106 protein-coding genes (2 of these 106 running past the window's edge) are annotated in these 115,343 nt (G+C 50.6%); 8 read left to right on the top strand and 98 right to left on the bottom strand.

Going from position 1 to position 115,343, the window contains the following annotated elements:
• The 37 genes from FO441_RS02760 to ylqF all read right to left on the bottom strand — a co-directional run.
• Positions 1–773 carry the 5' portion of a DUF3388 domain-containing protein gene (locus tag FO441_RS02760; RefSeq protein ID WP_425473443.1) on the bottom strand. The gene continues 31 nt to the left of window position 1, outside the view, so 773 of the gene's 804 nt are visible here — the first part of the coding sequence; its start codon is at positions 771–773; its stop codon lies beyond the left edge, outside the window.
• A gap of 23 nt (positions 774–796) precedes the next feature.
• Entirely contained in the window at positions 797–1,486 is a 690-nt protein-coding gene (locus FO441_RS02755; protein WP_145285449.1) for an SDR family NAD(P)-dependent oxidoreductase, read from the bottom strand.
• The gene (gene yfmH, locus FO441_RS02750; RefSeq protein WP_145285446.1) at positions 1,479–2,762 is read right to left on the bottom strand and encodes an EF-P 5-aminopentanol modification-associated protein YfmH; all 1,284 of its coding nucleotides are present in this window, start codon (positions 2,760–2,762) and stop codon (positions 1,479–1,481) included. The genes FO441_RS02755 and yfmH overlap by 8 nt, the downstream gene beginning before the upstream one ends.
• A complete protein-coding gene (gene yfmF / locus FO441_RS02745) occupies positions 2,749–4,014 on the bottom strand; it encodes an EF-P 5-aminopentanol modification-associated protein YfmF (protein WP_145285443.1) in 1,266 nt (421 codons plus the stop codon). Before yfmF ends, yfmH begins: the two co-directional genes overlap by 14 nt.
• Before the next feature lie 10 nt (positions 4,015–4,024).
• On the bottom strand, positions 4,025–6,439 hold the full coding sequence (locus tag FO441_RS02740; protein ID WP_145285440.1) for a DNA translocase FtsK: 2,415 nt from the start codon (positions 6,437–6,439) through the stop codon (positions 4,025–4,027).
• Positions 6,440–6,497: 58 nt separating this feature from the next.
• Positions 6,498–8,171 carry a ribonuclease J gene (locus FO441_RS02735; RefSeq protein WP_145285438.1) on the bottom strand — a complete coding sequence of 558 codons (1,674 nt, stop codon included), beginning with the start codon at positions 8,169–8,171 and terminating at the stop codon, positions 6,498–6,500.
• An 18-nt stretch (positions 8,172–8,189) separates the two neighbouring features.
• A complete protein-coding gene (locus FO441_RS02730; RefSeq protein ID WP_145285435.1) occupies positions 8,190–8,447 on the bottom strand; it encodes a hypothetical protein in 258 nt (85 codons plus the stop codon).
• 2 nt (positions 8,448–8,449) lie between these two features.
• Positions 8,450–10,564, bottom strand: coding sequence for a polyribonucleotide nucleotidyltransferase (gene pnp, locus FO441_RS02725; protein ID WP_145285432.1), 2,115 nt, complete (start codon positions 10,562–10,564; stop codon positions 8,450–8,452).
• A gap of 106 nt (positions 10,565–10,670) precedes the next feature.
• Positions 10,671–10,940, bottom strand: a complete 270-nt coding sequence (rpsO, locus tag FO441_RS02720; protein ID WP_145285429.1) for a 30S ribosomal protein S15 — start codon at positions 10,938–10,940, stop codon at positions 10,671–10,673.
• Positions 10,941–11,040: 100 nt separating this feature from the next.
• Positions 11,041–11,982 carry a bifunctional riboflavin kinase/FAD synthetase gene (locus tag FO441_RS02715; RefSeq protein WP_145285426.1) on the bottom strand — a complete coding sequence of 314 codons (942 nt, stop codon included), beginning with the start codon at positions 11,980–11,982 and terminating at the stop codon, positions 11,041–11,043.
• A gap of 11 nt (positions 11,983–11,993) precedes the next feature.
• On the bottom strand, positions 11,994–12,902 hold the full coding sequence (gene truB / locus FO441_RS02710; RefSeq protein ID WP_145285424.1) for a tRNA pseudouridine(55) synthase TruB: 909 nt from the start codon (positions 12,900–12,902) through the stop codon (positions 11,994–11,996).
• A 52-nt stretch (positions 12,903–12,954) separates the two neighbouring features.
• On the bottom strand, positions 12,955–13,290 hold the full coding sequence (gene rbfA / locus FO441_RS02705) for a 30S ribosome-binding factor RbfA (RefSeq protein ID WP_145285421.1): 336 nt from the start codon (positions 13,288–13,290) through the stop codon (positions 12,955–12,957).
• A 5-nt stretch (positions 13,291–13,295) separates the two neighbouring features.
• A complete protein-coding gene (gene infB, locus FO441_RS02700) occupies positions 13,296–15,455 on the bottom strand; it encodes a translation initiation factor IF-2 (RefSeq protein ID WP_145285418.1) in 2,160 nt (719 codons plus the stop codon).
• Between the two features lie 4 nt (positions 15,456–15,459).
• On the bottom strand, positions 15,460–15,768 hold the full coding sequence (locus tag FO441_RS02695) for a L7Ae/L30e/S12e/Gadd45 family ribosomal protein (protein ID WP_145285415.1): 309 nt from the start codon (positions 15,766–15,768) through the stop codon (positions 15,460–15,462).
• Positions 15,765–16,052: an RNase P modulator RnpM gene (rnpM, locus tag FO441_RS02690; protein ID WP_237605031.1), complete on the bottom strand. Its 288-nt coding sequence runs from the start codon at positions 16,050–16,052 to the stop codon at positions 15,765–15,767. Before rnpM ends, FO441_RS02695 begins: the two co-directional genes overlap by 4 nt.
• Positions 16,053–16,071: 19 nt before the next feature.
• Entirely contained in the window at positions 16,072–17,121 is a 1,050-nt protein-coding gene (nusA, locus tag FO441_RS02685) for a transcription termination factor NusA (RefSeq protein ID WP_145285410.1), read from the bottom strand.
• Between the two features lie 16 nt (positions 17,122–17,137).
• Complete coding sequence (rimP, locus tag FO441_RS02680; protein ID WP_145285407.1) at positions 17,138–17,605, bottom strand: ribosome maturation factor RimP; 468 nt, start codon at positions 17,603–17,605, stop codon at positions 17,138–17,140.
• Between the two features lie 120 nt (positions 17,606–17,725).
• A complete protein-coding gene (locus FO441_RS02675) occupies positions 17,726–22,015 on the bottom strand; it encodes a PolC-type DNA polymerase III (protein ID WP_425473440.1) in 4,290 nt (1,429 codons plus the stop codon).
• 48 nt (positions 22,016–22,063) lie between these two features.
• The gene (locus FO441_RS02670) at positions 22,064–23,752 is read right to left on the bottom strand and encodes a proline--tRNA ligase (RefSeq protein ID WP_145285400.1); all 1,689 of its coding nucleotides are present in this window, start codon (positions 23,750–23,752) and stop codon (positions 22,064–22,066) included.
• 11 nt (positions 23,753–23,763) lie between these two features.
• Entirely contained in the window at positions 23,764–25,047 is a 1,284-nt protein-coding gene (gene rseP, locus FO441_RS02665) for an RIP metalloprotease RseP (RefSeq protein ID WP_145285397.1), read from the bottom strand.
• 4 nt (positions 25,048–25,051) lie between these two features.
• Positions 25,052–26,176, bottom strand: a complete 1,125-nt coding sequence (locus FO441_RS02660) for a 1-deoxy-D-xylulose-5-phosphate reductoisomerase (RefSeq protein ID WP_145285393.1) — start codon at positions 26,174–26,176, stop codon at positions 25,052–25,054.
• A gap of 21 nt (positions 26,177–26,197) precedes the next feature.
• A complete protein-coding gene (locus FO441_RS02655) occupies positions 26,198–26,986 on the bottom strand; it encodes a phosphatidate cytidylyltransferase (protein ID WP_145285390.1) in 789 nt (262 codons plus the stop codon).
• Position 26,987: 1 nt separating this feature from the next.
• Positions 26,988–27,740, bottom strand: coding sequence for an undecaprenyl pyrophosphate synthase (locus FO441_RS02650; protein ID WP_145285388.1), 753 nt, complete (start codon positions 27,738–27,740; stop codon positions 26,988–26,990).
• A gap of 129 nt (positions 27,741–27,869) precedes the next feature.
• Entirely contained in the window at positions 27,870–28,427 is a 558-nt protein-coding gene (gene frr / locus FO441_RS02645; protein WP_145285385.1) for a ribosome recycling factor, read from the bottom strand.
• Positions 28,428–28,442: 15 nt separating this feature from the next.
• Positions 28,443–29,165: a UMP kinase gene (gene pyrH / locus FO441_RS02640; protein ID WP_145285382.1), complete on the bottom strand. Its 723-nt coding sequence runs from the start codon at positions 29,163–29,165 to the stop codon at positions 28,443–28,445.
• Between the two features lie 68 nt (positions 29,166–29,233).
• Positions 29,234–30,112, bottom strand: a complete 879-nt coding sequence (tsf, locus tag FO441_RS02635; RefSeq protein WP_145285380.1) for a translation elongation factor Ts — start codon at positions 30,110–30,112, stop codon at positions 29,234–29,236.
• Between the two features lie 101 nt (positions 30,113–30,213).
• Positions 30,214–30,978 carry a 30S ribosomal protein S2 gene (gene rpsB / locus FO441_RS02630; RefSeq protein WP_145285377.1) on the bottom strand — a complete coding sequence of 255 codons (765 nt, stop codon included), beginning with the start codon at positions 30,976–30,978 and terminating at the stop codon, positions 30,214–30,216.
• A 157-nt stretch (positions 30,979–31,135) separates the two neighbouring features.
• On the bottom strand, positions 31,136–31,903 hold the full coding sequence (codY, locus tag FO441_RS02625) for a GTP-sensing pleiotropic transcriptional regulator CodY (protein WP_145285374.1): 768 nt from the start codon (positions 31,901–31,903) through the stop codon (positions 31,136–31,138).
• A gap of 19 nt (positions 31,904–31,922) precedes the next feature.
• The gene (hslU, locus tag FO441_RS02620) at positions 31,923–33,293 is read right to left on the bottom strand and encodes an ATP-dependent protease ATPase subunit HslU (RefSeq protein WP_145285371.1); all 1,371 of its coding nucleotides are present in this window, start codon (positions 33,291–33,293) and stop codon (positions 31,923–31,925) included.
• 14 nt (positions 33,294–33,307) lie between these two features.
• Positions 33,308–33,847, bottom strand: a complete 540-nt coding sequence (gene hslV, locus FO441_RS02615) for an ATP-dependent protease subunit HslV (protein WP_145285369.1) — start codon at positions 33,845–33,847, stop codon at positions 33,308–33,310.
• A gap of 4 nt (positions 33,848–33,851) precedes the next feature.
• A complete protein-coding gene (xerC, locus tag FO441_RS02610) occupies positions 33,852–34,733 on the bottom strand; it encodes a tyrosine recombinase XerC (protein ID WP_145285366.1) in 882 nt (293 codons plus the stop codon).
• 203 nt (positions 34,734–34,936) lie between these two features.
• Positions 34,937–37,003: a type I DNA topoisomerase gene (topA, locus tag FO441_RS02605; protein ID WP_145285363.1), complete on the bottom strand. Its 2,067-nt coding sequence runs from the start codon at positions 37,001–37,003 to the stop codon at positions 34,937–34,939.
• Between the two features lie 105 nt (positions 37,004–37,108).
• A complete protein-coding gene (gene dprA, locus FO441_RS02600; protein ID WP_145285359.1) occupies positions 37,109–37,909 on the bottom strand; it encodes a DNA-processing protein DprA in 801 nt (266 codons plus the stop codon).
• Positions 37,910–38,063: 154 nt separating this feature from the next.
• Positions 38,064–38,972 carry a succinate--CoA ligase subunit alpha gene (gene sucD / locus FO441_RS02595; protein WP_145285356.1) on the bottom strand — a complete coding sequence of 303 codons (909 nt, stop codon included), beginning with the start codon at positions 38,970–38,972 and terminating at the stop codon, positions 38,064–38,066.
• A gap of 17 nt (positions 38,973–38,989) precedes the next feature.
• On the bottom strand, positions 38,990–40,159 hold the full coding sequence (gene sucC, locus FO441_RS02590; protein WP_145285354.1) for an ADP-forming succinate--CoA ligase subunit beta: 1,170 nt from the start codon (positions 40,157–40,159) through the stop codon (positions 38,990–38,992).
• 81 nt (positions 40,160–40,240) lie between these two features.
• Complete coding sequence (locus tag FO441_RS02585) at positions 40,241–41,005, bottom strand: ribonuclease HII (RefSeq protein WP_145285351.1); 765 nt, start codon at positions 41,003–41,005, stop codon at positions 40,241–40,243.
• Entirely contained in the window at positions 41,002–41,853 is an 852-nt protein-coding gene (ylqF, locus tag FO441_RS02580) for a ribosome biogenesis GTPase YlqF (RefSeq protein ID WP_145285348.1), read from the bottom strand. The genes FO441_RS02585 and ylqF overlap by 4 nt, the downstream gene beginning before the upstream one ends.
• Positions 41,854–41,957: 104 nt before the next feature.
• On the opposite strand from ylqF, the gene FO441_RS02575 reads away from it, so the two are divergent.
• From FO441_RS02575 to FO441_RS02565, 3 genes are read left to right on the top strand one after another with little or no spacing between them, the layout of a single operon-like run.
• Complete coding sequence (locus FO441_RS02575) at positions 41,958–42,911, top strand: glycosyltransferase family 2 protein (protein ID WP_145285345.1); 954 nt, start codon at positions 41,958–41,960, stop codon at positions 42,909–42,911.
• Positions 42,889–43,272, top strand: a complete 384-nt coding sequence (locus tag FO441_RS02570) for a GtrA family protein (protein WP_145285343.1) — start codon at positions 42,889–42,891, stop codon at positions 43,270–43,272. The genes FO441_RS02575 and FO441_RS02570 overlap by 23 nt, the downstream gene beginning before the upstream one ends.
• Before the next feature lie 4 nt (positions 43,273–43,276).
• The gene (locus FO441_RS02565) at positions 43,277–45,895 is read left to right on the top strand and encodes a YfhO family protein (protein ID WP_145285340.1); all 2,619 of its coding nucleotides are present in this window, start codon (positions 43,277–43,279) and stop codon (positions 45,893–45,895) included.
• 40 nt (positions 45,896–45,935) lie between these two features.
• On the opposite strand, the gene rplS is transcribed toward FO441_RS02565, so the two are convergent.
• From rplS to FO441_RS02460, 21 genes are all read right to left on the bottom strand, one after another.
• Positions 45,936–46,283: a 50S ribosomal protein L19 gene (rplS, locus tag FO441_RS02560; RefSeq protein ID WP_145285337.1), complete on the bottom strand. Its 348-nt coding sequence runs from the start codon at positions 46,281–46,283 to the stop codon at positions 45,936–45,938.
• A 130-nt stretch (positions 46,284–46,413) separates the two neighbouring features.
• Positions 46,414–47,085, bottom strand: coding sequence for a tRNA (guanosine(37)-N1)-methyltransferase TrmD (gene trmD / locus FO441_RS02555; protein WP_145285334.1), 672 nt, complete (start codon positions 47,083–47,085; stop codon positions 46,414–46,416).
• Complete coding sequence (gene rimM / locus FO441_RS02550) at positions 47,082–47,576, bottom strand: ribosome maturation factor RimM (protein ID WP_145285331.1); 495 nt, start codon at positions 47,574–47,576, stop codon at positions 47,082–47,084. Before rimM ends, trmD begins: the two co-directional genes overlap by 4 nt.
• 54 nt (positions 47,577–47,630) lie before the next feature.
• Complete coding sequence (locus tag FO441_RS02545) at positions 47,631–47,858, bottom strand: KH domain-containing protein (RefSeq protein ID WP_145285329.1); 228 nt, start codon at positions 47,856–47,858, stop codon at positions 47,631–47,633.
• A gap of 6 nt (positions 47,859–47,864) precedes the next feature.
• Positions 47,865–48,140 carry a 30S ribosomal protein S16 gene (rpsP, locus tag FO441_RS02540; protein WP_145285326.1) on the bottom strand — a complete coding sequence of 92 codons (276 nt, stop codon included), beginning with the start codon at positions 48,138–48,140 and terminating at the stop codon, positions 47,865–47,867.
• A 97-nt stretch (positions 48,141–48,237) separates the two neighbouring features.
• Positions 48,238–49,584, bottom strand: coding sequence for a signal recognition particle protein (gene ffh / locus FO441_RS02535; protein WP_145285323.1), 1,347 nt, complete (start codon positions 49,582–49,584; stop codon positions 48,238–48,240).
• A 12-nt stretch (positions 49,585–49,596) separates the two neighbouring features.
• Positions 49,597–49,908, bottom strand: a complete 312-nt coding sequence (locus FO441_RS02530; RefSeq protein WP_145287305.1) for a putative DNA-binding protein — start codon at positions 49,906–49,908, stop codon at positions 49,597–49,599.
• A 20-nt stretch (positions 49,909–49,928) separates the two neighbouring features.
• Positions 49,929–51,047 carry a signal recognition particle-docking protein FtsY gene (gene ftsY, locus FO441_RS02525; protein WP_145285320.1) on the bottom strand — a complete coding sequence of 373 codons (1,119 nt, stop codon included), beginning with the start codon at positions 51,045–51,047 and terminating at the stop codon, positions 49,929–49,931.
• Positions 51,044–54,598 carry a chromosome segregation protein SMC gene (smc, locus tag FO441_RS02520; protein ID WP_145285318.1) on the bottom strand — a complete coding sequence of 1,185 codons (3,555 nt, stop codon included), beginning with the start codon at positions 54,596–54,598 and terminating at the stop codon, positions 51,044–51,046. The genes ftsY and smc overlap by 4 nt, the downstream gene beginning before the upstream one ends.
• On the bottom strand, positions 54,598–55,365 hold the full coding sequence (gene rnc / locus FO441_RS02515; protein ID WP_145287302.1) for a ribonuclease III: 768 nt from the start codon (positions 55,363–55,365) through the stop codon (positions 54,598–54,600). Before rnc ends, smc begins: the two co-directional genes overlap by 1 nt.
• Positions 55,366–55,473: 108 nt before the next feature.
• A complete protein-coding gene (locus FO441_RS02510) occupies positions 55,474–55,710 on the bottom strand; it encodes an acyl carrier protein (RefSeq protein WP_145285315.1) in 237 nt (78 codons plus the stop codon).
• 34 nt (positions 55,711–55,744) lie between these two features.
• The gene (fabG, locus tag FO441_RS02505) at positions 55,745–56,482 is read right to left on the bottom strand and encodes a 3-oxoacyl-[acyl-carrier-protein] reductase (protein WP_145285312.1); all 738 of its coding nucleotides are present in this window, start codon (positions 56,480–56,482) and stop codon (positions 55,745–55,747) included.
• Positions 56,475–57,380, bottom strand: coding sequence for an ACP S-malonyltransferase (gene fabD, locus FO441_RS02500; protein WP_145285310.1), 906 nt, complete (start codon positions 57,378–57,380; stop codon positions 56,475–56,477). Before fabD ends, fabG begins: the two co-directional genes overlap by 8 nt.
• Positions 57,377–58,360: a phosphate acyltransferase PlsX gene (gene plsX / locus FO441_RS02495; RefSeq protein ID WP_145285307.1), complete on the bottom strand. Its 984-nt coding sequence runs from the start codon at positions 58,358–58,360 to the stop codon at positions 57,377–57,379. The genes fabD and plsX overlap by 4 nt, the downstream gene beginning before the upstream one ends.
• Positions 58,353–58,925, bottom strand: a complete 573-nt coding sequence (fapR, locus tag FO441_RS02490) for a transcription factor FapR (protein WP_145285305.1) — start codon at positions 58,923–58,925, stop codon at positions 58,353–58,355. The genes plsX and fapR overlap by 8 nt, the downstream gene beginning before the upstream one ends.
• Positions 58,926–59,052: 127 nt before the next feature.
• The gene (locus tag FO441_RS02485; protein WP_145285302.1) at positions 59,053–59,730 is read right to left on the bottom strand and encodes a sortase; all 678 of its coding nucleotides are present in this window, start codon (positions 59,728–59,730) and stop codon (positions 59,053–59,055) included.
• Positions 59,727–61,700, bottom strand: coding sequence for an ATP-dependent DNA helicase RecG (recG, locus tag FO441_RS02480; protein WP_145285299.1), 1,974 nt, complete (start codon positions 61,698–61,700; stop codon positions 59,727–59,729). Before recG ends, FO441_RS02485 begins: the two co-directional genes overlap by 4 nt.
• Positions 61,700–62,572 carry an L-serine ammonia-lyase, iron-sulfur-dependent, subunit alpha gene (gene sdaAA / locus FO441_RS02475; RefSeq protein WP_145285296.1) on the bottom strand — a complete coding sequence of 291 codons (873 nt, stop codon included), beginning with the start codon at positions 62,570–62,572 and terminating at the stop codon, positions 61,700–61,702. The genes recG and sdaAA overlap by 1 nt, the downstream gene beginning before the upstream one ends.
• Positions 62,573–62,583: 11 nt before the next feature.
• On the bottom strand, positions 62,584–63,249 hold the full coding sequence (gene sdaAB, locus FO441_RS02470; RefSeq protein ID WP_145285292.1) for an L-serine ammonia-lyase, iron-sulfur-dependent subunit beta: 666 nt from the start codon (positions 63,247–63,249) through the stop codon (positions 62,584–62,586).
• A 60-nt stretch (positions 63,250–63,309) separates the two neighbouring features.
• A complete protein-coding gene (locus FO441_RS02465; RefSeq protein WP_145285290.1) occupies positions 63,310–64,947 on the bottom strand; it encodes a DAK2 domain-containing protein in 1,638 nt (545 codons plus the stop codon).
• A 21-nt stretch (positions 64,948–64,968) separates the two neighbouring features.
• Positions 64,969–65,337 (bottom strand): Asp23/Gls24 family envelope stress response protein, encoded by a 369-nt coding sequence (locus FO441_RS02460; protein ID WP_145285288.1) that lies wholly within the window; start codon positions 65,335–65,337, stop codon positions 64,969–64,971.
• A 412-nt stretch (positions 65,338–65,749) separates the two neighbouring features.
• Between FO441_RS02460 and rpmB the strand changes: the two genes are divergently transcribed.
• The gene (gene rpmB, locus FO441_RS02455) at positions 65,750–65,938 is read left to right on the top strand and encodes a 50S ribosomal protein L28 (RefSeq protein WP_145285285.1); all 189 of its coding nucleotides are present in this window, start codon (positions 65,750–65,752) and stop codon (positions 65,936–65,938) included.
• 41 nt (positions 65,939–65,979) lie between these two features.
• Here the strand turns inward: rpmB and FO441_RS02450 are convergent, their stop codons facing one another.
• From FO441_RS02450 to rsgA, 4 genes are read right to left on the bottom strand one after another with little or no spacing between them, the layout of a single operon-like run.
• A complete protein-coding gene (locus FO441_RS02450) occupies positions 65,980–66,681 on the bottom strand; it encodes a DUF554 domain-containing protein (RefSeq protein WP_145285282.1) in 702 nt (233 codons plus the stop codon).
• Between the two features lie 15 nt (positions 66,682–66,696).
• Positions 66,697–67,320, bottom strand: a complete 624-nt coding sequence (locus FO441_RS02445; protein ID WP_145285279.1) for a thiamine diphosphokinase — start codon at positions 67,318–67,320, stop codon at positions 66,697–66,699.
• A 4-nt stretch (positions 67,321–67,324) separates the two neighbouring features.
• Positions 67,325–67,969 carry a ribulose-phosphate 3-epimerase gene (gene rpe / locus FO441_RS02440; RefSeq protein ID WP_145285276.1) on the bottom strand — a complete coding sequence of 215 codons (645 nt, stop codon included), beginning with the start codon at positions 67,967–67,969 and terminating at the stop codon, positions 67,325–67,327.
• Position 67,970: 1 nt separating this feature from the next.
• Positions 67,971–68,837 (bottom strand): ribosome small subunit-dependent GTPase A, encoded by an 867-nt coding sequence (gene rsgA, locus FO441_RS02435; protein WP_145285273.1) that lies wholly within the window; start codon positions 68,835–68,837, stop codon positions 67,971–67,973.
• Between the two features lie 88 nt (positions 68,838–68,925).
• Here rsgA and FO441_RS02430 point away from each other — a divergent pair, with 88 nt between their 5' ends.
• Complete coding sequence (locus tag FO441_RS02430) at positions 68,926–69,231, top strand: rhodanese-like domain-containing protein (protein ID WP_145285271.1); 306 nt, start codon at positions 68,926–68,928, stop codon at positions 69,229–69,231.
• Positions 69,232–69,287: 56 nt separating this feature from the next.
• On the opposite strand, the gene FO441_RS02425 is transcribed toward FO441_RS02430, so the two are convergent.
• The 11 genes from FO441_RS02425 to gmk form a co-directional block, all read right to left on the bottom strand.
• Positions 69,288–69,977 carry a sirohydrochlorin chelatase gene (locus FO441_RS02425; protein ID WP_145285268.1) on the bottom strand — a complete coding sequence of 230 codons (690 nt, stop codon included), beginning with the start codon at positions 69,975–69,977 and terminating at the stop codon, positions 69,288–69,290.
• 68 nt (positions 69,978–70,045) lie between these two features.
• Positions 70,046–71,317: a cytochrome P450 gene (locus tag FO441_RS02420; protein ID WP_145285265.1), complete on the bottom strand. Its 1,272-nt coding sequence runs from the start codon at positions 71,315–71,317 to the stop codon at positions 70,046–70,048.
• A gap of 65 nt (positions 71,318–71,382) precedes the next feature.
• Positions 71,383–73,692 (bottom strand): Stk1 family PASTA domain-containing Ser/Thr kinase, encoded by a 2,310-nt coding sequence (gene pknB, locus FO441_RS02415; RefSeq protein WP_145285262.1) that lies wholly within the window; start codon positions 73,690–73,692, stop codon positions 71,383–71,385.
• Positions 73,689–74,432, bottom strand: a complete 744-nt coding sequence (locus FO441_RS02410; RefSeq protein ID WP_145285260.1) for a Stp1/IreP family PP2C-type Ser/Thr phosphatase — start codon at positions 74,430–74,432, stop codon at positions 73,689–73,691. Before FO441_RS02410 ends, pknB begins: the two co-directional genes overlap by 4 nt.
• Positions 74,433–74,434: 2 nt before the next feature.
• Positions 74,435–75,538: a dual-specificity RNA methyltransferase RlmN gene (gene rlmN, locus FO441_RS02405; RefSeq protein ID WP_145285257.1), complete on the bottom strand. Its 1,104-nt coding sequence runs from the start codon at positions 75,536–75,538 to the stop codon at positions 74,435–74,437.
• A complete protein-coding gene (gene rsmB, locus FO441_RS02400) occupies positions 75,538–76,836 on the bottom strand; it encodes a 16S rRNA (cytosine(967)-C(5))-methyltransferase RsmB (protein WP_145285254.1) in 1,299 nt (432 codons plus the stop codon). Before rsmB ends, rlmN begins: the two co-directional genes overlap by 1 nt.
• Entirely contained in the window at positions 76,837–77,778 is a 942-nt protein-coding gene (gene fmt, locus FO441_RS02395) for a methionyl-tRNA formyltransferase (protein WP_145285251.1), read from the bottom strand.
• 12 nt (positions 77,779–77,790) lie between these two features.
• A complete protein-coding gene (priA, locus tag FO441_RS02390; protein WP_145285249.1) occupies positions 77,791–80,172 on the bottom strand; it encodes a primosomal protein N' in 2,382 nt (793 codons plus the stop codon).
• Positions 80,172–81,359, bottom strand: coding sequence for a bifunctional phosphopantothenoylcysteine decarboxylase/phosphopantothenate--cysteine ligase CoaBC (coaBC, locus tag FO441_RS02385; RefSeq protein WP_145285246.1), 1,188 nt, complete (start codon positions 81,357–81,359; stop codon positions 80,172–80,174). The genes priA and coaBC overlap by 1 nt, the downstream gene beginning before the upstream one ends.
• A gap of 38 nt (positions 81,360–81,397) precedes the next feature.
• Entirely contained in the window at positions 81,398–81,592 is a 195-nt protein-coding gene (gene rpoZ / locus FO441_RS02380) for a DNA-directed RNA polymerase subunit omega (RefSeq protein WP_145285243.1), read from the bottom strand.
• Entirely contained in the window at positions 81,592–82,215 is a 624-nt protein-coding gene (gmk, locus tag FO441_RS02375; protein ID WP_145285240.1) for a guanylate kinase, read from the bottom strand. Before gmk ends, rpoZ begins: the two co-directional genes overlap by 1 nt.
• Positions 82,216–82,355: 140 nt before the next feature.
• On the opposite strand from gmk, the gene FO441_RS02370 reads away from it, so the two are divergent.
• Positions 82,356–84,059: an Rqc2 family fibronectin-binding protein gene (locus tag FO441_RS02370; RefSeq protein WP_145285237.1), complete on the top strand. Its 1,704-nt coding sequence runs from the start codon at positions 82,356–82,358 to the stop codon at positions 84,057–84,059.
• A gap of 39 nt (positions 84,060–84,098) precedes the next feature.
• On the opposite strand, the gene glgA is transcribed toward FO441_RS02370, so the two are convergent.
• The 4 genes from glgA to glgB are packed head-to-tail and all read right to left on the bottom strand — an operon-like array spanning position 84,099 to position 89,712.
• A complete protein-coding gene (gene glgA, locus FO441_RS02365; RefSeq protein WP_145285235.1) occupies positions 84,099–85,505 on the bottom strand; it encodes a glycogen synthase GlgA in 1,407 nt (468 codons plus the stop codon).
• 26 nt (positions 85,506–85,531) lie between these two features.
• Positions 85,532–86,635 carry a glucose-1-phosphate adenylyltransferase subunit GlgD gene (gene glgD / locus FO441_RS02360; protein WP_145285232.1) on the bottom strand — a complete coding sequence of 368 codons (1,104 nt, stop codon included), beginning with the start codon at positions 86,633–86,635 and terminating at the stop codon, positions 85,532–85,534.
• The gene (locus FO441_RS02355; protein ID WP_222927799.1) at positions 86,628–87,785 is read right to left on the bottom strand and encodes a glucose-1-phosphate adenylyltransferase; all 1,158 of its coding nucleotides are present in this window, start codon (positions 87,783–87,785) and stop codon (positions 86,628–86,630) included. Before FO441_RS02355 ends, glgD begins: the two co-directional genes overlap by 8 nt.
• On the bottom strand, positions 87,778–89,712 hold the full coding sequence (glgB, locus tag FO441_RS02350; protein WP_145285227.1) for a 1,4-alpha-glucan branching protein GlgB: 1,935 nt from the start codon (positions 89,710–89,712) through the stop codon (positions 87,778–87,780). The genes FO441_RS02355 and glgB overlap by 8 nt, the downstream gene beginning before the upstream one ends.
• 158 nt (positions 89,713–89,870) lie before the next feature.
• On the opposite strand from glgB, the gene pulA reads away from it, so the two are divergent.
• Both pulA and FO441_RS02340 read left to right on the top strand, forming a co-directional pair.
• Complete coding sequence (gene pulA, locus FO441_RS02345; RefSeq protein ID WP_145285225.1) at positions 89,871–91,940, top strand: type I pullulanase; 2,070 nt, start codon at positions 89,871–89,873, stop codon at positions 91,938–91,940.
• A 23-nt stretch (positions 91,941–91,963) separates the two neighbouring features.
• The gene (locus tag FO441_RS02340; RefSeq protein WP_145285222.1) at positions 91,964–93,607 is read left to right on the top strand and encodes a phospho-sugar mutase; all 1,644 of its coding nucleotides are present in this window, start codon (positions 91,964–91,966) and stop codon (positions 93,605–93,607) included.
• Between the two features lie 42 nt (positions 93,608–93,649).
• Here FO441_RS02340 and pyrE read toward each other — a convergent pair whose 3' ends face one another.
• The 21 genes from pyrE to ftsA form a co-directional block, all read right to left on the bottom strand.
• Positions 93,650–94,264, bottom strand: a complete 615-nt coding sequence (gene pyrE, locus FO441_RS02335; RefSeq protein WP_145285219.1) for an orotate phosphoribosyltransferase — start codon at positions 94,262–94,264, stop codon at positions 93,650–93,652.
• Positions 94,265–94,966, bottom strand: coding sequence for an orotidine-5'-phosphate decarboxylase (pyrF, locus tag FO441_RS02330; protein ID WP_145287299.1), 702 nt, complete (start codon positions 94,964–94,966; stop codon positions 94,265–94,267).
• Positions 94,967–94,973: 7 nt separating this feature from the next.
• The gene (locus FO441_RS02325; protein WP_145285216.1) at positions 94,974–95,894 is read right to left on the bottom strand and encodes a dihydroorotate dehydrogenase; all 921 of its coding nucleotides are present in this window, start codon (positions 95,892–95,894) and stop codon (positions 94,974–94,976) included.
• A complete protein-coding gene (locus FO441_RS02320; protein WP_145285214.1) occupies positions 95,891–96,640 on the bottom strand; it encodes a dihydroorotate dehydrogenase electron transfer subunit in 750 nt (249 codons plus the stop codon). The genes FO441_RS02325 and FO441_RS02320 overlap by 4 nt, the downstream gene beginning before the upstream one ends.
• Positions 96,641–96,648: 8 nt before the next feature.
• Complete coding sequence (gene carB / locus FO441_RS02315; protein ID WP_145285211.1) at positions 96,649–99,825, bottom strand: carbamoyl-phosphate synthase large subunit; 3,177 nt, start codon at positions 99,823–99,825, stop codon at positions 96,649–96,651.
• Positions 99,818–100,900, bottom strand: coding sequence for a glutamine-hydrolyzing carbamoyl-phosphate synthase small subunit (gene carA, locus FO441_RS02310; RefSeq protein WP_186365484.1), 1,083 nt, complete (start codon positions 100,898–100,900; stop codon positions 99,818–99,820). The genes carB and carA overlap by 8 nt, the downstream gene beginning before the upstream one ends.
• A 2-nt stretch (positions 100,901–100,902) precedes the next feature.
• On the bottom strand, positions 100,903–102,177 hold the full coding sequence (locus FO441_RS02305) for a dihydroorotase (RefSeq protein WP_145285205.1): 1,275 nt from the start codon (positions 102,175–102,177) through the stop codon (positions 100,903–100,905).
• Positions 102,177–103,058 (bottom strand): aspartate carbamoyltransferase catalytic subunit, encoded by an 882-nt coding sequence (locus FO441_RS02300; RefSeq protein WP_145285202.1) that lies wholly within the window; start codon positions 103,056–103,058, stop codon positions 102,177–102,179. Before FO441_RS02300 ends, FO441_RS02305 begins: the two co-directional genes overlap by 1 nt.
• Positions 103,051–104,373, bottom strand: a complete 1,323-nt coding sequence (locus tag FO441_RS02295) for a uracil-xanthine permease family protein (protein ID WP_145285200.1) — start codon at positions 104,371–104,373, stop codon at positions 103,051–103,053. Before FO441_RS02295 ends, FO441_RS02300 begins: the two co-directional genes overlap by 8 nt.
• 16 nt (positions 104,374–104,389) lie before the next feature.
• Entirely contained in the window at positions 104,390–104,917 is a 528-nt protein-coding gene (gene pyrR, locus FO441_RS02290) for a bifunctional pyr operon transcriptional regulator/uracil phosphoribosyltransferase PyrR (RefSeq protein WP_145285197.1), read from the bottom strand.
• Between the two features lie 207 nt (positions 104,918–105,124).
• Positions 105,125–106,033, bottom strand: a complete 909-nt coding sequence (locus FO441_RS02285; protein WP_145285195.1) for an RluA family pseudouridine synthase — start codon at positions 106,031–106,033, stop codon at positions 105,125–105,127.
• Positions 106,026–106,505, bottom strand: coding sequence for a signal peptidase II (lspA, locus tag FO441_RS02280; RefSeq protein WP_145285192.1), 480 nt, complete (start codon positions 106,503–106,505; stop codon positions 106,026–106,028). The genes FO441_RS02285 and lspA overlap by 8 nt, the downstream gene beginning before the upstream one ends.
• A gap of 9 nt (positions 106,506–106,514) precedes the next feature.
• On the bottom strand, positions 106,515–109,253 hold the full coding sequence (ileS, locus tag FO441_RS02275; protein ID WP_145285189.1) for an isoleucine--tRNA ligase: 2,739 nt from the start codon (positions 109,251–109,253) through the stop codon (positions 106,515–106,517).
• A 265-nt stretch (positions 109,254–109,518) separates the two neighbouring features.
• Positions 109,519–110,037 carry a DivIVA domain-containing protein gene (locus tag FO441_RS02270; RefSeq protein WP_145285186.1) on the bottom strand — a complete coding sequence of 173 codons (519 nt, stop codon included), beginning with the start codon at positions 110,035–110,037 and terminating at the stop codon, positions 109,519–109,521.
• 21 nt (positions 110,038–110,058) lie between these two features.
• On the bottom strand, positions 110,059–110,838 hold the full coding sequence (locus FO441_RS02265) for a YlmH family RNA-binding protein (protein ID WP_145285183.1): 780 nt from the start codon (positions 110,836–110,838) through the stop codon (positions 110,059–110,061).
• Positions 110,839–110,930: 92 nt separating this feature from the next.
• Positions 110,931–111,236: a YggT family protein gene (locus tag FO441_RS02260; protein ID WP_370637520.1), complete on the bottom strand. Its 306-nt coding sequence runs from the start codon at positions 111,234–111,236 to the stop codon at positions 110,931–110,933.
• 11 nt (positions 111,237–111,247) lie between these two features.
• On the bottom strand, positions 111,248–111,826 hold the full coding sequence (locus FO441_RS02255; protein WP_145285177.1) for a cell division protein SepF: 579 nt from the start codon (positions 111,824–111,826) through the stop codon (positions 111,248–111,250).
• A 5-nt stretch (positions 111,827–111,831) separates the two neighbouring features.
• Entirely contained in the window at positions 111,832–112,479 is a 648-nt protein-coding gene (locus FO441_RS02250; protein WP_246094983.1) for a YggS family pyridoxal phosphate-dependent enzyme, read from the bottom strand.
• Positions 112,460–113,245 carry a purine nucleoside phosphorylase YfiH/LACC1 family protein gene (locus FO441_RS02245; RefSeq protein ID WP_145285171.1) on the bottom strand — a complete coding sequence of 262 codons (786 nt, stop codon included), beginning with the start codon at positions 113,243–113,245 and terminating at the stop codon, positions 112,460–112,462. Before FO441_RS02245 ends, FO441_RS02250 begins: the two co-directional genes overlap by 20 nt.
• 57 nt (positions 113,246–113,302) lie before the next feature.
• Positions 113,303–114,442 carry a cell division protein FtsZ gene (gene ftsZ, locus FO441_RS02240; protein ID WP_145285170.1) on the bottom strand — a complete coding sequence of 380 codons (1,140 nt, stop codon included), beginning with the start codon at positions 114,440–114,442 and terminating at the stop codon, positions 113,303–113,305.
• A 25-nt stretch (positions 114,443–114,467) separates the two neighbouring features.
• On the bottom strand, positions 114,468–115,343 hold the 3' portion of the coding sequence (ftsA, locus tag FO441_RS02235) for a cell division protein FtsA (protein ID WP_145285167.1). Its footprint extends 582 nt past the window's final position; the window shows 876 of its 1,458 coding nt (coding positions 583–1,458); its start codon lies off the right edge, out of view — the gene reads right to left on this strand; the stop codon is at positions 114,468–114,470.

The raw sequence follows: 115,343 nt of genomic DNA, 5'->3' as shown, positions 1-115,343 counted from the left end.
TCTTCGAACCAGTGCTGCTTCTTATGCTTCTCATAGGTGATTTCCTGGTTCTCATCTTCTCTCAGTTCAATGATATAGTCGAAATCTTCGAGTTTGTACTGCATGCCTTCAATAAAGAGATCCGGGTGTTCGATCACCTTGACGGCAGGATAGCTCATGATCTCCCTGATCAGCTGCTTATGCGCCTCCTCGGTGGATTTCATGGTCACCGCCCCATCGATGATGAACACATTATTCTCATCGTACTCGCCTTTGAGCAGGCTTGTACGTTCCGTCTGCTTGATCAGTGTCGAGGAGAGGAAGAGCCATTTCTTTTTGGCTGTCACACTGCCGGCGACGATGGACTCCGTCTTGCCGACGCGCGGCATGCCGCGGACACCGATGATCTTATGGCCCTTCTCCTTGAATATTTCAGCCAGAAAATCCACCAGGATACCGATTTCCTCCCGGGTGAACCGGAAAACCTTCTTGTCCTCTTCATCTCTTTTGATGAAACGTCCGTGCCTGACAGCAAGACGATCGCGCACTTGCGGCTTTCTTATTTTGAGTATCTGGATGTCATCGATATAGGCACTCATATATTCGAAGCGTTTCAATTTGTTGAGTTCATCCGTGCGGACCAGCAGTCCGCGCCTTCTGTTCTCCACCCCGTTGATCGTATCGATGCTGATGCCGAGGTTGCCGAGCAGTGAGGAGATGTCGCCGAGCAGGCCGGGCCGGTTGTTCAGAATTTCATATTCCATATACTGTTCAATGTTTCTCTCGGGATACATCGGCTTCCCTTTTCCAGTATCACTCATGTATACCATCCCCCATTGATATTCATAATCTCACCTGTAACAGAGCGGGCGCCTGGACTCAGCAGATAAGCGACAGCATGCATCACTTCCTCCCGTGCGACAAAGCGCGACTGCGGCAGTTCCTGGATCAGAAACGCCTGGTCCTCCTGGGACAGCTCACTGGTCATTTTTCCTTCAACAACACCTGGAGCAATGCCATTCACTGTAATGGTGGTACCCGCAAGCTCTTTGGCAAGCGATTTGATGAGCGCCTCCTGGGCGCCTTTCATGGCAGCGTAGACACTCTCGAAGCTCGCTCCGTGACGCCCCCAGATCGAAGTGATGATGATGATCCGTCCGCATCCACTTTTCCTGAGCTTCGGAAGGAGTACTTTGATGAACGTGATCAGTGAGCGGAGGGAAATATTGTACTGTGCATCCACTTTTTCGAGTGGCGTGTCCTCAAGCATCTCGAAAAGTGTTTCCCCAGGGCACCAGATCAGGCTGTCCACATGGTCGATATCCTTGAATATGTTTTCCACTGCCGATGCATCCAACGGCTCGGACAGATCAAGAAAATGATGGATGCTGTCGTAGTCCGGCGTCTGCGACCGGGAAAAAGACCAGATTTCGGCCTTACCTTCGAGGCCTGCATGAATGGCACTGCCGATATCGCCGGTACTACCGACGATGATGTGCCTAGTCATGCGGTTTCAGTACGCACTCCACCATGTACCGGGTATCCAGTACATCAGCAAAGTGCTGCTTTACATCATTGATTGTAATGCTGTCTATGACTTCAGGCAGCTGATAGAGATCATAGCCGTCCAGATAGTACTTTGTATACTGGTTGGCGATATACTCCGGTGAATTGAGACTGGAGAGATAGTCGCCGATGATCTCCCTTTTCTGGACTTTCAGTTTTTCGTCTGTGAAGAAATTACTGTCCTTGACTGTCTCTATTATAGACGTAATCTCCTCTGTAAACCGTTCCGGCGCTTCCGTATTGGATGCAAACAGCAGATGGGAGAAGGAAACTTCTTCGATATGGCTGAAATTGAAAGAATCATCGATCAGCCCTTTCTCCATCAGTTCATAATAGTACTTCGATTGCTCGCCGAATACCATATCCAGTGCGAACATCATCGACAGGTCCCTTTTCAGACGTTCCATGGCATCCCTCTTATCCTGATGATGCTTGAAACCGAGCATGATGCGCGTCTCCTCGACATCCATCTCAAGCACACTGTGCGGCTTGACGATTTCCCGTGGTTCTTCCGGCAGCACTCTTTCGATCCTGGGCGCATCCATGACGCCCCGTTCCGACTGGTGCTGATCGATGGCGGCCATGACAGCATCCACATCGAATTCGCCGACAAGGATGAGCACCATATTGGATGGATGGTAGAATGTCCTGTGGCACAGGAACAGATGGTCGCTTGTTATTTCACCGATCGACGCCTCGGTACCGGCAATGTCATCCTTCACCGGCAGGTTATGGTACATCTGGTTCAATGTTTCAAAATAGAGCTTGTACCCCGGGTTATCCTGGTACATCTTTATTTCCTCACCGATGATGCCGACTTCCCGCTCGACCGTCTCTTCTGTGAAGTACGGTTTTTCGACCATATCCATGAGCAGCTTCAGATTCTTATCGAAGGACTCTGTAGTACTGAAAAGGTAGGACGTCCGATCATATGAAGTGAATGCATTGGCGCTGGCGCCATATTTGGAGAAGAGGTTGAAGACGTCCCCATCCTCCTTTTCGAACATCTTGTGCTCAAGAAAGTGCGCGATGCCTTCAGGCACTCTGAAGGACTCCCCATCCACGTTGAAATGGTCATCCATCGAGCCGTACTTCGTCGTATAGGTGACGAACTTCTTGCTGTACTCGGGCTTCTGGACGATGAACACGTCGAGGCCATTGGCACACTTGTGCTGGTATACACTTTCATCAATTTCAGGATAGTCAATTCTTTTCATCTTCGTCACTCCTTGTCAGTACATATACAGTATCGAGGACTACACGGCTTGAGATCTCTCTGATCATGTCGCTGTCCACTGCCTGGAGCCGCTCTTCCCATGAACGATCCTGTACACCCTGGATCAGCCGGTTGTATTCCATGGTGATCAGGCCTTTCGGCTTGTCCATGATCTCCTGCCTGTTTACTCTCATCATTCTCTTTACCTCTTCGACAAACTCTGCTTCGAATGCACCATTCTTTATGGCGTCAAGCTCCGCAAGTATCGCAGATTCCGCTGTCTCTACGTTGGCGGGGTCGATACCGCCCATGACGAACAGATAGCCGTTCCTGACGTCGACCTGGGAATGGATCTGGTAGGCCAGGCTCAGTTTTTCGCGTATGTTCCGAAACAGCAGGGAGGAGGCGGAACCGCCATACATCTGGTTCATGACATTGAATGCCATCTGCTCCTGCAGGTTTCTGATGTCCACTCTGAAGCCCATGTTCAGCTTTGCCTGTTCGATCTGCTGAGTATCCTTCGCATTCTTGACCTTCTCCACTGGACGGTATGGGTATGGCCTGTGTTCGATCACGACCGGTGCTTCACGTGAACAGATTGTGGAGAGATCCTGTTTGATGTCTTCATCCACTGCACCGGCAACCAGTATGGCCATGTCATCGCCCGACATCATCTGTTCGTGCTCTGCTCTTATATCCTCCAGAGTGATTGAGTCGATGTCTCCGAGGACGCCGTGGGACAGGTATTTATAGTCCTCATCCTCAAACATGACGTCGATCATCGACTGGAAGCTCGACTGTGCCCGGTTATCCTTCATGCTCTTGAGGCGGTTCTTATAGAGCCGCTTCTCTTTTTTGAAGAACTCCTCATATGAATCGTCGTAATGGGATGGCGTTTCAAGTACATCCCGCAGCAGGCGGCACATCTCCCCTGCCACATCAAGATTCTCCTTGATGAACCTGTCATTGACGAACTCCATGCTCAGGGTGACGATATGATCCTCCCCTTTACGGCCGACATTCGATGTCAGATGTGCACCATAGTAATGGGCGAGGTGCTTCAGTAGATCCGCCTCCCTTCTGAACTGGAGGGTTCTTTTGATCATCATTCTGGACAGTATGTTTCTTGTCGTCACACGGCTTCTTTCGAGCCTGCTTCTGAACTGGAGCTGGATCGTTATGGTCTTGAACTTGTTCGTTTCGATGATGACTGCCGGAATATTGTTCACTTCTGTACGGTCTGCTGTATACATGTATTACTCCTTATTCTTCATTCTGTACAAGTACATTTCTCGGCTTGCTGCCGCTGCTCGGTCCAATGACCCCATTTGCTTCAAGATCATCGATCAGCCGGGCTGCCCGGTTGTAGCCTACCCTGAACTGGCGCTGCAGAAGGGATGCACTTGCACGCTGCTCTTCGATGACAAACCATTTGGCATCCGGGTAGAGCGCATCCTCGGATTCCTGCTGCTCTTTCTGAACCGGTTTGTTCATGATCGATTTTTCGTAATTGGCCTTCATCTGGCTTGTAATATAATGGACGACATCGCTGACTTCATTGTCGGAGAGGAATGCCCCCTGCACACGGATCGGCTTGGACTTGCCGGATGGCAGGAAGAGCATGTCGCCCCGGCCGAGCAGCTTCTCTGCCCCCTGTGAATCGATGATGGTCCTCGAGTCCGTCTGGGAGCTGACGCTGAAGGCGATTCTTGATGGTATGTTCGCTTTGATGATACCTGTGATGACGTCGACTGATGGCCTCTGGGTCGCGATGATCAGATGGATGCCGGCGGCACGTGCCATCTGCGCGATTCTGGTGATGGAGGCTTCAACGTCCTTCGAAGCAACCATCATCAGATCGGCAAGTTCATCGATGATGACAACAATATATGGCAGTTTCTGAACCTTTTCAGGTGTTTCGCTTTCACGTTCCAGATACTGGTTGTATGCTTCAATGTTACGTGTATTGGAGTGGGAGAACAAGTCATATCTCCGCTCCATCTCGCTGACGATCCTATTCAGGGCATCGCTCGCCTTCTGAGGGTTGGTTACCACAGGACTGAGCAGATGCGGAATGCCATTATAGACATTCAGTTCGACCATTTTCGGGTCGATCATCATCAATTTGACTTCGTGCGGCTTTGCATTCATCAGCAGGCTTATGATGATGCCGTTGATGCAGACGGATTTACCGCTGCCTGTGGAGCCCGCAACAAGGAGGTGCGGCATCTTGTTGAGCTCCGCTGATATCGGACTGCCCGATATATCCTTGCCGAGCGCCACTTCAAGCGGATTGTCACTTGTTCTCCGTTTGAGCACCTCGCGTAGCGTCACCATGCTGATGACGGAGTTCGGCACCTCGATGCCGACTGCGGATTTTCCTGGAATCGGTGCTTCTATACGGATATCCTTGGCTGCCAGACTGAGTGCGATATCGTTCTGGAGATTGATGATCTTGCTGACCTTTACACCGATATCCGGCTGGATTTCAAACTGGGTGACGGCCGGGCCGATACGGATTTTCGAAACTTTGGCATTGACCCCGAAGTTCTTGAGCGTCTCTTCAAGAATCTTGCCCTGCTTCAGCACTTCCTTATTGCTGACCGTCTCGGACACTTCTGCATCCTTCAGCATGGTGATGGACGGCAGCTCATACTGCTTCAGCTGCTTGATCTCTTCCTCATCGAATGTCGCCGGTTCCCCATCACTGCTCTCATCCGCTGCCTCATAATCATCGGGGTAGTCTTCATTTTCATACTCTATTTCTGTCGCCTCAGTGCTTTCCTTCTCGATTTCAGCTGTTGTACCGGAGTCTGATGCTTTCTGTGCAGTCGTTTCCTGCTGCGTTGCAGCTTCCGTCCGGTCGTATTCATGCATCGTCTCGATGATGGACTCATCTGCTTCAAACTCGGCGGGCTGCTTCGGCGCCGCCCCTTTTTCAGCTGCAATCATGGTTTTTGCAGGCTGTTTCTTTGCAGCAGGGGTCTTGATCCTGTCATCTGCTTTCTTTCTGTCCGATGCCTTTTCAACCAGTCTTGAAAAAAGCCTGGCCAGCTGCTCGTAAAGCGCCCCGAGACCTCTGATGACCGCATTGGCGATTCCTTTCAGCACTTTTGATGTCTTCACCATATCATGGGATATGGACTGCTCGATGTCTTTCGAAGTGATCAGCAGATAGCTGATATAAAGGAAGATCAATCCGAGCAGCAGCGTTCCCACCATGGAGATGCCTGTGGATGAAAATGAAAACAGCACCTGGCCGATGATGCCGCCACCGAAGAAGGCCATAATTCCGACGGTCTGTATCGTTTCAACAGTCTGCTGAAAAGTGTAGAAATCTTCTATTCTTGCTCTGTCTACAATATAAAGCAGTGTATGGAACAAGAACAGCAGTCCGAACTGCATCAGCATATATCCGCCCATTCTGCGGGTAAGTGGTATTTTCTGCTCAGCTGCCAGATATATGCTTGTGAGAAAAAGCATAAGATATGTAAAATACCTGCTTGTACCGAAGAGGTAGGCAAAAAATGCATCGGTGTATGTACCTATGACACCGAGCTGAAAAATGGTGATGAACAAAATGACGATGAGAATAAAGGCGGAAATCGAATAATAGGTTCTATTATCCTTCTTTTTCTTCTTCCTTGTCTGCCTCGACTTCCCGGTTTTCTTTGCCATCGTCTGCGTCCCTCCTATTTACAATGAGACTGCCAGAACTGGCAGTCTCATTCCTGTTTTATATTTCGGATATGATCGGAATGATCATCGGGCGACGTTTTGTATTATCATACAGATACTTGCCGAGATCATCTCTAATACTCTGTTTAAGCGTACTCCATTCCAGTTTCTTCTCGTCCATCGAATCAAGTACGATCTTATGCACACGTTCCTCTGCTTCCTTCAGAAGGTCTTCGCTCTCCTTCACATAGACGAAGCCCCGCGACTGGATTTCCGGACCGGCCATGATCCTGCGTTTTTTCGGATCGATGGTGATGACGGCGATGAAGATGCCATCCTCACTGAGCAGTCTGCGGTCCCTGAGGACGATATTGCCGACGTCACCAACACCGCTGCCGTCAATCAGCACATTTCCTGCAGTGACCTTATCGGCACTGATCATCTTCTCTCCATCGTAGGTGACAACGTCGCCTTTTTCCAGAAGGAAGATATTTTCAGGTTCCACACCCGTTTCAGCAGCAAGCTTGGCGTGTGCAATCTGCATTTTGAATTCTCCCTGTACCGGGATGAAATTCTTCGGTTTCATTACATTGAGCATGGTTTTGAGTTCCTCGCTCATGCCATGGCCCGATGCATGGATGCTGCGCTCCGGTGTTGCCACCTCGGCACCTGCTTTGACCAGTTCATTCATGGTGCTGTAGAGGATGACTTCCATATTCGAAGAAGGTGTCGTCAGTATATAGACGATATCGCCTTCCTTGATGTTCGTCACTTCATGCTGGCCGCGTGACATTCTGCCAAGTGCTTCGATCGGTTCACCCTGTGAGCCTGTCGCTATGATGACCACTTCATTGTCGGGATAGTCGCCGATTTCATGGCTTGGCACAAGCAGACCTTCCGGAATATCGAAGTATCCCATGTTGCGGGCTACTTTGAAGGAGCTCTCCAGAGTGCGGCCGAGGAATGAAACCTTCCTGCGTGTCTTCGCTGCGTTCGTCAGCACCTGCTGGATGCGCACGAAGTTCGAGGCATAGCACGATACGATAATGCGTCCGCGTGCTCTGGCAAAACCGTCCAGAATATGCTCCTCGATCATGTTCTCAGGGGTGTTATAGCCCCTTCTTTCCGCCTCGGTGGAGTCACTGATGAGCGCCAAAACATCCTTTTTGGCTATATCGTACATTTTCGCCATGTTGTAGCCATAGCCGTTCTTCAGGCTCTGGTCGAACTTGAATTCCCCTGTGTAGACGATGGAGCCATACTTTGTCTCAAGGCTCACGCCATAGGAATCCGGAATGCTGTGGCTTGTTTCAAAGAACACCATCTCAGCATTCTTGAACTTCATGCGCGACTGGCTGTTGATTGTATAGAACTTCACTTTCTTGTTGACGCCCTTCGCCTTGAGGCGGTCTTTGACGAGTGCAAGCGTGAGTTTCGAGCCGTAGACCGGCACGTTCAGGGAATCGATGATGTATGGCACTGCACCGATTGCATCCTCATGGCCGTGGGAAAGGAAGATGCCCTTCAGCTTCTGCTTGTTCTCCTGGATATAGGTGATATCCGGAATGACAATGTCAACTCCGAGCATTTCATCTTCCGGGAACATGAGTCCCGCGTCGAGGATGAACATCTCGTCTTCCACTTCAACGACGTACATGTTCTTAGCAATCTCGCCGACGCCACCGAGCGGTATGATTTTGACTTTCGCTTCATTCTTTTTTGCTTCGTTCAAATTATTTCCTCCTAAAGCCTACTTGAAAGTGGCGTGGTAGAACTTCCCATCTATTGTGAGGTGGGATACTTTGACTTTCTTTGTATCGTATCTTGTCTCTTCGCTGTTCTTCAGCGCAAGATGATCGATTGTCTTTTCCTTGGCATTCAGATCCTTGAGTGCATTACCAAACATCAGATCTTCAAAAATGATCTTTACTTCATCGTCATCTTTGATCCTCAGTTGACCCGTGACATCATAAGTCACTTCATCAAGTTCAACTTTATCAAAAATCATCGCTACTTCTCTCCTTTTTCTTCCTCGAGCAGTACTTTGCGGGAGGCATTGACTCTGCCCTGGTTGTCGATGTTAGTTACTTTGACAAGGAACTTGTCCCCGACTTCCGTAACATCCTCGACTTTGGCAACTCTAGAAGTATCGAGCTGTGAAATATGGACGAGTGCGTCCTTGCCCGGGAAGAGCTGGACGAATGCACCGAACTTCTCGATGCGCCTCACTTCTCCCATATATACCTCTCCAACTTCGGCGACACGTGTCAGATCTTTGATGATCTGTTTTGCACGTGCAATCATGTCTGCATCGGTATGGCCGATGAATACCGTACCATCCTGTTCGATATCCAGTTTGACACCTGTCTCATCGATGATTTCATTGATCTTCTTGCCGCCGGGTCCAATGACGCCTCTGATCTGGTCCGGTTTGATGTGCATGACTTCGACTTTAGGGGCATACTTGCTGACTTCTGCACGCGGCTCGCTGAGTGTCGCCAGCATGTTGTCGAGAATCTGGGCACGACCGCTTCTTGCCTGCTCCAGTGCTTCACGCAGAATGTCTTCACTCAGACCTTCGATCTTGATATCCATCTGGATGGCAGTGATGCCATTTTCGGTACCGGCCACCTTGAAGTCCATATCACCGAGTGCATCCTCCATGCCCTGTATGTCGGAAAGGATCGTATACTGGTCATCCTTCATGACAAGTCCCATAGCAATGCCGGCAACAGGCGCCTTGATCGGTACACCTGCGTCCATCAGTGCCAATGTGGATCCGCAGATGGAAGCCTGGGAGCTGGAGCCGTTCGATTCGAGCACTTCCGAAACAAGACGGATCGTGTATGGAAATGCGACTTCATCAGGGATGACCTGAAGCAGCGCACGCTCACCAAGTGCCCCGTGTCCGATTTCACGACGTCCCGGTCCTCTGATCGGACCTGTTTCCCCTACAGAGAAATTCGGGAAGTTGTAGTGGTGCATGAAGCGTTTGTTCTCTTCCACACCAAGACCGTCGATGATCTGATGTTCGCCAAGCGCACCGAGCGTACAGATGGACAGTGCCTGTGTCTGACCACGTGTGAATAGTCCGGAACCATGGGCTCTCGGCAGCAGACCTGCCTGTGAATCGAGTGGCCTGATTTCTGAAGGTTCACGGCCATCCGGACGGACTTTCTCTTCAGTGATCAGTCGGCGGACTTCATTCTTAAGAAGCCCTTCGAGGATGCCGGATGCTTCCGAACGGATTTCCTCATAGTTCTCCAGAGACTCGTCGAATGTGTCGAGAATACGCTTTTTAGCATCATTGATAGCTGTTTCGCGCGCCTGCTTGTCCGGATCCTGGATGGCATCATACAGTCCCATGGACAGTGCTTTCTCTTCCATCTGGTGTGTGAGTTCATCATTCGTCTCAGGCAGCTGGAAAGGACGCTTTTCCACATCCAGCCCGCTCAGGATGGATTCCTGGAAAGATACCATTTCCTTGATGCTCTCATGTCCGAACATGATTGCTTTGAGCATCGTTTCCTCTGACACTTCCTTCGCACCCGCTTCGACCATGTTGACGGCATCCTTCGTGCCGGCCACTTGAAGGTCTATTTCAGAGTGTTCCAGTTCGTCCGTCGATGGGTTGATGACGAATTCTCCGTCGATCAGTCCGACAGTTACACCTGCAATCGGTCCATCAAACGGGATATCACTCACGCCAAGCGCAAGGGATGATCCGAGCATGGCAGCCATCTGGGGCGATGCATCGGGATCGACAGACAGCACAATGGACATGACCTGTACATCATTTCTGTAGCCATCAGGGAATAGCGGGCGGATCGGGCGGTCGATCAGACGGCTTGTAAGGGTTGCTTCCTCACTCGGTCTGCCTTCACGCTTGTTGAAGCCGCCAGGAATTTTACCTGCTGCATACAGCTTCTCCTCGTATGCTACTGTCAGTGGGAAAAATGGCAGGTCCTTCGGCTCTTTGGATGCTGTTGCGGTACTGAGTACCACCGTCTCGCCATAGCGGATGAGAACAGCACCGTTTGCCTGCTTCGCCATTTCACCATATTCGACAGTGAGCTTATGTCTGCCCCATTCTGTTACGTACACTTTTTTCGTTGATTCTGTCATAATTTGTCTACTCTCCTTAGTAAGGCTACTTGTTTCAATCATATCACTTTTGCAAAAAAATATACATAAAAAAAGGGCATATCCATAGGATATGCCAGACCATTTCTTATCTGCGGAGACCGAGTCTCTGAATGAGTTCGCGGTATCTTTGAATATCTTTTTCACGAAGGTAAGTGAGCAGGTTTTTTCTGCGTCCAACCATTTTGAGAAGTCCTCTTCTTGAATGGTGGTCCTTCTTGTGTGTACGCAGGTGATCGTTCAATGCTGTAATCTCAGCTGTCAGTACAGCGATCTGTACTTCCGGAGATCCAGTGTCGGATTCGTGTGTACGGTATTCCTGAATCAGTTCATTTTTGCGCTCTTGTGTAATTGCCAATAGAAACGCCTCCTTGTTATTATTGTTCACCACTATCCGAGCAGATGTCGGAGTTTCGCTCTGCCAAGACTAGGGCACTTCGCTCATTATACTTGAATCGTCATGCATTTTCAAGTAGGCCGATGGCTTTTTGCTTATCTTTTGCAATCTGTGCCTTCAGTTCATCTATCCCATTGAACTTCCACTCCGGACGGATGAAGTGGTGCCAGTGGACAGTCACGTTCTCTCCATAGATGCTCTCGTCAAAATCGAAGAGGTGCACTTCAATCGAAACACGCTCCAGATTGTCATGGAAGGTCGGTTTGACACCGACGTTGCATACACCCTTATGGACGGTCCCTTCATTATCAAGCTGCATGGTGACTGCATAGACACCTTTGGCCGGAAGGTGATAGCGGTATTCCGGTTCTATGTTGGCCGTCGGGAAACCGATTGTCCGCCCGCGCTTCTCCCCCTGTACGACGACACCTTTCACTTCATATGGTCTACCGAGAATGAGATTGGCATGCGCGAGGTCGTGTGCGGCCAGATCCTCCCGGATGCGGGTGGTCGAAATCTTCTCCTCGCCTTCAGTGATCTTGCCGACCCCTGTCGTATTGAAGGATTCATAGCGGGAGAGTGTATCAATATTGCCCTTGCCAAGCTTTCCATATGTAAAGTCGAAGCCTGCCACCACTTCCTTGATATCAAGCGCCATGATGTACTGCTGGACGAATTCATCAGGTGAAAGTCCTGCCAGTGCACTGGAGAAATTGATCACAAAGCAGTAGTCGATGCCGCGTGCCTCGAGCATGCCAAGCTTTATATCGAGCGGTGTCAGATAGGTTGTCCGCTGCTTTTTCGGACTCAATACAACTGAAGGATGGGGATCGAAGGTCATCACTGCCTTTTTCAATCCTTCCGATTCGGCAATCTCTTCCATTTTATTTATGACATTCTGATGGCCTCTATGGAGACCGTCAAAGAAACCGACTGCCACCGCAGAAGGTTCCAGGTCGAGCGCTTGCTGTTCATGTGGATAGTGAAGTCTGTAGATTTTCATTTCATCGCCTCTTATAAATTGAACATTTGGTATGGTTTCATCAAGTCTTCTCGTTCAGGGTGATCGTAGTATATTCCGATCGGTACGCCCTCATGCCTCAATGCCACCATTTCGACATTCTCCATGTCTACTTTGTCCATGATATCAGATTTGTCCACTTTCTGCCCATTGCGGATTCTGAAAAGGAAGTCCTGATCGGTAATCTCAATGGTCGGCAGTGATTCGATGATTTCTGCAATCGGTACAATGTAGTCTGCAGGATCTGAATCCTTCAGTACTTCAAGCGTCACTGTCCGGTCGAGGGTGAGGCCGCATGATTCCGTGCGTACGAGACGGGACATGTGTGCGTGTGCACCGAGTGCACGGCCGATATCGACAGCCAGCGTACGGATATACGTCCCCTTCGAGCACTCCACGTCAATGTCGAAGGTGATGAGACCATCCTCCCTTTCGATATCGCTCGTGCGGCTGATACTGTGGATGTGCACTGTCCTCACCGGGCGCTCGACCTCGATGCCCTGACGTGCATATTCATAGAGCTTCCTGCCATCCACTCTGACGGAGGCATATTTCGGTACCTGCTGGCGGTAGCTGCCGAGGAAACCTGCAACCACCTGGTCGATCGACGCATCCGTAATACCGGACAGATCTTCGGTCCTCGCTTCCACCGCTCCGGTCTGATCCTCCGTATCTGTGGAAAAGCCGAGTGTCACCTGCGCCTGGTACCGCTTCTTCTTCGTCTGCATGTATTCGGTCAGTTTGGTGCCATCCCCGATGACAATCGGCAGCACACCGGTCACCTCCGGATCGAGCGTGCCGGTATGGCCCACTTTCTTCATATGTAGAATTCTGCGCATGCGCATGACAACGTCATGGCTTGTCAGTCCTTTTGGTTTGTTGATGGGTATTACACCGTGCATATCCATATGCCTCCATATAAAAATAAAAACCTGGGGGGAACCCCCCTCAGGTCTATTTATCTTTGATTTCATTGAGCAGATTTTCAATCTTGTTGCCGTATTCAATGGAAGTGTCGTACTTGAATTGAAGTTCCGGCGCTTTTCTGATTCTGATCTCCCTGGCCACTTCGGAGCGGACCAGTCCTTTGGCACGTCCAAGTGCCGCTTCCACTTCCTCGCGATTTTCGTTGAGGGAAGTGAAATAGATGGTTGCAACTTCCATCTCCTTCGTCAGCTCGACATCCGTTACAGTGATCATTCCGATATCGGGATCTGATACTTTAGTACGTATCGTCTCGCTTACAACTTTCTTGATTTCTTCTGCAACTCTTTCATGTCTGTTGCTCATAGTCATCACCTTTCAATTTCAACCATGATATAAGGTTCGATCTGGTCTCCCTCTTTAAGGTCGTTGAAGTTCTTGATCGTGATACCGCACTCGTAGCCGGCAGTCACTTCCTTCGCATCGTCCTTGAAACGTTTCAGAGTATCCAGTTCACCTTCATAGATGACTATACCCTCTCTGATGACTCTTACACCTGAATCTCTGGTGATTTTGCCGTCCGTTACATAGGAACCGGCAATCGTGCCCACTTTGGAAACTTTGAATGTCTGGCGCACTTCCACATTGCCGATGACCTTCTCTTCGAATTCAGGGTCAAGCATGCCCTTCATCGCAGATTCGATCTCTTCAATGACATTGTAGATGATGCGGTGGAGTCTCATATCGATGCCTTCACGCTCTGCCGCCTTCTTGGCATTGACATCCGGACGGACGTTGAAGCCGATGACAATCGCCTGTGAAGCTGACGCAAGTGTCACATCGGATTCATTGATGGCACCGACACCCGTGTGGATGATGCGTACGTTGACGCCTTCAACATCGATCTTCATCAGTGAAGCGCTCAAAGCTTCGACAGAACCCTGGACGTCCCCTTTGATGATGATGTTGAGGTCTTTCATTTCGCCTTCCTTCATCTGCTCGAACAGGTTGTCGAGGCTGACTGCTGAAGGCTGTTCACGGTCATTGATCACCTGCTGCTCGCTTCTTGCCTCACCGATGCTCCGCGCTGTCTTATCATCCTTGAAGACGACGAAGCGGTCACCCGCATGCGGTACATCATTCAGACCGGTGATTTCAACTGGTGTCGAAGGCCCTGCCTTCTGGATGCGTCGGCCGAGGTCATCGACCATTGCTCTGACTTTACCGAAAGTATTGCCGACAACAATGGAATCACCGACCTGCAGTGTACCATGCTGGACAAGCAGGGATGCTGCCGGACCTCTTGATTTGTCGAGTTCCGCTTCGATGACGGTACCTACAGCTGGTCTGTCGCTTTTCGTCTTCAGTTCTGCAACTTCACCGACGAGTGTAATCATTTCAAGCAGATCATCGATACCATCACCGCTCAGGGCAGAAAGCTGTACGAAAATCGTGTCACCGCCCCAGTCTTCAGGGAAGAGTCCATGTTCGCCCAGTTCCGTCATGACACGGTCAGGGTTCGCTGTCGGCTTGTCCATCTTGTTGACAGCCACAATGATCGGTACTTCCGCCGCTTTGGCGTGGTTGATGGCTTCGATCGTCTGTGGCATCACACCATCGTCAGCTGCAACGACAAGTACAGTGATATCCGTCACCTGGGCACCGCGTGCACGCATTGTCGTGAACGCTGCGTGGCCCGGTGTATCGAGGAATGTGATCTTCTTGCCATCGGATTCGATCTGGTAGGCACCGATATGCTGCGTGATACCGCCCGCTTCACCTTGTGTCACTTTCGTGTTGCGGATGGAGTCGAGCAGGGTCGTCTTACCATGGTCGACGTGTCCCATGATTGTTACAACACTTGGTCTCTCTTCCGTCAGGTCGTCACCTAGTTCGAAATAGTTTTCGAGATCCGTGTCATCGACAATGACTTCAAGCTCGGCAGTGAATCCATTGTCACTTGCAATCAGTTCCACTGAATCGTTATCAAGCGGCTGGTTGATGGTCGCCACTGTACCGACCATGAACAGATCCTTGATGATCTTGGATGAGTCAAGACCCATCTTTTCAGCCAGTTCGCCTACTGTAATACCTTCCTGATACTTGAATTCCTTAGGAATTTCGACTTCCTTCTGAACCGGTTTCTGTTTCGGAGCATTATTCTGCTTTCTGTTCTTCGGTCTGCCGCCGGCCCCTGGCTTCTGGTTCCTGTTGTTTCTGTTCCTCTGATTCGGGTTGTTGTTCTGTCTCTGGCCGCCGCCCTGGTTCGTATTGTTGTTCTGTCTCTGGCTGCCCTGGTTCTGGCTGCCGGACTGTTTCTGGCCGCCCTGGTTCGCCGGCTTCCTGTTTGAACCGGAGTTGCTGGAAGCATTGGATTTCCTGAATTCCTTGTTCAGAAGCTCAACTTCGTTGTCTTCCAACGACTTCATGTGGCTTTTGACTTCAATATCTCTCGCCTGGAGGAACTCGATCACTTCTTTGCTTGCGACTCCGCTCTCTTTTGCATATTCATAGATTCTGATTTTACTCATCGAATCACTTTCCTTTCTCTTTAAGCTGCAGCATCTTCCGGCTGAAACCTGGATCTGTCACTGACAATACCACGCGGTTTGGTGCGCCCGTCGCAATACTGAGGTTCTCGTTGGTATAGTCATCAATCAACGGTACGTTGTAGTAGCTGCATTTATTCCTGACTTTTTTCGCTGTGCTGTCTCCTGCATCGCTTGCAATGAAGACCACTTTAGCCTTCTTGTGCTGGATGGCTTCTATCGTCTTGTCTTCCCCGGTCGTCAGCATGCCTGCACGTTTGGCCAGCCCCAGAAGGTTCAGTATCTTATCTGTCATCTTTTAGGGATATCCTCACGGTAGATCAGGCGGATGATCTCATCATAGACAGGACCGAGTGTGTCGCTGTCAAAGCCGAGTCTGCCTTCAAGCTTCCTGCCCTTGCGTGCTTTTTCCACCGTTTCAAGATTTTTGACCACGTAGCTGCCACGGCCGTTCTTCTTGCCGGTCGGATCGACCGCCACTTCGCCTTCCTTGGTGACGACGATGCGCAGGAGGTCTTTTTTGGGATGCATTTCATTGGTCAGGATACATTTCCTGAGTGGTACTTTCTTCTTCATGATATATCACCCGCATATCTTATTATAGGACGCCTTCTTCTCTCGCATCCGATTCGCTTTTGATATCGATCTTCCATCCGGTCAGCTTTGCAGCCAGACGTGCGTTCTGTCCTCTTTTACCGATGGCCAGCGACAACTGGTTATCCGGCACGATGACCATTGTGGACTGGTTGTCTGCATCCACGATGACATCGACGACCTGGGACGGGCTGAGTGCATTTTTGACAAAGACCTTCGGATCTTCATTCCATAGGACGATGTCGATCTTCTCGCCTGAGAGTTCATTGACGATCGCTTCCACTCTGGCGCCGCGTGCACCGACGCATGAACCGACTGCATCCACGTCCGGGTTTTTGGCGAATACGCTGATCTTGGAGCGCTCCCCAGCTTCTCTGGCGACACTCATGATTTCGACGGTACCATCATAGATTTCAGGTACTTCCTTCTCAAAAAGGCGCTTCAGCAGATTAGGGTGGGTTCTCGATACGAATATCTGAGGTCCTTTTGTCGTCTGTTCGACCTTATTGACATAGACTTTGATCCTGTCATTCGGACGGTAGACTTCATTCGGCATTCTTTCGGATTCGCTCAGTACCGCATCTGTACGACCCAGCTGGATGTGGACGAAGCGATGGTCGACACGGTCGATCAGGCCGGTCATCACCTCATCCTCCTTGTCGATGAATTCATTGTAGAGAATGCCCCGCTCAGCATCACGGAGACGCTGCATGACAGCCTGTTTGGCAGCCTGCGCACCAACGCGGTTGAAGTCCTTCGGTGTCACGTCCTCATCGAACGGATCGCCGATTTCATATGCCGGGTTGACCGTACGGGCCGTCCCAAGGTCGATCTCCGCTGTGGAATCTTCGACCTCCTCCACAACGTCCTTCCTCGAGATGACACGGTATGTGCCGTTTTCCATGTTCAGGTCGACCGTAACATTCCGATGCTGGGAGTAGTTCTTTTTGTATGCTGTAAGAAGCGCTGCTTCAATTGTTTCGATGAGCACCTCTCTCGGAATGCTTTTTTCTTTTTCAAGATATTCTATTGCATTCAATAGTTCCTGGTTCACTTATAAGCGCCTCCAATCATAATATTACCGCTTTTCTTATCGTTGCGATCTTGTCGCGGCTGACGACCACTGTTTTTGTGCGGGTCTTGTCCTTATACTCGATGGATACAGTATCAGAATCAAAGTGTTTCAGTATACCGGTCCATTCCTTGCTGCCTTCGATCTGCTGATACGTTTTGACATATATGCCCTGGTCCAGTGTCATCTCCAGATCATCGTCATCCTTGATCGGACGCTCGGCACCGGGAGAAGAGACATCCAGGAAATAGCCGCCCTCGATGATTGCCCATTCATCCAGCTTTTCACTCAGCATTTCACTTGCCCGGGCACAGTCCTCGAGTGTGATGCCGCCCTTCTTATCGAGATAGAGTCTCAGATAGTAGTCAGGACCTTCTTTCACGTACTCCACTTCGATAAGCTTGTACCCCATTTCTTCGACGAGTGGCTGTGCGTGTGTCATGACCTTCTGTTCAGTACGATTCATATGTCCATTCCCCTCCTTCAAAACTAAGAGAAGAACGGGCGCGCCCGTTCTTCTCCTTGTGACTGGGTATTTAATATCATAATAATTATATCACACAGCCATTATGCCTGCAACTTGAACCTACATGTCGAAAATGGAGAGCTGCGCCTTGTCGGGCAGGTGATCGAGACTGCCGAGTTCGGTCAGATAGTCGACGATCTTCTGGGAGACGCCGGCACGCTTGTTCAGATCCTCCTTCGATATGAACGGCTCTTCATCCCGTGCTTCGACTATGCGTCGTGCCACACTGGCACCAAGGCCCGGTACGGCAAGGAATGGCGGGTAGAGCGCGTCGCCTTCGATTTTGAACTCGGTGCTGTCGGATTTCTCGACGTCCACGGGTCTGATCTTGTAGCCGCGCTGTGCCATCTCATTGGCAAGCTCCAGCACTACGAGCGTGTCCTTTTCCTTTTTGCTCAGCTCCTGGAAACGCTGGTTCATCTCTTTGACCTTGTGCTTGATTGTCGTGCTGTCCTTGACCATCGTGAGGAGGTCGAAGTCCGATGCACGCACAGTGAAGTAGCTGGCGTAGTAGAAAAGTGGATGGTGCACTTTGAAGTAGGCGATCCTCACCGCCATCAGCACGTAGGCTGCGGCGTGGGCTTTCGGGAACATGTACTTGATCTTCTTGCAGGAGTCGATATACCAGCCCGGTACACCCTGCTCCCGCATTGCCGATTCATGCTCCTCAGAGAGGCCCTTCCCTTTCCTGACCTTCTCCATGATGCTGAATGCGAGAGAGGGTTCAAGGCCCTGGTACATCAGGTAGACCATGATGTCATCCCGGCAGCCGATGACATTTTTAAGGTCCGATGTACCGCTTCTGATGAGGTCCTGGGCATTGCCGAGCCAGACATCCGTCCCGTGCGACAATCCTGAAATCTGGACGAGTTCACTGAATGTCGACGGTCTCGTGTCTTCAAGCATCTGCCTGACGAACCCGGTTCCGAATTCGGGTACACCGAGTGTTCCGGTGCGGCAGTTGATGTCCTCTTCCGTCACCCCGAGTGTTTCCGGTGAACTGAAGAGCGACATGGTCCGCGCGTCATCCACAGGAACAGTCTTCGGGTCGATGCCCGAGAGATCCTGCAGCATGCGGATCATCGTCGGGTCATCGTGTCCGAGTATATCCAGCTTGAGCAGGTTGTCATGGATGGAGTGGAAGTCGAAATGCGTCGTCTTCCATTCCGACTCCACATCGTCAGCCGGATACTGGATCGGTGTAAAATCGTATATATCCATATAGTCGGGCACAACGATGATGCCGCCCGGGTGCTGTCCGGTCGTCCGTTTGACACCGCTGCAGCCGAGAACGAGACGGTCGATCTCTGCACCTCTGCGCTGCAGGCCATTATCATTCAAGTAGCCCTTGACATAGCCGAATGCGGTCTTCTCTGCGACTGTACCGATGGTGCCTGCACGGAACACCTTGTCTTCACCGAACAGCTCCTTCGTATAGTTGTGCGCCACCGGCTGGTAGTCGCCACTGAAGTTCAAGTCGATATCCGGTACTTTGTCCCCTTTGAAGCCCAGGAAAGTCTCAAATGGAATATCCTGCCCCTCCTTGATGAGGGTGCTGCCGCATGTGCCGCAGTTCTTGTCAGGAAGGTCATAGCCCGAGCTCACACTGCCGTCCATGAAGAACTCGCTCGTTCTGCATTCCGGACATACATAGTGCGGCGGCAGCGGATTGACTTCGGTGATTTCGGTCATGGTCGCTACAAAGCTCGATCCGACCGACCCCCGTGAGCCGACAAGGTAGCCATCTTCAAGCGATTTCGTCACGAGCTTCTGACTGATCAGATAGATGACCGCAAAACCGTTGCCGATGATGCTGTCAAGCTCCTTCTCCAGACGGTCGACGACGACCTGGGGCAGCTCCTCGCCGTAGAGCGCACGCGCATTGCTGTAGCTGAGTTCACGTATCTGGTCGTTGGCACCTTCGATATTCGGTGTATACAGCTCATCTTTGACAGGCACAACCGTGTCGATGCTGTCGGCGATCCGGTTCGGTGCATTGATGACAACTTCCCTTCTGACGGATTCGTCGAGGAATGAAAATGCATCAAGCATCTCATCGGTCGTTCTGAACTGTGCGTCCGGCAGCCGACCGCGGCTGAGCGGATTACCCGGATTGCTTTTCACAAGGATATCCCGGCACAGCTTATCGGATTCATCCAGATAATGGACGTTGCCGGTCGCTGCAACCGGCTTATCGAGTTCCTCACCCAGCGTGATGATGTTTGTGATGATCTCCTCGAGCGTCGATTCATCCCGCACGATTTCACGGTCGAGCAGCCGGCTGTAGAGTGCCTTCGGCAGAATCTCGAGGTAGTCATAGAAGGCTGCCACCTTCTTTGCCTCCTCATATGATTTCTGCATCATTGTTGTGAACACTTCGCCGGAATCACACGCGCTGCCGATCAGCAGTCCGGCACGGTGCTTCTCAAGCATCTGCTTTCTGATGCGGGGCGTCCTGTAGAAATGGTCGGTCAATGATGCGGAGACGATCTTGAACAGATTTTTCAGGCCTTCCTGGTTCTTGACCAGAATGGTGACGTGCGTCGGCATGGCGCGCTTGTATGAGTCGGCATCGGCAAGCTTTTCATTGATGTGGTTGTGGTTGTCGATGCCGAGCTTTTTTATCTGCGAGAGCATCTTGATGAAAATATATGCTGTCGCCTCTGCATCATAGATCGCCCGGTGGTGCTGGGTCAGTTCGACATTGTACTTTTTGGCCAGTATATTGAGACCATGCTTCTTGAAATCCTTGTTGATCGCGCGGGAAAGCTCGAGTGTATCGATGACCCCATTGGTGTAGGGTTCAAGCCCTTCCTTTTTGTAGGCCGCTTCAATGAAGCCCATATCGAAGCTTGCGTTATGGGCGACGAATATCGCATCCCCCACCCAGGCCTCGAAATCCCTGATGACTTCGGATATCGGCGGTGCATCAACAAGCATATCATCCGTAATGCCGGTAATCTCCTTGATCGTTTCGGTCAATGGCTCATGCGGGTTGCTGAACCGCTCGAAACGGTCGACGATCTCGCCGTTTCTCACTTTGACACCGGCAAGTTCGATGATCTGGTCATACTTTGATGACAGACCGGTCGTCTCAACGTCGAAGACGACGTAGTCGTGGGTCTCGAGCACGATGTCCTGAGGCTTGTAGGCGATCGGCGCACCGTCATCGACAAGCAGCCCTTCCATGCCATATATCATTTTGATGCCGTGCTTCTCTGCTGCATGATAGGCATCCGGGAAAGCCTGGACGTTATTGTGGTCGGTTACAGCCATTGCCGTATGCCCATAATCCTTTGCCCGTTTGACATATTCGCCGATATTGCGCAACCCGTCCATCTGGCTCATTTCTGAGTGGAGATGGAGCTCGACACGCTTTTCAGCACTTTTATCCGTCTTCTCGGGCTTCTGGATGACATTGAGGTTGCGGATCATGAGCACCATATCTCTTGAGAACTCGTCGTATTCCACATTGCCTTCAATGATGACCCAGTCGTTTTTGGATAGTGCATCAAATACGGCATCGTCATTTTTGCCATGCCTTGAGAACATTTTGGCGGCGATGGAATCCGTATAGTCGGTGAGCTTGAGCTGGAGTATTTTACGCCCGGTTCTGAGCTCTCTCACTTCACTGCTGAAGATGACCCCTTCCACTTTGACATTGAACTCTTCATCCACAACGGTTTCAAGTGGCCTGATATCATTCATGTTCATGGGTTTCCCGATCTGCTTGACGACATCTTCCTGCTGCTGCTTCATATCCGCTTCCATATCCTTGCGCTGTTCGATGAAGCCCTGAACAAGCTCGGTCTTCTCTTCCTTCAGACGTTCCTCGAGTTTTGTCCGTCTGTCGGAATCAAGTGCTTTGTCGACATGGAACTCGATGCCTTTGATCGGCATGCCATACACACTGTAGGCGGACGTCAGATTGCCGTTGATATGTTTATTGAAATGTGCGACTTCGATATCGTTCTGGACAGAAAACATCAGTGTGCCGCCTTTGAACTGCTTGTCGCAGTTGAGCAGCTGGAAACGGATGTTTTCATTGACGCTGATATCGGTCAGTGCATATTCGAGATAGTCCAGAATGTCCTTATCCGTATAATGATCTGCGGAAATGAAGAGCTTCGTATCCGCAATGTTCGAAAAAGCCTTGCTGATACTATCTTCCATCATGGCGCGCAGGGAAGCAGGGATCATATTTTCAAAATGAAGATGAAATTCCCACAGCCGCCTGTCATCATCCGATACGACTTTTTTCAGTGTACCGGTCGATAGATAGTTTTCGTTGCCCTTTATGCCTGCCTGCTGGAGCAGTATATTGAACTGATCCTTGCCCTTCACTTGCAACACTCCTATAAAAGCGCGTAAATCTCTGATTTACGCGCATGACTTCTTCTAATAGTTTACTTCCAGATACTGCAATACATCATCAATGGACAGATCCATCGATTCTTCACTGTTTCTCGCCTTCACTTCCACTTTACCTTCCTTGGCGCCCCGGCCGATGACCACCCTGTAGGGCAGTCCAATCAGATCGGAGTCGGCAAACTTCACGCCTGCACGCTCTTTTCTGTCATCATAGAGCACACGGTACCTTTTTCCAAGTGATTCGTAGAGCTCCTCGGCTATTCTGACACCTTCCTCATCCTTCGGGTTGGCGGTAATGATATGAATATCGAATGGCGTCACTGCCTTCGGCCAGATGATGCCCCGGTCATCATTATGGCTTTCGATGATGGCGGAGAGTGTCCGTGATACACCGACACCATAGCAGCCCATGAGTACAGGGGTACTGCGTCCATTCTCATCAAGGACATTCAGATTCATTGCTTCAGAATACTTCGTGCCGAGCTTGAACACCTGGCCGACTTCGATGCCTTTCATGAACTTGACAGGACCGCTGTCATCCTGCGCCATCTCGCCTTCAGTGATGAAGCGGAAGTCGTCATAGTCCTCGACTTCGTAGTCCCGTTCATGATTGACGTTGATGAAGTGGTAGCCGCTTTCGTTGGCACCTGTCGGGTAGTCCTGCATGTTCCGTACCTGGTGGTCCAGATAGACCGGAAGATCGGTGTGGACGGGACCGAGGCTGCCTGGTGCGGCATCGAGCAGATTGCTGATCTCCTCATCCGTCGCAAAGTCGACATCGTCCGTCTTGAAATACGACTTCACTTTGATGTCGTTCAGCTCGTGATCACCACGGAGCAGTATCATGGCGTAGTCATTGCCGATGCGCATGATCATCGTCTTCGTCGTCTCTTCCAGTTCGATGCCAAGATGTTCAGCGAGAGTGGCACAGCTTGAAACGCCCGGTGTCTCCACCTTCTCGATTTCCTTGCTGCTGCTGATTTCAGCATGGTCAGGAACCGGGCATCCCGCCTTCTCTATATTGGCGGCATAGTTGCTGCCATCCGTATAGACGATCGTATCCTCACCGATGTCGGCGAGTGCCATGAATTCGTGTGTATGGCTGCCGCCGATGGCGCCGGAATCCGCTTCAACCGCACGGTAGTTCAGCTCAAGACGGGAGAAGATGTTCGAATAGGCATTGTACATGTCATGATACGTTTCATCGAGTGATGCTTCGTCGCTGTGGAAGGAGTATGCATCCTTCATGATGAACTCCCTGCCGCGCAGCAGCCCGAAGCGCGGGCGCAGTTCGTCGCGGAACTTGGTCTGGATCTGGAACAGCGTCAACGGCAGCTTCTTATAGCTTTTCAGCTCATCGCGCAGAAGTGCAGTAATGATTTCCTCATGTGTCGGTCCAAGTGCGAAGTCGCGATCGTGGCGATCCTTCATCCGCATCAGCTCTCTGCCGTAGGCATCCCAGCGTCCGGATTCCTGCCACAGTTCCTTCGGATGCAGCACCGGCATGTGGATCTCCACACCGCCGATGGCGTTCATCTCTTCCCTGACGATCTGCTCGATATTATTGAGGACGAGCTTTGTGATCGGCAGATACGTGTATATGCCGCTCGCCATCTGCTTGATCATGCCCGCCTTCAGCATCAGACGATGACTCAGACTTTCTGCGTCCTGAGGGGTTTCTCTCATTGTAGGTATAAACATTCTGGATTGTCTCATTCATTTCACTCCTAAAGGAAAAATGTCTTTATATCATTCCATGTTACAAGAATCATGACCATAAGCAGGAACAGGACACCGACAAGCTGTATGTTCAGTTCGACTTTCTTATTCAGCGGTTTTCTGAAGATGCCTTCATATAGGACAAACAGGATGCGTCCCCCATCCAGTGCCGGAATCGGCAGCAGATTCATGATGCCGAGGTTGACGCTGAGTATTGCGGTAAAGTTGATCAGTGTGATCAGCCCCTGGGCCGCGACCTGTTCCGTCACCTTATAGATGCCGACCGGACCGTTCAGCATATCGAACGAGAACGTGCCGTCGACAATACTTGCAAACATCTGGACGACAAGTCGGAATATCATCGTCCCCATCTCATAGGTCTGCTCGGCTCCCCACAGTATCGGGGATATGACACCATGTTCCATGTCCTGCCCGATGCCGATGATCAGCCGTTCACTCGTCGTGCCGTCAGGCAGTTCGGTAACATCCACTACCGGTGTCAGTTCGACCTGTCGTTCCCCGCCATCATTTGAAACGGTGATATCAAGCGGCTGGCCGCCCTCTTCCTGTATGATCGACGTCATGTTGCCCCAGCTTTCCACCGGTTCGCCGTTGATCGTTTCAAGACGGTCGCCTGCCCGAAGTCCTGCTTCCTCAGCGGGTGTATCTTCGGCGACAAGGCCGACGACCGGCTCCTCGGAAGGTTTGCCCTGCATGTAGAACAGCAGTGTAAACAGTGCAAAGGCAAGTACGAAGTTCATCAGCGGACCGGCGGCCAATGTCATGAAACGATGCCAGACCGACTTGGATTCAAAGCGTGCCGTCCTCGGTGCGATACGTTCAAGCTGGGAATTCTCGACGAAATACGCTTCGTGCGAGAGCGGGTATGTCACCTCTTCGCCATCATGCAGACGGCTCGCACGGATGAACATGTCTTTAGTTATATCCGAATCGATGACTTCCACTTCTTCGATCTGTGTGAAGTTATGCTTGTCATCGAGGATGATGTGCGTAATTTCATTGCTTTCGTTCGTCTTCAGCTGCACACGCATGCCGGCGTTCAACGGATTGATCTCCATCTCTTCTGAAGCCATCCTGACGTAGCCGCCGACTGGAAGCAATCTTACAGTATAGAGTGTGTCATTATATTTGTAGGAAAAGATTTTGGGTCCCATGCCGATAGCAAATTCAGGGCACATGATTCCTGCCCGTTTGGCGAAGATCAGGTGCCCCAGTTCGTGTACTGTCACAAGCACACCAAAAACAACAATAAAAGCTAGAATACCGGTCATTCAATCACCTCATATCAGACTTGTACAGCCGGTCATAGTATAGAATCGTATCGAGATCCGGATTCTTTACCGGATCATGACTCTGCATACGGGATTCGACAATCTCTTCTATTTCAAGAAACGAAAGCTCTCCATTCAGGAAACGGTTCACTGCGTATTCATTCGCTGCATTCATGACAGCAGGCATCGTGCCGCCCGTGCGGATGGCATCATAGGCGAGTGCGAGCATCCTGAAGCGCTCGAGATCCATCGGCCTGAAATTCAGCTGGCTGAGTGCATCGAGATCCAGCTGCTGGTTTGTCGGCAGCCGCTCCGGGTGGCTGAAGGCGAACTGGATGACTGTCTTCATATCCGGCGTGCCCATCTGTGCCATGATGCTGTTGTCGACAAATTCCACCATGGAATGGATGGTGCTTTCGCGATGCAGAATGGTGGAAATCTGGTCGACTTCCGCATCGAACAGCCATTTCGCTTCAATGACTTCAAGCCCCTTGTTCATCATCGTTGCCGAATCGATGGTGATCTTGCGTCCCATCGACCAGTTCGGATGGTCAAGTGCCCGTTCGAGCGTCACATCAGAAAGCTCGCTCCGTGACAGGTCCCGGAATGACCCTCCGCTTGCTGTCAGAATAATACGCTTCATCTCACTTCTATTCTCGCCACGCAGGCACTGGAATATCGCAGAGTGCTCCGAATCCACCGGAATTATCGATACATTCTTCTCTTTCGCTTTTGCCATGACAATCTCACCGGCAGCAACAAGCGTCTCCTTGTTGGCAAGTGCAATATCCTTGCCGGACTCGATTGCAGCAAGTGTCGGCTCAAGTCCGACGCTCCCCATGATGGCTGTAAGGAGAAGGTCGGAATCATCCCTCGCCACTTCAAGCAGCCCGCCAGGGCCGAAAGTGAATTCGATATGCGGATACTTGGCCGCAAGGCGAGAACGATCGGCGTCATTGCCGACGCTGACAAGCGCAGGGGTGAATATTTCAAGGATCTCCTCAAGACGAGCTGTATTGGTGCCGATTGAGATGCTGCCAAGCCTGAAATGATCGGGATTATTCGCTATCACCGTCAGGGCCTGGGTACCGACGGAGCCTGTTGCCCCTAGAATGGAAATTGTTTTCATTGAGTTCACCTGTATTTCGGTTTAGTTTATCAGCGGCAGGATGTTCATCAGCGGCAGAACGAAAATGAAGCTGTCGAAACGGTCCAGAACCCCGCCGTGTCCGGGTAGGAGCTGACCTGAGTCCTTGATGTCGAAATGGCGTTTCAGAGCGGATTCGACGAGATCTCCGAGCTGGCCCGACATGCTGAGGATCATGGTAAGTACAAGGAGCAGGAATATGTTTATTTCATCAATCCAGCCTGTAAAATAGAAGATCAAGGCCAGCAGGACACTGCAGAAGATGCCGCCAAGGAATCCTTCCACTGTCTTGTTCGGGCTGATCTGGGGCCAGAGTTTCCGGTTTCCCATGGCGCGTCCGAAAAGATAGGCACCGGTATCCGTCACCCAGACGATCAGAAGGCCATATAGTATGTAGATGATGCCGGCTTCCCGCGTTTCATAGAAATACATGAAGCCGATGCCGACATAGGCGACTGCAAGGACGCAGAAACCCATATCCACAAAAGAAAACCTGTTCTTGCTGATTACCGTAAAGCTCAGCATCAGCAGTGCCATGACAATGATGAGATCCACCTGGAAGACCGATATATGGGGCATATAGGCGTCCTGCGGCATCATGATGATGAAGAGTGCCACCATCGACAGCATGCCCGGTATGGAGAATATATGGATCCGGTTCATCTTGAGTATTTCATACAGGGCAGTATAGGCCAGAAGAAAGACTGCGATGAGCAGCGGCCATGAACCAAGGACAACAATAGGTACAAAAATCAACAGTGCGAGTATTGCAGTGATTGTCCGTGTCTTCATGTCATTCCTCCTCCTGGTTAAGTCCCCCGAACCTTCTCTCACGTTTGCGGTATTGGGAAATCATATGGTCGAGTTCATCTGTTGTGAATTCCGGCCACAGCGTATTTGTGAAAAAAAGTTCGCTGTATGATGACTGCCACAGCAGGAAGTTGCTCAATCTGTATTCTCCGCTGGTGCGTATGAGCATTTCCGGATCAGGTACACTGGATGTCATCAGATGGCTGTCCACCATCTCTGGTGTAATTTCACGTGCTGCAAGTTCTCCATTGGATACCTGCTCGGCCATCACCTGGAAAGCCTGTATCAGTTCATCACGCCCACCATAGTTGAGTGCAAATATGAGATTGAGCCCCGTGTTGTGAGCCGTCTTCTCCACTGCATGCCGTACTGCTTTCGTCGTATGTATGGGCAGGCCATCCAGGTTTCCGATGGTCGTTATCCTGACGTTCTTCTCGATGAGCTCAGGCAGGAATGTCCCTAGAAAATCTCCCGGCAGCTTCATCAGATAGCTTACTTCACTTTTCGGCCGGGACCAGTTCTCTGTGGAAAAAGCATATAGTGTCAGATACTTTATACCGAGATCCGAAGCATGCCTTGTAATGCTCTTTACATTCTGCATGCCTTCATAGTGACCATGCACTCTTGGTTTATTTTTCTTTTTGGCATACCTTCCATTTCCATCCATGATGATGGCGATATGTTCGGGCAGCGCTTTATCGGAATCGGTCTTCTTGTGCTTCTTCCAACCAAACATAACAATCCTCCTGAAGCATTATAATTATTAGTATACATTGATAATATGGAGTCCTCAATCACTTTATTCTACCACAGAATAGAGGACATAAAAAAACAGGCAGGAAAATCCTGCCCTTTGGATAATGAATCAGACTTCCATGATATTGCTTTCTTTTTCATCACACATCTTGTCGATTTTCACGATATAGTCGTTTGTCAGCTGCTGGACATCCTCCGTGTAGCCTTTCAGATCATCTTCTGTGAGCTCCCCATCCTTCTGGAGGCTTTTCAGTTCATCGTTGGCATCGCGACGGACATTACGCACTGCAACTTTGGCATTCTCGCCTTCCTTGCGTGCATCTTTAACGAACTCCTTGCGGCGTTCTTCAGTCAGCTGAGGGACAGTGATGCGGATCATCGTACCATCGCTTGTCGGGTTGACACCAAGGTCTGCCTGCTGGATGGCTTTCAATACATCATCCACGGAACCTTTGTCGTAAGGTGTCACTGTGATCATCCGTGCTTCCGGCACCGAAATGCCTGCAAGCTGGTTGACTGGTGTCTGAGCACCGTAGTAGTCGACCGTTACACGGTCGAGCATGTTCGCATTCGCCCGGCCTGTGCGGATTGCAGCCAGTTCACGGCTCAGGTTGTCCAAAGATTTCTGCATCTTCGATTTCGTATCTTTCAAGACAGATTCACTCATACTAGTTCTCTCCCATTACTTTTTGATTTCCGTACCGATCGTCTCACCTGAAACAGCACGTTTGATGTTGCCATCTTCTGTAATCGAAAATACCACAAGCGGTATATCATTGTCCATGCAGAAGGATGAAGCAGTCGCATCCATGACCTGCAGATTCTCCTGCAGCATTTCCATATACGTCAGTGTATCGTACTTGAAGGCAGTCGTATCGAGCTTCGGATCAGCTGAATAGACACCATCCACATTGTTTTTACCCATCAGGATGACATCCGCCTCCACTTCAGCTGCACGGAGCGCAGCTGTAGTGTCGGTGGAGAAGTACGGGTTGCCGATGCCGGCTGCAAAAATGACGATGCGATCCTTTTCAAGGTGTCTGATTGCACGCCTTCTGATATAGGGTTCAGCAACCTGTTTCATCTCGATCGATGTAAGCACGCGTGTTTCACAGCCCAGCTGCTCCAGACTATCCTGCAGCGCAAGGGAATTCATTACTGTCGCAAGCATTCCCATATAGTCCGCAGTCCCACGGTCCATACCAAGATCACTGCCTACTTTTCCGCGCCATATGTTGCCGCCACCGACGATGACGGCAATCTCTACACCAAGACTTTTGGCATCTGCAACCTGCTCTGCAATATTCTTGATTACGACCGGGTTGATGCCGAAACCATCGTTTCCAGCCAGGGCCTCTCCACTCAGTTTCAGTACAATACGTTTATATTTGGAAGTCTCAGGCATATGTCTCCATCCTTACATAATTTAATGTTCTATCTGTTTAGAAAAAAAGACACCGAAGTGTCTTTTTATTATTTATTCACTTGACCCATAACTTCGTCTGCGAAGTTTTCCTGTCTTTTCTCGAGGCCTTCGCCCACTTCAAAGCGGATGAAGTTTTTGAGTTCTCCACCTTTTGATTTCAGGAACTGTTCAACAGTCTGGTCAGCATCTTTGACGAATGGCTGGTCCACAATGCAGATCTCTTCGAGATACTTGCGCATTCTGCCTTCCACCATCTTGTCGACGATCTTCTCAGGCTTGCCTTCATTAAGGGCCTGCTGTTTCAGAACTTCTCTTTCGTGCTCAAGTTCTTCCTGTGATACCTGGTCTTTGGAGACATATTTAGGATTCAGTGCTGCAGCATGCATAGCAACATCTTTTGCTGCCTGGAAATCAGTTGAACCTTCAACAAGTGTAAGCACACCGATGCGTCCACCCATGTGGAGGTATTCGCCGAATGCGTCGTTATCCGTCTTCTCAGCAAGAGCGAATCTTCTAAGAGTGAGCTTTTCACCAATTTTAGCGACTGCTTCGTTCATGACATCTTCAACCTTCTTGCCATTCATTTCAGAAGCGTTGAGTGCTTCAATATCAGCAGGTTTAGTTTCAAGGATGTGATCTGCGATATCTTTGACAAGCTGCTGGAACTCGACGTTGCGTGCAACGAAGTCGGTTTCAGAGTTGATTTCCACGATGACACCGTCATTGCCTTTGGATGCCACATGGACGATACCTTCAGCAGCGATACGGTCTGCTTTTTTAGCAGCTTTAGAGATCCCTTTTTCACGGAGATAGTCTACCGCTTTGTCGAGGTCACCATCAGTTTCCTGAAGCGCCTTTTTACAATCCATCATGCCAGCGCCTGTTTTTTCACGCAGTTCTTTAACCAATTTTGCAGAAATAGCCATTTTTCATCCTCCTGGAATCGTATTATTGACCGGGAAAAGCTTCCCATCTTTTAAAAATGGTGATAAGAATAAGCTACTTATCACCATTGTCAAACACTTTATTATCTTTCGCCTGCTTCTACAGCCTCTTCTGAACTTTCGTCCATATTGATGTTCTGTTCTGCAGCGACTTCTTCATCAGATACGCCACGCTGTCCTTCGAGGACTGCGTCAGCCATCTTGCTTGTCATGAGTCTGACAGCACGGATAGCGTCATCGTTTGCAGGAATAACGTAGTCGATTTCATCCGGATCACAGTTGGTATCAACCATTGCGACGATCGGAATGTTGAGTTTTTTAGCTTCCATGATTGCATTGCGTTCTTTTCTAGGGTCTACAATGAAGAGTGCTTTAGGCATTTCCTTCATGTCGCGGATACCGCCGAGGAATTTGATCAGACGATCGTATTCTTTGCGAAGTTCCATGACTTCTTTCTTAGGAAGTACTTCAAATGTGCCGTCAGCTTCCATCTTTTCAATTTCATTGATGCGTTTGATACGCTTTGAAATTGTCTTGTAGTTCGTCAGAATACCACCGAGCCATCTTTGGTTGACGTAGAGTTGACCAGCGCGCTCCGCTTCTTCTTTAATTGCGTCCTGAGCCTGTTTCTTAGTACCAACAAACAGAACTTTTCCGCCTTCTTCAGAGATGCTTTTAACGAAATCGTAAGCTTCCCCTACTTTTTTGACTGTCTTCTGCAGATCGATGATGTAGATGCCGTTTCTTTCCGTGAAGATGTATCTCTTCATCTTAGGATTCCAACGACGTGTCTGGTGACCGAAATGTACACCAGCTTCAAGCAGTTGCTTCATAGTAATTACTGCCATGATTAATTTCCTCCTCTGGTTTTTTCCTCCAGTACAGCTTTGGAAACGACCGCAAGGCACCAGTCTCCAATTCACTCTACTGTGTGTAGTGGGCTGTTTTCAGCCGTTTAATACTATAACATATATAGTCTTGTAAATCAAACCCCCAGATTGCTGTTTAGCTTTCTTTTCTGAGTTCAGGCAGGAAGTCCTCTTTCTTGACCTTGATGAATGTCCCTTTCATGCCGAGGGAACGGGATTCGATGACACCGGCACTTTCAAGTTTACGCAGTGCATTGACGATGACGGAACGTGTAATGCCGACCCGGTCAGCAACTTTTGACGCTACAAGCAGACCTTCATCCGCATCCAGCTCATCGAAGATATGCTCGATTGCTTCCCTTTCGGAATAGGACAGGGAACGGATCGCCATGGCGATGCTCGCCTTGTCACGCGCTTTCTGCTCGATCTCTTCCTGCTTCTCGCGGAGAATCTCCATGCCTACCACTGTGCCGGCATACTCTGCAAGTACCAGATCATCTTCATGGAAGGCTTTGGATACACGGCCGAGGACGAGTGTACCAAGTCGCTCGCCGCCACCGAATATCGGTACGATGCAAGTTTCGGAGTCCTGGAAGGAATCTTCTGTCGGGAAGACCGTCAGTTCATCTTCAAACTCGATATTTTCCTGTGTTTCGCTGATTCTCATGATTTTATCCACATATTCGTCAGGGAATCTTCTTTCTTCCAGCATGTCGACGATACGATCATTTTCAATCTTCTGATTGATGCCATATCCAAGCAGCTTGCCGCGTCTTGAAACGATGAATACGTTGCACTCGAGCACCCGGCTCACTTTTTCGGATACTTCCTTGAAGTCGACTTTAACGCCGTGGTTGCTTTGTATAAGCTTATTGATCTCTCTTGTTTTCTGTAGTAGGTTCATCAGTAAATCTCCTTTAGGTTTATAGTATGAATGCACTCAAGTTCTTATCAGACTTGATGTTGTTCAGTTTCGATTCCACGTACTGCTTTGTAATTTCCACATGGGCACCCTGCATGCCACTCGCTTCGAACAGAAGCTCTTCAAGCAGTGTTTCAAGTATGGTATGCAGTCTTCTTGCGCCGATATCATCCGTATCATTATTCACTTCAAAGGCAATGGATGCAATTTCCCCGATTGCTTCGTCGGTGAATGAAATGGATACCTCTTCTGTTCGAAGCAGCGCTTCGTACTGCTTGAGCAGGGAGCTTTTCGGCTCCTTGAGTATTCTGACGAAATCGTCGGCCTTGAGCTTGTCGAGTTCGACACGGATCGGGAAGCGTCCCTGAAGTTCAGGAATCAGGTCGCTCGGCTTGGCAACGTGGAAAGCGCCTGCACCGATGAACAGAATGTGCTCGGTATCTATCGGACCGTACTTCGTCTGGACAGTGCTGCCTTCGACAATCGGCAGAATATCGCGCTGGACCCCCTCCCTTGAGACATCGCCCGAGTTCTGGCCGCCTTTGGCGATCTTGTCCATCTCATCAATGAAGATGATGCCCATCGTCTCGGCAAGCGTAATGGCCTCATCATTGACATTGTCGGTGTCTACAATCTTTTCGGCCTCTTCGCGCTTCAGGTACTCACGGGCCTTTTTGACCGGCATGGTGCGCTTATGCTTGTTCTTCGGCATGAACTGCTTCAGCATATCCTGCATGCCCCCGGCATCCATTCCCGGTGGCATCATGCCCATCGGATTCTGTTCCTGCTCGACTTCGATCGTCACATCCGTATCCTCGAGCAGCCCGGCTTTGAGCCTCTCCCTGAGATTCATGCGCCTGGCCTTTACTTCAGGAGTGACTTCTTCCTGCTCATCTTCAGACTGCTGGTTCATGAACATTTCAAAAGGATTCGAGCTCGTCTGCCGGCGCTTCTCCCCTGGTGCAAGGAGGCCGACAAGCCGTTCCTCGGCAAGCTGCTCGGCATCATCTTCCACGAACTTCATCTTCTCTTCCTTGACCATGCGTACACTGGCTTCAACCAGGTCACGCACCATGCTTTCGACATCGCGGCCCACATAGCCGACTTCAGTGAACTTTGTTGCTTCCACTTTTGAAAACGGTGCGCCGGTCAATCTGGCCATCCTTCTGGCAATCTCCGTCTTACCGACGCCGGTCGGGCCGATCATGAGTATATTTTTAGGGATGACTTCATCTTTCAGTGAAGGGTCAAGCAGCATGCGGCGATAGCGGTTGCGCATTGCGATCGCCACTTTGCGTTTCGCTTCCTGCTGACCGATGATATCGTCATCAAGCTTCGCAGTAATCTCCCTTGGAGTAAGATTTTGTCTCAATTCAAACGCTCCTTTTATTCGATCGTTTCCACAGTGATATGGTCATTTGTAAAGACACAGATTTCGCTTGCAATGAGCAGGCTGTCCCTGGCAATCGTCTCGGCACTGAGCGCATCTCCATGGCGTTTCATGGCACGACCTGCACTGAGTGCGAAGTTCCCGCCGCTGCCGATGGCAAGGATGCCGTCATCCGGTTCGATGACTTCCCCTGTGCCACTGACAAGCAGCAGTGTCTCCTTGTCCATGACAATAAGCATGGCTTCGAGCTGCCTTAGGATCTTGTCGCCTCTCCACTCCTTGGCAAGCTCTACAGCTGCCCGCGTCATGTTGCCGTTGTACGCGTAGAGATTCGCTTCGAACTTCTCGAATAGTGTGAATGCATCCGCTACACTGCCGGCAAACCCTGCGACGACCTTGTCATCGAACAGGCGTCTGACTTTTCGTGCGGTATGCTTCATGACGACCTGGTTGCCGAGTGTCACCTGTCCGTCGCCTGCCATCGCCATCTTACCGTTATGACGGATGGCAAATATCGTTGTACCTTTTATTGCCATTGTTTCACCTCTTCTGATTAGCTGGATGATGCTCAAGATAGGTTTTTCTAAGCTGCTCCTTGGACACATGCGTATATTTCTGGGTCGTCGACAGTGATTCATGGCCGAGCAGTTCCTGCACGGCTCTCAGGTCAGCCCCGTTGTTGAGCATATGCGTCGCAAAGGTGTGCCTGATCTTATGCGGATGCAGATGAAGATCACTGGCACTTTTTTTGACCAGCATGTCGATGACATACCTGAGACCCCTATCTGTCAGAGGGCCACCCCGGTGGTTGATCCACAGAGGGCCATCCGCTTCGATCCTGTCCTGATGCTTGTCGATGTAGCACTTCAATGCATCGGAAGCATGTGTCCCGAAGGGCAATATTCTTTCCTTATTTCCCTTGCCGACGACTTTAAGCAGACCATGGTCGAAATCGATGCGCGACAATGTCAGGCCAAGCAGCTCGGAAGCCCGCATGCCTGTCGCGTAGAACAGCTCCAGAATGGCCAGATCCCGCTCATGCATTTTCGCGTTCCGATCCAGGGAATCGAAAAGTCCCCGTACTTCATTTTCGTAGAGGAAGCCGGGGAGCGGCTTTTCCTTCTTCGGATTCGGCAGGCTTGTAAATGGATTGGAAGAAATGGCACCCTTGTCGATCAGATGATTATAGAAGCTTCGTAAAGCTGATATTTTTCTGGATACTGTGGATTTCTTCAACTGCTTCCGATACAGCATGTTGAGATAGTTTCTTGCATCCATGTACTTGAAGGTCTCAATGCTCAGGCCCTCCTCGCCGAGGAAAAGAAGGAACTCCGAAATATCCCTCCTGTAGTTGTCGACTGTATGCGCAGAAAGATTCCGCTGGTATGTGAGCTGCTGCAAGAACTTTTCAAGATGATCCATAAAACCCCCGCCTTCACCTTTGTATTTCTCTGCAGAAACACTTGAACATTCGGGATACCGCCGCTGTTACAGGGCACTGATTTCTTGTATCCAATAATACATATTAAACCATTTGATTCTATTTTGCACAAAATAATACGAATATTTATAATATTTTGCTCGGACCCAATAAAAAGGCCCATATAAAAATATGGATGCCTTAATTATTCAGCCTTTTCTTCATAATCACAGTTGGTACATTTCACTTTTGCCTTCTTGCCTTTTTTGGTCTCGACCAGATAGTGCTCGCACTTCGGACAATTTCTGCCGATCGGACGATCCCATGAGATGAAGTCGCATTCCGGATAGCGGTCGCAGCCGTAGAAGATCCGGTTCTTCTTCGACTTGCGTTCGACGACATCGCCTTCGTTGCATTTCGGGCATTTGACGCCGATCGATTTGACAATCGCCTTGGTGTTGCGGCAGTCGGGGAAATTGGAGCATGCCATGAACTTGCCGTAGCGGCCCATTTTGTAGACCATCGGCGAACCGCATTTTTCGCAGTCCTCACCGGCAGGCTCGTCCTTGATCTCTATCTTCTCCATTTCCTCATCCGCCCGGGACACCTGGGGCTCGAAACCTTTATAGAATTCGTCGATGACGGCCACCCATGACGCATCGCCTTCAGCGATATCATCAAGGCTCTTCTCCATCGTCCGTGTAAAATCGACATCGATGATATCCGGGAAGTACTGGGTCACCGACTGGTTGACGATTTCTCCGAGTTCTGTCGGTATGAAACGCTTCTGATCGACTTTGACATAGTTCCGCTTCTGGATCGTATCAAGCGTCGGTGCATAGGTCGATGGACGGCCGATGCCCACTTCTTCAAGTGTCTTGACGAGCCTGGCTTCAGTAAAGCGCGGCGGTGGCTGTGTGAAGTGCTGCTTTGGATCGATCTGTTCGGATTTTGTCGTTTCGCCTTCCGCGATTTCCGGCAGACGGTTGTTGAGCTCCTCCTCTTCGTCATCCTTGCTTTCCACATAGATCTGCATGAAGCCCTTGAACTTGATCGTCTGGCCATTGCTTCTGAAGATTACGCCGTTATTCGACATTTCCATACGTACAGTATCCAGTATTGCAGGTGCCATCATGCTGGCGATGAAACGGTCCCAGATGAGTTTGTACAGTCTGTACTGGTCCCGTGTCAGATACTGCTTCATATTCTCAGGCGTCCGGTTTGCTGAAGTCGGACGGACTGCCTCATGGGCATCCTGGCTGCCTTCAGTCTTCCTGCCGGATGGCTTTGGACCGACAAAGCTGTTGCCGTATTCATTCTCGATATAATCGGTCGCTTCCTTCTGTGCGACAGGAGAGATCCGCGTGGAATCGGTTCTCATATAAGTGATCAGACCGATTGTTCCGGCCTTCTTGATGTCTATCCCTTCGTAGAGCTGCTGGGCGACCATCATTGTTTTCCTTGCTTTGAAGTTGAGCTTTCTCGCTGCTTCCTGCTGGAGGGAGGAAGTCGTGAACGGCTTGGCCGGGAAACGCTTCTTCTCCTTCTTTTCAACAGAATCAACATTGAATGCATCACCATCGAGCTTGGACAGGACGTATTTGACATCTTCATTCGTCTTCAGCTTGACCTTCTCATCAGCCAGACGGTTGAACTTGCCCTCAAAAGTGCTTTTGCCATACTTGAACTGTCCGGTGATCGTCCAGTATTCTTCCGGTTTGAACGATCTGATTTCATTTTCACGATCGATGATCAGCTTGAGCGCAACAGACTGTACACGGCCGGCAGACAGCCCTTTTTTCACTTTCTTCCATAATACAGGTGAGATATTATAGCCGACCAGACGATCGAGTATGCGGCGTGCCTGCTGTGCATCCACAAGCTTCTGGTTGATCTCCCCCGGGTGCTTGAAGCTGTCCTTTACTGCATCCTTTGTTATTTCATTGAACACTACCCTGTAGTATTCCTTATCTTCTCCAAGTGCATGGCTCAAGTGCCATGCGATTGCTTCACCTTCGCGGTCCGGGTCACTCGCCAGGAATATTTTCTTCGCTTTGTTGGCTTCTTTCTTCAAATCCTTGAGTAGAGGCCCTTTCCCGCGAATTGTAATATATTTAGGCTCATAATTGTTTTCAGTATCTATCCCCGTTTGACTGCGAGGCAAATCACGAACGTGACCCATCGACGCAACAACCTTGTATCGTTTGCCGAGGTACTTCTCTATCGTTTTTGCTTTTGCAGGTGATTCTACAATGACCAGATTATCTGCCACAGCCCGATTGCCCCCTTCTGTTGTGTTTTCAAATCCAAATAATACAGTGAAGTAAAATTGTTTGTCAACTATAATATATTTTAAATTTTCATGTTTCCCTGAAAACTAGCTGTTGAAATCCTCCATTATATCCGCACCGGACAGCACCATTTTGGCACCTTCCTGGATTCTCAAGTTCGTCCCTTTCGACTGCAGGGCATGGATATTCCCCGGCATGCAGTAGGCATGACGGTTCTCATTGAGCGCCATATCAAGCGTAATCAGGCTGCCGCTTCTGGCCTCGGCTTCAGTGACGAGGATACCTTCCGACAGTCCCGCTATGATTCTGTTGCGTGCAACAAAGCGCCACTTTGCGACCTGTGTGGCTGGCGGATATTCACTGATGACGAGCCCTTCGCCCTCCATTTTGAGTCTGGTATTCCATGTGCTCCGAGGATAATGGGTCCCATGGCCGAATGCAAGCACACCGATTGTCGAGAAGCCATTCTCCATCGCTTTCAAGTGTGCCAGATCATCCGCACCATGTGCCAGCCCGGAGACTATTGCGATATCCCTGTCCAGTTCCGGAAGAATGCTTTTGAGTCCGGTTCCGGTATAGCAGGTCGCCTTCCTGCTGCCGACAATACCGAGCATCCGCCTCTGCATGAGAGCAGCTTCTCCCCGGTAGTACAGGATGTATGGCGGATCGTGGATCTCCTTGAGCAGGACCGGATAATTTTCATCTTCAATGGTCATATACCCGATTCCTTCGTCCGTCAGACTTTGAGCGAGCAATTCGCCTTCTAGACTTTTTGCATAGGATACTTTCTGTCTTAATCCGCCCGTCATTTTTTCATTTATTTTTCCATTCAGCACTTTATATTCATGTGCAGTCACGCCTGCAAAACTTAAACAGATCCTGTCCATGGGACACCTCCTTATTCATAAGAATAATTATAGTAGAAACTGGCCAGCCTGCTGTTTACCATCCAGTTAAATCGTTTGGAAATAAATGCAAAAAAGCACGGATTCCCAAACGGGATTCCGTGCTTTTGAACAGTTTCATCAGCTTATATGACAATTACTTTACAGTCAGACACTTCTCATAGAGGCCGTCTTCTTTTTTGATGCGTGCAATCAGTGTTTCCCCGATTTCGGATGGTGTGTCTGCAGTCTCGATGCCGCATGCATTCATCGTCTTGATCTTCTCGTCTGCAGTTCCCTTGCCGCCTGAAATGATGGCACCCGCATGGCCCATGCGTTTGCCTGGGGGCGCTGTTACACCACCGATGAATCCGACAACCGGCTTGTTCATGTTGTCTCTGATCCATTCAGCCGCTTCCTCTTCAGCTGTACCGCCGATTTCGCCGATCATGACGACCGCTTCCGTCTCGGAATCCTCATTGAACGCCTTCAATGCGTCGATGAAATCCGTGCCGTTTACCGGGTCTCCGCCGATTCCGACAGCTGTTGTCTGGCCGATTCCGGCTTCTGTCAGTTGATGCACCGCTTCATAAGTCAGTGTGCCTGAACGGCTGACAACGCCGACGTGGCCCTTCTTATGGATGTAGCCCGGCATGATGCCGATCTTGCACTCGTCCGCTGTGATGACACCCGGACAGTTCGGTCCGACAAGACGGGTCTTCTTGCCTTCCAGATAGCGCTTCACCTTGACCATATCGAGTACCGGAATGTGCTCTGTGATACAGATGGCAAGGTCAAGCTCAGCATCGGCACACTCGACGATTGCATCTGCAGCAAATGGTGCCGGCACATAGATGACGGAAACACTTGCGCCTGTCTTCTCTTTTGCTTCTTCGACCGTATTGAATACAGGCACGCCTTCGACTTCCTGGCCGCCTTTGCCTGGTGTGACACCAGCAACGATCTTCGTGCCATATTCAAGCATCTGCTGCGTATGGAACAGTGCTGTTGATCCAGTAATACCTTGAACTAGGACTTTTGTATCCTTATCGATAAATACACCCACAGTAGATTCCTCCGTTATTATTTATTTTGATTGACTGCTTCGATGATCTTCTTGGCACCTTCCGCCATTGTGCTTGCCGGAATGATGTCGAAATCGGACTGCTCGAGGATCTCCTTGCCGCGGTCGACATTCGTACCTTCCAGACGGACAACAAGCGGAATTTCCAGACCGACGTTTTTGACGGCTTCGACGACACCTTCGGCAATAACATCACACTTCATGATTCCACCGAAAATATTGACGAATATGCCTTCGACCCCTTCATCACCGAGGATGATCTTGAAGGCTTCCGTCACTTTCTCCGTCGTTGCGCCGCCCCCTACATCGAGGAAGTTCGCGGGTCTGCCGCCAAAGTGGTTGATCGTATCCATGGTTGCCATGGCAAGACCTGCACCATTGACCATGCAGCCGATGTTGCCATCAAGTGCAACGTAGGAAAGATCGTATTTGGATGCCTGGATCTCCTTCGGATCTTCTTCATCCTTGTCACGGAGTTCAACAATATCCTTGTTTCTGAAGAGCGCATTGGCATCAAAGTTGACTTTGGCGTCCAATGCGAGCACGCTGCCTTCTCCAGTAGTAACAAGTGGATTGATCTCTACAATGGAACAGTCTTTTTCAGTAAACACATTGTATAGGGAAAGCATGAGTTTGGCTGCCTTGCCTACGGATTCCTTCGGAATATTGATATTGAACGCCAGTCTTCTTGCCTGGTACGGCATGAGTCCGACTACAGGATCAATGACTTCCTTGAAAATCTTTTCAGGCGTTTCTGCCGCCACTTCCTCGATTTCCGTACCGCCCTCTTCAGAGCCCATCAGTACGACACGGTCAGTTGCACGGTCGATGACGAAGCCGATGTAGAATTCATTCTGGATATCACAGCCTTCTTCGACAAGGAGACGTTTCACTTCCTTGCCTTCAGGGCCCGTCTGATGTGTTACGAGGACTTTACCGAGAAGTTCTTTGGCGTATTCTCTCACTTCATCAAGTGATTTGGCGATTTTGACACCGCCTGCTTTACCGCGGCCACCGGCGTGGATCTGTGCTTTGACAACATATACACTGGAATCTAGAGTTTTTGCTGCTTCCACAGCTTCCTCAGGTGTATACGCCACACTACCGTTAGGCACGGCTACGCCCATGGAGCGAAAAATTTCTTTCCCTTGATACTCATGGATATTCATGTTCATCCTCCTAAGACTTTTTTAAACCTTACCACCCAATTATAGAAAAGGTATTCATATAAGTAAACTGAATTCACAAAATTATCTAGAGAAAAGAATACTTTTTACAGGCTCGAATGTCTGCCTGTGGATCTCGCTTGCGCCAAGGGTATGAAGCGCTTCCAGGTGATCCTTTGTTCCATACCCCTTGTGGCCCCCGAATCCGTATCCCGGATAAGATGAATCATAGGCCGCCATCATCATGTCACGTTCCGTTTTGGCGATGACGCTGGCTGCTGCTATCGACACGGAATTGGCATCTCCTCTGATGATCGAAGTTTCGGGAATCCCTGTGTCCAGTGTCATGGCATCGACCAGCAGATGACCCGGAACAGCATCCAGGTTCTCGACCGCCCGCTTCATGGCCAGACGGCTGGCCTGATAGATGTTCAGTTCATCGATCTCCCGGACGCTGGCGATGCCGATGCCGTAGTCCGCCTGTTCCATGATGATTTCCCGGAAAGCCAGCCGCTTTTTCAGTGACAGCTTCTTCGAGTCATCGAGGCCCGGCAGGTAGAAACCTTCCGGCAGTATGACAGCGGCAGCCACCACTTCACCGGCAATCGGGCCGCGTCCTGCTTCATCGATGCCTGCGATATGGCGGACCTCGCCCCGGAGACTGTTCTCATAGCGGCTCATTGCGCTGTACTTGTCCTTTTGCGCCTGTTCGCTCCGGAGGCGCCTGCGATGCTTTTCAAGCAGTCTGATGACCCCTTTGCGGTCATCGCCGGCATGGATGGATGTACTGATTTCATCCATTGAAGTATAGGCCGACACTTCCGTTTCGATCTCTTTTATCGTCTTCATGCATCTGCCTTATCAAACGTATAGCCGCCGATCTTGCCGTTGCGTATATCGTAGATGATGCGGTTGGTGACCGCTTCATAGTTGATCTCGTTGCCGCCGGCTTTCAGGCCGCGCGACTTGCCGATGGCGTCGAAGACATCGACGATTTCATCGGATGGCGATACATTGATGTTGTAGAACTGGTTGAAACGCTCCGGATCATGCGCCAGGAGGAACTCGATGCCGTAGATGGCCACTTCATCAAGGGGGACGACCGCATCCTTGATCGCACCTGTCAAAGACAGCTTCCTCCCCGTAATTTCATCTTCGAACTTCGGCCATAGAATACCCGGTGTGTCGAGCAGCTCCATCTGCTCTCCTGCCTTGATCCACTGCTGCTGTTTCGTTACACCCGGAGTGTTGCCGGTCTTTGCGATTTTCTTTTTGGCGATATTATTGATGACGGTCGACTTGCCGACATTCGGTATGCCGATGATCATCGCGCGGATTGCGCGGCGGCCGATCCCCTTCTTCTCCATCCGCTCAAAAATTTCGGCTGTTGCCCGGACTGCCAACGGCTCTATCTTTTTGATGATGTGATTATTTCTGCCATCAAGTGCCACAGGGTACTTGCCCTCGCTTTTGAATCGCGCCATCCATGCGTCCGTCTCTTTTCTGTCTGCCATATCGACTTTGTTCAGTACAACGACTCTCGGCTTATGCTGGGTGATTTCATCCAGCATCGGGTTATGGCTTGAATGAGGGATTCTTGCATCCAGTATCTCGATCACCACATCCACCTTCTTCAGATTCTCTTCCACTTCTCTTCTTGCTTTGGCCATATGGCCTGGAAACCAGTTGATACTCATTATAGTGCACCTCTACTTATATATATCTTTTGTTTTGTTTCATTATTTTATTTCTATATTATATAATAATACCAATGTTTAATAAAATGACAGGAGGTGGGAAAATGATTTCGATCGTTGTTCCTGTACTCAATGAAGCGGAAAATATACCCGCACTGCACACAGAGATCGTCTCGGTGATGAAAGTACTCGGCCGGCCGTATGAGGTCATCTTCATCGATGACGGGTCGACTGACGGGACACTGACCGAGCTCAGGGAAATAGCCGGTCCGAAAATCAGCTATCTTTCATTTTCCAGAAATTTCGGCAAGGAAGCTGCCATCATTGCCGGCCTCGAAAAGGCGTCGGGAGACGCCGTCATCATCATGGATGGGGATATGCAGCACCCCCCGTCACTGATTGCGGAACTCATAGAGCAGTATGAAGCAGGCTTCGACCAGGTGGTCGCGAAAAGGAATAAGGCCAAGGAACCGCTCTCCCGCCGTCTGCCATCGAAGCTCTTCTATCAATTGATGAATTTCACCAGTACTGTGCATCTTGAGGACGGCGAAGGAGATTTCAGGCTGATTTCAAGAAAAGTGGTCGAGGCCATTCTGACACTGAGCGAAAACAACCGCTTCTCAAAAGGCATTTTCGAATGGGTCGGGTTCAATAAGACAGTCATAGAATTCGATCATATCGAGCGCGAGTCCGGCAGTTCAACATTCAATCCGCTGAAACTTCTCGATTATGCGATAGATGGCATCAGCGCTTTCAACCACCGGCCGCTCAGAGTATGCTTCTATCTGGGGCTCGTCGTCCTCATGGCTTCCCTTGCCTACATTCTCTATATGTTCGTGAATATTGCCGTTCATGGTGTGGAAGTGCCCGGCTACTTCACCATCATTGCCAGCCTGCTGCTGCTCGGCAGCATCCAGCTCTTTTCACTCGGCATCATCGGCGAGTATGTCGGCCGCATCTATATCGAGACCAAGAACCGGCCGAAATATATCGTCAGGGAATCGTCAGGGAATGAAACAAAGCAGGGAGGACGCCATGAGAAGCAGTATCACCAGTGAATTCATCCGTTTCGTCCTTGTCGGCCTGATCAATACGGCCGTCTACTACGGTGTGTACACCATCCTGGTATACGCCGGCCTGTTCTATATTGCAGCGCATTTCGGAGGATTCATCACGGCCTTCATCATCTCCTATTTTCTGAACTGCCACTTCGTATATGGCGTCAGACCGACACTGCTGAAGTTTCTCAAGTTCCCCCTCACTCAGGTCATCAACATGGGCATGCAGACGCTGCTTCTCTATGTACTGGTCGACCAGCTGGGATGGAATGAAATCATCGCACCCCTGCCGGTGCTCATCATCACTGTACCGATCACCTACGGCATTACACGGTGGGTACTGAAAGATAAGGAAGGTTGATTGGATGGATACAATGAAATCGAGGCTGCAAGGGATGAGAAACATCATGATCATCGCACTTCTCGCGGTCATCTCCCATGTCTACGTACTGTGGCGCCTGGTTGCACCTGATGACACAAAAAAACAGGTATTCATGACAGGTGCCAATGATGGGCTCGAGCAGATGCTGCCCATGCAGCTCTATCTCTATGAAAAGTTCAAGGAAGGCACATGGTTCTACGATACCGATTTCGGACTCGGCGGAGACTTCTATACGGACCTCGCCTACTACTATTCGACGAATATCATCTATTATATCAACATCATCTTCGTCAGAGCCGGTGAGATACTGACCGGTTTCGACACGTCGACGGTGGATTTCTGGGCATTCAATGCATTTTTCATATCAATCCTGAAAGCGTTCCTCATCATCTACTTTACATACCGGTTCCTTTTGACCATCGGCGTCAGACCGCTTCATGGCATCATCGGCGGCTTCATATTCGCTGCTTCTCCGACCTATTTCAGGTTTACGGTCTTCTGGTCCTTTTTCAGCGACGTCTTCATATGGCTGCCGCTTACACTCTGGGCACTCGAACTCGTCATCCGCAAAAAGAAACCCGGCCTGTTCATATTTGCAACGGCCGCCACACTGATCAACAATTTCTACTTCGGCTACTACCAGCTCATCATCGCCGTCGTCTATCTGGCGGTCCGTCTCATCTTCAGGCGGCAGAGTGACCTGCCCCGCATCCAGACATTGAAGCTTGCCGTGCCTTCCGCCCTGATCGGGGCCGGCATATCCGTCGTTGCGTTCTTCCATGCCGTACGGGGCTTCCTGAACAACGACGACCGCGAGTATGAAGTGGATGTGCCGATGTTTTCAGAACTGGACTGGCAGGATAATATCTTCTATGAGAACTATCTTGTCATCATCCTGTTCATTGCGATCCAGGCCCTGTTCACGCCGAAACTGTATACACGCTACTTCTATAGAGTATTCGCCGTACTGACCATCATCTTCATGCTGTTTACACTGTCACCCTATATCGACATGCTGTTCAATGGATTCCAGCAGCCGCAGAAGCGCTGGCACTACATGCTTGTATTCTTCCATGCCGTGCTCATTGCACAGTATCTCACCCGTTTCAGGGAAGTAGGCATCAGGCAGTACGCAGTCAGTCTGATACCGGTCTACATCATTCTGGCCCTATCGATATACTTCAAGGAGGATGTCGTCATCTGGGTATACATGGTGCCCGTCATCCATCTGGTAGGCTTCCTGCTCGTCTATCTGAAAGGCAGACAGCCTGTACTGCAAGGTGTGAATGCCGTGCTGCTCGTCCTGTTTACAGCAGTGGTGAGTGCCTCCCACACCAATACACAGATCTACCATGACGGCATCACCGACCGCAACCATCTTTTCTATATCAACAGCAACCACTATGCCAGTGACCGCCAGAAATATAACATCGAACGGATCCAGGATATGAAAGCCCCTGAACAGAAGCTCGACTATAAGGTGAGGGATCAGGATAATACACCGATGTACATGGGCTTCAACGGCACAAGCATCTATTCGAGCATCATCGATGGGGAAATCATCGACTTCTACTATAATGACCTGAAAGTGAATATCCGCTATGAGACCATCAGCCGCTACTCCACCTTCCAGTCGCGCAGCAACCTTTTCTCGCTGTTCAATGTGGACTACATGATGCGGGATGAAGATACTTACGGCATTCCACTGAAGTTCAGTCCGATCACGGATGACGGCACATATACGATCTATGAGAATGACGCCCCATTGCCCTTCATCAGATATGCCACGGATGTCTACAATCCGGATGCGCTCGATCACCCGCTCGCACGCGAGCATGCGATGATCAACGGAATTGTGACAGATGCGCTCGAACCGACCGCTCAGGCAGAACCGACAGAAAATCTGATCGACGAAGTTCCGGTGGAGGCACAGAATGCCACCCTTTCCGATGGCGTACTTGATGTGCCTGAAGACGGTGGCGGTCTGAATTTGAATTTCAGTTCGCTGGTCGACCAGTATGACAATGCAGATGTCTATATTGAAATGCACGTCGAAATGATCGAACCCAACAAACGGTTCACCATCAATGTCGACGGCTATCCGAATGAAAGGCTTTTCGCCACAAGCAAATACCGGACATATGCAGATGATCTTCTATATCGTGTCGAACTGCAGGAAGAAGTGCCGATCACCTTCTCAAGCGGGAAGTATGCAGTGGAACTGCAGTCCATCCGCATTGAAGACTACCAGACACTTGAACAGGAAAGTGAAAAAGCAGATCCAGAGTACACCGTATCCGAAAAAGGCAATACCTACGAGATTACTTTGGCAGAACCGAGAGCAGGAATAGCCAGTGTGCCAATCGTCTATCGCGACGGCATGAAGGTTGCAGGTGATGCTTCCGGGGACCTTGATGCATTCCGTGCAAACTATCTGATGACCGGTTTTGAACCTGGTGCAGACGACCGGGTCATCACAATCTCCTACTCACCGCCATACTTCCTGGTGACACTCATGATAAGCATCCTTTCATTGCTGATCAGCTTCATCTATCTGGACCTGTTCGGGATCAGAAACAGACTGAAACGCCGATTCAAATAAAAAATGCCTGACAGGTGAACTGTCAGGCATTTTTGTGGTTCTATCGGATTTCTCTGATACGTGCAGCTTTACCACGCAGGTTGCGCAGGTAGTACAGTTTCGCACGACGTACACGACCACGGCGTGTCACTTCGATTTTCTCGATTTTTGGAGTGTGTACAGGGAATGTACGCTCAACACCAACACCGTAGGAAATCTTGCGGACTGTGAATGTTTCGGAGATTCCGCCTCCGCGACGTTTGATTACTACACCTTCGAAGATCTGGACACGCTCGCGTGAACCCTCGACGATACGTACGTGAACACGTACAGTGTCTCCGGCCTTGAACTGTGGCAGATCTGATTTAAGCTGTTCTTTTGTCAGCTCATTGATTAATTGCTGTGACATATTATCTTCTCCTTCTTCCAATTATCTTGCCGAACATAGCAGCGGATGATTGTGTATATGTGTGCTTTGACACTCGTATAATATTACCATAATCATCCGCCGCTTTCAACGGGTAAAATGTAAATATGTGCTACTTGCCGGAAAGCAGGTCCGGCCTTCTTTCCCTTGTGCGTTTCAGGCTCTCCTCACGGCGCCATTCCTCGATCAGCTTATGGTTGCCATTGAGCAGTACTTCAGGCACTTCCATGCCTCGGTATTCCCTGGGTCTCGTATAGTGCGGATGCTCGAGCAGTCCGGTGCTGAAGGAATCCTCCTGGTGGCTCTCCTCGCGGCTCAGTACACCGGGGATCAGTCTGACGATGGCATCCGTCATGGTCATGCTCGCAAGCTCCCCCCCGGTCAGTACGTAGTCGCCGATTGACACTTCATCCGTCACGAGTGTACGGATGCGTTCATCATATCCTTCGTAATGTCCGCAGATGAAGACGATGTCCTCCTCTTCGCTGAGTTCCTCCGCCATCTTCTGATCGAATGGACGGCCCTGCGGGCACATCAGTATGACACGCGGCGACTTGAGATCCATTGCTTCCATTGCGTTGAATACAGGTTCAGGCTTCAGTACCATGCCGGCACCGCCGCCATACGGATAGTCATCGACCTTGTTGTGCTTGTTTCCGGAATAGTCGCGGAAATTGACTGCATTGTAGCTGACGATGCCCTTCTCCTTTGCCCGCCCGAGGATGGACGTATTGAGTACACCTTCATACATTTCCGGGAACAGTGTCAAATAATGAATATTCAATCCAGCAGCCCCTCCATCGGATGGATGATGATATGACCCCGTTCGAGATCGATATTCTTCACCACATCTTCAATATAGGGAATCATATACTGCCTGTCACCATCGACCACCCAGACATCATTTGCACCGGTCTCGAATATGTCGGAAACCGTACCGATCGGTTCCAGCGTCTCTTCAAGCAATACATCAAGACCGATGATGTCCCTGTAGTGGTATTCCCCTTCCTCAAGCGGAACGTCCACTGCCTCTGCTTCCTGAAGCACATCCGATCCTTTCAGATGCTCCACTTCATTGATATTGCCCACACCTTTGAATTTAAGCATATGGAAGTTCTTATGCTTGCGGTAGCTGTCGATGGTATAGGAAGTCCCTTTTACTTCCACACTGCTGCCGGGTGAAAAGCGGTCTTCTGCAAAGTCCGAATCGCTCAGCACTTTCACTTCTCCACGGATGCCGTGAAAATTGACCAGGCGGCCGATACTGATTTTCATTATTTGCCTCCTCAAATTGGTAATGATATAAAAAAGGCACACCGCCCGGTGTGCCTAGTCGACATCAACAAACACTTTCTTTGAACTGCCGTGATTTGCATTCGACAGGATGGTGCGCACCGCTTTTATCATGCGGCCGCGCCTGCCGATTACACGGCCGACATCGTCCTCGTGGACTCTGATCCTCGCAGAGACATCATATTCCGTCTCCTCCACTTCGATCTCAAGCGCTTCGGGATGTTCGAGCATCGGTTCAAGAATTGTTTGAAGCAGTTGTTTCATACGGGATTATTTCCCGAGTTTAGCATTGTGGTAACGTTCCATAACACCTTTGCTGCTCAGGATGTTACGTACTGTATCACTTGGTTTTGCACCATTCTGCAACCATGCAAGTGCTTTTTCTTCATCAAGTGTTACATTGTCATCACTTTTTATAACCGGGTTGTATGAACCGATCTGTTCGATGATACGACCGTCTCTTGGGCTGCGGGAATCTGCAACAACGATACGGTAGTAAGGTTTCTTTTTGGAACCCATGCGTGTCAATCTAAGTTTAACTGCCATTTTTTATTAACTCCTTTCGATTTCTCAATTTCACTTTTACTACTATAACAGAAATAGAATACCCTGTAAAGACTTTTTCCTTTACAGGGTAGCAGTTTTAGAATGGCAGACCCATATTGCCGAATGGATTCTTCTTCTTGCCCTTCTGGCTTGTCATCTGCTTCATCATTTTCTTCATATCGCCGAACTGCTTGAGAAGACGGTTGACCTCCTGCAGACTGCGGCCTGAGCCTCTGGCAATCCGCTTCTTGCGGCTGGCATTGATGATGCCGGGATTTTCACGTTCAGCCATGGTCATCGAACGGATGATGGCCTGGACGTGGTCGATCTCCTTGCCGCTCATCTGCATCTGGTCGAGCCCCTTGATCTTGTTGGCACCAGGCATCATCTTCAGCAGTTCATCCAGTGGACCGAGGTTCTTGACCTGATCCATCTGTGCAAGGAAGTCATCCAGTGTAAAGCTCTGGTCCTTGATCTTCTTCTCAAGTGCCTTCTGGTCCGTCTCATCCACATTGGCCTGGGCCTTTTCGATGATGGAAAGTACATCTCCCATGCCGAGTATGCGCTGGGCCATGCGGTCCGGGTGGAAGGCTTCAAGCCCGTCCATCTTCTCGGACATACCGACGAACTTGATCGGTTTTTCGGTCACAGTACGGATGGATAGTGCTGCACCGCCTCGTGTGTCCCCATCAAGCTTGGTCAGTGTCACACCTGTGATGTCGAGCAGGTCATTGAATGACTCTGCGACATTGACCGCGTCCTGGCCGGTCATTGCATCGACAACGAGCATGATTTCATGCGGATTGGCGATCTCCTTGATATCCTTCAGCTCGTTCATCAGGTTCTCATCAATATGCAGGCGGCCCGCGGTATCGATGATGACCGTATCCAGGTGCTCTGCTTTGGCATGAGCCAGTGCTTCGGTCACGATCTGCTGCGGTTTGACCTGGTCACCGAGCGAGAATACCGGCACGTCGATCTGCCTGCCGACCGTCTCCAGCTGGTCGATGGCCGCCGGACGATATATATCGCCGGCAACAAGCATCGGCTTTTTGTTGAAATTCTTTCTGAGATGCAGAGCAAGCTTGCCTGCGGTCGTCGTCTTACCTGCACCCTGCAGGCCGACCATCATGATGACTGTCGGCGGCTTCGTACCGAGATTGATCCTCTGATTCTCTCCACCCATCAGATCCGTCAGCTCTTCCCTGACGATCTTGATGACCTGCTGTCCCGGTGTCAGGGACTGCATGACGTCGGATCCGAGGGCACGTTCCTTGACCTGGTTGACGAACTGTTTGACGACTTTGAAATTGACGTCGGCTTCAAGCAGCGCCAGACGTACTTCCCGCATCATCACCTTTACATCCGACTCTGTGACCTTCCCCTTGCTCTTGATGCGATCCATCGTCACCTGGAGGCGTTCTCCTAAACCTTCGAATGCCATAATTTTCTCCTCCTAATCGAGCGCTTCAAGCTCATCTAAAATTGTTGCGATTTCCTTGTCTTCGTTATATTCAAGCCTTTCCCTCAAACGTCTGAGGAGAGACTGTCTCGTTACAAAATTCCTGTACATGCCAAGGTTGCCTTCATAATGCTCGAGCAGATCTTTCGACCGCTTTAAATTATCATATACCGCCTGCCTTGTCACTTCAAGCTCTTCGGCAATTTCACTGAAGGCAAAGTCCTCCAGATAGTACAGTTCGATATATTTGCGCTGCTTGTCTGTCAGCAGTGTGTGATAGAAGTCATAGAGGTAGTTCATGCGCATCGTGCGCTCAAGACCTTCGATCACACCCTGTCACCTTCTTCATCTTCCGCAATCTCCTCGGCGTCGGAGATCATATCGGCGAACAGGCCATAGACATAGTTTTCTGCACTGAATTCCTGCAGATCATCCAGCTGCTCGCCAAGACCGACAAACTTGACCGGAATGCCGAGTTCATTTTTGATCGCCAGCACAATGCCGCCCTTCGCGGTACCGTCAAGTTTGGTCAGGACAATTCCTGAGACATCAGTCACTTCCTTGAAGGCCTTTGCCTGGCTCAGTGCATTCTGGCCGGTTGTGGCATCAAGCACGAGCAGGGATTCATGGGGTGCTTCAGGTACAACCTTCTGGATGACCTTCTTGATCTTGGACAGTTCATTCATCAGATTGCCCTTGTTCTGCAGACGGCCGGCTGTATCACAGATCAGAACGTCGGCCCCGCGTTTCTTTGCTGCACTCACGGCGTCATACATTACAGCAGCAGGGTCACTGCCTTCAGCCTGTGATATGACATCGACATCGACACGCTCTCCCCATATCTTCAGCTGGTTGATTGCACCCGCACGGAAAGTATCTCCGGCAGCAAGCATTACATTCCTGCCTTCCTGCTTGTACTTGTAGGCAAGCTTGCCGATGCTTGTCGTCTTGCCGACACCGTTGACGCCGACCACGAGGATGACGGTGAGGTCGTCCTGCTGAATATTCACCGTTTCGGGAAGGTCGTCGTTACGCTCATAGATTTCGACCATCTTCTCGACGATCGTCTCCCTGAGATCGGCTGTTTCCGTAATATTCTTCACTTTCGCTTCATGACGCAGTTCATCAGTCAGCTCCATCACTGTATTGAAGCCGACGTCTGCTGAGATCAGCACTTCTTCAAGTGCTTCGAAGAAGTCCTCATCCACTGTGCGGTAGCGTGCCATGAGTTCATTGATCTCGTTCTGGAACTTCTCGCGGCTTTTCTCAAGGCCGGCCTTGAACTTGTAGCCGATCTGCTCCTGCTCCCACTCCTCGAACTCCTCTATGCTGATCAGGCCATCATCGAGCGCCTCGCTCTGGGATTCGAGCGATTCCTGTTCCTGCAGCTCAGGCTGGTCGCTTTTCGGCTGAAACTTATCTTTTAATCTTTTTAGAAAGCTCACACTGTCTCTTCCTCTCTGATATTTTCTTCATAATCCTTGAGATCGACGCTGATCAGCTGACTGACCCCACGCTCCTGCATCGTCACGCCGAACAGGCGGTCACTCTCCTCCATCGTTCCCTTGCGGTGGGTGATCACGATGAACTGGGTGTCCTGTGAAAGCTGCTTCAAATATTGCGCATAGCGCAGTACATTCGCTTCGTCAAGGGCCGCTTCCACCTCATCCAGAATGATGAACGGGCTGACACGCACTTTCAGAATACCGAACAGCAGACTGATGGCTGTAAGTGCGCGCTCTCCTCCGGACAGGAGTGAAAGTGTGGACAGCTTCTTCCCGGGTGGCTGCGCGTATATTTCGACACCCGATTCCAGATAGTTGCCGGGGTCTGTCAGTCTGAGTTCAGCCTGGCCCCCGCCGAACATCCGTCTGAACACTTCACCGAAATGCTGGTTGACCTGGTCATACGCAGACTGGAACCTTACAGCCACTGCTTCGTCCATCTCTTCGATGACTTCAAGCAGTGTCTGCCTGGCTTCATACAGATCGCTCTCCTGCGCCTTCAGGAACTGGTAGCGCTCATTGACACGCTCAAACTCCTCGATTGCTCCGAGGTTCACCGGTCCCAGTTCTTCGATGCTCTTCCTGTTCAGCGATATCTTCATCCGCTTCTGGTCGATGTTCGAGAAGTCCTGATATTCCTCTCTCGCTCTATCATACGTCATTTTATATGTTTCCGATAAATATTCGATCTTCTGTTCAATCTGTACATCCAACTTTTCCTTCGTGCCGCTGTGCTTCCTGCGAGCATCCTGCAGAGCATCCAGACGCTTCAGATGGTCGTCCTTTGCTTCCTGCAGCCCGGCGTACTCCTGCTTCAAACCGTGCTGCAGGGCTGCCGCCTCTTCGGTTGCTTCATAGAGCTCGGCAACCTGCTGCTCCAATGTGGCGCGCTGTGCTTCAAGCGCTTCGATATCAAGCGTGCCGATATCCTGCTCGAGCATCTTCTGGCGGTCGGTGATATCCTGGACTGCCGATAGTGCATCTGCCAGTTCCGCTGCGAGACGTTCTGCTTCGTTCCTCGAATGATTAAGACGTTCTTTGACCGTCGCAAGCTCCCGTTCCATTGCATGGCCTTCATCTGTAAGCTGCCGCAGCGTCTCCTTCTTATCCTTATCGGAAGCACTCATTCTTCTGATCCGTGCATTTAGTGCTTCAAGATCAGCTGTGACAGCCTTGATCTGTTCAGCATGATCACCGGTATCAAGCGGCGCATCAATCGCCTTCAGTTCTGCTTCAAGGATGGCCGCATTCTCTTCTTTTGCCTCTATCTGGTAGGTGAGGCGGCCGATCTCAGCATGACAGGTCTCATTCTGCTCGGCAATCTCCCTGCCTTCCGATTCAAGCTTGTCCTTCTGAAGCATCTGATCCGCCAGCGCTTCCCCGAGCCGGGTGACGGACTGTGACATGTGCCGTGTTTTTTCCTGGTATGCTTCAAGCTTCTCTTTCGTTTCCTGATGTTCACGCTGGCTTTCGATGATGGAGCTTTTGGAATTTCTGGAGCCGCCCGACATTGCACCACCCGGCATGATGGTTTCACCATCGACAGTCACAATGCGCAGCTTATGGCCGATTTCACGGGCAAGCTGTGTCGCATCATCCATCGACTGTGTAACAAGGGTCGTGCCGAGCAGATGGGATACAATATTCGGAATGTCCACTTCATACTGGACAATCTCCGACATGATCTGTACATCGATGGACGTACGGCTGATCGTACTTTGGATATCGGAATGGATATGCTTGTGGCGGATGATATCCATCGGCAGGAACGTTGCAAACCCTGCCTTGGCATCCTTCAGCCGTCTGATGGCCTGCTTGGCACTATGCTCGTCTGCTGCCACGATATTCTGGGCTTGTGCACCAAGCGCAGTATCGAGCGCTCTGACATATTCACCGTCTGTCGACAGCAGCTCGCCGACCGATCCGACGATGCCGTCCGACGGCTTGCGGTTTTTCAGAATGAAGCGTGCACCGGGATAGTATCCACGGTATTCATTCTGCATGGTGGTCAGCATTTCGAGTTTTGATGACTGCTGCTCGATATAGCGTTTCGCAGTATCGAGCTTTTCCCGCTCCTTGTCATACTGGGACTTGAGCTTGGCCACTCTGCCGTCTGTTTCCTGGAATGCCTCCCGCTTTCCGGACAGCGTACTGCGTGTTTCATCATACTGCTGCTGCAAAGTCTGAAGACGCGCCTTTTCTTCCTTCAGGCCCGACTTGAGAGATGCGAGCCGTTCCTGCTTCTGACGAATGCTGTCTCCAAGCCTTGATTTCTCGTCTTCTGCACGGCGGTATTCATTTTCGAGCGTCGTCTTCCGAACCATCAGATCGTAGTACTGGTCCTTCAGCTGCTCGATCTCGCCACTCTGGTCCTTCATCAGTTCCTGGCGTTCTTTCCGTGTGTCCTTGATGGCCTGCTCCAGATTCTGAGCCGTCCGTTCGAGCGCGCCGAGCGTCTCGAGGACTTCCGCCTGCTGCTGACGGAGACTATCATGCCGTTCCTTTGAATTCTCGAGCCGTACTTTCAGATCTTCGCTCGCCTGGCCCTTGTTGTCCTTCCGCTCCTTGTAGAGCGCAATCTGTCCATTGGTCTGCTCGAGCTTCTTGGACAGTTCGACCAGCCTGGCATTGAGTGTACGGTTTCTACGGTCGTGTTCATCCCTTTTCTCTGCGAGTCCGGTCATGCGTGCTTCGATGTCCGCGAGTGCCTCACGGTCGGCTGCGATGGACTGCTCCACTGATGAAAGCGACTGCGTCTCTGTTTCGAGCATGGCGAGCAGCGCATCCACATCGTGGACCGTCACTTCGATATCGCTCTGGCGCATCTCATCCTTCAGCGCAAGATACTCCTTGGCGTTGGCACTTTCCCGCTCCAGACGATGGACCCGCGACTCCAGTTCGTGGATGATGTCATGGACACGGTCCAGGTTGCCGGCAGTATCCTCAAGCCGTCTTTCCGACTCCTTCTTGCGGAGCTTGTATTTCATCACGCCGGCGGCCTCTTCGATCAGCCCGCGCCTCTGGTCGGGCTTGGCGTTCAATACTTCATCCACTTCGCCCTGCGAAATGATGTTGAATGCATTGCGGCCAAGTCCGGAATCGAGGAACAGTTCATTGATCTCCTTCAGTCGGCTTCTGTCATTGTTGATGAAATACTCGCTGTCTCCATTGCGGTAGAGCTTTCTCGTGATGTGCACCACGTCCGCATCCATCTGCAGCGTGCGTGCCGTGTTGTCGAGTGACAGTCTGACGTAGGCATGATTCATCGGCTTGCGGTCTGTTGTACCGTTGAATATGACATCCTCCATCTTGACGCCGCGTATGGAGCGCGCTGACTGTTCACCGAGCACCCAGCGGATGGCATCGGTGATGTTGCTTTTTCCACTACCATTCGGGCCGACCACCGCGGTGACCCCGGCATCAAATCGTATGTCCACCTTGTCGGCGAATGACTTGAAGCCATGTGCTTCTATTGCTTTCAAATATACCATTACTGTTTCTCCCTATCGTCCATTTCTCCGAGAGCATGCCGTGCGGCCTTCTGTTCCGACTCCTTCTTGGAGCGTCCGGAACCTTTGCCGATCATGGCTCCATCAGTGAATACACCTGTCACGAACGTCTTGTCGTGGCTCGGACCCGTGGATTCGAGCAGCTGGTATGCAACACTCTGTCCATGCGTCCTGTGCATCCTCTCCTGAAGGGCGGTCTTATAGTCGACGACCGCATTATAGTCTCTATCTTTCACTTCAGGGAATACATGGCGTTCAAGGAAGCCTCTTGCTGCATCCGCACCCTGATCCAGATAGAGTGCACCGAGAAATGCCTCGAATGTGTCGGAGACGATGGATGGGCGTTCACGTCCGCCCGTCTTCTCCTCACCTCTGCCGAGCAGTATCAAAGGCTGCATATGAAGTTTTTCTGCGAATACTACAAGTGAGGGTTCACATACTATATTGGCTCTGAGTTTGGTCAGGTCGCCTTCCGGCAATTCTTTGAATCGCTCATATATATAATCTGAAACCATCAATTCTAGTACAGCGTCCCCGAGAAATTCCAGACGCTCGTTGTTGTATATCTTGTCCATCTGCAGATCATTGATGTAGGAGCTGTGCATGAATGCCTGTACATACTGTGCCTCATCCCGGGTCTCTATGCCCGTCCGACTGATGAATGCCTTGAATTCCTGACGGAATTTTGCGAGTCCACGCTTTGCATGCCTGTCCTTGTCGATACGCTGTTCAATTGCTTTGAAAGTCATTCTGCTGGTCATCATATCCGCCTCCATTCCACTATTTTAAATGATTGTCATGATGAATAAAAGTTTTAGCATAAAAATAAAATCCACTTCGAAAAGTGGATTTTATCATTACTTCGCGTCCAGTTTGTCGATGTAATCCAGAGCGTCGCCTACTGTGTTGATCTTTTCAGCTTCCTCATCCGGAATTTCCATTTCGAACTCATCTTCAAGTTCCATAACAAGCTCAGCGATATCTAGAGAGTCTGCACCAAGGTCATCCTTGAAAGATGCATCTCTTGTTACTTTTTCCTCATCGATTCCAAGTTTGTCCACGATGATGTCTTTTACTTTATCAAAGTTTGCCATTATTCTTCACCTCCCTCCAATGGTACCACAGGGTCTAGCCCATGTACATACCACCATTTACATGAATGGTCTGACCGGTAATATAGCGGGCGGAACCGGATGCCAGAAACGCAATCGTCTCGGAAATATCATCCGTACTGCCGAAATGGTTTAATGGTATCTGGGAAAGCATCTGCGATTTGATCTCATCGGACAGTACATCCGTCATGTCGCTTTCGATGAATCCCGGCGCCACGGCATTGACCGTGATGCCTTTCGGCGCAAGTTCTCTGGCAACCGATTTCGTCATGCCGTCGATGCCTGCCTTTGAAGCGACATAGTTCGTCTGGCCGGCATTGCCGAGTGAACCGACGATGCTCGATACGTTGATGATCCGGCCGCCCTTCTGGCGGATCATCGGGCGGGCGACGTTCTGTATGACATTGAATGTCCCTTTGAGATTGACGTCTACGACCTGATCCCATTCGGCCTCTTTCATTCTCATCAGCAGGTTGTCTTTAGTCACTCCGGCATTATTGACGACAACATCAATGGAACCATGCGTATCCGTAATATGCTTGACCATTGCTTTTACGTCATCGAAGTTCTGGACATGGCACTGCACCGCTTCCGCCGTGCCCCCTGATGCTTCAATTTCGGATACGACAGCTTCTGCCTTATCCTTTGAACCGGAATAGTTGACGATGACCGTGTAGCCGTTTTCTGCAAGCTTCAGTGCGATGCTTCTGCCGATGCCTCTTGATGCGCCTGTTACGAGTGCGATATTACCCATTGTTGAACTCCTTTACCTGTTCCATTGTATCAATATTGGATGTTTTGATGGAACGATCTATTTTTCTTACCAGTCCGTTCAGTACTTTCTTCGGTCCGACTTCGACCGCTTCCGTCACACCCTGTTCCACTGCTGCTTCGACACATTCGACGAAGCGCACCGGATGTGTCAGCTGATCGATGAGCTGTGCTCTGATTGTTTCCGGGTCCGTCTCGGGCTTTGCCGAGACATTCTGTATGACCGGGATGACCGGTGCATTGAATTCGATGCCACTGACAAAATCCCTGAACGCCTGCTGGGCCGGTTCCATCAGGTAGGAATGGAATGCGCCCGATACGTTCAGCGGCATCACTTTCCGCGCGCCATGCGATTTCGCTTCAGCTGTAAAAGACTCGATCAGTCCACGATCGCCGGAAACGACAATCTGGTCCGGTGCGTTGATATTGGCAGGCTGTATTCTGCGTGTGTCGTCAGAAAGGGATGCACACAGTGCTTCAAGCGCCTCGCGCTCCATGCCGATGACAGCTGCCATGCCGCCGCCTTCACTCCCGGCCATCAATTCGCCGCGCTTTGCAACAATCCTTACACCATCCCTGACACTCAGGACACCGGCATGAACAAGCGCCGGCAGTTCGCCGAGGCTGTGCCCAAGCACGATATCGCCCTTGATGCCTGTTGCTGCAAGCACCGCAAGGCTGTGCGCAAACAGGGCGGGCTGTGTATATTCCGTCTGGTTCAGACGTGCATCGTCCTCGAACATGATCGATTTCAGATCGAAGTCCACATTCATGAACACTTCATCAAGCAGCGTCCGTCCCTCCGGGGAATTCTCATATATATCCTTGGCCATTCCGCTGTACTGTGCGCCCTGGCCTGGAAATAGAATCAGTTTCTTCATTCCTCTCCCACACTTTCCTTGATCTTGTTTATGGCATCAGACCGGGCCATTCTCTTCGCCTGCCTGATGGCCGATACAATCGCCGTACTGTCGCTCGATCCATGGGCCTTCAGAACATTGCCATCCAGTCCGAGCAGAGGCGCGCCACCGTAATGACGGTAGTCGAGCAGATCCCTGATGCCCTGTACATCCTTTTTCAGTATCAGTGCTGCAATCTTGTTTTTGGCGTTCTTGAGAAAAGCATGCTTCACTTCCCCCATGAGTGCCATGGCAGTGCCTTCGATTGTTTTAAGTATGATATTGCCGGTGAATCCATCCGTCACTGCAATATCCACCTTGCCGGAGAGGATATCCCGTGTTTCGAAGTTGCCGGTGAAATTCAGATCGCTCTCCTTCAGCATCCTGAACGTCTCTTTCGTCATTTCGCTGCCCTTGTTCTCTTCGCTGCCATTATTGACAAGCCCGATGGTCGGATTGCTGCGGCCCTCATTGTCCCGCATGTATAGATCCGCCATGACCGCAAACTGGTAGAGATGCTTCGGCTTATTGTCGACATTGGCACCCATATCAAGCAGCATCATGCCTTTGCCGCTTGCATGCGTCGTAGGCAGCAGTGTTCCGATGGCCGGACGTTCGATGCCTTTGATGCGGCCGACCACAAACAGCCCGGCACTCATCAGCGCGCCCGTGTTGCCGGCTGAGATGCAGGCGTCCGCCTCCTTATCCTTGACCGCCTGGCAAGCCCTGACAAGTGAGCTGTCCTTCTTCCTTCTCACTGAACGGACAGGGTCATCTTCCGATTCGATCTTTTCACTGACTTCGATGAACTGTATGCGGGGATGGTCGCCCGTATAGGCGCCTTCGAGACCGAAGAGCAGTATTTCAATCGACTGGTCCGCTTCGACAGCCTGTAGTACGCCCTTCTCAATTTCGTGAGGTGCATTGTCTCCACCCATTAGATCGACTGCAATTTTAACCATTTTTTTCACCTTCACCTGTATAGTACATTTCAAAACGCCCTTTGAATACGAGACGCTGTTCAATTTTCGATTCGACTGTAATGGCGGCAATCCTGCCTTCCATCTTCTCGACTACTGCCTTTGATATCACCTTGTCGCCAAGCTTTGCCGGCTTGATGAACTCTATCTGCGCCGATTTCGTCAGCGCCAGCGGCTCATCGATGACGGCGACACATAGGGAATTGGCCTGAGCAAACAGATAATGCCCACGGGCAATCTGATTCTTCCTGAACACATGGCCCTCCTCTACAATAAAGAGTGACAGTGCATGATGGTTGAGTTCGATATCAATGATCTCGCCGACCACTTCCTGCAGTGAAAGGCTCCGGATCTTGTCCGTCTCCTCCCTGGCCACATGCTTGATGCGTTCCCGAAGCTCGGGGATATTCAATTCCAGACGGTCCAGCCGGATCGTCTGTATACTGACCTCAAACATTTCAGATAACCGCTCATCAGTCAGGAAGGGATCTGTCGATACTTTTTCGATCAGAAGTTCCTGGCGTTCTCTTTTCTTATATTTCGCCATAAGTCAACCTCATTTAGTAGTTGGTACTAACATCAGTATATATAACTGCTTTGGCGATTTCAAACAATTTCTGGCATGGGAAAATAAAAAAGGTGCACGGCCCGGTTTCGGGGCATGCACCATTCCATCACTCCACTATTGCCGCTCTGACGATGAGCCGCTTCTCGAAGAGCAGCGTTTCGGGATTATAGTCCTCACATGTGATCAGCGTAAGCTGCTTTGGCTCCCCTGCCTTCTGGTCCAGCACCTCGACCTGGGAAGGGTCCACCTCGAATATATCGGTGATTTCGTATGTCCGTGTACCTTCGGCAGTGTCGAAGGTAACCACATCCCCGACAGAAGCACGATCCAAATGATTGAACCGGATGCCGATGCCTTCCACACGATGGCCTGCTATCGGGATGTTCTGCATGCCGACATGGTCACCTGCATCAACAAAGGACAGACCCCTCCTCAGGTTGCTTTCCGTCACCGGCCCTCTGAAAACCGGTTCTCTGATGTCTGCTGAAGCTATCGAAAGGATGCCGGCCACATTATCCATGTTGAATTCTGCCGGTCCGGTCTCACTTGACGCATCTGACGTGCCAGAAGCACCTTCGGCATCTGTCACTTCTCCGCCATCTTCAATTCCGGTGACAAATGATTCGAGCGGGTTCACCTGGACGTCACGGTCCCCCTGATGATAGGCCTCAATGACCCGGTCGTTTACGCGATCCGTGAACATTTCACGGATATCCTGCCAAAAGAACAGCATGACACCTGAAAGTATCAATACGATGCCGAAAATCCTAAGAGCATACTTCATCCATCCGCCTCCATTTTTGCAGCATAGTCGATTGCGCTCATCCGTGCATGCTCAAGTACCCGGTAATCTTCAGCCAGGTCAGCCACCTTGAACTGGGGCAGACCGCTCTGGCGGACGCCGAAATAGTCTCCCGGCCCCCGCATTTCAAGGTCTTGTTCACTCAGTTCGAAACCGTCTGTCGTACTGGTCATGATGTCCATTCTGAGCTTGGCGTTCTCCGTCTTCGGGTCGCTGACCAGCACGCAGTAGCTCTGCTTGTCGCTACGGCCGACCCGTCCTCTCAGCTGATGGAGTGTCGACAGACCGAAACGTTCTGCGTTAAATATTACCATAAAAGTGGCATTTGGTACATTGATCCCGACTTCTATTACTGTCGTCGATACAAGCACCGGCTTTTCATGGGATTCAAAACGCTTCATGCCGGCAGACTTTTCCTCCGGCTTCATGCGCCCATGGACCAGTTCGACATTCTCTTCGCCGAAACGGTCCGTAAACAGCTGGAAGATCTCCTGCACATTTTTAAGGTCCAGTGTCTCCGACTCTTCAATCAGCGGCGCCACGATGTAGGCACTATGTCCTTTCTCCATTTCAGCGGCAAGTGCATCGAGTACTTCATCTGTTTCATCAAATCGCCGCCAGTATGTTTTTACAGGCTTCCGCCCTTTTGGCATCTCTTTGATGATCGAAATGTCCATATCGCCGAATGTAGTGATGGACAGTGTTCTCGGAATCGGTGTCGCAGTCATATAGAGGACATTCTTGCGGTATGACTTGTCATTCAGCCGCTTCCTCTGGTTGACTCCGAAACGGTGCTGTTCATCCGTGATGATAAGAGAAAGTCTTCTGAAGACGACATCATCCTCTATCAGCGCATGGGTGCCGATGATGAGATCTATTTCACCTTCACGCAGGGCTTCCTGTATGTACATTTTTTCCTTGCGCGACGTCGTACCTGTCAGCTTGGCGATATTGAGCCGGCCATCGAATATTTCCATGAATGACTGGTAATGCTGGTTTGCAAGCACTTCTGTCGGCACCATCAGCGCTGTCTGCTCACCGATTGTCCTGATCGCGTAGCTCGCCAGTCCGGCAACGATCGTCTTGCCGCTCCCGACATCCCCCTGCAGCAGGCGGTGCATCGAAATGTTCTGTTTCAGATCGCGGCAGATCTCATTGGCGCTCCGCTTCTGGTCGGAAGTGAGCTCAAATGGCAGCGTGTCGATGAATTCCCGGAGTGCTTCGACGTCATAGTCGACGATATACCGCTCATTCCTGACCCGCTCCTGCCTGCGCTTCTCCATCAGCTGCAGCTGGAAGATGAAAAGTTCATAGAACTTGATTGTCCGTCGTGCCTCATTGATATCGTGCGGGTTTTTCGGAAAATGAAGATGCCATAATGCTTCCCTTATGGAGAGCAGACGGTATTTCTGCTTCAGATCTTCCGGCAGATCATAGTTGAAGATGCACTTTTCAAACACTTCAGCTACTATCTTGCTGAAGGTCTTCGAGTGCATTACACCACCAAGATGGTATTTCACATGGAAGCCGCCGGAAGCATCGAAGATGAGCCTTTGCGCGTTGATTTCAAGCTTATGGAGGTTGAACTTCCCGGATATTCTGGCTGACCCTCCGACCTTCAGCTTATCCTTCAGATAGGGCTGGTTGAAGAAGACGACTTTGACATACATGCCGTTGACTTCCATGAATACGGTCAGACGGCTCTTGCCGCCCCTGAAGAAGGCGAGTGCCGGTTCGGTCTTGATGTCACCGGCCACTGTGACCTTATCATTATGCCTGGCTTCGGTCAGATCCATGACACTCAGGTTTTCATAGCCGCTCGGGAGATGGAACACGATGTCATTGGCATTTCTGATATCCAGTTCAAGGAGCTTGTCACGGAGTTTCGGCCCGACACCCTTCATATCTTCCACAGGTGGCGGTGACGTGATGACATGGTACATGGAAAGCATTACTGCTCACCGAAAAGCTCTGCTTTTATACGCTCCCCTGTCGGCGTCGCAGCCAGGCCGCCGCGGCCGGTTTCTCGCAGTGCCGACGGCATGGTCAGGCCGATCTTGTACATCGCTTCGACCACTTCATCGGCCGGGATTCTGGATTCGATGCCCGCAAGCGCCATATCCGCTGCAGTCAGTGCATTGCTCGCACCGGCCGCATTCCTTTTGACACAGGGCACTTCAACCAGACCGGCGACCGGATCGCATACGAGTCCAAGCATGTTCTTAAGCGCAATCGCAAAACCGTGGGCACTCATCTCAGGAGTTCCCCCGGCCATTTCCACAAGGGCTGCCGCCGCCATTGCGCTCGCGCTGCCGACTTCCGCCTGGCAGCCGCCCGCGGCACCAGAGATGCTTGCATTATTGGCCACAACAAAACCGAAGGCACCGGAAGTGAAGAGGAACTTCACCATGTCCTCCCGACTTATATCGTGCTTTTCACGCATGGCAAAAAGCACACCGGGTACAACACCGGCAGAACCGGCCGTAGGGGTGGCACAGATCTTGCCCATGGCTGCGTTCACTTCATTCGTACTCACTGCATGTGCAATGGCATAGAGCGTGAGTTCTCCGCTGAGCCCTCTTCCACTATCGATGTACTTTTTCATTTTCACGGCATCCATGCCGGTCAGTCCGGTAGTACTTTCCACACCACCGAAGCCTTCTTCGACAGCCGACTCCATCACTTCGAGATTACGCTCCATGTCCTTATGGATATCCAAGTATGAGCGGCCCGTCACTTCCATCTCCTGGGCGATCATGATATCCGCAATCGATTTGTTTTCGGCCGTTGCCTTCTCTATCATTTCCTGAATACTTTTAAACATAATGACCCACCTCAGCTTTCTTTCATTTCAATTACTCTGTCGACACCGGACGCCTGTCGCACTTCTTCAATGATGGCGCTCTCTATCGTGTCGTCCAGTTCAATGGTCATCAGCGCAATGTCCCCTTTTTCCTTGCGGGCCACATTCATCTGGCTGACATTGATACGGTTGTTCCCCAGTATGGTCGTCACCCGTGCAATCGTGCCGAACGTATCCTTATGAAAGACCAGCAATGCCGGGTAGTTGCCCGAGATGTTTATCGGATAGTCGTTGATGCTGACCACCTCGATCTTGCCCCCACCGATGGAAATGCCTTCCACCGTCAGACGTTCTGTTCCCTTTACAAGGTGCAGAAGCGCAGTGTTCGGGTGCGAGCGCTCCTCGTCCATCTCGATGAACTGCACCTGCATCGATGACGCTTCAGCAAGCGCGTATGCTGTAATGATGCGGTCATCATCCGTATCGAATCCGAGCAGACCCCCGATCAGCGCCACATCCGTGCCGTGCCCCTTGTACGTATCCTTGAAGGATCCGTATAGATAGATGTCCACATGATCCGGCTGTCCGCCGAACAGATTCCGTGCCAGCAGCCCGATTCTTGCGGCGCCTGCCGTATGCGACGACGATGGCCCGACCATCACCGGGCCGATGATATCAAAAACACTCTTATACTTCATATAAACCCCTCCGTTCAAAAAAATCCCATCAGCTCCCTGGAACCGATGAGATTCTTATGACTATTCTACAGATAGCAGATAGCTGTATACCGGCTGCTGTCCATCATGAACCTCGAATTCCACTTCATCGTATTCGGATTCAAGCGCCTCTATGATGCGGTCCACTTCTTCCGGGTCCCCTTCATCACCGATCAGTACAGTGACGATTTCCGACTCTTCGTCAAGCATGGATTCGATCAGCTGCTTCAGCGAAGCTTCACGGGAATCATGCGCACCGGTGATCTTGCCGTCCTTGATGCCCATATGCTGATCCTTCCTGATTTCGATGCCGTCGATCTTCGTGTCCCTGACCGCATAGGTGACCTGTCCGGTCTTGACATGTTCAAGAGAAGCGACCATCGCATCCTTGTTCTCTTCAAGTTCTGCTTCGGGTGAATACACCAGGAGACTCGAGAGCCCTTCCGGAATGGAGCGTGTCGGGATGACGACTGCCGGAATCTCCAGCATATCCCGCGCCTGCTCCGCTGCCATGATGATATTCTTATTGTTCGGCAGTATGATAGCGGATTTGACCTCTTCATCTTCGATGGTTCTCAATATATCTTCCGTTGAAGGGTTCATCGTCTGTCCACCATTGATGACATGCGTGGCACCGATGCTTCTGAACAGCTCATTGACACCTTCCCCGGATGACACAGTGATGATGGCCGTATCATACCCTTCTTTTCTTGCTGGTGCCGCTTCCTTCTTGTGGTGCACCGCTCTGAACTGCTCGCGCATGTTCTCGATCTTCATCTTGATCAGTTCACCATATGTCGCACCGTAGGTCATGGCTTCGCCAGGCGTTTCCGTGTGGACGTGGACCTTGACGATCTCCTCATCCGAAATGACCAGCAGGGAATCGCCGAACTCGCTCATATCCTGCCGGAAATCGTCTTCATTGAATTCACGCTTGCCGGAGTCGAACCGTACCATGAATTCTGTACAGAAACCATATTCGATGTCTTCAACAGACATGAACTCATCAAAATCATGCTCATCATTGACAAATGTCTCCGTATCCGGCTTCCCGGACACTTCTATCGGTTCGCCTCGCAGCGCAGAAAGGAATCCTTCGTAGACGTATACAAGACCCTGTCCACCGGAATCCACCACACCGACCTCCTTCAGTACAGGGAGCAGTTCCGGCGTTCTTTCAAGGGATGCCTTCGCCTCCTTGATGACCGCTTCCATAATGGTGATGATGGAAGACTCGGTTGCTGAAATCTCCTCGACCTTGTTTGCAGAGTCTTTGGCAACTGTAAGAATTGTCCCTTCCACAGGTTTCATGACCGCCTTATAGGCAGTCTTGACCCCTGCTCCGAAAGCCGCTGTGAAGTCCGCTGCTTCTATTTCCTTCTTTTCCTCGATCGCTTTGGAAAATCCGCGGAAAAGCTGGGAAAGGATGACACCCGAATTGCCGCGTGCGCCCATGAGCAGCCCTTTGGAGAAGTGCTTCCCCACAGTACCGATATGGACATCTTCCTTATCCTCGACTTCATCTGCACCCGAGGTCATGGAAAGATTCATATTCGTCCCCGTGTCACCGTCCGGTACAGGGAAGACGTTTAAAGAATCCACATATTCAGCATGCCGCCGAAGATTTTCGGCCCCGCTTAAAATCATATTCCTGAACATTCTGCCATCTATCTTATCCATTACTTAATAAATCCTCCCTGGTCAGTCCTCGGTATTGATGATTCTGACACCCTGAACGTAGATATTCACCGATTTGATATCAAGCCCAAGCGTCTTTTCAAGTTTATATTTTACAGTTGATTGTACATTCGTCGCCACTTCCGAGATTTTGACTCCATAGCCTACGATGATATACAGGTCGATGCTGATGTCGCCATCCTTGTTGTCGACGATGACACCCCGTGCATAGTTCTCTTTACCGAGCAGTTCCGCAAAGCCATCCCTTACCTGATGCTTTGAAGCCATACCGACTACGCCATAGCTTTCCACTACTGCCCCACCGGCAATATTGGAGATGACATCCATCGCGATATCTATGCTGCCCAGTTCATTTTTTATTTCCAGAGTCATTGCTCTACCCCCTGTTGCATCATTTTATTATAAGCAGAAATGACATATGATTACAAGTGAGCCGTCACCTCAAATAAAGATCCTATAAAAATACATGCAATCCATATATCTGCTGTTTACTGTATTATATTTGACTTCCATTGTAAGCGCAAACCATTGGAGGTGAAACCTGGTACAGCGTCTGTTGTCTGAAAGGTCTGCTGTGCACTATATACCTTCCCTTCCATCCACCAGTCTAATCAGCTGTTCTGCACTGTTTCGGACAGATCGGAATCATTGCTGCACTGCGTCCGACTATCACTCCTGCAACTTTTGATGTAGACGTGAAGCATAAAATAATGTATTATATTAGAGTATGCAATTAAACCAACAATCAATGTTTATGGTAATTTCTATAAAAGGAGATGAAAATATGGCTAAAGAATGCTATTTCACTGGTCGTAAAGCGACTTCAGGAAACAACCGTTCACACGCGATGAACGCTAACAAAAGACGTTTTGGCGCCAACCTGCAGAAAGTAAGAGTCATGGTTGACGGCAAGCCGAAAAAAGTATGGGTTTCAGCTCGTGCGCTTAAATCCGGTAAAGTTGAACGCGTTTAATATCTAAAAAAACCATCCGACAGTGTCGGATGGTTTTTTTATTAGATGATGTTGATCAGATAGACCATGAACATTGCTGTAAAAATGGCAGGAATCATGTTGCCGACACGCATATGCGTGACATTGAGCATATTGAGACCGATGGCAAGCAGGATGACACCGCCGGTAGCGGTCACCTGCTGGATCATTGCATCCATCACCGGATCTGGAACAAATCTTGCAATCTGCTGGGCGGAAAGGATGATGCCCGACTCATACAGAAATGTCGGTATACCGGAGATGATGACCCCCATGCCATAGGTTGTCGTCATCACAATGGCGATGAAGAAGTCCATGATCGATTTGGTGAAAAGCACTTCATTCGACCCTCTGAGTCCGGCATCGAGACCACCGACGATCGCCATGGCTCCCACAATGAATACGAGCGTACCGGATACAAGCCCCTGGGATAGCGTTCCCGCATGCTTATCCCCAAGCTTGAACTCCAGCCAGTGGCCGAAGCGGTTGAGCAGCTCCTCGAGCCGGATGACCTCACCGATGACCACACCGACAATCAGGCTGAGCAGAGTCAGGATGATATCTTCCGCCTGTACGACCATCTGGATGCCGAGGGTGATGATGACCAGCGCCTGTATCTTCATGATCGAGTCCTTTATGTATTCCGGAATGAATGTAAATACCAGTCCGAGAAAACCACCGACAACAATCGCCAGTCCATTGACAAATGCACCTGTAAGAATCACTGCACCCCTCCTTTTCTAGTCATCCTTGGATTGTATCATAATTATCGGTTCATCTGTATGGACTTCTGCATGGTGCGCCACAAATTCGTTGCTGATCGTAAGTGTGGCACCGAGGGAAAGCCTGCGCCTCTCAAGATTGTACTCGAACCCTGAGAGAGTCAGTTCAGTGCCTTCGACATAAGGAATGAAGGAGACATATTTCATTCCTGCTGCCTTCTCGACATGGTGACTCCCTGCTTCAAGCCGCTGCATGACATTCTGCCGATCGATTATTCTGATGTCCGCCTCCCTGAAATCTCCATGCATGAGCATGAAGATATTGCCGATCATATGATCGAGCCTGCCCCCGGTCGCCCCGTATACATCTATCGAGCTGTAGCCGCGCAACACCAGGTCACGGAGACACATCTCAAGATCTGTATCATCTTTTCTCGAGGGGACGGGGGTGACTGCCAGGCGTTCCTCGATATACTTCCATTCCGCACTGCTGACGGAATCGAAGTCCCCATACGTATAATGCGGCGTGATGTCCTCAAGAAGCAGCAGATAGACGCCCCGGTCGACGCCGGTCCAGGCTTCGCCCTGCCTCTCTTTCAATGCACCCGATTGATCCTCACGGATCAGAACATTCATATGCATCCAATCACCCCTTCATTCTGCTGACTGCAGCCTTCCAATCCTCCGATTTGAACAGATGGGAGCCGCTGACAAGCAGGTCCGCACCAGCCGCTCTGCAGATCCCGGCAGTTTCATCGTTGATGCCGCCATCCACTTCAATTTCATAACCATAGTCATTCTCCTGTCTCAGCGCATCGAGCTGTTCGATCTTCAGGACGCCGCTGCCGATGAACTTCTGTCCACCAAAACCTGGATTGACCGTCATGATGAGAATGAAGTCTATCTCAGGAAGCAGATGCTCGATCAAGGATACCGGTGTGTGCGGATTCAGTACGATGCCCGCTTTCATCCCACTTTCCTGTATGCGCTGCATCAGCCTGTGCGGATGATTCGTCGCCTCGATATGGAAGGACACCATGCTGATGTCCATTCTGCTGAATTCATCTATGAACTGTTCCGGCTCATGCGTCATCAGATGGACATCGAGAGGGATGGAGGCTGTCCTGCTGATGGCTTCAACGACCGGCAGACCATAGGAGATGTTCGGCACAAACTGGCCGTCCATGATATCCAGATGAAATATATCAGCGCCCGCCTCCTCCATTTTCCTTATATCTTCCCCAAGCTTTGCAAAGTCACTGGCCAGCAGTGACGGAAGTATTTTGACCATATTAGTATCTCGCCTTTCTGTTTTCAATTTCCTGATAGATGGCTGTATAGCTTCTGTAGCGGCTCTCCGGCAGCTCACCTGCTGCCACGGCATTCTTTACACCGCATTTCGGTTCATTCATATGCTGGCATTCCCGGAATTTGCAGGACTCGCTGTAATGGTTGAAATCCGGGAAACAGAATTTCAGATTATGCTTGTCGAGCTCACTGAATTCGATTGTACTGAACCCTGGCGTGTCGGCAATCAGTCCGCCGCCGATTTCAACCAGCTCCACATGACGTGTTGTGTGCTTGCCACGATTGAGCGCATTGGAGATCTCATTCGTGTCGAGCTCGAGCTCCGGTACGAGTGTATTCAGAAGCGTCGACTTGCCGACACCCGACTGGCCGGCCAGCACACTGATCTTATCTTTGAAAATATCTTTCAGCGCTTCATTGATATGATCACGGTCTGTAAAATGGATGTCATACGTCGAACGGTATACTGATGCGATCTGCGCCATGTATTCATCATCCTGGACGAGATCCGTCTTCGTAATCACGATGACCGGCTCTATATCATGCGCCTCGGCATAGGCGAGGAAGCGGTCCAGCAGATAATAGCTGAATTCAGGGGACTTCATGCTCATCGTTACGAGCACCTGGTCGATATTTGCGACCGGTGGGCGTACCAGGGCATTCCTGCGCGGATGTATCTCTCCGATATATCCCTGATTTTCATTTTCAATCTGGAAAGTCACCATATCACCGACAAGCGGTGACTCCTTCGTTTTTCTGAACAATCCGCGCGCACGTGTTTCATACAGACTGCCTTCGGATTCCACATAATAGAATCCACTCAATGCTTTTATTATTCTTCCTTTTTGCATACTTCACCCCGAACTCATTTTCCTTCATTATAACAGTTCCGCAGTTTATGATAAAATGTGAGGAGAACTTATATAAGGAGGAGACAGTATGGCAGATGCAATCCACGCAAGCGAAGTGCAGCATGTAACACAGGATCCGGACAATGTGCTGATCGATGTCAGGGAAAGGGATGAGCTTGAAGAGACCGGTTTTGTTCCAGGTGCACAGCACTACCCGATGTCGAACTTCGACAGTGCGCTCCCGACCCTCGACAAGGACAAGAAGTACTATGTCATGTGCCGCTCCGGCCAGCGCAGCGCGCAGGTGCAGAACTACCTGATGGACAACGGCTACGAAGCAGTCAATGTTGAAGGCGGCATCATGGCCTATGACGGTCCGGTCAACCATCTATAGCCGCAATTGAAGGTGCCTCCCTTGCTGGGGGGCACCTTTATTCATGCCCAGCAACTCTACTTGTCATACATATGATCCATGATGATCTCCTTCAACATGGAATCAAAATTGACGGATGGAGTGAAATTGACCGAGGTACTCCCTGTTTCATCCATCACCGCTTCTTTCATTTTCGATGTAAGGAACCCATCCTCGAGAGCAATCGGAATGACGTGGAAGGTGTCATACTGCGCTTCCAATCCGGGAATGACGTGCGCCACCGACAATTTCCCCCGGAGCATGCATGGATGAAGCGGACGCCTGGTCTCCACTTTTGACAGCAGGTCGAAAAGCTCCCGGTCCGCCGCGGCATAGTCCGCGTTGCCATGGGCCATTACGAGGGCCACACCGTCTTCCGGCAGCTCGGATAGACGCTTTTCAATAAAGCGCTGCATCAGCGGATGATGGCTCAGTACAGGTGCAATGCTGCATTCGATGTCATCATGGCTTTCCCTCACCCGCCCGATTGCGCGTGGAATGTCCCGGCAGTAGTGGGAAGCGGAAAAGAAAAGTACCGGCACGACATTGAAGTTCCGGTGCCCTTGCCGGACGCATCGTTCCATCACCTGGTCGACACTGCGCTCATGGCTCTCGATGAAAGCAGCATGATAGTTTCCGGTTTCCCCCATCAGGCTGCGAAGCCTGCCGGCCAGTGCATCATTGCGGGATTCATCTTTCGAGCCGTGCAAAACGATGATCTGTTCCATATCAAGATCCCCCTGATCCAATATAATAAAAGGCTGCAGACATTGTCTGCAGCCTTTTGATCGCAAGCTTATCTACGGTCGAGATTCTCTTTGACATTCTCGATGACAAAGCCACTCTTGACGTATCCTGGAATACTGTTGAGATCCACTCTCAGATCCTGTTCAGGCACATCGTATGTGATTCTGCCTGCAAAGTACTTCATCGTCTCTTCCATGATGATGACGGTCATCCACTCGCCTGCACAACGGTGGTTCGTGTAGTAGTCGCCGCCGCCTTGCGGAATCAGGTCGAACGGGCTGCCATCCCAGTCGAGGAAACGCTCAGGACGGAATTCGTTCGGATTCTCGAATACATCTTCCCGGTGCATTGTGCCATAGATGTCAAGCAGAAGCATCGTATCCTTGTCCACTTTATGGCCATCAAAATGAAAATCGGTTTTCGCTTTGGCCGGCAGGAAAGGAACGAATGGATAGAAGCGTCTGACTTCCTGGGAGAACATGTAGGCATAGTCATCTTCATTATTGATCTTTTCTCTTGAAACTGGGAACTCATGCATCGCAAGCAGACCGAATGAAACGAAGCGGTTGATCGCAATCAGAGGACGGAACGTATTCATCAGATCAATCGCACAGAGTCTGGAATCCATCGGATTGCCGAGATAATCTTCCCAGTGTGCAAACTCATAGAGCGCTGTACCTTCAGGAGGGAAGATCTTGCCTTTACGTGTCTGGATGATCTGGTCTTCAAGCCAGTCCTCCACGCGACGGCGTGCCTTTACAGAGGAGCGGTAGCCTTTGAACGCTGTTCCGAGACCTCTGAAGGAATCGATCATGATGTCCATGTCCGTAGCGATTTCTTCAATCTTCTCTTCAGGCGCCTGTACACCTGCCCATTTGGTACCGACTTTTGTCAGGAGGATGATGGATTCCCTGTAGATGTTGATCTGGTCCATCTGTTCCATTCTGTGGGTGTTCATGTACCAGTGGTTGCGTGTCAGTTCCCTAAGGTGCTTCAGGTTGCCTTCTGTCATCAAGGACATGAAAAGGGCTTTTCTATCGATGTGCTTCTTGCCTGTAGTCGTGTGGATCGCACCTTTACCGAACAGTGTATTCACGACACGTTTAGGCAGCGTACCTTTACGCTCGATCTTATCGTTGTCATAGAAAGTTTCCGCTGCTTTCTTTCCACTGAGAACGAGGACGCGCTTGCCACCCAGTCCACGTGTTTCGAAAATGTTATCTGCGCCCAGTCGATTGCGCTGGTTCGTTGTATAGAGATATCCTTCTTTCATGACTTTCAGAGTGTTATCGAGACCTTTGTCCCTCTTGATTGTGCTCATAAGTTCTCCTCCAATTTCAGTATTCCTACCTCATTATATATAAATCATGCCATATATGCCAACAATTACTCGTAGGGAATTTCTTCCTCTGCGATGACTTCCCCTTCCCGTTCGATACGGTAGGAGGCCATCTCGCCTTCCTGGATGATGAGGCTGATCGTATATTCGGTATCCTCGGTAATTTCAATTGTATCTGCAGGATCCTCAATGGAATGTTCGCTGTCTTCTATATAAATCTCCACATTCTTCGGTTCGGAGCCATCTTCTTCGTCGGGTGCCTCATCCTCCTCGGAAGCGTAGGGGATGGTGATCTCCTTGACGAATTCTTTTTCTCGTGCCGGCTCCGCTCCGAGTGAAACGACCATGCGGACATTTGTATCTTCCGGCACCAGCTCACCTTCATCCGGAGTCTGGCTGATCACACTGCCTTCCTCGACTTCGCTGCTGTAGGCTTCCTGGATCATTTCCACAGTGAAGCCCTGCTCTTCAAGCGCCGCCTTTGCAGTGTCGAAAGGCTCACCGGTATAGTCAGTGATTTCAATCTGCGCCGGCCCTTGTGAAACAGTGAGTGTGAGCGTCTCTTCAGATGGGACGACTTCAGTGCCTGCTTCTATGGACTGTGAAAGGATGGTGCCTTCATCTGCGGAATCATTCTCCTCTTCCACCTGCAGCTCGAATCCAAGCGTTTCGAGTTCTTCCCTTACAGCATCGTAGGATTGACCAGTATAATCCTCCAGTACAATCGACTGCGGTCCCCGTGAGATGGTGAGTACGAGCGTCTCATCCGTCGGTACAACTTCAGTCCCCGCTTCTATGGACTGGGTGAGGATGGTGCCGGATTCACTGCTGTCGTATACCTGCTCCAGTTCAACAGCGAATCCCTGCTCGGCAAGTTCCGCTTCCACGCTGTTATACAGCTGTCCTGTATAGTTCCGCATCTCGACAGGCTCGATGCCCTGGGAGATGGTGAGTGAGAGGGATGACTCGCTCGGGTCGACTTCCGTGCCGGGTTCTATGGATTGGGAAATGATGGTGCCCGGCTCTGAATCATCGTAGGCTTCCTCCACCTCCAGCGAATCAAACCCGAGGTCATTGATTGAACCAAGCACACTGTCGTAACTTTCACCGGTAAAATTCTCCATTACATAGGGTTCTTCTCCTCTGCTGATGATGAAGTCCACTGTCGCACCCTTTTCCACTTCAGTACCGGAGACAGGGGTCGTCTCGACTATTCTGCCTTCAGCGAACGTACTGTTGTACTCCTCTGAAACTTCCCCCATCACCAGACCATTGTCCGAAAGGACCGCCTCTGCGTCGTCCATTGTCATATCCTGCATATCGGGCAGGGCGATCGGGTCATCTCCGGACAAGAACAGATAGAATAGAATTGCCAGGGCACCAAGTATCAGCAGTACCGGGAGCAGCCACAGCATCCACCGCCGTTTTTTCGGTGGCGCAGGTGTTTCCTGCTGTTCTTCCGGCTCTTTTGATACCGGCGGCTTGACAGGTGCGGATTCGACCGTCCTGTCAATATCAGCAGGCACTGCGGCCGCACTGATCGGACGCCCTTCCTTGAAGCTGTTCAGATCCTTCACGACATCATCGACCTGCCTGTAGCGGCGGTGCGGATCCTTTTCGGTGCACTTGTAGACGATATAGGCGAGATCCTCGTGGATGTCACGATGTCTGGAAATGTTCGGGAACGGCTCTGAAATATGTTTCAGTGCCACAGACACTGGTGTCTCCCCGTCAAACGGCAGCTCTCCGGTGATCAGTTCATATAGCACAATGCCGAATGAATAGATATCCGTCCGTTCATCGGTCATATGGCCTTTGGCCTGCTCGGGTGAGATGTACTGCACCGACCCCATCACCTGGTTGGTCTCTGTGAGGCGGGTTTCACTCAGCGCCTTGGCAATACCGAAATCCGTTATTTTGATCTGCTGTGTTTCATCCATCAGCAAGTTCTGAGGTTTGATATCGCGATGGATGATGCCGGCGCTATGGGCATGCCGAATGCCTCTTAGAATCATTTCACTGATGCGGATCACTTCGTCGATTGAAATGGGGTGGTTTTCATCAATGAAGGACTTCAATGTGGGTCCATGAACGACTTCCGTCACAAGCAGATGGTACTCTTCAGATTCATCAACATCGAGCACACTGACGATGTTCGGGTGTGCAAGATGGATGGTACTCTCGACTTCCCGCTGGAAACGCGCCTTCGACTTTTCCCTGTTGTGGTGATCGACCTTGATCATCTTCAGGACAACTTCACGGTCCAGGATGATGTCATGTGCGAGGTAGACCGAACTCATACCGCCCCCGAGGTATTCCATTACCCGGTATCGATCGGAAACGATGCGGCCGATCAAACCGATCCACTCGCTTTCAGATCGGCAAGAACAAGGCTGATATTATCTGTGGATCCTTCTTTTATCGCACGTTCCGTCAATTGTGCTGCCTTATCCGTCATCGCAGCCTCAGCGCGGATGATGGCATGGAGTTCACTGTCGTCAAGATTGTCCGTCAGTCCGTCGGAGGCAAGCAGCAGATAGTCGTACTGCCTGTTCCTCAGCCTGAATACATCCGCCTGGATCAGGCGGTCCGTCCCCATCGCCTTCGTAATGATATTGCGCTTCGGATGACGTTTTGCTTCCTCTGCTGTAATTTCTCCTGCATCCACCAGCAGATTGACGAATGAATGATCATTCGTCACCTGGTCGATGCCCCGGCTGTTCATGACATAGGCTCTGGAGTCACCGACATTCAGAATGATGAGTGTCTCTTCGATGACAGCGCATAGTACAAGCGTCGTACCCATACCCTGATATTCGGGATGCTCCTGCTGATAGTCATACATCCGCCTGTTGACGTCCATCACCAGCCGCCGCAAGAACTCCACACCTTCTTCGACATTCAGCAGATTCTGCTCCTGCCAGGCAGCTTTGATTTCGTCGTGTACGAACTGGCTTGCGACGTCCCCATACCGATGGCCGCCCATGCCATCGGCTACAAGCATCAGCATCTGGCCGGTGCCATTTTCAAAAATACCTGTAACGTCCTCGTTGAGATCCCTGTAATCTCCACGAATGCTCCGATCGATCGCTTTCAAGGCTACTCCCCCGTCTCCTGTTTTGATTCTTTCGCTCTCAGCTGTCCGCAGGCAGCATCGATGTCCGTGCCCTGCTCTCTTCTCAACGTCGCATTTACACCACACTCGTTCAATGTTTCAAGAAACGAGAAAATATCATCACGGCTCGTACGTACGTAGTTGCGTTCCGGTACGTGGTTGACCGGGATCAGATTGACGTGGCACTTCAGATCCTTGATCAGCTCGCTCAGTTCCCGTGCGTGCTCCGGCTGGTCGTTGACGCCGCCGAACAGGCCGTACTCGAAAGTGATTCTGCGGTTTGTCTGCTGCTGATAGTACTTCAAAGATTCCATCAGCTTATCGATATCATAGGCGCGGTTGATCGGCATCAGCCTTGTTCTGATGTCATTGTCTGCTGCATGCAGGCTGACAGCGAAGTTGATCTGGATATCCTCGTCTGCAAAATCATAGATTCTCGGCACGATGCCGCTTGTCGAAACGGTAATGTGGCGGGCACCGATATTCAGTCCATCATCATGATTGATGATGCGGAGGAACTGCATCATCTGCACATAGTTCTCGAACGGCTCGCCGATGCCCATGATGACGACGCTGCTGACACGCTCGTCACGATCATCCAGAACCTTCTGGATCTGGACGATCTGTGAGACGATCTCCCCCGCTTCAAGGTTGCGCTTCAGTCCACCGAGTGTGGAGGCACAGAAGCTGCAGCCGATCTGGCAGCCGACCTGTGTTGTGACACAGACGGAATTGCCGTAGTCATGGCGCATCAGTACCGTTTCGATCGTATAGCCATCACGCAGACGGAAAAGGAACTTCATCGTTCCGTCCTTGCTCTCCTGCTTGACGACCGTCTCGAGCGGGTCGATGCTGTAGCTTGCATCAAGCGCTTCACGCATGCTTTTCGGCAGGTTCATCATATCCTGGAAGCTGTCCACACGGTGCGTATAGAGCCATTCGAATATCTGTGCGCCACGGTACTTGTCCTCGCCCCACTGGATGGCCAGGTCTTCAAGATCTGAAAGGGACAGGGAATAGATGGAGGGCTGGTCGAAATCGGGCTGTCTGTTATTTTTTATCGGTTTTTTTGGTGGTCTCTGTATCATTATTTTTCCTTCTTTCTGAACCTGGCAATGAAGAACCCGTCAGTGCCTGCCTCCTGGGGCAGTATCTGTCGGTATGGACCTTCAAAATCAAATGCCTCGAGCACAAATGGATCGAATTCGATGTCATCATTCTGTTTCATGAATGTATAGGCGACATTTTCGTTCTCCATCTGATGGATGGTGCAGGTGGAGTATATGAGGACTCCGCCAGGCTTCAAGTAATTTTTTATATTGGATAGGATTTCAAGCTGAAGGTCGACCAGCGTGTCGATATCCTCTGCCTTCCGTTCATATCTGATTTCCGGTTTTCTGCGGATGACACCAAGCCCGGAGCAGGGTGCGTCTACGATGATGCGGTCATACTGGCGCGGGTAGACTGTGCGCGTGGCATCTCCCTGGAATACGTCGTATCCGGTCAGCTCGAGGCGTTCGGCCTGCTGTTCGATCAGCGGGATCTTATGTTCGTGGATATCACTCAGGTCGACGTGGCCGTGCGGCACCTTCTCAAGTGCATGGAGCCCCTTGCCGCCCGGTGCACTGCACGCATCAAGGATGATATCATCCGGCTGTGGCGACAGGGCATCGTTGACGAGCATCGAGCTGACATCCTGTATGCTGAAGAGTCCTTGCTGATAGAGGGCAGACTGGAGCACCTCCCCTTTGACTTCAATGGCATCCTTCTGTATGTCGGAAGGGATGGCACCAAGGCCTTCATCAAGCAGACGTGATACGAGTTCTTTTCGGGTGATGCGTGCGGTATTGGTACGGACATACAATTTCGGACGATTGTTCAGAGCATGGGCGATTCCCCTTGCCCCATCGATGCCGTAGTGGGTCTTCCAGTGCGAGATGATCCACTCCGGAATGCTCGTTTCGATGGACAGGCGTGCCGTCTCGCTTCTTATATGTGCGACGTCCTGCAGTGGTTCGCGCTCAAAGCTTCGAAGTATGCCATTGATCGCCTTGCCGGCCAGCGGCCCGCCCCGCTTCTTGGCAATCTCCACCGCTTCATTGATGGCGGCGTAGTTCGGCACACGGTCGAGCCAGACGATCTGGTAGACGGTGATATCCAGCAGATTTCTCTGCCAGCGTTTCAATTTTGTACGGATGAACGGTCTGATGTGGAATTGGATGGTGAGCTTTTTTGAAATTGTACCATAGACGATCTCCGTCAGCAGTCCCCGGTCATTGGAAGCAAGGTCGCTGCTTCTGATCATGTCGTTCAGTACGATGTTGCTGAAGCCGCCCTCATCTACTACGCGGCTGTAGGCATCAAGCGCCATTTCCCGTAATTGCATCTATTCCACCTGCCCGAGCACGATGCCATTAATCTGTCTGCCTGCTGCAAATTCCACAGCCTTCGTGCGCTTCTTGCCGGCAAGCTGTACGGCAGTGATTTCGACTGTCCCACCATCACCGCAGGCGACTCTGATGCCGTCCGGTGTCGTATCGACAATTGTACCCGGCGTGGATCCGGATGCACCTTCAGACGGTCTTGCTTCGTATATCTTAAGCCGCTTGCCGTCATATTCCGTATATGCGCCGGGCCAGGGTGACAGGCCGCGTATATGATTGAACACTTCGCGTGCGCCTTTCGACCAGTCGATCCGTTCATCCGATTTGGAGATGTTCGGGCTGACTGTCACAAGATCGTCATCCTGCGGAATGCTGTCGTTCTTTTTCTGCAAAATGTCCGGCAGCGTGTCCATCAGAAGATCGGCGCCGATTCCGGAAAGTCTGTCATGCAGCGTACCGGTATCATCCTGGTCTGTAATCGGTGTGGAACGACTGCTGATGATGTTTCCACTGTCCAGGCCTTCGGCCATGTACATGAGGGTCACACCCGTCTCGCTGTCCCCTTCCATGATGGCGCGGTGGATCGGCGCGCCGCCCCTATGCCTCGGCAGCAGCGATGCATGGACGTTGATGGCGCCGAGACGCGGAATATCAAGCAGTGCCTTCGGCAATATCTGTCCATAGGCTGCCGTAATGATCAGATCCGGCTCGATTTCCCTGATTCTGTCGAGGGCATCCTCATTGCGGATGCGGTCGGGCTGGAACAGCGGGATATCGAGTGCCTTTGCCGTCTCTGCTACAGGGGGCGATGTCAGTATCCGTTTTCTGCCCACTGGCTTATCCGGCTGGCTTACGACCATTGCTACATGATATTTCTCATGAAGTTCTTTTAGTATCGGCACGGAAAAATCCGGTGTGCCCATGAATATGATGGTTTCTGTCATAATGTATTCCTCCTACATGATCACTAGCGGATCGACATCGATTCTTAAGGAAATGCCCTCCGTCCTATATGCCTCATGGTAGTGTTCGTCCAATGTATTGAGCATTTTGAGCAGCTCGGGCTCTCTTTTATATTTGAGCATGATTTGGAAACGGTACTGGCGGTTGATACGCTCAAGCGGACTCGGGGATGGCCCGACAATGATGGACTGGTCCGAAACTTCCTGGACCAGTGTATCATGGATGTGGGTCGTCGCCTTCAGGCATTTTCTGATGTCCTCACTTGATACTGTAAACAGTACGTGGAAATAGTATGGCGAGTAGCGCGCCAGCCGTCTGAAAGCCATTTCCTTGTCATAGAAGCTTCTATAGTCATTTTCCTTGGCCAGCTGTATTGCATAGTGTGTCGGATTGTATGTCTGGAAGATCACTTCCCCGGACAGCTCGTGACGGCCAGCACGCCCCGACACCTGGGTCAGCAGCTGATACGTTTTTTCATTTGCTCTGAAGTCGGGCAGGTTCAGCATGGTGTCGGCATTCAGTACACCGACAAGCGTCACTTTCGGATAGTCGAGACCTTTGGCGATCATCTGCGTACCGAGCAGAATCGGGATCTCCTCCTGCTCAAAATGATCCAGCAGCTTTTCATGCATGCCTTTTCTTCTCGTCGTATCATTATCCATCCTGACGACTTCAGTGTCGAACATATCCCGGAGTATCTCCTCCACTTTCTCCGTTCCTGTACCACGGAACGTCACTTCATCGCTCTGGCAGTTGTCACATGTCCTGTGCACGGCACTTTCGTAACCGCAATAGTGGCACATGAGGCTCTGGTTCGCCTTGTGGTAGGTCAGCGAAATGTCGCAGTTCGGACACATCGGAACGTACCCGCAGCTCTGACAGATCTGGAAGTTGGAGTAGCCGCGGCGGTTCAGCAGGAGCACGGTCTGCTCCCCCTTTTCGATCCTTTCGCGGATGCCTGCTTCGAGTGTACCGGAAATGATGGAAGTGTTGCCCATCCGGTGTTCTTCCGACATGTCGACGATGCTGATTTCAGGCAGCACTTTCGTGCCGGCCCGCATCGTCAGTTCCAGACGTTCGTAGACACCGCGCTCGCTCCTGGCAAATGTTTCAAGGCTTGGTGTGGCGGTTCCGAGAATCAGCGGGCAGTTGTGGTATCTGCTTCTGAACTTGGCCACTTCCGTCGCATGATACATCGGACGGTCGCTCTGCTTGTATGTCGTTTCATGCTCTTCATCGACGATGATGGCACCGACATTTTCAAAGGGGGCGAAGATGCTGCTTCTGGCTCCGACGGAAACACGCGCACGGCCCTCCTTGATCTTGCGCCATTCATCATACTTCTCACCATGGGACAGGCCCGAGTGCAGTACGGCAACATCATCGCCGAAGCGTCGCTTGAAGCGATTGACCATCTGGGGGGTCAGTGCGATTTCAGGCACCAGCATGATGGCCGTCTTCCCTTCGTCCAGTGCCTTCTGGATGACCTGGAGGTAGACTTCGGTCTTTCCGCTGCCTGTAATGCCGTGAAGCAGAAACGTCTTCGCTTCATGTTCGTCCATGGCTGATGTGATTCTGCCGTATGCATGCTGCTGCTCGGAATTGAGCACTTTCGGAGAATCGCTTGTAAACACGCGGTCGCTGTATGGATCCCGTTCCATCTCAGCCTCCACTTTGGCAATCAGGCCCTTCTTATGAAGTGCATTGATCAGTGCATTGGAAAAGCCGTCATTGACGAGGTCCCTTACGAAAATCGGGTCGGAAGCGGCACTGATGACATCGTACAGTTCCTGCTGCTTCTTTGCACGGGAAAGATCGACATCGGCCTGCTTCAATGAATAGACGGCAAGTGCCATCTTTCTTTTCGTGTGCTGTGTAATGACCGTCTCTTCCTGGATATCTCCGGATTTCAAGTAGGGGGACAGAGCTTCAAGCGCATCTGGTTCAAGACGCTTCGTTTCGGCTTCCGCCCCGCCCGAAATGCTTGAAAGTACCTGCTCTGCTTCAGCAGTATGGGAATCGGCAAGCCTGAGCACCTTCTTGTAGTTCGCCTTCAGAGCAGCCGGCAGAATCGTCTCTATGACACTGATGTACTGGTCGACATAGTAGTCTGCCAGATACATGGCAATCGTAATCATCTCCTCCGTCAGCACCGGTTCGATGTCCAGGGTGCGTGCAATCTCCTTGATTCTCGTCGGATCGAAATCGGTTGTTTCGTTGAGCGACATGACATAGCCCTGTATCGTTCTCGGGCCGAATGGCACGAGTACCCGGTGACCGATCCGGATCAGTCCTTCCATGCCGGAAGGGATCCTGTAGTCGAACACCTGGTTGACGCTTTTGCTCGGTATATCAACTATGACTGAAGCAAACATTACTCGGGCCACCTCTTTGCAAGTGCATCGATGATGCGGTCGGCAAGCACCATCTTGTCCATTTTTTCAAAAGGGATGCGGCCCCCTTCCTTGAAGAGCATGACGACTTCGTTGTCCGTACTGTTCATGCCGATTGATGGATCCGAAACATCGTTCATGACGATGCAGTCGGCATTTTTGCGCTTCAGTTTATCAAGCGCATACTGTTCCACATCATCCGTTTCGGCAGCAAAGCCGACAACATACATATCTCCTTTATTTTCACCCGCGTACTGCAGAATATCCTCGGTCTGTTTCATATCGATCGAGATGTTTCCACTGCCCTGCTTCTTCATCTTGCTGTCCATCCGGGAAACCGGCGTAAAATCACTGACGGCTGCAGTGAAGATGCCGAGATCTGCATCCATATGGGATTTGACAGCTTGGAACATATCATCCGTCGATACGACATCGACGACTGTGACACCATAAGGCACAGGCAGGTTCACAGGTCCGCTCACGAGGACCACTTCTGCCCCCTGGCTGTGTGCAGCTTCAGCCAGTGCATATCCCATCCTGCCGCTCGAGTGATTGGTGATGTAGCGGATCGGATCGATCGCTTCCTGCGTGGGTCCTGCTGTGATCAGGACTTTCTTCCCTTTGAACTTTTCACCGGTTTCAAGAAGCTCCTCCACATAGGCTTTTATTTCAGGTACATTCGCCATACGCCCTTTGGCGTTGTAGCCGCAGGCCAGAAAGCCGGATTCGGAATCGATGAAATGATAGCCCTCATTCATCAATGTCTGCATATTCCGCTGGACGGCCGGCTGATGGTACATATGGACGTTCATGGCAGGTGCCAGAATGACCGGCTTGGTATTTGCAGCAAGTACATTGAGCAGCATATTGTCATAGATGCCGTTTGCCAGTCTGCTGATCGTGTTGGCGGTTATGGGTGCAACAACAATAATATCCGCCCATTCCCCGATGCTGATATGGGAAATGACTGACGGATCCTCTTCTTTGAACGTATCTGTATAGACGTGATTGCGGCTGATCGCCTGAAAGGCGAGCGGTGTTACAAACTCCAGGGCATTTCCTGTCAGTACGACACGGACAGCGTGGCCTGCCTGGATCAGCTTGCTTGTCAGGTCTACAGCTTTGTATGCGGCAATACCACCGGTAACTCCGATTACAATATTTGCCATGTCTTCACCTCATAAAAAAGCTGACAAAAATTTGTCAGCTAGTGTTTTTCCTTAACTTTGTTCAGGGCGATCTCTTCAAGTGCCCGGCTTACCGTCTTCAGTGTTTCATAGTCATCCATCGCAAGATCCTCCGGGTGGTCCTGCAGCTGGCGTGCACGCTTGGCCGCCATGGTCACCATGAGATATTTGGAGTCGACGTTCTTTTTCAATTCATGAATCGCTGGGTATAGCATTATTGATTAACCTCCAGTAGCATTTTTCTTAATTTGGATTCAACACGTGCCCGCTTCATGTGGGAAGCTTCAACGATGCACTGCACCCGCTGCCGCGCATGATCCACATCATCGTTGATTACAACGTAGTCATACAGGTTCATCAGTCTGAGTTCACGCTTGGCCTCATCTATACGGTGCCTGATGATTTCCGGAGAGTCGGTGCCACGATTGACCAGCCTCTCTTCAAGCTGGGTAAGATCAGGCGGTGCCAGGAAAATGAACAGTGCTTCAGGAAACTTCTCCCTGACCTGCTTCGCACCTTCCACTTCGATCTCAAGAAAGACATCATGGCCGGAAGCCATCGTCTGGTCCACGTAATCGACCGGGGTACCATAATAGTTGCCTACATATTGAGCATACTCGATAAATTTATCCTGCTCGATCAGTGCTTCAAACTCCTCCTTGGATTTGAAGAAGTAATCCACGCCATCCACTTCACCTGCGCGCTTTTGTCTCGTCGTCATGGAGATTGAGTATTTGAAATCCGTATCCGGATGGTCGAAAATCGCCTTTCTGACAGTCCCTTTGCCTACGCCGGATGGACCGGACAGAACAATCAGCAGTCCCTTGTCTGAAGTCATAACACGTTACCTTTCTATTTGTAATTATCTCTTAATGTACCATATCCGAAAGAAAAATTCATCATTAAATCGCTGGCGTGAACAAAGACATCGGGTTTCATGTTAAAATACTGGGTAGTCTAAACTAGGAGGACGAAACCATGGCATTCGACGGCAACTTTGTCCATGCACTTCTTTCGGAACTGGAAGTGCTCCGCCGGGGCAAGATCAATAGAATACAGCAGATCGATGAAACATCGTTGATTTTCAAGGTGCGTTCTGCAGGCAGCAACCACCATCTGCTCATCAGTGCACACCCGATGTATGCGCGTTTTCATCTGACCGGCCAGAAGTATGAGTTCCCCTTCGAGCCGCCAATGTTCCTTCGTGTTGCAAGAAAGCACCTCGAAGGCGGCATCATCCAGGAGATCCGGCAGCTTGGAAATGACCGGAGGGTGGAAATCCATATCCAGTCAAGGAATGAGATCGGTGATGAGATCAGAAGGATACTGATTCTTGAAATCATGGGGCGCCATTCCAATATCATCATCACCGACCAGGATTATAGAATACTTGACGGCATCAAGCACCTGACCCCGAACAACAACAGCCGGACGATCATGCCGGGAGTCGGCTATACGGCACCACCGACGGAGCCGAAACTCAATCCGAGAACGGAAGAGATCCGGTCACTGCCCGGGCTGATCGATTTCAACAGCGGCAGGATCAATAGGCAGATCCTTAACAATACGGAAGGCTTCAGTCCGCTCTTCCTCAAGGAAGTCGAACACAACGCCGGCTACTTCACGATAAAGAATATCGTGCCTGCCATACAGCAGACGCTCAGCCAGGCTGAAGATATCAGACCGGTACTCTACAACAGGAATGACAAGGAGATATTCTACTTCACCCCCCTCTCGCATCTTGGTGAGGCGGATGAGACCTACGACTCGCTATCCGGGCTGCTGGATGACTACTATCATGACAGATACAGGAAATCACTCATCAGACAGAAGGCGCAGGACTATCTCCAGCTCATCGAGCGTGAATACGACAAGGTCGCAAGAAAGATGGACAAGCTGAAGGACGATCTCAAAGAAGCCGAAGAGAAGGACAAGTATCAGAAGTATGGCGAACTGCTCACAGCCTATATGCACCAGGTGAAGCCCTATGATGCAGCGCTCGAAGTGATCGACTACTACACGAATGAACCGGTCACAATTCCGCTTGATAAGCACCTTTCTGCAAGTGATAATGCCCAGAAGTACTATAAGCGCTACAGCAAGCTGAAAGCGCGGGAAAACAGTGCGGGCATCCAGCTCGATCGCGCCCGGGAGGATATGGAGTACCTATCCAATCTGCTCCACCAGATGGACAGCATCACAACGGAAGAGGAAGTCGATGAAATACGTGAGGAGCTCATCGAGCAGGGCATCATCAAGAATAACCGCAAGCAGTCCAAAAAGAAGAAGCAGAAAATACAGCTCCACGCCTACACGACATCAAACGGCCTTGACGTACTTGTCGGCAAGAACAACAAGCAGAACGACTACCTGACGACAAGAAAGGCACAGAACAACCATCTATGGTTCCATACGAAAGACCTCCCGGGATCCCACGTCGTCATTACGCGCCCTGCTGCTGAAATCAAAGAGCAGGATATACTGGAAGCGGCAATGCTCGCAGCATACCATTCAAAAGCCCAGGATTCCGAATCGGTACCTGTCGACTATACGGAGATCAGACACGTCCACAAGGTCAGCGGCGCGAAGCCCGGATTCGTCACGTACACCGACCAGAAAACGGTCTTTGTCACACCGGACAGGCAGAAAGCCGCAGCTATGGAAAGTGGCAGAACAGATTAAAAAATCATCGTACGGTGGACAACCGTACGATGATTTTTATTATGCGTCATATAGGTTCAGATACTGCTCGGCCGACTTGGCCCAGCTGTAGTCCGACGCTGTCATGTTTTTGCACAGCGCTTCCATATGGGACTTCTGATGGAAGATGTAGAGGCTGTATTTCATCGCGTTGAGCAGTTCGTGGGCATTATAGTTTTCAAATGAAAAGCCATTACCCGTCTGCTCATATTCATTGTATGGAATGACCGTATCCTTCAGTCCACCTGTCTCCCTGACGATCGGTGCCGTCAAGTAGCGGATGGCGATCAGCTGACCGAGACCGCACGGTTCGAACAGGCTCGGCATGATGAAGAAGTCGCTTGAAGCATAGAGTTTCCTCGCGTAGGATTCACTGAATCCGAGCGTGACATGGACCTTGTCCGGGAAGTTGTGGACAAGTGATCTGAAATAGTCCTCATAGGCGGCTTCGCCGGAACCGAGAACAACAAGCTGGACATCTTCAGCCAGAAATTCATGCATGATATGTTCAATCAGATCAATGCCCTTCTGGCCGACAAGTCGAGTGACAATGCTATACAGTGGAATATTCTCATCCACTTTCAGCCCAAGGTCCTGCTGCAGGGCCGTTTTATTTTTGAGCTTGGTCCTGCGTGAGGAGCGGTAGCGGTAGTACAGCGCTTCGTCCCTGACCGGATTATAGTCGGTGACATCAAGACCATTGATGATGCCATGCAGATCTTCCCTGCGGTATTCCAGAACTGATTCCAGACCTTCGCCGAAAAATGGTGTCATGATCTCTTCTGCATATGTTTCTGAAACTGTGGTGATGTCATCGGCATGATGGATGGCTGCCTTCATCATATTGAGCATGCCCTGCCATTCGAAGCCGGCATAGTGCTCCCTCTCAAGATTGAACAGTTCGCTGAACGCGGATTCTTCAATCCAGCCCTGATATTGGATGTTGTGGATCGTATAGACCGTCTTCATGCCAGGGTGCGGACGTTTGATGCTGCCGATCGCCACTGCTGCACCCGTCTGCCAGTCATGGCAGTGAAGTACATCAAAGTGCGCCTCAACCCTGTACATGAACTCGATGATGGCATTGGAGAAATAGACGAAGCGTTCGCCATCATCTATATAGCCGTACAGTCCGTCACGATTGAAATAGTATTCATTGTCGACGAAATAATAGGTGATGCCGCGCGTCTCATACTTCAGAATGCGCGTATACTGGTTACGCCAGCCGACAGGCGTATTGAAGATCATCACTTCCTCCATATCCTGACGGTATTCGGAATGGATGATTTCCTTATAGAGGGGCAGTATGACCGATACCCTCGCCCCTTCCTTTACAAGTGCCTGCGGCAGGCTGCCGATCACATCTGCAAGTCCTCCGGACTTGATGAAAGGCGTACATTCACTTGCAGCAAATAATACATGTTTCATACTGTCACTTCTTTCCCGTATCGTAGTTAGATTGTAGATCGCTTGGCGACGACATATGGCTTCTCTTCGGAGCCCATGAGCTGTCTGCCTTCAGTAATTCGGACATCCTTGTCCAGAATGACATTTTCAAGGTGCGCGCCGGGTTCGATGCAGCAGTTGGCGAAAATGATCGAGTTTTTGACGGTGGCACCTTTGCCGACCCATACATTCCTCGAGAGGACAGAGTTTTCGACTGAGCCTTCCAGTGTAACGCCGTTGGCGACAACCGACTGTCTGGCACTGCTTCCATTCTTATACAGCGTCGGCGGATTCGTGCTTATCTTCGTCTTGACCCTCTTCTGGCCATAGAAGAAGTCACGGTAGCGCGCCTTGTCAAGCAGTTTCATGCTGTTGTTGAAATAGGACTGGACGGAATAGAAGTACAGTGTGTTGCCATCGATGTTATGGAAACCGGTATCGTAGTTTTCAAGCTGTTCACGTATGCCGTGATGGAAGAGATTCTGCTTATAGTTGTCGATACAGAACTGCACGATGTTCTCAAGCACACTTTTTTTGATGATATAGACTCCTGTGTATAGATGACCGTTGCTCTGGTCATGAGTGAATCCTTTCAGATCCTCCCCTTCTGTGATCATTCTGAGCACCGGACTTTCCGGAATATCTCCTGAAACTTCCTCGCCTACAAAAGTGATGTCACGCCCCGATTTTCTATGGGATTCGACCGCTTGGGCATAGTTGTCATTCGAGATGAACTGTGTACCGGAAACGATGACATGATCGGCTTTGGAACGTCTGAGGAGATCCGCATGGTTGTGAAAGTACTTCAAGTCCCCTTGTGAAATATCGGAAGGGTCGTTCCAGTCGGGAGGCAGTACGAATATACGTGTATGCTTGCCTTCAAATCCAAATTCTTCCTTGCGGCTCAAGTGATCCAGAAGGGATCTGAATTTATTGCCTGCAAATACGCCGACGACATTGACGCCGGAGTGTGCCATATTTGTAAGTGTAAAGTCGATCAGGCGGTAGCGGCCCATGAATGGGACCGAACCGCTGCTCCTGAAGTAGGTCAGTTCATCCAGATAATCCTGTTCCGGCTCGAGGTTGATGATTCCAAGCAGTTCATTATTCATTTTGACTGCCTCCTTCTGAGATATAGTCGTTCAAGTTATTCGGGCTGATGACAATGGGGTCATCATCCGATGCGATGATGCTGGCACCATCAGGTATTTCCACTTCCGCCATGACGATGACGCGCTCAAGTGTTACATTGCTGCCCACAACAACGTCCGGGAAGATGATGGAATCCCTGATCTTGGTGCCTTCCTTGGTCTCCACACCGACGAACAGGACGGAATTGTCGATTGACCCTTCTATGAATGCTCCCGGGGATATGAGTGAATTGTTGATTTCCGCAGTTTCACCGATATATTCAGGCGGACGGTTCTCCTCATTCGGATAGGTAGGCCACTCCTGGGACATGAGCAGTGTCTGCAGATCCTCTTTCAGAAGATCCATATTAGCTTCCCAGTAGCTCTGGATGGTACCGACATCCTTCCAGTAGCCATCAAACCTGTAGGCATACAGCCGCTTATCATCTGCCAGAAGTTTCGGGATGATATCCTTGCCGAAGTCGTGGTCACTTTCTTCATCCTTCTCATCTTCCAGAAGGTAGGGTCTGATCTGACGCCAGTTGAAGATATAGACACCCATCGAAGCCAGATTATTTTTAGGGCGCTCGGGCTTCTCATCAAATTCATAGATGCTGAAATCCTCGTTCGTATTAAGTATACCGAAGCGGTTTGCATCTTCATAAGGCACTTCGATAGCGGAAATCGTCGCATCGGCATTATTTTTACGGTGGAAATCAAGCATCTTCGTGTAGTCCATCTGGTAGATGTGATCGCCACTCAATATGATCAGTTCATCCGGATCATACTGCTCTACGAAGTGCAGGTTCTTGACGATCGCATCTGCTGTCCCGCTGAACCATGCGCTGCCCTCCCGGCTGGAATAGGGTGATAGTACGCTGACACCGCCATACTGGCGATCGAGCCCCCACGGTTTCCCGATACCGATGTGCTTGTTCAGAACAAGGGGAGAATACTGCACGAGCAGGCCGACAGTCGATATGCCGGAGTTGGCAAGATTGCTCATTGTAAAATCGATGATCCTGTACTTTCCTCCGAACGGTACCGCCGGTTTTGCCAGGTCTTTTGTCAGTTCTCCAAGACGGGTACCCTGTCCGCCTGCCAATAACATTGCTACTGTTTTGTTAGTCATATTTCTTCCTCCCATTTTTGTTATCTTCCAAATCGAATACTTGGAATGCCAACGGTGCCACACTGATCTGGATATACTGTGACTCCCTGATATAGCCTTCATCAGTGGTGAAATGGCGTCCACTGCTGACTACACCGGAACCGGAGTAGTCTTCGCTGTCACTATTGAATATTTCACGATAGACGCCCGGTTCCGGCACAGGGATTTTGAAATCATGATACACTTCCGGACGATAGTTGAAGACGCAGACCTTGAAGGAATCTCCGGATTTTCGCGCGTAGCTCAGTATTGAATGGCTGCTGTCGTCAACGAGCAGCCACCTGAATCCTTCGGGCTGGTAGTCGGAGCGATGGAACTCCGGATATTCCTGATAAAGCCGGTTCAGATCCGCTACATACCTTTTAAGATCGTAATGCAACGGATAGTCGAGCAGATGCCAATCCAGCTGCTCCTTGTCTTTCCATTCATGGTACATTCCGAATTCCTGGCCCATGAACAGCAGCTGCTTGCCTGGTTCACTCATCTGGTTGCCATAGAGCAGCCTTGTCTGGGCGAACTGCTGCCACTGGTCGCCGGCCATCTTATCCACAATGGATTTCTTGCCATGGACCACTTCATCATGCGATAGCGGCAGCAGATAGTTTTCATTGTACTTGTAGGCCATCGAGAATGTGAGCTTGTTGTGATTATATTCCCGTGTGTGAAATTCCTCTTCCATGAAATCCAGCCGGTCATGCATCCAGCCGAGATCCCACTTGAAGTTGAAGCCGAGTCCGCCGGTATGGACGGGACTGGTCACCATCGGTGTGTCGGATGAATCTTCAGCCATCATGAGGAGTGTTTCATCATATTCAAAAGCGACAGTATTCAATTTTTTCAATAGTTCAATACCCGCAATGTTATCTTCTGTACCCTCTTCGTTGAAAATTTTTCTATTTTCATCGCGCTTTTCAAAATTGAGGTCGATCATGCTGTGCACCGCATCGATTCTAAGCCCATCTATATGGAACTCCCTGATCCAGTACATCGCTGCCGAAATGAGAAAGGATTGCACTTCGGGCCGGGCATAGTCGAATGTCAGTGTGCCCCACTCCCGCTTCTCTGCAATTTCCTCATCCGGATGCTCATAAGTCGGAGTACCGTCGAACAGACGCAGCCCATGCGCATCCTTGCAGAAGTGCGCCGGTACAAAGTCCATGATGACCCCGATATTAGCATTGTGCAGTTTGTTGATGAGGTCTTTCAGCTCCTCGGGCCGGCCGTAGCGGCTTGTTGCAGAGAAATAACCGGTGACCTGATAGCCCCATGACAGATCGAATGGATGCTCGGTCAGAGGCAGGAACTCCACATGTGTATATCCCATCTCCTTCAAGTATGGAATCAAGGCATCTGCCACTTCCCTGTAGCTGTAGTGCGCCTCATCCGTAATTTCATCTACTGTCTTGTTTTCAGTATTCCCGACCGGGTGCTTCATCCATGTGCCGAGGTGCATCTCATATATGCTGATCGGCGATTCATAGACATTGAGCCTTCTGCGCCTATCCATCCATTCGGAATCTGTAAACTTGAAATCGTCCTCATGGATGATGCTTGCTGTCGCGGGCCGCTTTTCATGATAGAAACCATATGGATCCGATTTGAGATGATAAGTATCTCCAAAATATATTTTATACTTGTATCTGTCGCCGGCCTGCAGCCGAGGGGTAGTCAATATCCACAGCCCCTGGTCGCCCAGTCTTTCAAAATCGAATCCTTCTCCTGTGTAGTCGTTCACGTCACAGGCCAGCTGTACATGTTTCGCATTCGGTGCCCATGTTATAAATCTGACTTCATCTCCATGTATATGAGCGCCTAAAAAATCATATGCTGTGTAATGGGTGCCCTGATGAAATAGATATTTATCCATTTCCAAGTTTTCTCCACTCAAAATTTTTCCCCCTTTACGTTATACTGATGACATACCCTTAAATCAATTCTACAATTCAAAAAATCAGATGTATAAAAAAGTTATAATAATCTGAATATATTTCCTTGAATTCATTTTATATGTAAGTAACATTTACTTCAAGCAAACGGAGGCTATTTATGATTGATGCATACCTAGATGCACCATATCAGATCACGATACTGAGCAATGATGCACAGCATATACAGAAAAAAGATCTATCAGTCATCCAGAATGATGATGCGCTGCCGATCAGCACCATTGAAAAATATGAAGGCTATCTGACGGTGTGGCTCACCCGGCCTGTCAGTCTCGACTATTTCACCTGCATCCAATATGATAGCAGAATGTACCCTCTCATGATGGGGCGCTACCCTATGTCCATCGAATTCGATCTGGATTATGCAACGGAACAGCAGATGGGTGCAAGCTACGAACGGTCTCGTACAATCTTCAGAGTGTTTGCACCAACAGTCATCGAATGCCGTCTGATTCTGGATGGGGAGCCTCACCAGATGGAAAAGATCGATGGCTATTTCGAAAAGACCATCAACAAGGACTGTCATGGTAGATACTATCACTATGAAGCCAGTCATAATCATGTGACGCATAACATCATCGACCCCTATATCAAAGCGGTATCCGCCAATGCCAAGGAAGCCATGGTCGTCGACTTCGAGCGCCTGATGCCCGGGTTTGGCAACCATCCTGTCCCGGATATTCCGAATGATTCCGCCATCATCTATGAAACACATGTCAGGGACGTCACATCCCATCCGAACAGTGGCGTAAGGAAAGAGTGGCGCGGACTCTACCTCGGCATGACCCAGTCGACCACCACCAAGCATCGGCTGACAAGCGGACTCACCTATATGAAGGAACTCGGGGTGACGCATGTCGAGCTGATGCCGGTGAACGACTTTGCCACTGTAGATGAACTCAACCGCGAAACGAAATACAACTGGGGATACGACCCCCATTTCTTCATGGTACCGGAAGGCAGCTACGCGACAGATCCGAGCGATCCCATCAGCCGGATCATCGAGCTGCAGACACTGGTGCGGACACTGCACGAAAATGGGATGAAGGTCATACTGGATGTCGTCTTCAACCACGTCTATCAGATTGAGGAATCCAGTTTCGAGAAGCTGGTGCCTGGATACTACTTCAGGCATAATGCCGACCTGTCGCTGTCGAACGGCACCGGCGTGGGCAACGATTTCGCCACCGAGAAGCTGATGGCACGCCGGTTCATTACAGATACCACCGCCTTCTGGCTCGACCACTACCGCATCGACGGCTACCGTTTCGACCTGATGGGCGCGCTCGATATCGAAACGATGCAGGGAATCGAAGCCATTGTGGAAAAGCAGGACCGTGATATATTTCTTCTTGGTGAAGGATGGGACCTCCCTACCGCACTCGAATACAATAAGAAGACGCTCCCGGAACACAGCTACCGCGTTCCATCGGTTCATTTCTTCAATGACCACTACAGGGATGCACTCAAAGGAAGTAATTTTGAACTCAGTGAAAAAGGGTATGTGAATGGTGACGGCCAGGGAATTGATACAATCAGGGATCTGTATATGGGCTACCAGCGCCCTTTCACTGCCCAGATGAGCATCAACTATGTCGAGGTTCACGACAACCATACGCTGTACGACCGTCTGAGGTACTCTTCCGGAAAACGTCAGTATATACTGGAGAGCCAGCATCAGATTGCGACAGCACTCGTACTGCTTTCTTTCGGCACACCATTCCTCCACGCAGGGCAGGAGTTCTTCCGGACAAAGTACGGTCATGGCAATACGTACAACCTGAGCGATCTGCTCAACCGTATGGACTGGAACAGGCGCGCAAAGTACCAGGATAATATCGAATTCGTCAAATCGCTGATCCGCTTCAGGAAGAAGGAGGATGTTTTCAGGCTGAAAGACAGGGAAAGTATTGGCAGAGCACTGTCATTCATGACTTTCAGCAATCTGCCGAACGGCTTTGGTGTACGCATCTCATACGAGGGCAGCGAGTTCATGATCATCATCAATCCGACCGAGAAATCCATGGAACTCGATTTTGATGCATCGGACAGTTATGAGATTGAGTTATCGAACCAGCGGAATTATGATAAGGGTGTATATAATCGCAGTTTCTACATCAAGGGCTATGAAGTGGCAATATTGAGAAAAGCATCAGACAGCAAACAATAAGAATATCAGGAGTGTGATCATCAATGGATAGGAAACAGTGGGAAGATAACATCGAAGGCAGTTTCATTACAGCAGAAGCCTATGATGCATTATCCGAAGAGGAGAAGGAGGATGCCTACCGAGGTACGCTGTCATTCGGTACAGCAGGAATCAGAGGGAAGATCGGTCTTGGGCCGAACCGGCTCAACCGCTACAATGTGGAAAAGGTCGCACTTGGCCTTGCGCATGCACTCGAGGGAAAAGAGGAGCCGCTTGTTGTCATCGGATATGATACACGGCACTTCTCTCCTGAATTTGCAGAGACGATGACAAGCGTTCTCGTCAATAACGATGTGTCTGTCCGCCTGTCGGAACGATACATCTCGACACCTGAACTCTCCTTCCATGTCAGGGAGCACGGTGCAGACTTCGGCGTCATGATTACAGCAAGCCATAACCCGCCGGAATATAACGGTATTAAAGTGTATGGTCCGGACGGTGCACAGCTGATCGATGCCCCAGCTGCCGAATTGAGTGAGAAGATCAACGCAATCGAAGATATATTCAATATCGACAGCACACCATTCGATGAAGCGCTTGATTCCGGCAAAGCCCAATACATCGAGGCTGAAATGGAAGAGAGCTACAGGAAGCGCATTACGGCATTCATTCCTGAAATACCAAGTTCCGATCTGAAAGTCGTCTTCTCCAGCCTGCATGGTACAAGTGTACCGATTGTTCCCGAGATGCTCGATACCCTCGGTTTCAGCAGCTGTACCCTTGTCGAAGACCAGTGTGAGCCGGATGGCGACTTCCCTTCCATCAAGTCGCCGAACCCGGAAAGTGTCGAGGCATTCGAGGAATCAAGGAAACTTGGTACCGACATCGGCGCGGATGTACTGATTGCAACAGACCCGGACGCTGACAGGATCGGTCTGCAGGTGCTGCATGAAGGGGAATACATCCATCTGAACGGCAACCAGCTCGGCGTACTGCTGCTGGATCATCGTCTGAAGAAGCATGAAGGCAGTACACCCGTCGTCATCAAATCCATCGTAACGAGTGATCTCGGGCGCAAGATTGCCGAAGACAGAGGCGCACAAATGATCGAGGTGCTGACCGGTTTCAAATATATCGGTGAGCAGATCAAGAACCTTGAAGATGATCAGGAGCATCAGTTCATTCTCGGTTACGAAGAAAGCTATGGCTACCTGCTCGAACCATTCGTCCGCGACAAGGATGCCATCCAGATTGTCCCATACATCATATCAATGGCAAGCGAACTGAAGAATGATGGGAAAACGCTGGTGGATGCCCTCGAGGCCATCTACGAAAAGTATGGACGCCGGATGGAAGTTCTGTACAGCCACACATTCGAAGGGGCAAGCGGCAAGGAGAAGATCGAAGACATCATGACCGGATTCCGCAATGACACGCCGGACGAAATAGAAGGCCGCAAGGTCATCATGACCGAGGACTTTAAGACGCAGGAAAGATCATATAGTGATGGCAATACGGAATCCATCGATCTGCCCGAGGCAAATGTCATCAAGATCCACTTCGAAGATGGCTGGATTGCCCTCCGCCCTTCCGGTACAGAACCGAAGATCAAACTGTATGTATCGCTCGACAGCGAGGACATCGAAGCCGAAGCAAAATCGATCAATGAAATGATATTTGAAGGCTAGAACAAAAAGATCGGAATGGATATGTATCCATTCCGATCTTTTTTATTTGGACAAATCTTCCCTGAATCGGAGAACCGTGTCCTTTTGTGCTTCCGTAATCACACCGCGGCTGATGCTGACGTCTATCAGAGTATCCAGATCACTCAGTGCATGGAATGTGAGATCCACCCTTTCGAATGCCTGTGCCGCTGACGGGATGCCGTATGTAAAGATGGCGATGACAGTCAGCAGGTCGGCCCCACTTTCCTTCAGTGCTTCTGCCGCTTCAAGACAGGAGCCGCCGGTTGAAATAAGATCCTCAATGAGGACGACCTTCCTGCCCGCTACAGCGGCACCTTCTATCTGGTTGCCCTTGCCATGCTTCTTTTTGCTGCCGCGTACATAGCACATCGGCAGTCCGAGTTTTTCGCTGATGTAGGCTGCATGGGGGATGCCTGCAGTGGATGTTCCTGCAATCACCTCCACGTCCGGTGCCTGTGCTCTGATCTGCTCGGCGAATGCATCGGCAATTTCATTTCTCGCCTCGACATCGCCGATGATTTTCCGGTTGTCGCAGTAGATCGGGGACTGGATGCCGCTTGCCCATGTAAATGGTGCGTCCGGGCTCAGTTCCACCGCATTGATGTTCAAGAGTATTTCCGCTACACGTTGTTTCAACTATTCTTCCCCGCTTTCCCATTCTTCTTTTACTCTTCTGTACTGGGCGGCCGGATCACTGGCTTTTGTAATGGATCGGCCAACAACAATATGGTCGCTGCCAAGGGCGTTTGCCCCAGCAGGTGTAACCACCCTCACCTGGTCATCCTTCGAATCTTCATTCAGACGGATGCCCGGTGTTACAGTAAGGAAATCATCGCCACAATGTTCATGTATCAATTGAGACTCGAGTGGGGATGAGACGACGCCATCAAGACCCGAATTTTTGGCAAGCTGCGCATAATGAATAACACTTTCATCCAGAGTGAGTATGGATTTCTGTTCCTGCTGCATCATTTCCTCACTCGTCGACGTCAGCTGCGTCACGGCAATCAGTACGCCATCCGGGTTATGATCCTTGAAGGATTCCGCAGCACGTTTCATCATGGAGACGCCGCCCTGCGCATGGACATTCGTCATCTGCACATCAAGTGCCCCGAGTCCGGCCATCGCCTTGCCGACAGTATTCGGGATATCATGCAGCTTAAGATCGAGGAAGATGTCATGCCCCATCGCTCTGATTTCCCTGATGACCGCAGGTCCATTCTGAAGATAGAGCTCCATGCCGACCTTCACGAAAAGGGCTTCGTCAAACTTTCCAAGGAATTCTCCCACTTCTGTCATGGTACTGAAATCGAGTGCAATTATCGGTCTGTTCATAATATCCTCCTCAGAGTGTTTTATAGGCGCGGCCTTTAAGATCATGAAGATGATCAAGACCCATTTCTGCCACCCGTTCATCGAGTGACTGTATGAGCGTCGGACAGATCATCGGATCTGTGAAATTCATCGTTCCGACTGCCACTGCGTCCGCACCGACAGAAATATAGTCGAGAATATCATCGACGTTCGAGATGCCGCCCATGCCGATGATCGGAATATGGGGCAGATGCTGGCGCACCTGGTAGATCATGTTCAGGCTCACCGGTTTTATTGCAGGGCCGCTGAGACCTCCGGTGATATTCGAGAGGATCGGGCGTCCACGGTCATCGAGCCGCATGCCGACCAGCGTATTGATCATTGTCAGTCCATCGGCTATATCACCGACGCTTCTCGCCATGTCCACAATACTTGTCACATTGGGTGAAAGTTTTACATATACCGGTACATCAGACACTTCCTTGACACGGGACGTCAGACGTCTGGCAGTCTCCGGGTCGGTACCGAACTGGATGCCGCCCTCCTTGACGTTCGGGCAGGAGATGTTGAGTTCGATAGCTTTGACATTGGGAGCCTTGGATATTTTGTCGGCTACAATGACATAGTCGTCGACTTCGCTGCCGGCAACGTTGGCGATGATCGGCACATCGAACTGTTCGAGAAACTTGAGCTCATGTTCCAAAATGTGGTCGACACCTGGATTCTGCAGTCCGATGGCATTCAGCATGCCGCTTGAAGTCTCCGCGACACGCGGTGTCCGGTTGCCGGTTCTTGCCTCATGTGTCGCCGCTTTGATCATGATGGCACCGAGATCAGACAAGTCATAGAGCTTTGAGAACTCCTCCCCGAAGCTGAAGCAACCGGAAGCGGGCATGATCGGATTTTTAAGATCAAGTCCCGGAAGAGTGATGTTCAATGCACTGCTGTTCATAGTACAATCTCTCCCTTCCTGAAAACCGGACCTTCTGTACACAGCTTGATCCAGTCGCCTTCCGCCGTTTCGCACACGCAGGCGTAGCATACACCAAAACCGCAGCCCATGCGTTCTTCAAGCGAAATGTAGCCGTCCATATCCATGGTTTCACTCAATACTTTGAGCATGACTTTAGGACCACAGGCATAGAAGCAGTCGAACTGCTGATCGAGCGTGCGGATCACGTCCGTGACGAACCCCTCCGTACCATAGGATCCATCTGCTGTTGCGACATGCGTTTCACCGAGTGCTCTGAACTTGTCTTCATAGAAGACATCCTTCTTCGAGTTGAAACCGAGGACGTGTGTCGTTCTGACTCCCATCCGGTTCAGCTGCTTTGACAGCTCATACAGCGGAGGCACGCCGATGCCGCCACCGATGATGAGTACATGGTCATTCTGCTCGAGTGGATAGCCGTTGCCAAGAGGGGTGAGGACATCTACAGCATCCCCTGCCCGAAGCTTCGAAAGCTTCCTTGTCCCCTCGCCTTCGGCACGGTATATGATGGTGAACCGTGAATGTTCATGATCGATATCGGCAATCGAAATCGGACGTCTCAGCACATGCTCTGTCGTATCATTGATGCGGACATGGACGAACTGTCCGGGTGTCTCCATGGTGCTTGTAATATCCCCTTCAAGCACCATCTCATGAATCTTGTCCGCAATGGATTTCTGATCTACCACTGTCATCAGATTTTTCATTTCTTCACCTACATCTTTTCCATATTGAACGTCATGCTTTCAATGACTTCCACAAGCGTGCGTGCCGTGTCCAAGGATGTCAGGCATGGAATGCCGTTCTCGACCGATTCCCTTCTGATTCTGAAACCGTCGCGCTCCACCTGTTTTCCTTTCGTCATTGTATTGATGACAATCTGCACACTGCCATTCTGGATATTTTTCAGCAGACTGTTTTCGCCTTCGCTGACCTTGTCCACAGTAATATATGGAATCCTATGCTCTCCGAGTACCTTGGCTGTTCCTTTTGTCGCCATGATGCGGTATCCGCACTGGGAGAGACGGTGGGCAAGCTTTACAGCCTCTTCCTTATCCTTATCGGCAACCGTCATGAGTACTGTGCCGTGATCCTTCACCTCAAGACCGCTTGCCACCAGTCCTTTATAGAGTGCCTTATGGAGGCTCAAGTCCTTGCCCATGACCTCACCTGTTGATTTCATTTCAGGTCCAAGTGTGATATCCACGTTCTTCAGCTTGCTGAAGCTGAATACCGGTGCTTTGACATGGTAGCCCTTCTTGAATGGCGCGAGTCCGAGCGGATGGTCCATATCTCTCAGGTCGGCACCGAGAATCGCCTTCATCGCAAGGTTGGCCATCGGTATTTCCGTGATCTTGCTCATGAAAGGCACGGTGCGGCTCGCACGCGGATTGACTTCAAGTACGTAGACTTCGCCATCGGACAGGACGAACTGGATGTTGATCAGTCCGATTGTATTGAGGCCAAGTGCCAGCTTCTCCGTATAGTCCTTGAGTGTCGCAATCTCGTTGTTGGTCAGTGTCACCGGCGGATATACTGCAATGGAGTCTCCGGAGTGTACACCGGCACGTTCGATATGCTCCATGATGCCCGGAATGATGACGTTCTCACCATCGCTGATGGCATCCACTTCAATCTCCTTGCCTGTCAGGTAGCGGTCGATCAGTACCGGATGTTCCGGTGATGCCTTCACTGCGTCCCTCATGTAGTTTTTGAGTTCATCTTCATTATAGACGATCTCCATGGCACGGCCACCAAGAACATAGCTTGGGCGTACAAGTACCGGATAGCCGATATATGTTGCATTATCGAGCGCCTCCTGCTCATTCGTCGCCGTTTTGCCGAGCGGCTGTGGCACATCGATTTCACGGAGCAGTGCCTCGAAGCGTTTTCTGTCTTCGGCACGGTCCAGATCATCGAGGGAGGTTCCAAGAATTTTCACACCGTCACGTTCCAGACGATCTGCCAGGTTGATGGCCGTCTGTCCGCCGAACTGGACGACGACACCTTTCGGCTGCTCCAGTTCGATGATGTTCATGACGTCTTCATGTGTAAGGGGTTCAAAATAAAGCTTATCGGAAATCGAGAAGTCCGTCGAAACCGTTTCGGGATTGTTGTTGATGATGATGGCTTCATAGCCCGCTTCCTGGATGGCCCATACTGCGTGGACAGTGGCATAGTCGAACTCCACGCCCTGGCCGATACGGATCGGACCACTGCCGAGAACGATGATCTTCTCGCGATCACTGACGATGGATTCATTTTCCTGCTCGTACGTTCCATAGAAATATGGTGTCTCAGACTCGAACTCTGCCGCACATGTATCCACCATTTTGTAGACCGGCATCAGACCTTGAGATTTGCGCAGTTCAAATACTTCTTCTTCACTCATGTTCCATCGATGGCCGATCACTCTGTCACTGAAGCCGTATGTCTTGGCCCATTTCAGATGGTCCATGGACTTCGGATTCTCCTTCAGTTCATGCTCGATATCGATGATGTGCTGGAACTTCCTCAGGAAGAACATGTCGATTTTCGTCCATTCATGGATGGTCTCCATGGACACACCGCGCCTCAATGCTTCTCCGATGTAGAACAGTCTTTCATCACTCTGCTTCTGGATCATTTCATTGATGTAGTCAAGTTCGAATTCATCGCCGTTCGGAAGACCGAGGTGATGGACACCGTATTCAAGTGAACGGATGGCTTTCAGAAGGGACTCTTCATACGTACGGCCGATGGCCATGACTTCCCCTGTCGCCTTCATCTGCGTACCGAGTTTGCGTTCCCCTTTTTCGAATTTATCGAATGGGAAGCGTGGAATTTTCGATACGACATAGTCCAGTGCCGGTTCGAATGCTGCATAGCTTGTACCGGTGATCGGATTGATCATTTCATCCAGTGTCATGCCGATGGCAATCTTCGCAGCAAGCTTGGCAATCGGATAGCCTGTCGCTTTTGATGCCAATGCAGAAGAGCGTGACACCCTCGGGTTGACTTCGATGATGTAGTAGTCGAAGGAGTGCGGGTCGAGTGCCAGCTGGACATTACAGCCACCTTCGATTTCCAGTCTGCGGATGACATCGAGCGAGACGTTGCGCAGCATCTGGTGCTCCTTGTCCGTCAGCGTCTGTGTCGGTGCAACAACTATCGAGTCACCTGTATGGATGCCGACCGGATCGATATTTTCCATATTACAGACAACAATCGCATTGTCGTTGGAATCACGCATCACTTCGTATTCGACTTCCTTGAAACCGGCAATCGATTTTTCGACCAGGCACTGGCTGACCGGCGAGTATTTCAGGCCGTTAGCTACAATCTCCCTCAAGTCTTCATCGTTGTAGCAGATGCCGCCGCCTGTACCTCCCATGGTGAAGGCAGGACGTACGATGAACGGGTAGCCGACACGATTTTTGAAAGTGACTGCTTCGTTCATCGTCGTGATGATGTCGGAATCTGGAACCGGAACTTCCATTTCATTCATCAGCTGTCTGAAAAGGTCGCGGTCCTCTGCCTGTTTGATGGAGGACAGTTTCGTTCCAAGAAGCTCCACGCCATTCTCTTCAAGAATGCCAAGACGATCCAGCTCCACTGCCATGTTGAGACCAACCTGTCCGCCGAGTGTCGGCAGCAGCGCATCCGGCTGCTCCTTGCGGATGATCCTTGCGATGAAGTCCGGAGTGAGCGGCTCGATATAGACGACATCCGCAATCTCCTTGTCGGTCATGATGGTTGCCGGATTTGAGTTTACAAGGATGACACGGTAGCCTTCCTCTCTCAATGCGACACAGGCCTGTGTGCCTGCATAGTCGAACTCTGCTGCCTGGCCGATGATGATCGGACCGCTTCCTATGACGAGAATGGTTTCGATGTCTTTACGTTTAGGCATGGTTGCCCTCCTTCTGTTTCATCAGATCTATGAATTCCTTGAAAAGATATTCCGGATCGTGCGGGCCGGAACTGGCTTCCGGATGGTACTGCACTGAAAATGCCGGATATTCCGTATGTCTCAGTCCTTCGACCGTATTGTCGTTCAGGGCGATGTGCGTCACTTCGAGGCCTGTGCCTTCCAGAGAATCGGGATCAATGGAATAGCCATGGTTCTGTGATGAAATTTCAATCTTGCCTGTTGCGAGATTTTTTACGGGATGGTTACTGCCACGGTGTCCGAACTTCATTTTGAACGTCTTTGCACCACATGCCATGCCGAATACCTGGTGGCCCATGCATATGCCGAATAGCGGTATACCGAGCAGCTCCTTCACAGTTTGGATCTGGTCCGGAATGTTGGCCGGATCCCCGGGACCGTTCGACAGCATGACACCGTCCGGGCGCATCTGTCTGATCTGTTCGGCGGTCGTGTCGTAAGGGACAACCGTAACATCACAGCCGAAACCATTCAGGTGGCGGACGATATTCTCCTTCTTGCCGTAGTCGATCAGGACGACGCGCGGGCCTGGTCCTGTTGAGATATAAGGGGTTTTTGTCGCAACGCGTTTGACCTGGTCTGTGCGGAACTCGGAATTCTGCAGCAGTTCGATCAGATCTTCATGGTATGTCTCATCTGTAATGATCGCCTTCATCACACCACCGCTTCTGAGTTTTCTGGTGATGCTTCTCGTATCGATGCCGCTGATTCCAGGGATATCATGGCGCTTCAGAAATTCGTCCAGCGTTTCAGATGTACGGAAGTTGGAAGGGCCTGTGCTTGCTTCCCTGACGACCACACCGCGTGCCTGGGCGATCAGCGATTCGTTATCTTCCGTGTTCATTCCGGTGTTGCCGATGAGCGGGTAGGTGAACGTGATGATCTGATCCGTATAGGACAGATCGGTGATCACTTCCTGCGCGCCGGTCATCGTTGTATTGAAGACAAGCTCCCCTTCCGATGGTTTGTTTGCACCAAAGGGATAGCCTTCGTAGACTGTGCCGTCTTCCAGTACCAGGTATCTTTTTTCTTTCAGCATCATGCTTCCTCCTTATATGCCACTTTGCCATCAACGATGGTCATGTGGATATCCGATTCCAGTTCCATGCCGTGGAATGGTGTATTGCGTGCCTTTGAATAGAACCTCTCTTTGTCGAGTGTGTATGTTTTGCCGAGATCGATGACTGTGATATCCGCGGCCCTGCCTTCCGCCAGAACACCCATGCCCATGTTGAATGTCTCCGACGGTCTGACTGTCAGCCAGTCGACGAGCTGCTGCAGGGTGAACGTACCGTTTTTGACCAGTTTCGTATAGAGCAGCTGGAAGGCATTTTCACTGCCTGTGATGCCGAATGGTGCCGTCTCGATGCCGACCGCCTTCTCTTCTTCTGCATGCGGTGCATGGTCTGTCGCAATCAGATCGATTGTACCGTCAAGCAGCCCTGCAATCAGTGCTTCCCGGTCATCACTGCCTCTGAGCGGCGGATTCATCTTGAAGTTCGGGTCATCACCTGTAATATCATTTTCATCGAGTACCAGGTGGTGTGGTGTCACTTCTGCTGTGACATGCACACCGGCACGCTTTGCATCGCGGATGATGCGCACACTTTCCTTGGTGCTCACATGGCACACATGATAATGGCATCCGGCCGCTTCTGCGAGCAGTATATCGCGTGCGATATGTACGGATTCCGCAACGGATGGAATACCCGGGATTTTGAGCCTGCGGCTCGTTTCGCCTTCATGGATGGCGCCGCCATGAATCAGTGTGTTCTCTTCCGTATGTGCAACCACAGGCATATCCACCTTCTTCGCTTCAAGCATTGCCTGCAGCATCATGTCAGCACTCTGTACACCGACACCATCATCGGTGAAGGCAAATGCGCCCCCCTGCTTCAATCCTCGGAAATCGACCAGGTCGCGTCCAAGCTGACGCTCTGTAATTGAAGCATATGGAAGCACTTTGACATGCGCCGTCTCCTTGATGCGTTTCTGTATGTTTGCGAGTGTCTCCGCATTATCCGGTACGGGACGGGTATTCGGCATCGGGCAGATGGCGGTGAATCCGCCGCGGGCTGCAGCGAGCGTGCCCGTCTCGATCGTCTCCTTATGTTCCCCGCCCGGCTCTCTCAGATGAACGTGGACGTCCACGAATCCGGGCGTAATGAGCATGCCTGTGCAGTCGATCACCTCTTCGCCTTCCCGCTCGATGCTGTCTGCAATTTCTGCGATGACACCATCTTCGATGAATATATCTTTTCTGACCTCATTGCTGTTCTCCAGTACCATTCCATTTTTCAAAAGCAGTCCCATTAATTTTCACTCCCGAGAATTTCTTGTAGTACGCTCATGCGCATGAAAACACCATTCTTCATCTGTTCGAAAATGACTGAACGCGGACCTTCTATCAGACGGCCATCAATCTCGACATCCCGGTTGACCGGTGCGGGATGCATGATGATGGCACTTTCTTTCATACGCTGGTGCCGTGCCAGTGTCATGCCGTATTGCATATGATACCCTTTTTTGGTGAAGTCGACTGCATCGTCATGCCGCTCATGCTGGACACGCAGCAGCATGATGACGTCCGCTTCCTCCACTGCATCGTCCAGGTCGACATAGGGCGCTGCCATGCTGTCATCCTGCCATGCTTCAGGTGCGCAGAAGCTGACTTCAGCACCCAGCTTCGATAGTGCCTGCTGGTTGCTTTTGGCCACCCGGCTGTGAGTTATGTCTCCAGCGATGACCACTTTCAGACCACTGAAGGTGCCGAAGCGGTCATAGATGGTCATCAGGTCGAGCAGCGACTGTGTCGGATGTGAACCGCTGCCGTCGCCGCCGTTGATGATCGGTATGCCGAGATCCTCCATTTCATCGTAGTACTCCGTGATGCCATGGCGGATGACGAGCGCGTCGCAGCCGATGGCCTCCATCGTACGGCAAGTATCATAGAGCGATTCACCTTTTGTGACCGAACTGTGGTCGGCATCAAACGGAATCGATGTGATGCCGAGCCGCCGTTCGGCCATTTCGAAGCTTGCCTTTGTACGGGTCGAAGGTTCAAAAAAGAGGTTTGCGATATATTTTTCTTCTTTTACCGGTGTGTAGTTGCCTGACTTCATCTCAAGTGCCCTTTCGATCAGGCGCATGATGTCCGTGTCAGTAAGCTGGTGCATCGATAGCAGATTATTCATCTCGTAAAGGCGCCTCCTTTGGAAGAATTGCATTCAGGACAATGCCTGCAACGGCTGCGAGTGCCATGCCTTCAAGGTTGAACGGGATGTCCCCGATGGTGAAGTCGAGGTGGGCCTTGCCGATGCCGACGACCAGAATGACCGATGCGATGACGAGGTTTCTTTTCGAATCGAGGTTCACCTGCTCATCGATCAGCATTCTGAGACCACTTGATGCGATGATGCCGAACAGCAGTATGGAGACACCGCCCATGACGGGTGAAGGGATGCTCTGCACAACTGCTGTGAACTTGCCGATGAAGCCGAGTATGACGGCAAGGACACCTGCGCCGCCGATGACCCACACGCTGAAGATCCGTGTGATGGCCAGCACCCCGATGTTTTCACCATATGTTGTCGTCGGCGGACCGCCGATGATGCTTGAGAACATTGTGGAGACGCCGTCCCCGATGAGCGACCGGTGCAGCCCGGGCTTCTTGAAGAAGTTGCGGCCGACGATCTTGTTGATGACCATCTGGTGGCCGATATGTTCACTGACCGTAACAAAGACGATCGGCAGCATGACGATCATCAGACCGACATTCACAGTCGGATCATAGGATACGAAAGGCACATGCACATCCGGGAGGACGAACCAGCCCGTCTCCCTGATTGCGGTGAAGTCGACGATGCCGACAATCACTGCTGTGATGTAGCCGCCGACGATGCCGATCAGGATCGGGATGAGCGACAGCACACCTCTTAGGAAAATGGAGGCACAGATGGTGATGATGAGCGTCACGGCTGCAACGAATATGTAGAGCATGCTGTAGCCTTCCTGGTTGCCGGAATCCGTATACATGGCCATGTCGACAGCAACCGGTGCAAGTCCGAGGCCGATGACCATGATGACCGGACCGACGACAACCGGCGGCAGCAGATTCATCAGCCAGTTGATGCCGAACAGCCGGATCACAAGTCCGATGATGACGTACAGCACACCGCTGAAGAAGAGGGCGGTCAGTACTTCACCGAGGCTGTTGGCACCAAGCGCGATGGTAATGGGCAGAATGAATGCGAAACTTGAGCCCAGGTATGCAGGAATCTGTCCTTTTGTAATGAGCAGGTAGAGCAGTGTGCCGATCCCGCTTGCGATCAGGGCGGCTGATATCGGCAGCCCCGTCAGAAATGGTACAAGTACAGTGGCGCCGAACATGGCGAACAGGTGCTGTGAACTCAGCAGCAGCCATTGGGCGGGTTTTGGTTTCTCGTGTACATCCAGTACCGGCTCTACACTTTTGCTATAGATTTCTTCTGTTGATTCTCTGTCCTGCATGACTTTGTTCCTCCTATTATCTGCTTAATGTCACTTCGTTGGTCTCATCGTACTCTGCAAGGTTCACATGAATTTTCTCATCCCGTGCTGTCGGAATGTTCTTGCCGACGTAATCCGCACGTATCGGCAGTTCCCTGTGTCCCCGGTCGATCAGTACAGCCAGGGATATTTTAGCCGGCCGGACCTGGCTCAGTATCGCGTCCATGGCCGCCCGGATCGTCCTTCCGGTGTAGAGGACGTCATCCACGACGATGACATGCCGGCCATCGAGCGGAACATCGACCGAAATGGTCTCCTCTGCCTCCCTGCCTTCCGGCTGCCTGTCATCCCTGAATGCCGTAATATCGATGGTGCCTGTCGGTATTCTGACGCCGTCGATGCTTTCTATCCGTTCCTGTAGCCGGGTGGCCAGAAATTCTCCCCGCGTCTTGATGCCGAGGAATACAATGCCCTCAGACCCTTTATTCCGTTCCAGTATTTCGTGGGACATCCGGGTCAGCGACCGGCTGATCTGCGACTCGTCCAGAATGGTTCTCCGTTCCATATCAATGACCTCTTTTCAAAAATTGTATAAAAAAATACTCATGTCCAAAGACATGAGTATACACGTATCCTAATAATTATGCATTCCGCCTATGGCGGGTGCACCCGTTTATATCATGTCTTTGAAGCCTCACGGGACTTCGTTTAAAGACAATGGCTATTTACTTTTCCTTAACAGTCTATTCCTATTCATTTTCAATGTCAAGGACTAATCGGAGAGGAGTGTCAAACTTTCCAGTACGTCCTCGAATACATCCGGCAGCGGCACAGTGAACTCGAGGTACTCTCCCGTCTTCGGATGAACGAATCCGAGGGTGCCTGCATGCAGCATCTGGCCTTCCGATTCGATCGTCTTCCTCGGACCATACTTCGGGTCACCGGCAAGTGGATAGCCGATATACTTCATATGCACGCGGATCTGGTGTGTCCGGCCGGTATCAAGGATGCACTCGACGAGTGTAAAGTCCTTGTAGCGTTCCAGGACATTGAAGTGGGTGACGGCCTCCTTGCCATCATCGACCACCGCCATCTCCTGGCGCTCCTTCGGATTGCGTCCGATCGGCGCTTCGATGGTACCTTTGTCATGCGGGATGGTGCCGTGGACAAGGGCGGTATATTTTCTGGTCACGCTCTTCTCCACCAGCTGCTCTACGAGGTGTCTGTGGGTCACGTCATCCTTGGCGACCATAAGGAGGCCACTTGTATCCATATCGATTCTATGGACGATGCCTGGTCTCAGTTCACCATTGATGCCGGACAGGTTGTCGAGCTGGTACATCAGTCCATTGACCAGTGTTCCGGACGGGTGCCCCGCTGCCGGGTGCACGACCATGCCTTTCGGCTTGTTGACGACAGCCACTTCATCATCTTCGTAGATTATATCAAGATTGAGGTTCTCGGGAATGATATCCGCTTCGACCAGCTCGCGGTCCTCGACGATGACAATATCTCCTGTTTTGACCTTGTAGTTGGCTTTCACTACATTGCCATTCACTTTAACAAGTTCTTCCTTGATGCGTCCCTGCATATCACTGCGGGATGCATCTTCGATCTGTTCTGCGAGCAGCCGGTCGATTCTCTGGCCGCTGTCGTTGTCATTTACTATTATTTCATGCATTCTTGTCACCTTTTCCTATGAAGAAGAATTCGATCAGCATCAGTACGACACCGATTGAGAGCGCACTATCCGCCACGTTGAAAATCGGGAAATCGTAGGAGATGATCAGAACATCAATAAAATCCACTACTTCCTGGAACAGCACACGATCGATGAAATTGCCGAAGGCCCCTGCCATCAGAAGCACGATGGCTGTCTGCAGCAGGAAGTTATCCTTTGCTTCCTTGATATACACATATACCAGTATACCCAGTACAAGAACTGTCACAAGGTAGAAGAAGATCATCTGTCCCTGGAACAGCCCCCAGGCAGCGCCGCTGTTTCGGTGGGAAGTCAATGAGAGGAAATCGCCGAGCAGCGGTATCGACTCCCCCTCCTCCATGAAACGGACAACCAGATACTTCGTATACTGATCGAGCGCCAGTATGAACAGACCGAGAACAGCCATGGGCACAATTCTATAAGATTTCATCCTAGCCTCCTACAGCTGGTCGACAACTTCACGACATCTTGGACAGATGTCATCATCGCCATTCATGATGGATTCGGCAGTTGAATAGTTCCAGCAGCGTTCACAGCGTCTACCTTCTGCATGCTCGACTTTGACGCTGATATGGTCGTACGCTTTGCCATCCGGCAGTGAATCCACAACTTCCACCTGGGAAACGATGAAGAGCTGCGTGAGCGCACCGTTGATGTCATCGTAGCTCATGCCTTCCGGCTCGGTCACATAGACTTTTGCTTCTAGTGATTTACCGATGACCTTCTCATTTCTTGCCACTTCCAGCGCCTTCAGTACATCATCACGGACAGCCATGAACTGCTTCCATTTTTCAACAAGGGCAGTGTCCACTTCTGCCGACCCAGGCATATACTCGAGATGGACGCTTTCCTTTTCCGTGTATGGCGTATGGTCGTGGATCTCTTCGGCCGTGTGCACGAGGATCGGCGCCATCAGACGGTTCAGATCTGCGAGGATCCTGTAGAGCACCGTCTGCATGCTGCGTCTGATATGTGCATCCTGCTTCTCGATGTAGAGGATGTCCTTGCCGTAGTCCAGATAGAAGTTGGACAGTTCGACATTGATGAAGTTCTGGAGTGCCTGGTACATGGTGACATAGTCATAGCGGTCATAGCCATCAAGCATCATGTTGACGATCTCATTGAAGCGCTGCATCATGAACTGGTCGACTTCCTTCATGTCTTCATACGCCACTGCATCTTCAGCCGGATTGAAATCGGCCACGTTACCGAGCAGGAAGCGGAATGTGTTTCTGATCTTGCGGTAGACTTCGGACACCTGTTTCAGAATATCATCGGAGATTCTGACATCCTCCTCGAAGTCCGAGGACATGACCCATAGACGGATGATATCTGCGCCCATCTGCTTCATGACTTTCTCAGGCAGGATGGTATTGCCGAGGGATTTCGACATCTTCTTGCCTTCCCCGTCCATTACAAAGCCGTGGCTCAAAAGCTCCTTGTATGGTGCGATACCCTTTGTCGCCACACTCGTGATGATGGATGAGTTGAACCATCCACGATACTGGTCGGAACCTTCAAAATAAAGATCCGCAGGGTATGTCAGGTAGCCCCTTGTATCCAGCACACCACGGTGGGAGGAGCCGGAATCGAACCAGACATCCATGATGTCCGTCTCCTTCGTGAACTCCCCGTTCGGAGACCCTTCATGCGTATATCCTTCAGGCAGCAGATCCTTGGCATCCCATTCGAACCAGATGTTTGAACCATGTGTTTCAAACAGTGATGCGACATGCTCGATGACATCCGTATCGACGATTTCCTGGCCATTTTCGGCATAGAAGAACGGCAGTGGCACACCCCATACACGCTGACGGGAAATGACCCAGTCACCACGGTTCCTGATCATATTGTACATCCGCTTCTGACTCCACTCGACCTGGAATTTCGTATCCATGACGGCTTCAAGGATGTCTTCGCGGACATTTCTGATTGAAGCGAACCATTGCGGTGTGGCACGGAAGATGACGGGAGTCTTTGAACGCCAGTCATGCGGATAGGAGTGCGTGTAGAAGTTCAGTTTGACAAGGGCGCCTGATGCTTTCAGATCGTCCGAGATGACCTTGTTCGCTTCGTCATAGAAGAGCCCTTCGTATTTGCCGGCTTCTTCAGTAAATACACCTTTGTCATCCACAGGGCTGAGTACTTCGAGACCATACTTCTGGCCGACGATGAAGTCGTCATCACCATGGCCGGGTGCTGTGTGCACACAGCCTGTACCCGCGTCTGTTGTCACGTGGTCGCCGAGTATGACGAGGCTCTTACGGTCGAACAGCGGGTGTTTTGCGGCGATGTATTCGAGCGACTCGCCTTTGAATTCCTTTGTACGCGTCACCTTGTCCTTGTCGAAATCGACTTCTTCGCAGAAGTGGTCGAGCAGATCTTCAGCAACAATGTATTCCTGACCTTCATAGCCGAACTGCACGTAGTTCAGTTCAGGATGCACGGCAATCCCCTGGTTGGCAGGAATCGTCCACGGTGTTGTCGTCCAGATGACGATCCTGGCACCGGCATCGACGACACCTTTGCCATCTGCCACTTCGAAGCCGACATAGATGGATGGGGAACGCTTGTCCTTGTATTCAAGTTCCGCTTCCGCCAGGGATGATTCACTGACCGGAGACCAGTAGATCGGCTTTTTGCCCTTATAGATCAGTCCCTTTTCAACCATATCGCGCAATACGCGCACTTGTGCCGCTTCAAACTCGGGCTTGTATGTCAGGTATGGATTATCCCATTCACCATCGATGCCCATGCGCTTGAATCCCTCGCGCTGCAGATCGATCTGCGAGTTGGCAAATTCGATGCATTTATTTCTGAATTCCTCGATGGTCATGCTTTTGCGGTCGACACCCTTGTTGGTCAGTGCCTGTTCGATCGGCAGGCCATGAGTGTCCCAGCCCGGTACATACGGTGCATAGTAGCCGCGCATCTGCTTGTTGCGGATGATGATATCCTTGATGATCTTGTTCAGTGCGTGACCCATGTGCAGGGCACCGTTGGCATACGGTGGTCCATCGTGCAGCACATAGGGCGTATTGCCTTCATTCAGCTTCAGTTTTTTTTCGTACAGCTTCTCTTCCTGCCATCTCTTCTGCATTTCAGGCTCTTTGTTTACGAGCCCTCCACGCATTTTGAATTTTGTTTTCGGCATGAGCAAAGTATCTTTATAGTCCATTTTCCTAGCTCCCTCTTTTAAATTGATGAATGCATAAAAAACTCCGGAACAGTGTCAATAGGGGCGAAAAAATCCGCGGTACCACCCTGATTGACTCCGTCCGGAGTCCACTCGATTCCAATATGAATTATGGATCATTAGTGATATCAAGATCGCCATCGTCTGCCGGGGCTTCCACCCTCCCCCGGTCGCTTCTGCTGCCAATGGCGTCTGCATGTCTAACAATACTATCATTATGCTAAATATCCGCTGATCCGTCAACACGTCATTCGTTCTGGTCCTGCTCCGCTGCTTCAAGATCGTCCACCCGATGCTCCTGGTTGGTTTCAAAATCAAGCAGATAGTCCCAGTCATCCGATTTCAGCAGATCGAGCTGGGCTTCAACCAGCATCTTGAACCGTGCACGGAAGATCTTCGACTGCCGCTTCATATCCTCCGTCTGACTGGCGATGTGACGTGCACGGGCCAGGCTCTCGCTGACGATCCGCTCACGCTCCGCTTCAGCCGACTTCAGAATCTCTTCAGCTCTTGCCTGTGCTGTGCGCTTCGCTTCGTCCCCAGCACGCTGGGCAGTGAGAATGGCTTCATTGATGCTTGTCTCCACATTTCTGAAGCTGTTCAGGTTCTCTTCCTTCTCATCCAGCATGCCTTCAAGCTGTCTGATCTTTTCATCTCTCTGGTCAATCTCCGCCTGCAATGCCCTAAGGTGAGTCCGCACCTCCTGCTCATCCAGGCCGCGGTACACCGTGGGGAATCTGCGATTGACAGCTTCTTCTCTATCCATAAAATTCACCTCAGTTGTGTATTACCCATCCCGATAGACTCTAACCTCGAGCCGGTACTTTCCTTTTCTGGTCTCTGCAGTCAGTGCCGTCACTTTGAACCGTCCGAAGTGGCGGATGGATACTGTATCACCGGTTTCCATTATAAATGAAGGGCTCGTAACAATCGAATGATTGACTTTCACCTTGCCCTTCTCGACGCGTGCCTTCGATTTCGCACGTCCTTCATTGATCACTTCGGAGATGATCGCATCCACCCGGAACGAGGAGACGAGGATCGATGCGGGCTTTCCATCATCCACCGCGTCGATGAAAGACTCATGGGGCACCTCTTCAAGTGTGATGGGCGCATTCCTTATCCGGTCGAGAGATTCGCGGAACATGGCCGCGTACGGTGCCGCAACTGCGAACTGTATACTGTCTCCGACCACAATATCTCCAATCAGGGAGCGGTCCACACCGACATTCATTATGGCACCGAGTATGCTGCGGTGTGTCAGGGTTACAAACTTTTCAGGATACTTCATTTCAAAAACGGTAATATCATATTCATCGTGGGATACTTCGAGCATCTCCGGAATAATCATGGCACGTCTGCGCTCACGGTCGCCGGCCCCGCCATAGAACTCGATCTTGAGCTCCGGGTAGCTGCCGGCAAGGCTGGTCACGATCATCTGCTCCCTCGGATCGAGGAAATCGAGCAGGATCGGGTAGTAGTCCCGTTCTGCAATTTCAAACTTGCCATTATACATGGTGATCTTTTCATGCTCTTCTTTTCTAAAATGCTGATAGATCTCTTTCAATCTCCATCCTCCAGTGCAGATCAATAAGGGCGCCCTTACGGGCAATCGTCAATGACCAATTGTCCAGCAGGAGCGCCCCCTTTCTTCGGTATTCAGTACATCGCGGTGATGATGGCGTTGAAAATTGCGTTCAGACCACTCAGAAAAAGTCTCAATACAATGATGGCGATGATCGGAGACAGGTCGAGCATGCCGCCGATCGGTGGAATGAGCTTTCTGAAAGGTTCAAGTATCGGTTCATAGACCTTCCCGAGAATCTGGCCGAATGCCGATTCCCTGAGTCCAGGCACCCAGGAACTGAAAATATAGATGATCAGCCCCCATGTGAAGATTGGAAATACAGTATTTATAAAACGCTGTATAAAGTACAGTACTTCTATGATCAGTTGATTGTCCAATATCATTCTCCTTACATTTCTTCGATTTGACTTTTATCCTCGCTGATTTCGCCTTCGACGCTGACACTATTCGGTGTGCACAGGAAAATATCCGCGCCCACCTTCTGGATGTCACCATCCATTGCATACACCGTACCGCTCAGAAAGTCGACGATCCGCTTTTTCGGACCCTGGTCCACTTTGGACAGATTGACCAGCGTGGCGCGGTCATTCTTCAGTTCATCGGCAATATCCTGGGTTTCGGAAAATACTCTCGGTTCGAACAGGCATACTTTTGTATTGCTTGCTTCTGCACTCATCAAAGTGGTCTCCTTTTCCTTCTGAATGGCTTTTCTATCTTTGTCCTGGCGCTTTCTGACAGGTTTCTTCCGTTCCGTCTTCCTGTAGTTCAAAGGCGTCGTCTCCTTTTCCTCCGGCTTTGACGGTGATGCTTCTGCAGATGAACTCTGGGTCCGTCCTTTTTTGGATTCTTCCAGACTTGTCACTTTCGCGTTGCTGCTTATTGCTTTCTGCTCTTTATTTTCTTTCGCTCTGTCGTCTTCTTCGTATTCCACAATGAATATATCTTTAAAAAACTTCTTGATGGCCATGGTTTTCACCTGCTCCCCATTAATTTGCTGCCGATACGGATATAGGTGGCGCCGTGCCGGAGGGCAATATGGTAGTCATTGCTCATCCCCATGCTCAGTTCCTCCACCTGTATATTTCCGGAATTCCTTTCTCTCAGGGAATCCCTCAATATTCCGAGTTGCTCGAACACCTCGGAAATTTCCGCTTCATCTTCAGTATGCGGCGCCATTGTCATCAGTCCGATGATCCTCACCCTGCTGTATGCCCGCATGTCTTCAAGAAAACCGGGCACTTCTTCCGGTGGCAGTCCATGCTTGGTGGTCTCGCCTGAAATATTTACCTGTATAAAGCATTTTACAGTATGACTGCTGTATTGTTCAATTTTTTTAGCTACACTCGCACGATCGAGTGAATGCACGTAATTGAGATGATCGATGACGTCCTTCACTTTGCGCGACTGCAGTGTACCGATGAAATGGACTTCTGCATCCTCGGGCAGTGCCTCACGTTTTTCAAGAAAACCCTCGATACGGCTTTCACCGAAATGCCGGATACCCGCATCATAGGCCGTAAGCGCATCCTCTACCGAATGATACTTGGTAACCGCAATCAGCACAGCCTGGTCCCCGATCTCCCGACTCAGCTGCTCATAATTATCTCTGATCATCTTCATACCTCCCGATGAATGCAAGTGCGCGGCCGGTCTGCCCCTTTTCAAGTCGATAGGAAAAGAACTGTTCCAGGTCCTCTGTTCCAAGTGCTGAAACATGGATGTTCTCGGGAGGCACGCCAGCCTGCATCGCCTGATGCCGGTTGACGGCTTTCAGATCAAGATCATATCCCGCTTCGTGGGCCACCACTGCCTCGTCCGGCAGCCCCAATTTTTCCAGTTCGTGGATGACCCTCGAATCTACAGTATAGCACGTGCCGATGATAGCCACACCGATCATGATCGAGAGATCCTCCGGACTGTGCCCATATTCCCTGACGATGGTTCCGACGATATCATGTGAAGTCCCTCTCCAACCGGCATGCAGCAGGGCTGTAAAGTCATTTTTTCTGCTCCACACATGAACGGGTACACAATCTGCATAGTTCATGGTGAGCAGCAGTCCTCGGTCATATGTATATAGAGCATCAACATCATAAAGAGCATCTGACAGTTCCCGGACATTCGTACCGGCATCGTCCAATGTCACTTCTCTAATATTGCCGCCATGCTTCTGGATCGGCAGCACCCATTTGTCCGGGATAAAACCGATTTCGGCAGCCAGCATATTCTGATGCTGATGCACATTTTTGGCATCATCATCGATGTATAGGGCCATGTTGAAACTTTTGGATGGATAGTCGCTATATCCATCCATCCGCTTCGTATAGCCGAGCAGTATATCATCGACCCGTGTGCCCACGTAGTGCCTATGGTTATCAAACTTCATGTCCACACCTCAAAAAATAAGTCAGAAAGGCGTGCCCTTCTGACTTATACTTTATTTCTATCGTCTGCGTCTTGAACGGTTGCGCAGGAACGTAGGTACTTCATAATCATCATCTTGTGAATCATTGCTTGCTTCCCTTGTTTCCCTTGGTTCCGGCTCGCGTTCCGGCGTGCTTTCCCTGGAGGAAGTCGGGTAGGTGAATGATTCACGTTTCTCTTCCCGTTCAGGTGTACGGTTTACGGATTTTTCATTGAATCCTGTCGCGATGACGGTAACAATGATCTCGTCTTCAAGCTCAGGATTGATGACAGTACCGAAGATCATGTTGACATCTTCGTCAGCTGCATCCTGGACAACATCGGCTGCTTCCTGCGCTTCGAACAGGGACAGAGATTCACCGCCTGTAATATTCATCAGTACGCCTTGCGCGCCGACGATGGATGTTTCAAGAAGCGGGCTTGAAATCGCCTTTTTGGATGCTTCGATTGCACGATTCTCGCCGCTTGATACACCGATACCCATAAGAGCGGACCCCTGATTGTACATGATCGTCTTGACGTCGGCAAAGTCGAGATTGACTTCACCACTGACGGCGATCAGGTCCGAGATGCCCTGGACACCCTGTCTGAGAACGTTATCCGCTTCCTTGAATGCTTCCATCATTGGCGTGGATTTGTCCACGATATCAAGGAGACGGTCGTTCGGGATGACGATGAGCGTATCGACTGCCGCTTTCATTGCGTCGACACCAGCAGAGGCCTGTGTCTGACGCTTTCTGCCTTCGAAGGAGAACGGACGTGTAACGACACCGACTGTCAGTGCGCCCATCTCTTTTGCGATCTTGGCAACGACTGGTGCGGCACCTGTGCCCGTACCGCCGCCCATGCCGGCTGTAACGAATACCATGTCGGCACCCTGGATGGCATCCTCGATCTGCTCCCTGGACTCCTCGGCAGCTTTCTTGCCGATTTCAGGATTTGCACCGGCGCCAAGGCCGCGCGTCAGCTTTTCACCGATTTGGATCTTGGATTCCGCTTTTGACAGGTTCAGTGCCTGTCCGTCTGTGTTGATGGCAATGAATTCCACATTCTGCATGCCATCATCGATCATGCGATTGACTGCGTTGTTACCGCCGCCGCCGACGCCTACAACTTTTAATGTTGCCATATGGTTAAAGCCTTGCTCGAATTCTAACATTTCCATTTCCTCCCAGTCATTCATCTTACTCAAACAAATTTTTAAAGAGCTTTTTCATGTATCCACGGTAGTCCTTCTGTTCACCTTGAGGCGTGTCTTCAGAGCGTTTTGTGACTGTTTCATCCGAACGCGCTTCATCATATGCGTAATCGGAATACTCCGCTTCATCCGGAGCAGAACCGCTGGTTTTGCCAGGTGGATACTTGTAGGTTTCTCCTGATTCCAGCTGACGGGTATTATGCTCTTTCCGCTTGTTGAAAAGACCATTGAAAAAGCTGCCCGATGTCTCTTCAGATGCATCATATCGAGCATCTTCCGACTCCGTGTCATAATTATCAATTGTAACATATTCAAGAAGTTCATCAAACATAATTCCGCTTGATACTGTGGAAATAACACTTGAGAATTCCGGCTTGCGTGCACCCATCTGGTTCGGGACGTGCACCCTGATCTTCTCGGATACGAGATCCTGCATGAGCTCTTTGACTCCAAGCAGGTTCGCTGTCCCACCTGTTACGACGAAACCGCCATTGACCTTGGTGATCCGCTGCTGCTGCAGTGCTTCAAATACGCTCATGAGCATTTCTTCCAGACGCATCTCGATGATGTCTGAAAGATCCTTTGGCGTCACTTCAATATCCGGCTCGCCATCCCGCTGTGGCAGCCTGACGATGTCTGCTTCGGAAGCAAGATCATAGAAAGCATGGCCATACTGATGCTTGGCCTTTTCGGCAGCCTCCATCGGCGTGTTGAACGCTTCCGAGAGATCTCTTGTAATGTGATTGCCACCGACAGCGATACTGCCTGCATATTTCAATGTGCCGCGTTCATAGTAGCCGAACTGTGTGAGATCTGCGCCGATATCGATCGCCACACCACCAAGTTCCACCTCGGATTCGCT

Origin of the sequence: Salinicoccus cyprini (assembly GCF_007713705.1) — a bacterium.
GTDB lineage: Bacteria > Bacillota > Bacilli > Staphylococcales > Salinicoccaceae > Salinicoccus > Salinicoccus cyprini.
Note: the sequence above shows the minus strand (reverse complement) of the source record. Positions and strands in the feature narration are given on the sequence as shown.

What these genes read in the sequence shown, in the direction of transcription:
- FO441_RS02755 (WP_145285449.1), bottom strand. Translation starts at nt 1,486, where the DNA reads ATGACTAGGCACATCATCGTCGGTAGTACCGGCGATATCGGCAGTGCC.
- yfmH (WP_145285446.1), bottom strand. Translation starts at nt 2,762, where the DNA reads ATGAAAAGAATTGACTATCCTGAAATTGATGAAAGTGTATACCAGCAC.
- yfmF (WP_145285443.1), bottom strand. Translation starts at nt 4,014, where the DNA reads ATGTATACAGCAGACCGTACAGAAGTGAACAATATTCCGGCAGTCATC.
- FO441_RS02740 (WP_145285440.1), bottom strand. Translation starts at nt 6,439, where the DNA reads ATGGCAAAGAAAACCGGGAAGTCGAGGCAGACAAGGAAGAAGAAAAAG.
- FO441_RS02730 (WP_145285435.1), bottom strand. Translation starts at nt 8,447, where the DNA reads ATGATTTTTGATAAAGTTGAACTTGATGAAGTGACTTATGATGTCACG.
- pnp (WP_145285432.1), bottom strand. Translation starts at nt 10,564, where the DNA reads ATGACAGAATCAACGAAAAAAGTGTACGTAACAGAATGGGGCAGACAT.
- FO441_RS02715 (WP_145285426.1), bottom strand. Translation starts at nt 11,982, where the DNA reads ATGAAAATCTACAGACTTCACTATCCACATGAACAGCAAGCGCTCGAC.
- truB (WP_145285424.1), bottom strand. Translation starts at nt 12,902, where the DNA reads ATGCACGGTGTAATACCCATCAACAAACCAAAAGGACTGACAAGCCAT.
- rbfA (WP_145285421.1), bottom strand. Translation starts at nt 13,290, where the DNA reads ATGAGCAACAGACATGAAAGAGTTGCAGAAGAAATCAAGAAAGTTGTA.
- infB (WP_145285418.1), bottom strand. Translation starts at nt 15,455, where the DNA reads ATGAGTAAAATCAGAATCTATGAATATGCAAAAGAGAGCGGAGTCGCA.
- FO441_RS02695 (WP_145285415.1), bottom strand. Translation starts at nt 15,768, where the DNA reads ATGACAGATAAGATACTGAACCTTCTGGGGCTGGCCAAACGTGCAGGC.
- rimP (WP_145285407.1), bottom strand. Translation starts at nt 17,605, where the DNA reads ATGAATCGTACTGAACAGAAGGTCATGACACACGCACAGCCACTCGTC.
- FO441_RS02670 (WP_145285400.1), bottom strand. Translation starts at nt 23,752, where the DNA reads ATGAGACAATCCAGAATGTTTATACCTACAATGAGAGAAACCCCTCAG.
- rseP (WP_145285397.1), bottom strand. Translation starts at nt 25,047, where the DNA reads ATGACCGGTATTCTAGCTTTTATTGTTGTTTTTGGTGTGCTTGTGACA.
- FO441_RS02660 (WP_145285393.1), bottom strand. Translation starts at nt 26,176, where the DNA reads ATGAAAACAATTTCCATTCTAGGGGCAACAGGCTCCGTCGGTACCCAG.
- FO441_RS02655 (WP_145285390.1), bottom strand. Translation starts at nt 26,986, where the DNA reads ATGAAGACACGGACAATCACTGCAATACTCGCACTGTTGATTTTTGTA.
- FO441_RS02650 (WP_145285388.1), bottom strand. Translation starts at nt 27,740, where the DNA reads ATGTTTGGTTGGAAGAAGCACAAGAAGACCGATTCCGATAAAGCGCTG.
- frr (WP_145285385.1), bottom strand. Translation starts at nt 28,427, where the DNA reads ATGAGTGAATCTGTCTTGAAAGATACGAAATCGAAGATGCAGAAATCT.
- pyrH (WP_145285382.1), bottom strand. Translation starts at nt 29,165, where the DNA reads ATGCCTGAGACTTCCAAATATAAACGTATTGTACTGAAACTGAGTGGA.
- tsf (WP_145285380.1), bottom strand. Translation starts at nt 30,112, where the DNA reads ATGGCTATTTCTGCAAAATTGGTTAAAGAACTGCGTGAAAAAACAGGC.
- rpsB (WP_145285377.1), bottom strand. Translation starts at nt 30,978, where the DNA reads ATGGCAGTAATTACTATGAAGCAACTGCTTGAAGCTGGTGTACATTTC.
- codY (WP_145285374.1), bottom strand. Translation starts at nt 31,903, where the DNA reads ATGAACCTACTACAGAAAACAAGAGAGATCAATAAGCTTATACAAAGC.
- hslV (WP_145285369.1), bottom strand. Translation starts at nt 33,847, where the DNA reads ATGGCAATAAAAGGTACAACGATATTTGCCATCCGTCATAACGGTAAG.
- xerC (WP_145285366.1), bottom strand. Translation starts at nt 34,733, where the DNA reads ATGGATCATCTTGAAAAGTTCTTGCAGCAGCTCACATACCAGCGGAAT.
- dprA (WP_145285359.1), bottom strand. Translation starts at nt 37,909, where the DNA reads ATGGACAGGATCTGTTTAAGTTTTGCAGGCGTGACTGCACATGAATAT.
- sucC (WP_145285354.1), bottom strand. Translation starts at nt 40,159, where the DNA reads ATGAATATCCATGAGTATCAAGGGAAAGAAATTTTTCGCTCCATGGGC.
- FO441_RS02585 (WP_145285351.1), bottom strand. Translation starts at nt 41,005, where the DNA reads ATGAAGACGATAAAAGAGATCGAAACGGAAGTGTCGGCCTATACTTCA.
- ylqF (WP_145285348.1), bottom strand. Translation starts at nt 41,853, where the DNA reads ATGAGTATCAACTGGTTTCCAGGCCATATGGCCAAAGCAAGAAGAGAA.
- FO441_RS02575 (WP_145285345.1), top strand. Translation starts at nt 41,958, where the DNA reads ATGATTTCGATCGTTGTTCCTGTACTCAATGAAGCGGAAAATATACCC.
- FO441_RS02570 (WP_145285343.1), top strand. Translation starts at nt 42,889, where the DNA reads ATGAGAAGCAGTATCACCAGTGAATTCATCCGTTTCGTCCTTGTCGGC.
- FO441_RS02565 (WP_145285340.1), top strand. Translation starts at nt 43,277, where the DNA reads ATGGATACAATGAAATCGAGGCTGCAAGGGATGAGAAACATCATGATC.
- rplS (WP_145285337.1), bottom strand. Translation starts at nt 46,283, where the DNA reads ATGTCACAGCAATTAATCAATGAGCTGACAAAAGAACAGCTTAAATCA.
- rimM (WP_145285331.1), bottom strand. Translation starts at nt 47,576, where the DNA reads ATGAAAATCAGTATCGGCCGCCTGGTCAATTTTCACGGCATCCGTGGA.
- FO441_RS02545 (WP_145285329.1), bottom strand. Translation starts at nt 47,858, where the DNA reads ATGAAACAACTGCTTCAAACAATTCTTGAACCGATGCTCGAACATCCC.
- rpsP (WP_145285326.1), bottom strand. Translation starts at nt 48,140, where the DNA reads ATGGCAGTTAAACTTAGATTGACACGCATGGGTTCCAAAAAGAAACCT.
- ffh (WP_145285323.1), bottom strand. Translation starts at nt 49,584, where the DNA reads ATGGCATTCGAAGGTTTAGGAGAACGCCTCCAGGTGACGATGGATCGC.
- FO441_RS02530 (WP_145287305.1), bottom strand. Translation starts at nt 49,908, where the DNA reads ATGCGCATGAACTACCTCTATGACTTCTATCACACACTGCTGACAGAC.
- smc (WP_145285318.1), bottom strand. Translation starts at nt 54,598, where the DNA reads ATGGTATATTTGAAAGCAATAGAAGCACATGGCTTCAAGTCATTCGCC.
- rnc (WP_145287302.1), bottom strand. Translation starts at nt 55,365, where the DNA reads ATGACTTTCAAAGCAATTGAACAGCGTATCGACAAGGACAGGCATGCA.
- FO441_RS02510 (WP_145285315.1), bottom strand. Translation starts at nt 55,710, where the DNA reads ATGGCAAACTTTGATAAAGTAAAAGACATCATCGTGGACAAACTTGGA.
- fabG (WP_145285312.1), bottom strand. Translation starts at nt 56,482, where the DNA reads ATGGGTAATATCGCACTCGTAACAGGCGCATCAAGAGGCATCGGCAGA.
- fabD (WP_145285310.1), bottom strand. Translation starts at nt 57,380, where the DNA reads ATGAAGAAACTGATTCTATTTCCAGGCCAGGGCGCACAGTACAGCGGA.
- plsX (WP_145285307.1), bottom strand. Translation starts at nt 58,360, where the DNA reads ATGGTTAAAATTGCAGTCGATCTAATGGGTGGAGACAATGCACCTCAC.
- fapR (WP_145285305.1), bottom strand. Translation starts at nt 58,925, where the DNA reads ATGGCGAAATATAAGAAAAGAGAACGCCAGGAACTTCTGATCGAAAAA.
- FO441_RS02485 (WP_145285302.1), bottom strand. Translation starts at nt 59,730, where the DNA reads ATGAAGTATGCTCTTAGGATTTTCGGCATCGTATTGATACTTTCAGGT.
- recG (WP_145285299.1), bottom strand. Translation starts at nt 61,700, where the DNA reads ATGCTTTCCATGTACCATGTCATCACGTCACCGCCACCTGTGGAAGAT.
- sdaAA (WP_145285296.1), bottom strand. Translation starts at nt 62,572, where the DNA reads ATGTTTAAAAGTATTCAGGAAATGATAGAGAAGGCAACGGCCGAAAAC.
- sdaAB (WP_145285292.1), bottom strand. Translation starts at nt 63,249, where the DNA reads ATGAAGTATAAGAGTGTTTTTGATATCATCGGCCCGGTGATGGTCGGG.
- FO441_RS02465 (WP_145285290.1), bottom strand. Translation starts at nt 64,947, where the DNA reads ATGGATAAGATAGATGGCAGAATGTTCAGGAATATGATTTTAAGCGGG.
- FO441_RS02460 (WP_145285288.1), bottom strand. Translation starts at nt 65,337, where the DNA reads ATGACTCTGGAAATAAAAAATGAACTGGGCAGCATAGATATCGCGATG.
- rpmB (WP_145285285.1), top strand. Translation starts at nt 65,750, where the DNA reads ATGGCTAAAGAATGCTATTTCACTGGTCGTAAAGCGACTTCAGGAAAC.
- FO441_RS02445 (WP_145285279.1), bottom strand. Translation starts at nt 67,320, where the DNA reads ATGCATATGAATGTTCTGATCCGTGAGGATCAATCGGGTGCATTGAAA.
- rpe (WP_145285276.1), bottom strand. Translation starts at nt 67,969, where the DNA reads ATGGTCAAAATACTTCCGTCACTGCTGGCCAGTGACTTTGCAAAGCTT.
- rsgA (WP_145285273.1), bottom strand. Translation starts at nt 68,837, where the DNA reads ATGCAAAAAGGAAGAATAATAAAAGCATTGAGTGGATTCTATTATGTG.
- FO441_RS02430 (WP_145285271.1), top strand. Translation starts at nt 68,926, where the DNA reads ATGGCAGATGCAATCCACGCAAGCGAAGTGCAGCATGTAACACAGGAT.
- FO441_RS02425 (WP_145285268.1), bottom strand. Translation starts at nt 69,977, where the DNA reads ATGGAACAGATCATCGTTTTGCACGGCTCGAAAGATGAATCCCGCAAT.
- FO441_RS02420 (WP_145285265.1), bottom strand. Translation starts at nt 71,317, where the DNA reads ATGAGCACAATCAAGAGGGACAAAGGTCTCGATAACACTCTGAAAGTC.
- rlmN (WP_145285257.1), bottom strand. Translation starts at nt 75,538, where the DNA reads ATGATACAGAGACCACCAAAAAAACCGATAAAAAATAACAGACAGCCC.
- rsmB (WP_145285254.1), bottom strand. Translation starts at nt 76,836, where the DNA reads ATGCAATTACGGGAAATGGCGCTTGATGCCTACAGCCGCGTAGTAGAT.
- fmt (WP_145285251.1), bottom strand. Translation starts at nt 77,778, where the DNA reads ATGACAGAAACCATCATATTCATGGGCACACCGGATTTTTCCGTGCCG.
- priA (WP_145285249.1), bottom strand. Translation starts at nt 80,172, where the DNA reads ATGTTTGCTTCAGTCATAGTTGATATACCGAGCAAAAGCGTCAACCAG.
- coaBC (WP_145285246.1), bottom strand. Translation starts at nt 81,359, where the DNA reads ATGGCAAATATTGTAATCGGAGTTACCGGTGGTATTGCCGCATACAAA.
- rpoZ (WP_145285243.1), bottom strand. Translation starts at nt 81,592, where the DNA reads ATGCTATACCCAGCGATTCATGAATTGAAAAAGAACGTCGACTCCAAA.
- gmk (WP_145285240.1), bottom strand. Translation starts at nt 82,215, where the DNA reads ATGACTTCAGACAAGGGACTGCTGATTGTTCTGTCCGGTCCATCCGGC.
- FO441_RS02370 (WP_145285237.1), top strand. Translation starts at nt 82,356, where the DNA reads ATGGCATTCGACGGCAACTTTGTCCATGCACTTCTTTCGGAACTGGAA.
- glgA (WP_145285235.1), bottom strand. Translation starts at nt 85,505, where the DNA reads ATGAAACATGTATTATTTGCTGCAAGTGAATGTACGCCTTTCATCAAG.
- glgD (WP_145285232.1), bottom strand. Translation starts at nt 86,635, where the DNA reads ATGAATAATGAACTGCTTGGAATCATCAACCTCGAGCCGGAACAGGAT.
- FO441_RS02355 (WP_222927799.1), bottom strand. Translation starts at nt 87,785, where the DNA reads ATGACTAACAAAACAGTAGCAATGTTATTGGCAGGCGGACAGGGTACC.
- pulA (WP_145285225.1), top strand. Translation starts at nt 89,871, where the DNA reads ATGATTGATGCATACCTAGATGCACCATATCAGATCACGATACTGAGC.
- FO441_RS02340 (WP_145285222.1), top strand. Translation starts at nt 91,964, where the DNA reads ATGGATAGGAAACAGTGGGAAGATAACATCGAAGGCAGTTTCATTACA.
- FO441_RS02325 (WP_145285216.1), bottom strand. Translation starts at nt 95,894, where the DNA reads ATGAACAGCAGTGCATTGAACATCACTCTTCCGGGACTTGATCTTAAA.
- FO441_RS02320 (WP_145285214.1), bottom strand. Translation starts at nt 96,640, where the DNA reads ATGAAAAATCTGATGACAGTGGTAGATCAGAAATCCATTGCGGACAAG.
- carB (WP_145285211.1), bottom strand. Translation starts at nt 99,825, where the DNA reads ATGCCTAAACGTAAAGACATCGAAACCATTCTCGTCATAGGAAGCGGT.
- FO441_RS02305 (WP_145285205.1), bottom strand. Translation starts at nt 102,177, where the DNA reads ATGGGACTGCTTTTGAAAAATGGAATGGTACTGGAGAACAGCAATGAG.
- FO441_RS02300 (WP_145285202.1), bottom strand. Translation starts at nt 103,058, where the DNA reads ATGAATAATCTGCTATCGATGCACCAGCTTACTGACACGGACATCATG.
- FO441_RS02295 (WP_145285200.1), bottom strand. Translation starts at nt 104,373, where the DNA reads ATGCAGGACAGAGAATCAACAGAAGAAATCTATAGCAAAAGTGTAGAG.
- pyrR (WP_145285197.1), bottom strand. Translation starts at nt 104,917, where the DNA reads ATGGAACGGAGAACCATTCTGGACGAGTCGCAGATCAGCCGGTCGCTG.
- FO441_RS02285 (WP_145285195.1), bottom strand. Translation starts at nt 106,033, where the DNA reads ATGCATGAAATAATAGTAAATGACAACGACAGCGGCCAGAGAATCGAC.
- lspA (WP_145285192.1), bottom strand. Translation starts at nt 106,505, where the DNA reads ATGAAATCTTATAGAATTGTGCCCATGGCTGTTCTCGGTCTGTTCATA.
- ileS (WP_145285189.1), bottom strand. Translation starts at nt 109,253, where the DNA reads ATGGACTATAAAGATACTTTGCTCATGCCGAAAACAAAATTCAAAATG.
- FO441_RS02270 (WP_145285186.1), bottom strand. Translation starts at nt 110,037, where the DNA reads ATGGATAGAGAAGAAGCTGTCAATCGCAGATTCCCCACGGTGTACCGC.
- FO441_RS02255 (WP_145285177.1), bottom strand. Translation starts at nt 111,826, where the DNA reads ATGGCCATCAAGAAGTTTTTTAAAGATATATTCATTGTGGAATACGAA.
- FO441_RS02250 (WP_246094983.1), bottom strand. Translation starts at nt 112,479, where the DNA reads ATGAAGATGATCAGAGATAATTATGAGCAGCTGAGTCGGGAGATCGGG.
- FO441_RS02245 (WP_145285171.1), bottom strand. Translation starts at nt 113,245, where the DNA reads ATGAAGTTTGATAACCATAGGCACTACGTGGGCACACGGGTCGATGAT.
- ftsZ (WP_145285170.1), bottom strand. Translation starts at nt 114,442, where the DNA reads ATGTTAGAATTCGAGCAAGGCTTTAACCATATGGCAACATTAAAAGTT.